The 104,272-nt window shown below is 70.6% G+C and carries 93 protein-coding genes, 1 pseudogene and 1 riboswitch (1 of these 95 cut by a window edge); of the genes and pseudogenes, 46 read left to right on the forward strand and 48 right to left on the reverse strand.

The window, feature by feature from the left end; genetic code table 11:
- The 9 genes from ACIQOU_RS29035 to ACIQOU_RS29075 form a co-directional block, all read right to left on the reverse strand.
- The gene (locus ACIQOU_RS29035; protein ID WP_401541311.1) for an IS5 family transposase occupies positions 1-153 on the reverse strand (it extends 677 nt beyond the left edge of the window). Within the gene, positions 1-153 belong to an annotated coding region that runs on past the window's edge; the region does not span the whole gene.
- Complete coding sequence (locus ACIQOU_RS29040) at positions 140-1,078, reverse strand: hypothetical protein (RefSeq protein ID WP_401541073.1); 939 nt, start codon at positions 1,076-1,078, stop codon at positions 140-142. The genes ACIQOU_RS29035 and ACIQOU_RS29040 overlap by 14 nt, the downstream gene beginning before the upstream one ends.
- A 682-nt stretch (positions 1,079-1,760) precedes the next feature.
- Positions 1,761-3,215, reverse strand: a complete 1,455-nt coding sequence (locus ACIQOU_RS29045; RefSeq protein WP_401541075.1) for a DUF6177 family protein — start codon at positions 3,213-3,215, stop codon at positions 1,761-1,763.
- Positions 3,212-3,412 (reverse strand): hypothetical protein, encoded by a 201-nt coding sequence (locus ACIQOU_RS29050; protein WP_401541078.1) that lies wholly within the window; start codon positions 3,410-3,412, stop codon positions 3,212-3,214. The genes ACIQOU_RS29045 and ACIQOU_RS29050 overlap by 4 nt, the downstream gene beginning before the upstream one ends.
- 410 nt (positions 3,413-3,822) lie before the next feature.
- Entirely contained in the window at positions 3,823-4,287 is a 465-nt protein-coding gene (locus tag ACIQOU_RS29055; RefSeq protein ID WP_401541081.1) for a hypothetical protein, read from the reverse strand.
- Between the two features lie 33 nt (positions 4,288-4,320).
- The gene (locus ACIQOU_RS29060) at positions 4,321-6,657 is read right to left on the reverse strand and encodes a hypothetical protein (RefSeq protein WP_401541084.1); all 2,337 of its coding nucleotides are present in this window, start codon (positions 6,655-6,657) and stop codon (positions 4,321-4,323) included.
- A gap of 2 nt (positions 6,658-6,659) precedes the next feature.
- Positions 6,660-7,058 carry a DUF6507 family protein gene (locus ACIQOU_RS29065; RefSeq protein WP_401541087.1) on the reverse strand — a complete coding sequence of 133 codons (399 nt, stop codon included), beginning with the start codon at positions 7,056-7,058 and terminating at the stop codon, positions 6,660-6,662.
- A 60-nt stretch (positions 7,059-7,118) separates the two neighbouring features.
- On the reverse strand, positions 7,119-7,430 hold the full coding sequence (locus ACIQOU_RS29070; protein WP_401541088.1) for a pore-forming ESAT-6 family protein: 312 nt from the start codon (positions 7,428-7,430) through the stop codon (positions 7,119-7,121).
- Positions 7,431-7,497: 67 nt separating this feature from the next.
- Complete coding sequence (locus tag ACIQOU_RS29075; RefSeq protein ID WP_401541091.1) at positions 7,498-7,830, reverse strand: hypothetical protein; 333 nt, start codon at positions 7,828-7,830, stop codon at positions 7,498-7,500.
- 454 nt (positions 7,831-8,284) lie between these two features.
- Here ACIQOU_RS29075 and ACIQOU_RS29080 point away from each other — a divergent pair, with 454 nt between their 5' ends.
- A complete protein-coding gene (locus ACIQOU_RS29080) occupies positions 8,285-9,814 on the forward strand; it encodes a glycosyl hydrolase (protein ID WP_401541314.1) in 1,530 nt (509 codons plus the stop codon).
- An 83-nt stretch (positions 9,815-9,897) separates the two neighbouring features.
- Here ACIQOU_RS29080 and ACIQOU_RS29085 read toward each other — a convergent pair whose 3' ends face one another.
- From ACIQOU_RS29085 to ACIQOU_RS29125, 9 genes are all read right to left on the reverse strand, one after another.
- A complete protein-coding gene (locus ACIQOU_RS29085) occupies positions 9,898-10,641 on the reverse strand; it encodes a hypothetical protein (protein ID WP_401541093.1) in 744 nt (247 codons plus the stop codon).
- 119 nt (positions 10,642-10,760) lie between these two features.
- Entirely contained in the window at positions 10,761-12,593 is a 1,833-nt protein-coding gene (locus tag ACIQOU_RS29090) for a type IV secretory system conjugative DNA transfer family protein (protein ID WP_401541096.1), read from the reverse strand.
- Positions 12,590-14,218: an ATP/GTP-binding protein gene (locus tag ACIQOU_RS29095; protein ID WP_401541098.1), complete on the reverse strand. Its 1,629-nt coding sequence runs from the start codon at positions 14,216-14,218 to the stop codon at positions 12,590-12,592. The genes ACIQOU_RS29090 and ACIQOU_RS29095 overlap by 4 nt, the downstream gene beginning before the upstream one ends.
- A complete protein-coding gene (locus ACIQOU_RS29100; protein ID WP_401541101.1) occupies positions 14,218-15,708 on the reverse strand; it encodes an SCO6880 family protein in 1,491 nt (496 codons plus the stop codon). The genes ACIQOU_RS29095 and ACIQOU_RS29100 overlap by 1 nt, the downstream gene beginning before the upstream one ends.
- A gap of 106 nt (positions 15,709-15,814) precedes the next feature.
- Positions 15,815-17,116 carry a hypothetical protein gene (locus tag ACIQOU_RS29105; RefSeq protein ID WP_401541104.1) on the reverse strand — a complete coding sequence of 434 codons (1,302 nt, stop codon included), beginning with the start codon at positions 17,114-17,116 and terminating at the stop codon, positions 15,815-15,817.
- A gap of 1 nt (position 17,117) precedes the next feature.
- The gene (locus ACIQOU_RS29110) at positions 17,118-17,885 is read right to left on the reverse strand and encodes a hypothetical protein (protein WP_401541106.1); all 768 of its coding nucleotides are present in this window, start codon (positions 17,883-17,885) and stop codon (positions 17,118-17,120) included.
- 24 nt (positions 17,886-17,909) lie between these two features.
- Positions 17,910-18,194 (reverse strand): hypothetical protein, encoded by a 285-nt coding sequence (locus ACIQOU_RS29115; RefSeq protein WP_401541108.1) that lies wholly within the window; start codon positions 18,192-18,194, stop codon positions 17,910-17,912.
- Positions 18,195-18,312: 118 nt separating this feature from the next.
- Positions 18,313-18,624, reverse strand: a complete 312-nt coding sequence (locus ACIQOU_RS29120) for a hypothetical protein (RefSeq protein ID WP_401541111.1) — start codon at positions 18,622-18,624, stop codon at positions 18,313-18,315.
- Entirely contained in the window at positions 18,621-19,331 is a 711-nt protein-coding gene (locus tag ACIQOU_RS29125) for a DUF6668 family protein (RefSeq protein ID WP_401541113.1), read from the reverse strand. Before ACIQOU_RS29125 ends, ACIQOU_RS29120 begins: the two co-directional genes overlap by 4 nt.
- A 233-nt stretch (positions 19,332-19,564) precedes the next feature.
- On the opposite strand from ACIQOU_RS29125, the gene ACIQOU_RS29130 reads away from it, so the two are divergent.
- From ACIQOU_RS29130 to ACIQOU_RS29140, 3 genes are all read left to right on the forward strand, one after another.
- The gene (locus ACIQOU_RS29130) at positions 19,565-20,395 is read left to right on the forward strand and encodes a transglycosylase SLT domain-containing protein (protein WP_401541115.1); all 831 of its coding nucleotides are present in this window, start codon (positions 19,565-19,567) and stop codon (positions 20,393-20,395) included.
- A gap of 1,135 nt (positions 20,396-21,530) precedes the next feature.
- Positions 21,531-22,688: a hypothetical protein gene (locus ACIQOU_RS29135; protein WP_401541118.1), complete on the forward strand. Its 1,158-nt coding sequence runs from the start codon at positions 21,531-21,533 to the stop codon at positions 22,686-22,688.
- Between the two features lie 294 nt (positions 22,689-22,982).
- Positions 22,983-23,522 (forward strand): sigma-70 family RNA polymerase sigma factor, encoded by a 540-nt coding sequence (locus ACIQOU_RS29140; RefSeq protein ID WP_401541121.1) that lies wholly within the window; start codon positions 22,983-22,985, stop codon positions 23,520-23,522.
- A gap of 26 nt (positions 23,523-23,548) precedes the next feature.
- Here the strand turns inward: ACIQOU_RS29140 and ACIQOU_RS29145 are convergent, their stop codons facing one another.
- Genes ACIQOU_RS29145 through ACIQOU_RS29155 form a run of 3 tightly spaced genes read right to left on the reverse strand, consistent with a single transcriptional unit; the run spans position 23,549 to position 26,899 of the window.
- Positions 23,549-25,099, reverse strand: a complete 1,551-nt coding sequence (locus ACIQOU_RS29145) for a hypothetical protein (RefSeq protein WP_401541123.1) — start codon at positions 25,097-25,099, stop codon at positions 23,549-23,551.
- Between the two features lie 43 nt (positions 25,100-25,142).
- Entirely contained in the window at positions 25,143-25,802 is a 660-nt protein-coding gene (locus tag ACIQOU_RS29150) for a hypothetical protein (RefSeq protein WP_401541126.1), read from the reverse strand.
- Entirely contained in the window at positions 25,799-26,899 is a 1,101-nt protein-coding gene (locus ACIQOU_RS29155; RefSeq protein ID WP_401541127.1) for an NlpC/P60 family protein, read from the reverse strand. Before ACIQOU_RS29155 ends, ACIQOU_RS29150 begins: the two co-directional genes overlap by 4 nt.
- Positions 26,900-27,156: 257 nt before the next feature.
- On the opposite strand from ACIQOU_RS29155, the gene ACIQOU_RS29160 reads away from it, so the two are divergent.
- The 6 genes from ACIQOU_RS29160 to ACIQOU_RS29185 all read left to right on the forward strand — a co-directional run bounded on the left by ACIQOU_RS29160 (position 27,157) and on the right by ACIQOU_RS29185 (position 33,714).
- Positions 27,157-27,669: a DUF6668 family protein gene (locus tag ACIQOU_RS29160; protein ID WP_401541130.1), complete on the forward strand. Its 513-nt coding sequence runs from the start codon at positions 27,157-27,159 to the stop codon at positions 27,667-27,669.
- Positions 27,670-27,751: 82 nt separating this feature from the next.
- Positions 27,752-28,069 carry a hypothetical protein gene (locus ACIQOU_RS29165; protein WP_401541132.1) on the forward strand — a complete coding sequence of 106 codons (318 nt, stop codon included), beginning with the start codon at positions 27,752-27,754 and terminating at the stop codon, positions 28,067-28,069.
- A gap of 542 nt (positions 28,070-28,611) precedes the next feature.
- On the forward strand, positions 28,612-29,376 hold the full coding sequence (locus ACIQOU_RS29170) for a hypothetical protein (protein WP_401541135.1): 765 nt from the start codon (positions 28,612-28,614) through the stop codon (positions 29,374-29,376).
- On the forward strand, positions 29,376-30,638 hold the full coding sequence (locus ACIQOU_RS29175; protein WP_401541138.1) for a hypothetical protein: 1,263 nt from the start codon (positions 29,376-29,378) through the stop codon (positions 30,636-30,638). Before ACIQOU_RS29170 ends, ACIQOU_RS29175 begins: the two co-directional genes overlap by 1 nt.
- Positions 30,625-32,118 carry an SCO6880 family protein gene (locus tag ACIQOU_RS29180; RefSeq protein WP_401541141.1) on the forward strand — a complete coding sequence of 498 codons (1,494 nt, stop codon included), beginning with the start codon at positions 30,625-30,627 and terminating at the stop codon, positions 32,116-32,118. Before ACIQOU_RS29175 ends, ACIQOU_RS29180 begins: the two co-directional genes overlap by 14 nt.
- Before the next feature lie 123 nt (positions 32,119-32,241).
- Positions 32,242-33,714: an ATP/GTP-binding protein gene (locus ACIQOU_RS29185; RefSeq protein ID WP_401541144.1), complete on the forward strand. Its 1,473-nt coding sequence runs from the start codon at positions 32,242-32,244 to the stop codon at positions 33,712-33,714.
- A 61-nt stretch (positions 33,715-33,775) separates the two neighbouring features.
- On the opposite strand, the gene ACIQOU_RS29190 is transcribed toward ACIQOU_RS29185, so the two are convergent.
- Positions 33,776-35,026: a hypothetical protein gene (locus ACIQOU_RS29190; protein ID WP_401541146.1), complete on the reverse strand. Its 1,251-nt coding sequence runs from the start codon at positions 35,024-35,026 to the stop codon at positions 33,776-33,778.
- 228 nt (positions 35,027-35,254) lie between these two features.
- Here ACIQOU_RS29190 and ACIQOU_RS29195 point away from each other — a divergent pair, with 228 nt between their 5' ends.
- Complete coding sequence (locus ACIQOU_RS29195) at positions 35,255-35,716, forward strand: DUF4913 domain-containing protein (protein WP_401541149.1); 462 nt, start codon at positions 35,255-35,257, stop codon at positions 35,714-35,716.
- 39 nt (positions 35,717-35,755) lie between these two features.
- Here ACIQOU_RS29195 and ACIQOU_RS29200 read toward each other — a convergent pair whose 3' ends face one another.
- Together ACIQOU_RS29200 and ACIQOU_RS29205 are read right to left on the reverse strand one after the other, a co-directional pair.
- A complete protein-coding gene (locus tag ACIQOU_RS29200) occupies positions 35,756-38,740 on the reverse strand; it encodes an AfsR/SARP family transcriptional regulator (protein ID WP_401541151.1) in 2,985 nt (994 codons plus the stop codon).
- A 189-nt stretch (positions 38,741-38,929) separates the two neighbouring features.
- Positions 38,930-41,818: an AfsR/SARP family transcriptional regulator gene (locus ACIQOU_RS29205; RefSeq protein ID WP_401541154.1), complete on the reverse strand. Its 2,889-nt coding sequence runs from the start codon at positions 41,816-41,818 to the stop codon at positions 38,930-38,932.
- Positions 41,819-42,134: 316 nt separating this feature from the next.
- Between ACIQOU_RS29205 and ACIQOU_RS29210 the strand changes: the two genes are divergently transcribed.
- From ACIQOU_RS29210 to ACIQOU_RS29220, 3 genes are all read left to right on the forward strand, one after another.
- Positions 42,135-43,496, forward strand: a complete 1,362-nt coding sequence (locus ACIQOU_RS29210) for an RICIN domain-containing protein (protein WP_401541157.1) — start codon at positions 42,135-42,137, stop codon at positions 43,494-43,496.
- Between the two features lie 22 nt (positions 43,497-43,518).
- Entirely contained in the window at positions 43,519-45,087 is a 1,569-nt protein-coding gene (locus ACIQOU_RS29215) for a hypothetical protein (protein ID WP_401541159.1), read from the forward strand.
- Between the two features lie 145 nt (positions 45,088-45,232).
- Entirely contained in the window at positions 45,233-46,636 is a 1,404-nt protein-coding gene (locus tag ACIQOU_RS29220; RefSeq protein WP_401541162.1) for a hypothetical protein, read from the forward strand.
- Between the two features lie 357 nt (positions 46,637-46,993).
- Here the strand turns inward: ACIQOU_RS29220 and ACIQOU_RS29225 are convergent, their stop codons facing one another.
- Positions 46,994-47,905, reverse strand: coding sequence for an aminoglycoside phosphotransferase family protein (locus ACIQOU_RS29225; RefSeq protein WP_401541165.1), 912 nt, complete (start codon positions 47,903-47,905; stop codon positions 46,994-46,996).
- Here ACIQOU_RS29225 and ACIQOU_RS29230 point away from each other — a divergent pair.
- Both ACIQOU_RS29230 and ACIQOU_RS29235 read left to right on the forward strand, forming a co-directional pair.
- Positions 47,904-48,569, forward strand: coding sequence for a rhomboid-like protein (locus ACIQOU_RS29230; protein WP_401541168.1), 666 nt, complete (start codon positions 47,904-47,906; stop codon positions 48,567-48,569). The two genes, ACIQOU_RS29225 and ACIQOU_RS29230, sit on opposite strands and share 2 nt — an antisense overlap.
- 9 nt (positions 48,570-48,578) lie before the next feature.
- Positions 48,579-49,985, forward strand: a complete 1,407-nt coding sequence (locus ACIQOU_RS29235; protein WP_401541171.1) for an NAD(P)/FAD-dependent oxidoreductase — start codon at positions 48,579-48,581, stop codon at positions 49,983-49,985.
- 159 nt (positions 49,986-50,144) lie between these two features.
- Here ACIQOU_RS29235 and ACIQOU_RS29240 read toward each other — a convergent pair whose 3' ends face one another.
- Both ACIQOU_RS29240 and ACIQOU_RS29245 read right to left on the reverse strand, forming a co-directional pair.
- Positions 50,145-51,623 (reverse strand): MFS transporter, encoded by a 1,479-nt coding sequence (locus tag ACIQOU_RS29240; RefSeq protein ID WP_401541174.1) that lies wholly within the window; start codon positions 51,621-51,623, stop codon positions 50,145-50,147.
- Entirely contained in the window at positions 51,620-52,867 is a 1,248-nt protein-coding gene (locus ACIQOU_RS29245) for an erythromycin esterase family protein (RefSeq protein ID WP_401541177.1), read from the reverse strand. Before ACIQOU_RS29245 ends, ACIQOU_RS29240 begins: the two co-directional genes overlap by 4 nt.
- A 58-nt stretch (positions 52,868-52,925) precedes the next feature.
- On the opposite strand from ACIQOU_RS29245, the gene ACIQOU_RS29250 reads away from it, so the two are divergent.
- Positions 52,926-53,693, forward strand: a complete 768-nt coding sequence (locus ACIQOU_RS29250) for a TioE family transcriptional regulator (RefSeq protein ID WP_401541179.1) — start codon at positions 52,926-52,928, stop codon at positions 53,691-53,693.
- A gap of 19 nt (positions 53,694-53,712) precedes the next feature.
- Here ACIQOU_RS29250 and ACIQOU_RS29255 read toward each other — a convergent pair whose 3' ends face one another.
- Complete coding sequence (locus ACIQOU_RS29255) at positions 53,713-54,756, reverse strand: Dam family site-specific DNA-(adenine-N6)-methyltransferase (protein WP_401541317.1); 1,044 nt, start codon at positions 54,754-54,756, stop codon at positions 53,713-53,715.
- A 30-nt stretch (positions 54,757-54,786) separates the two neighbouring features.
- On the opposite strand from ACIQOU_RS29255, the gene ACIQOU_RS29260 reads away from it, so the two are divergent.
- From ACIQOU_RS29260 to ACIQOU_RS29270, 3 genes are read left to right on the forward strand one after another with little or no spacing between them, the layout of a single operon-like run.
- Complete coding sequence (locus ACIQOU_RS29260; RefSeq protein WP_401541182.1) at positions 54,787-55,020, forward strand: helix-turn-helix domain-containing protein; 234 nt, start codon at positions 54,787-54,789, stop codon at positions 55,018-55,020.
- Between the two features lie 59 nt (positions 55,021-55,079).
- A complete protein-coding gene (locus ACIQOU_RS29265) occupies positions 55,080-55,886 on the forward strand; it encodes a hypothetical protein (protein ID WP_401541185.1) in 807 nt (268 codons plus the stop codon).
- 51 nt (positions 55,887-55,937) lie between these two features.
- Positions 55,938-56,636: a pentapeptide repeat-containing protein gene (locus tag ACIQOU_RS29270; RefSeq protein WP_401541187.1), complete on the forward strand. Its 699-nt coding sequence runs from the start codon at positions 55,938-55,940 to the stop codon at positions 56,634-56,636.
- Positions 56,637-56,790: 154 nt separating this feature from the next.
- Here the strand turns inward: ACIQOU_RS29270 and ACIQOU_RS29275 are convergent, their stop codons facing one another.
- Complete coding sequence (locus ACIQOU_RS29275; protein ID WP_401541189.1) at positions 56,791-57,024, reverse strand: hypothetical protein; 234 nt, start codon at positions 57,022-57,024, stop codon at positions 56,791-56,793.
- Positions 57,025-57,125: 101 nt separating this feature from the next.
- On the opposite strand from ACIQOU_RS29275, the gene ACIQOU_RS29280 reads away from it, so the two are divergent.
- A complete protein-coding gene (locus ACIQOU_RS29280; RefSeq protein WP_401541192.1) occupies positions 57,126-57,749 on the forward strand; it encodes a hypothetical protein in 624 nt (207 codons plus the stop codon).
- Positions 57,750-57,934: 185 nt separating this feature from the next.
- Here ACIQOU_RS29280 and ACIQOU_RS29285 read toward each other — a convergent pair whose 3' ends face one another.
- The 5 genes from ACIQOU_RS29285 to ACIQOU_RS29305 all read right to left on the reverse strand — a co-directional run bounded on the left by ACIQOU_RS29285 (position 57,935) and on the right by ACIQOU_RS29305 (position 63,586).
- Entirely contained in the window at positions 57,935-58,972 is a 1,038-nt protein-coding gene (locus ACIQOU_RS29285; RefSeq protein WP_401541194.1) for a zinc-binding dehydrogenase, read from the reverse strand.
- A gap of 13 nt (positions 58,973-58,985) precedes the next feature.
- Positions 58,986-60,383, reverse strand: a complete 1,398-nt coding sequence (locus ACIQOU_RS29290; protein ID WP_401541197.1) for a serine hydrolase domain-containing protein — start codon at positions 60,381-60,383, stop codon at positions 58,986-58,988.
- Positions 60,380-61,291, reverse strand: coding sequence for an aKG-HExxH-type peptide beta-hydroxylase (locus ACIQOU_RS29295; RefSeq protein ID WP_401541200.1), 912 nt, complete (start codon positions 61,289-61,291; stop codon positions 60,380-60,382). The genes ACIQOU_RS29290 and ACIQOU_RS29295 overlap by 4 nt, the downstream gene beginning before the upstream one ends.
- Positions 61,292-61,362: 71 nt before the next feature.
- The gene (locus ACIQOU_RS29300; protein WP_401541203.1) at positions 61,363-61,512 is read right to left on the reverse strand and encodes a hypothetical protein; all 150 of its coding nucleotides are present in this window, start codon (positions 61,510-61,512) and stop codon (positions 61,363-61,365) included.
- Between the two features lie 184 nt (positions 61,513-61,696).
- Complete coding sequence (locus ACIQOU_RS29305) at positions 61,697-63,586, reverse strand: radical SAM protein (protein WP_401541205.1); 1,890 nt, start codon at positions 63,584-63,586, stop codon at positions 61,697-61,699.
- A gap of 467 nt (positions 63,587-64,053) precedes the next feature.
- Between ACIQOU_RS29305 and ACIQOU_RS29310 the strand changes: the two genes are divergently transcribed.
- The 7 genes and pseudogenes from ACIQOU_RS29310 to ACIQOU_RS29340 form a co-directional block, all read left to right on the forward strand.
- Positions 64,054-64,713 (forward strand): TylF/MycF/NovP-related O-methyltransferase, encoded by a 660-nt coding sequence (locus ACIQOU_RS29310; protein ID WP_401541208.1) that lies wholly within the window; start codon positions 64,054-64,056, stop codon positions 64,711-64,713.
- A 26-nt stretch (positions 64,714-64,739) separates the two neighbouring features.
- Complete coding sequence (locus ACIQOU_RS29315) at positions 64,740-65,408, forward strand: phytanoyl-CoA dioxygenase family protein (protein ID WP_401541210.1); 669 nt, start codon at positions 64,740-64,742, stop codon at positions 65,406-65,408.
- An 80-nt stretch (positions 65,409-65,488) separates the two neighbouring features.
- Positions 65,489-66,286, forward strand: coding sequence for a hypothetical protein (locus ACIQOU_RS29320; RefSeq protein WP_401541212.1), 798 nt, complete (start codon positions 65,489-65,491; stop codon positions 66,284-66,286).
- A 29-nt stretch (positions 66,287-66,315) separates the two neighbouring features.
- Positions 66,316-67,029: a deoxynucleoside kinase gene (locus ACIQOU_RS29325; RefSeq protein WP_401541214.1), complete on the forward strand. Its 714-nt coding sequence runs from the start codon at positions 66,316-66,318 to the stop codon at positions 67,027-67,029.
- Positions 67,030-67,095: 66 nt separating this feature from the next.
- Positions 67,096-67,686 (forward strand): AAA family ATPase, encoded by a 591-nt coding sequence (locus ACIQOU_RS29330; protein ID WP_401541216.1) that lies wholly within the window; start codon positions 67,096-67,098, stop codon positions 67,684-67,686.
- Positions 67,687-67,716: 30 nt separating this feature from the next.
- Positions 67,717-69,021 carry an MFS transporter gene (locus ACIQOU_RS29335; RefSeq protein ID WP_401541219.1) on the forward strand — a complete coding sequence of 435 codons (1,305 nt, stop codon included), beginning with the start codon at positions 67,717-67,719 and terminating at the stop codon, positions 69,019-69,021.
- Between the two features lie 483 nt (positions 69,022-69,504).
- Positions 69,505-69,693: pseudogene (locus ACIQOU_RS29340) on the forward strand (recombinase family protein); the annotation flags it as partial.
- Positions 69,694-70,183: 490 nt separating this feature from the next.
- On the opposite strand, the gene ACIQOU_RS29345 reads toward ACIQOU_RS29340, so the two are convergent.
- Positions 70,184-70,747 carry a hypothetical protein gene (locus ACIQOU_RS29345; protein WP_401541222.1) on the reverse strand — a complete coding sequence of 188 codons (564 nt, stop codon included), beginning with the start codon at positions 70,745-70,747 and terminating at the stop codon, positions 70,184-70,186.
- 340 nt (positions 70,748-71,087) lie between these two features.
- Here ACIQOU_RS29345 and ACIQOU_RS29350 point away from each other — a divergent pair, with 340 nt between their 5' ends.
- On the forward strand, positions 71,088-71,414 hold the full coding sequence (locus ACIQOU_RS29350) for a cold-shock protein (protein WP_401541225.1): 327 nt from the start codon (positions 71,088-71,090) through the stop codon (positions 71,412-71,414).
- A 79-nt stretch (positions 71,415-71,493) separates the two neighbouring features.
- On the opposite strand, the gene ACIQOU_RS29355 is transcribed toward ACIQOU_RS29350, so the two are convergent.
- The gene (locus ACIQOU_RS29355) at positions 71,494-71,994 is read right to left on the reverse strand and encodes a hypothetical protein (protein ID WP_401541227.1); all 501 of its coding nucleotides are present in this window, start codon (positions 71,992-71,994) and stop codon (positions 71,494-71,496) included.
- Positions 71,995-72,184: 190 nt separating this feature from the next.
- Between ACIQOU_RS29355 and ACIQOU_RS29360 the strand changes: the two genes are divergently transcribed.
- Complete coding sequence (locus tag ACIQOU_RS29360; RefSeq protein WP_401541320.1) at positions 72,185-73,552, forward strand: M1 family metallopeptidase; 1,368 nt, start codon at positions 72,185-72,187, stop codon at positions 73,550-73,552.
- Between the two features lie 207 nt (positions 73,553-73,759).
- Here the strand turns inward: ACIQOU_RS29360 and ACIQOU_RS29365 are convergent, their stop codons facing one another.
- Entirely contained in the window at positions 73,760-74,335 is a 576-nt protein-coding gene (locus tag ACIQOU_RS29365; protein ID WP_401541230.1) for a TerD family protein, read from the reverse strand.
- Positions 74,336-74,525: 190 nt separating this feature from the next.
- On the opposite strand from ACIQOU_RS29365, the gene arfB reads away from it, so the two are divergent.
- Positions 74,526-74,954 carry an alternative ribosome rescue aminoacyl-tRNA hydrolase ArfB gene (arfB, locus tag ACIQOU_RS29370; RefSeq protein WP_401541232.1) on the forward strand — a complete coding sequence of 143 codons (429 nt, stop codon included), beginning with the start codon at positions 74,526-74,528 and terminating at the stop codon, positions 74,952-74,954.
- A 185-nt stretch (positions 74,955-75,139) separates the two neighbouring features.
- On the opposite strand, the gene ACIQOU_RS29375 is transcribed toward arfB, so the two are convergent.
- Entirely contained in the window at positions 75,140-75,745 is a 606-nt protein-coding gene (locus ACIQOU_RS29375) for a flavin reductase family protein (protein WP_401541235.1), read from the reverse strand.
- Positions 75,746-76,202: 457 nt separating this feature from the next.
- Here ACIQOU_RS29375 and cdgB point away from each other — a divergent pair, with 457 nt between their 5' ends.
- Together cdgB and ACIQOU_RS29385 are read left to right on the forward strand one after the other, a co-directional pair.
- On the forward strand, positions 76,203-77,855 hold the full coding sequence (cdgB, locus tag ACIQOU_RS29380; protein WP_401541238.1) for a diguanylate cyclase CdgB: 1,653 nt from the start codon (positions 76,203-76,205) through the stop codon (positions 77,853-77,855).
- A gap of 115 nt (positions 77,856-77,970) precedes the next feature.
- A complete protein-coding gene (locus tag ACIQOU_RS29385) occupies positions 77,971-78,909 on the forward strand; it encodes a CBM35 domain-containing protein (protein WP_401541240.1) in 939 nt (312 codons plus the stop codon).
- A 326-nt stretch (positions 78,910-79,235) separates the two neighbouring features.
- On the opposite strand, the gene nagA is transcribed toward ACIQOU_RS29385, so the two are convergent.
- Together nagA and ACIQOU_RS29395 are read right to left on the reverse strand one after the other, a co-directional pair.
- Positions 79,236-80,378, reverse strand: coding sequence for an N-acetylglucosamine-6-phosphate deacetylase (gene nagA, locus ACIQOU_RS29390; protein ID WP_401541243.1), 1,143 nt, complete (start codon positions 80,376-80,378; stop codon positions 79,236-79,238).
- Complete coding sequence (locus tag ACIQOU_RS29395; RefSeq protein WP_401541246.1) at positions 80,378-81,322, reverse strand: ROK family protein; 945 nt, start codon at positions 81,320-81,322, stop codon at positions 80,378-80,380. Before ACIQOU_RS29395 ends, nagA begins: the two co-directional genes overlap by 1 nt.
- Positions 81,323-81,487: 165 nt before the next feature.
- On the opposite strand from ACIQOU_RS29395, the gene ACIQOU_RS29400 reads away from it, so the two are divergent.
- From ACIQOU_RS29400 to otsB, 3 genes are read left to right on the forward strand one after another with little or no spacing between them, the layout of a single operon-like run.
- Positions 81,488-82,696, forward strand: coding sequence for an ABC transporter substrate-binding protein (locus tag ACIQOU_RS29400; protein WP_401541323.1), 1,209 nt, complete (start codon positions 81,488-81,490; stop codon positions 82,694-82,696).
- Positions 82,697-82,747: 51 nt separating this feature from the next.
- Positions 82,748-82,981 (forward strand): DUF3263 domain-containing protein, encoded by a 234-nt coding sequence (locus ACIQOU_RS29405; protein WP_401541248.1) that lies wholly within the window; start codon positions 82,748-82,750, stop codon positions 82,979-82,981.
- A gap of 19 nt (positions 82,982-83,000) precedes the next feature.
- Entirely contained in the window at positions 83,001-83,885 is an 885-nt protein-coding gene (otsB, locus tag ACIQOU_RS29410) for a trehalose-phosphatase (RefSeq protein WP_401541250.1), read from the forward strand.
- Between the two features lie 10 nt (positions 83,886-83,895).
- Here the strand turns inward: otsB and ACIQOU_RS29415 are convergent, their stop codons facing one another.
- Complete coding sequence (locus ACIQOU_RS29415) at positions 83,896-85,284, reverse strand: trehalose-6-phosphate synthase (protein ID WP_401541252.1); 1,389 nt, start codon at positions 85,282-85,284, stop codon at positions 83,896-83,898.
- A 131-nt stretch (positions 85,285-85,415) separates the two neighbouring features.
- Positions 85,416-86,360, reverse strand: coding sequence for a glucosyl-3-phosphoglycerate synthase (locus tag ACIQOU_RS29420; RefSeq protein WP_401541255.1), 945 nt, complete (start codon positions 86,358-86,360; stop codon positions 85,416-85,418).
- A 160-nt stretch (positions 86,361-86,520) separates the two neighbouring features.
- Positions 86,521-86,677: riboswitch (SAM riboswitch) on the forward strand.
- Between the two features lie 17 nt (positions 86,678-86,694).
- Between ACIQOU_RS29420 and thrC the strand changes: the two genes are divergently transcribed.
- The 4 genes from thrC (at position 86,695) to groL (ending at position 91,054) form a co-directional block, all read left to right on the forward strand.
- Positions 86,695-87,990, forward strand: a complete 1,296-nt coding sequence (gene thrC, locus ACIQOU_RS29425; protein WP_401541257.1) for a threonine synthase — start codon at positions 86,695-86,697, stop codon at positions 87,988-87,990.
- Between the two features lie 129 nt (positions 87,991-88,119).
- Entirely contained in the window at positions 88,120-88,395 is a 276-nt protein-coding gene (locus ACIQOU_RS29430; protein ID WP_401541260.1) for a MoaD/ThiS family protein, read from the forward strand.
- Between the two features lie 416 nt (positions 88,396-88,811).
- On the forward strand, positions 88,812-89,015 hold the full coding sequence (locus tag ACIQOU_RS29435; protein ID WP_003949956.1) for a cold-shock protein: 204 nt from the start codon (positions 88,812-88,814) through the stop codon (positions 89,013-89,015).
- 416 nt (positions 89,016-89,431) lie between these two features.
- Positions 89,432-91,054 (forward strand): chaperonin GroEL, encoded by a 1,623-nt coding sequence (gene groL / locus ACIQOU_RS29440; RefSeq protein WP_401541262.1) that lies wholly within the window; start codon positions 89,432-89,434, stop codon positions 91,052-91,054.
- A gap of 84 nt (positions 91,055-91,138) precedes the next feature.
- Here the strand turns inward: groL and ACIQOU_RS29445 are convergent, their stop codons facing one another.
- On the reverse strand, positions 91,139-91,720 hold the full coding sequence (locus ACIQOU_RS29445) for an NUDIX hydrolase (RefSeq protein ID WP_401541265.1): 582 nt from the start codon (positions 91,718-91,720) through the stop codon (positions 91,139-91,141).
- Between the two features lie 222 nt (positions 91,721-91,942).
- On the opposite strand from ACIQOU_RS29445, the gene ACIQOU_RS29450 reads away from it, so the two are divergent.
- Both ACIQOU_RS29450 and ACIQOU_RS29455 read left to right on the forward strand, forming a co-directional pair.
- On the forward strand, positions 91,943-93,073 hold the full coding sequence (locus tag ACIQOU_RS29450) for an NADH:flavin oxidoreductase (protein WP_401541267.1): 1,131 nt from the start codon (positions 91,943-91,945) through the stop codon (positions 93,071-93,073).
- A 361-nt stretch (positions 93,074-93,434) separates the two neighbouring features.
- Entirely contained in the window at positions 93,435-94,988 is a 1,554-nt protein-coding gene (locus tag ACIQOU_RS29455) for a carboxylesterase/lipase family protein (RefSeq protein WP_401541270.1), read from the forward strand.
- 510 nt (positions 94,989-95,498) lie between these two features.
- Here ACIQOU_RS29455 and ACIQOU_RS29460 read toward each other — a convergent pair.
- Positions 95,499-96,083 carry a hypothetical protein gene (locus tag ACIQOU_RS29460; protein ID WP_401541273.1) on the reverse strand — a complete coding sequence of 195 codons (585 nt, stop codon included), beginning with the start codon at positions 96,081-96,083 and terminating at the stop codon, positions 95,499-95,501.
- 244 nt (positions 96,084-96,327) lie between these two features.
- Here ACIQOU_RS29460 and ACIQOU_RS29465 point away from each other — a divergent pair, with 244 nt between their 5' ends.
- A complete protein-coding gene (locus tag ACIQOU_RS29465; protein ID WP_401541325.1) occupies positions 96,328-97,875 on the forward strand; it encodes a subtype B tannase in 1,548 nt (515 codons plus the stop codon).
- Here the strand turns inward: ACIQOU_RS29465 and ACIQOU_RS29470 are convergent.
- From ACIQOU_RS29470 to ACIQOU_RS29480, 3 genes are all read right to left on the reverse strand, one after another.
- Entirely contained in the window at positions 97,835-99,190 is a 1,356-nt protein-coding gene (locus ACIQOU_RS29470; RefSeq protein ID WP_401541328.1) for a PTS transporter subunit EIIC, read from the reverse strand. The two genes, ACIQOU_RS29465 and ACIQOU_RS29470, sit on opposite strands and share 41 nt — an antisense overlap.
- 160 nt (positions 99,191-99,350) lie before the next feature.
- A complete protein-coding gene (gene murQ / locus ACIQOU_RS29475; protein ID WP_401541276.1) occupies positions 99,351-100,286 on the reverse strand; it encodes an N-acetylmuramic acid 6-phosphate etherase in 936 nt (311 codons plus the stop codon).
- A gap of 36 nt (positions 100,287-100,322) precedes the next feature.
- Entirely contained in the window at positions 100,323-101,423 is a 1,101-nt protein-coding gene (locus tag ACIQOU_RS29480; protein ID WP_401541278.1) for a MurR/RpiR family transcriptional regulator, read from the reverse strand.
- 55 nt (positions 101,424-101,478) lie between these two features.
- Between ACIQOU_RS29480 and ACIQOU_RS29485 the strand changes: the two genes are divergently transcribed.
- The 3 genes from ACIQOU_RS29485 to ACIQOU_RS29495 all read left to right on the forward strand — a co-directional run bounded on the left by ACIQOU_RS29485 (position 101,479) and on the right by ACIQOU_RS29495 (position 103,008).
- Positions 101,479-101,859, forward strand: coding sequence for a hypothetical protein (locus tag ACIQOU_RS29485; protein WP_401541280.1), 381 nt, complete (start codon positions 101,479-101,481; stop codon positions 101,857-101,859).
- A complete protein-coding gene (locus ACIQOU_RS29490) occupies positions 101,856-102,140 on the forward strand; it encodes a DUF4031 domain-containing protein (RefSeq protein ID WP_401541283.1) in 285 nt (94 codons plus the stop codon). Before ACIQOU_RS29485 ends, ACIQOU_RS29490 begins: the two co-directional genes overlap by 4 nt.
- A 289-nt stretch (positions 102,141-102,429) precedes the next feature.
- Positions 102,430-103,008, forward strand: coding sequence for a hypothetical protein (locus ACIQOU_RS29495; RefSeq protein ID WP_401541285.1), 579 nt, complete (start codon positions 102,430-102,432; stop codon positions 103,006-103,008).
- A gap of 38 nt (positions 103,009-103,046) precedes the next feature.
- Here the strand turns inward: ACIQOU_RS29495 and ACIQOU_RS29500 are convergent, their stop codons facing one another.
- The gene (locus ACIQOU_RS29500) at positions 103,047-104,168 is read right to left on the reverse strand and encodes a GNAT family N-acetyltransferase (RefSeq protein WP_401541287.1); all 1,122 of its coding nucleotides are present in this window, start codon (positions 104,166-104,168) and stop codon (positions 103,047-103,049) included.
- Between the last annotated feature and the right edge of the window lie 104 nt (positions 104,169-104,272).

The following is a 104,272-nucleotide window of genomic DNA, read 5'->3' on the forward strand; positions in this document are numbered from 1 at the left end:
GGGCACATCCCGCCAGGGGACACCGGTGCGGAACTTCCACACGATCCCGTTGAGGACCGTGCGGTCGTCCAGCCGGGGCCGCCCCAGCACAGGCCGGGGCAGCAACGGGCCTATGAGGTCCCACTCGGCATCAGACAGTTCATGGCGACGTATCACCACCCCATGATCCACAATCCAAGATCACTTTGACGACAGGCCCTAGGAACTGCTCCTTGATCATCTGAGCTCGCTGCCGTTCCTTCCCGGCCACGTCGCTGATCCACGTCTCCACGTGGTCGGGCAGCTTGAAGGTCAGTCTGTAGGCGTCCGGGGCGTCCCTGGGCGTCAGCATCCACTCCGCTGCCTCCGCCTGCCCGACGCGCCTGATCCTGACGGGGTGGTCCGGCTGGAGGTCCGCGTAGGCGAGGAACTCCTTCTTGTCCTCCGTGGCGAGCGGGAGGACGAAAGGCGCGGCTGGAAATCCGAGCAGGAGCTCCCGTTCGCTCTGCTGGTGCAGGGCAGTCGCGAAGTCCGCCAGCGTTGCGCTGGCAACTGACCGAAAGAATTGTGCGCTGGTCGTCGCCGAGGGAAGCTCGTCGTCCGCGCCCGTGCCAAGTGCCCGCCTCAGCTCGGTGCGCATCCAAGCGACGGGGAACGATGTCACCTGATACTGCGTCTGCGCGTCGTAGAGATCGCTCGCGGCGCCCCGGATAGCGGCGCGCAGCCACTCGAAGGACTCACCCGAGAGGTCGACCAGCGAGATCTGATGGGCGAGGGCATAGTCCTGAGCTTCAGGCGTGAAGCCGTTCGCGGAGAACAGCGCGTACGAGTACTTGAAGCGCCGCCTCGGACGGGACCCCGGGAGCATGACGAAGTTCTCGTTGACGTCGTGTACCACGCCGTGTGCGTTACGAACCACCTCCAAGCGGCAGGGCGTCCGGTAGAACTTGGCTTCGAGGAAGAGGCGAACCGGCAAGGAGAAGGCTGGGGTGAAGGGGAACTCGCCGAGGACGTCGACCTGGTGGTGGGCTCCACGGCCCTTGACGCGCAGCGTGCCGCCATTGGCCACGAGCTCGACCGGGTCCTGAGCCTCGCTCACGAGCAGTCGTATCCGCTCTCCCGCAGGAGCCAGGCAAGCGACTCCTCCAGGAGATACCCGCGCAGCATCGCCCGTGTCGCCATGTTGCACCCCCGTCCGCCCGCGCCCCTACGGCCCGATGTCATCGCTCATGGCCTGATCGATCATAGGACTAGCCCGCAGGCAAGCCAGCCAGCTGAACCCTGCTCAGCGCCACCGCTGCGGCTTCGGCAACGCTGAACGGCCATGACGAAGACGAGCCACCGTGCCCCCAGGACTTGGCCGGCACCCTGGGCGCCTGCCGAGACAGTCACTGCCTGAGTTCAAGAGCAGCCGCGAAACGGGCGGGTAGGTTCGGGACGCCGGTGTGCGCGATAGCAGGCGACCTCGCCTGGAGGCGGCCCGATATTGCGCCCGGCCGCAGGCTCGGTCGGTGCGCCCTGTCCGCCGAATGCGTGAGCGATGCGTGAGCGGACGGGGCAGCGCCATCTGGACCGGGCATCACGCCGTCGAGCCCGACGGGTCGCTGACCAGGAAAAACCGGACCGACCGTGATCACGGATCACCATCCATCACGATCATGCAGGCTCTTGTAAAGCGAAGGTCGTCGGTTCGAATCCGACAGGGGGCCCCGAGAGCGGGCAGCACGTCGGCCCCGGTTTCCGCTGCTCAGGCGGGGCCGGGGTCTTTTTCATGGCTACGTCTAACGGGTCGCGCCCGGGTGGTTCTTGAGGTGGCTGGTGAGGTTCTGGAGTGCCGCCCAGGCTTCGGGGTCGGTTCCGTCGCCGAGGGGGTAATGGAGGGCCGGGTGGCCAGGGGCGCCCAGTTGCCGTGGCTTCGTGGCGAGGGGCGGGCGGCGGGCGTGGGTGAGGCCGACGGCGCGTACGTCGGGTGGGCCGAGGGTGAAGGAGAGAGGGACGGGCGGGGCTTCCAGACGCGCGGGCAGGGTGAGGTCGGCGCGGGCGTGGCGCAGGGTGGTGAGCATCGTGGTCAGGGCGTGTTCGTCGACCAGCGTGGCGGCGAGGGATTCCAGGACGTCCAGGGGGACCTCGGCGGGGGTGGCGTAGCCGAGGGTGAGAGTCGTGTCCTGGGCGACACCGGCGGTGGTGCGGGTGACGCGGTGGGTGGCGACGGCGGGGCGGTCGGGTGTGCCGATGGCGATGAGATGGGTGGGTGCGGGAGCCCGATTGCGGGCGAGGTCGGTCAACTGGCGTGGAGACCAGGGCAGGTTGACGGGTTCGGCGGTACCCCAGCCGGCGGGCGGTGCGCCGGTGAGGTGTCGCCAGGCCGCTTCGAGGGCGCGGCCCAGCACGAGGTCGCTGTCGGCTGCGTGCACCGTGCGGAACGAGACGGTGAGCTGTCGTTCCCCGGGCGGCGTGGTCGCTGCCCTGAAGGTGTCGGCCACGGCGGTGCCGGACGGGGCGAACGTGCCGTCCTGCCAGGTGAGTTGGGCGCCGGACAGGCCGTCGTAGTAGCCGCCTGCCGGGTTCTGGATCACCCAGCGGTTGGGGGCGCCGGCCAGCGCGGTGCGCAGCGGGAGGGTGAGGCGGACGTGGGCTGGTGTGACGAGGTGGAGTGCGCGGTTCGACCCTGCGGTGGCGCGCAGGATGTCCGAGAGCCACGCGGTGAGAGGGACGAGCGGGCGGTCGGCCAGGACGACCGCGGTCGAGCCGGTCAGGACGTCGACGATGGGGAGCGCCGAGGGGGTCGTCCCGGTGGGGTCGTCGTCCGGCGCTCCGGGGGACGCGGGTGTCCGCTCGTCGAGTGTCGAGTCGTCCGGGACGGCGACGCGGGCGGTGTGGGCCGCGCCGGGTGGCCAGGTGGTCCCGCCGAGCAGCATCGTCAGGCGTCCGCACACGGACCCGGCGAGGGGCTCCGCCTCGGGCACGGCCGTGGAAGCCCGTGCCTCGGTCCACCAGAACGGCGTCTCGGGCACGCCCATCGAGGAGCCGAGGAGGCGTTCTGCCTCGCCGGGTATGTGGACGAGCAGCGGGGCCTCGACGGAGACCAGCGGCCGGCCCGCCGCTGTGCACAGCTGGATGACCGCGCCGTCGTCCGTCGCGGTCACGTTCAGCTCGGGGCCACCGGCGTGCAGGCCGGCCAGGAGGGAGCGGGTGTCGGGCATCTTCGGGGTGAGCGCGATGACGTCCTTGGTCACGCCCGGGCCCCCATGAGATCGGTCTCCGCCGCGATGGCCGTCCGGATCGGCTCGTACGGGGAGCGGGAGGCGCCCGCGACCCGGCGCGCGAGGACGAAGCGCAGCCCCGCGTCTCCGTGGCCAAGGACCTTGGCCGACCGCCTGCGCCGGACCGGAACCGACTCAAGAAGCTGACCGTCGTCATTCTGGGCCGACATGACTCAACTCCTCGTATCTCCACGGAACAGGCGGGGCGCGAACGAACTGACCCCGCCCTCAACCAAGTTGGCGGGCCGTGGCGCCCTCACCGGCCTGCGAGGCGGGGCGTGAGGCGGGGAGCGCGTGACACATGGTTCAGACGTCGAACTCGCCTACCCAATCACGTTCGAGGAGATGTTTCTGAAGGTAATCCGACTCCACGTTGATCGGGAAGCCCGCGTCGTATGCCAGGCATACGATGGCCGAAGGGCCAAGGGCTACAGAGCCGCCAAGGTAATTCGACCTAGACGGTGGCCGAGCTTCCCAGGTTCTGGATGCTGTCTTCCAACTCCTCGAACAAGTCACGCAGGGCAGTCTCATCCAGCAACGCTTTCCTGGCGTGCCGTGCCACGCTCGCCGTCACCGGGCTTCAGCTTCCGCCTACGTCAGGGGTCACATGCAGCACTGCCTCAGCGTTGGCGATCATCCGCGTGATCTCGATAGGGAGGTGCTGGAACTCTTCCATCACCACGTCATAGGGCTCGACGCGACGCAGATCTCCGTCCAGGCCCTCGGCTTCGACTAGGTAACGGAAACCTGCCGGAGAACTCGCGTCTACCGCTTTGATCCAGGTCGCACCACGTCGACGAACGAGTACGTCGCCGAGGAACGAGATCAGATCGGTATGGAGCGTGATCCAGTCCGATTGCTCGAACTCATCCAGCGGCAGTCGCGAGACATAGTTTTCCAGGGCAGGAAGAACTGCCAATGGGTCCGCGTCAAACTGGTCACCGGGGACACCCAGCATCGAGGCAAGACGTTGCGCGTTCCGGTGTGCACCTTCCGCCCAGCCCTCAGCTGTAGCAGCCAACGGATCTGGTGTCTTGCTCTGCATTCGAATCAGCCTTTCAAGTCGACCAGTGAACTGCTACTTCTTAGGTGTTGGACCGTACTCAAGGAAGATAATCCTTGCCTCTACGAGGTAATCCCGCAACTCCTTCGACGGGCCCGCGTGCGTGAACGACCAACGTGGATCATATCGTGGGTCCTTAAGGCGCAACGCGATGTCCTTGTGGATCTGTTCCTTGATGTGCTTACTCAACGGAACTTCACCCTTCACGGCTTTTTTGGACCCGTCGTGCAAAGTGATCGTGCGGTACTCCCTGTATGTCTTCACCTCTACGGCAAGTGTGCGCCCGTCGGGCATGTCTACCGGCACATCGACCTTGCGCCCGCCCTTGGCCGTGACGGGGTACTTGGGGTCTTGGTTCGTGGCTACCGGATAGTGACGCTCTGCGCCGCCACCGTACATCTGGCGGTGGAACTCCTCCCCGTTCGTCCAGCGAGCACGGGGATCATGAGCCTTCCGCACGGCGTCCAGGGTCAGTGGACCGTCCGCAGGGAGCAGCGCCGGCCTCGTCAGGTCCTCCTGGTGCCCAGCATGAGGGTCCGCCCCTTCCGAGGCTGCGGAGGATCTTGATGTGTCCTCGCCGCTCTCGTGACCTGCCGTCCCAGCCGGGGAGTTGTCGCCGCCCGTCTCGTGACCCTCATCAGCGTGGTGTCCAGTTTCTTCGTGGGCTGGAGGACCGGGTTTCCCTCCATGGGAGGTGCCGCTCCCAGCGCTGCCGTGGGCAGGTCCCGGTGGCCCCTCGCCATGACCCAACTCCGCAGAGGTGCCTGACGAACCAGAACCCGGCGGTGGGTGCTTGACCGATTCGGTGGGGGCCGACCGAGTCGGAGACGTCTCGCCGACGTTCGCGTCCCCTGCGGCTGATCCGCTGCTCGAATGCCCGACGGAGCGCGACCCTGCCTCGGCGGCAGTCCCTGCGTGTTCAGAGCGTGCTCCAATTCCAGCCGGTTCGGGCTCTCGGACTCCTGGGACCGACGAGTGCGGTGTGGAGTCGAGGACCTCACGGTCGGTGGCTGACACCTCGACCTTGGCGTCAGTGACGTGCTGGCGCACGCTGCCGTCGGCGTTGAGGACGTGGCCGTCGGAGGTGAGGTAGACCGGGTTGCCTTTGGCGTCCAGGTATGCGACGGCGTTGTCCGGTATGGAGGACGGGCGTTCTGCGAGGGGCGTGGGATGTTCGGTGTATCTGTCGCCGAGGTTCGCCAGGTCCGTGTAGGTGCCGGTGTGGAGGTTCTTCAGGGTGGTGAAGGTGTCGCCGACCTTGACGAAGGCGAACTTGCCCGCCTTGCCGATGTAGGTCATCGGGTCGATGGCCCGGCCGACCTTGCCGGCCACGGACAGGGCGCGGGCGGCGGTGCCCGCCTTGCCCGCTCCGCTCACCGCGCTGCCGACGCCTTCGGTGCCGACCACGGTCAGGACGTTGAATCCGAACGCGCCGGCCGCGCGGGCCGGGTTGGTCTTCCACTGGTCGTAGGCGACGAATCCTTTCACCGTCTGCTTGTAGACCGTGCGGGAATCGCGGAGCCAGGAGGGCAGTCGGTCGTCCGGGGTCAGCCACCACGCGCCCATGGTGGCCGTGGTGAGCGTGGAGGCGACGCCCAGTTTGGCGAGGTTCTCCCAGGCTTCGCCGGCCGCGTCCCAGCCGTCCGAGCCGAACAGGGTGCCCAGGCCGTGGACCGTGCCGATGACGCCGTCCTGCCAGATGCCGTCCCACACCTGTTTGGACTGGTGAGCCAGCCAGGCCCAGCCCTCGTACTCACGCTCGACCGCTGTGCCCCAGGGGGTCTGCCCGGCGTGGTCGAGGTCGTCGGCGCTGTAGCCGTACATGTTCTTGCCGTGGGAGCCGTCGTCGGCGGTCAGGTTCGTTCCGCCGATCAACGCCATGACTTTGTTGTAGGCGGTGCGTTCGGCGGCCTGGAAGGCGGCGACCGTGTGGTTGACGTCGTGCCACAGGTCGTTGTTGTGGTCGACCTTGTCCTGGTCCTTGCGCCAGTCGTCGTCCCCGGTGACCGAGTTCACGAACGTGGTGGCGTCGGCCTTGAGCGCGTTCAGCTTCTCGGCCAGCGGCTGGACTTCGAGGCTGTAGTCCGACAGGGCCGCGGTGACCTTCTCCAGGTCGTCGGCGAACGTGTCCGACTTCTGCCGCACCGGAAGCGTGGTGGCGAACAGTTGCTCCGCCTCCGGCGCCTCGTAGAACGCGGACAGGCCCTGGAATTCGGTGTGCACATCGGAGCCGGACGCCCGGAACTGGCCCGCGTCCGCGGTCAGCAGCATCACATCGGTGTCGAGCGTGGCCAGGTCGCCGATGAAGTGCGGAATCCCGGACGGATCGATGAGCTTCGCCCCGTCACTCATCGCTACCTGCCCTCCGGGTGCTGGTTCGTCCCGTCCGTGCCGGGTATGTCGATCTTCGGCTCCTTGGCGGCCTCGCGCTGAGCGTTCGCCGCCTGTTCCAGGGAGCCGGCCAGGTAGCAGCGGGTGGCCTCGTCCGCTCCCTCCATGGACTTCGAGGTCCGCTCGGCGATGTAGAGGAGGTCGCGGCCCCAGTGCTGTGCGAGCTGGCTCAGTGCCGAACCGACCAGCCCGACCGTGCTGGTGTACGGCCCGTACTGACTGGTCAGCGTCCCGGCCGCGGAGGCCGCTTCCTCAAGGTTGCCCTGAATCGCCGAACCCGCCTCCGACAGGTTCTTCGCCGCGGTACCCGTCCTGGACAGCACGCCGTACACCCCGGCCGGATGGATGTCCCACCTCGCCACAACAATCCCCCTCGTCCCGTACCGCCAGGCGCATCTGACCGGCGTGAGCCTGCCGCTGGATCAGCCGATGTTGTCGACGGCCGACTTCGCTTTGGTGAGTGTGGAGTGTGCGGTTCCGTCGTTCTGTTCCAGGGTGCTGCGGACCAGGCGGATGATCTCGCGGACTTCGTCGGCGGCGTGGTGCCAGCGGACTTCTTTGCCGTGGTATTCGTCGGCGACGCCGTCGGCGGTGAAGTCGGCCATGGCGGCCTTGACGGCGGTGTCGCGGTCGGTGAGTACGCGTTCCAGTTGGCCGATGACGCCTTGCAGGCTGCCCTGGACCTCGCCGGAGGCGTCGGTGTCGTAGGAGTGGCGGTCCTGGTTCTGGCCCATGGTCGGGTTCCCCTTCGAAAACGCTGACGGTGATGGTGACATGGCGGTTCGGCCGCGGGGGACCCGTTCAGCGTGCGCTGAAGCGGGCGGCGTCGAAGTTGGCGGCGCCCATGTGGTGGTGGGCGTTGTCGCCCAGTTCCTCGTCACCGGTGCCGAAGGCGTGGTCCATGCCGGACTGGCCGCCCAGGATCGCGCCGAGGGAGGCGTTCAGTTCGTTCGTGATCTCGTCGGCGTGTGCCTTGAAGGTGTCGAACGCGGTCTTGCCCGCGCCGTTGAACTTGCCCTCCAGCGGCTCGGCCGCCTGGATCAGCCACTTGATCAGTGTGCCCAGGTCGTCGTTCGATCCCGCGGTGCTCTTCCCGAGAACCGACAGGGTCGTCGAGCCCATGTCGAACTTCATTCACCCACCCCCGTAAGTGTGTTGTGCGTGACCGCTGCTGCTTGTGTGCCGTGGTGTCCTGTCGCGGCGTTCGCAGCTCACAGTACGTAGAACATGTTCTCGTATCAGGTGTTGCAGGCGCAACGCGGAACGGGGTGACGTGGCGTGATCTGGTTCATGGGAGGGCGTGAACGCCCCTCGTGCCCGCGCGGCAGAGCCGCATGTTGAAAGCAGCCCCGCGCCCCTTGCGCGCGCTGCTCGGCTGTCGGCTGCACGCTCGGGCTCGTTGGTCGCGACAACGGCCTTTGCTTTCGAGCGAGTTGGCTCCCGTTTCTGTGAACCCCCCAGGGGGTGGAGACGTCGTGGGGAGGCGGGCGGGGTTATGGGCGTCCGCTCGAATGATCGGTTTTCGATCCGAGAGGCTTGTTTTATGCGGTTTCCGCGCAGACGGTCGCTACTGTTCGCGTTCTTGTTGGTGGTCGTCGCCGTGACGGCGGCGGCCTCCTCGTTCCACAACTCCGACGACTCCGTGCTGGCCGGTGCCGACGGTGAGCACACCATCACGTTGCAGAACAACACCGCCGAGAAGGTCTGGGTCGGCAGCACCGTCAACGCCGACGGTTCGACCGCGCTCACCGGGCTGCCCGTGCTCGACCCCGGGCAGTCGGCGACGGTCACGATCCCCGAGCGTTCCGGCGCCGGGCACTGGCGGGGCACGTTCTTCGCCCGGCAGGGCTGCTCCGGCGACGAGGGCAGCACGTTCCACTGTGCCGTGGGGGACTGCGGGCCCTACGCCGATCACTGCACCACCGGTGAACAGCCCGCCAGCCTCGCCGAGTTCAACTTCGACCCGTCGGACTCGCTGGCTCCCTGGTACGACGTCAGTTACGTCAACGCCGTGTCGGTGCCCGTCACCATCACCCCCAACGACGTCACCCCGCCCGAGCAGGGCGAATGTGCCGTCTCCGGCTGCAACACCGACATCCTGTCGGCCTGCCCCGCCGACAACCTGACCCGGGACTCCGCCGGGAAGCCGCTGGTGTGCGTCAACCCGAACCGGGACGCCAAGACCGCCTACAGCGACGCCGTCACCGGCAAGTGCCCCAAGGCGTACGCCTGGTCCAAGCAGGACACCGAGCCCGGCAACCAGACGGTGTACCAGTGCACCAAGTGCAGCGGCATGACCGTCGCCTTCGAGGGCACCGGGCAGACCCAGGCGGCCCCGCCGGTCACCCAGCAGCCCACGTCCGAGCCCGCCGCCCCGACCGGCGTCGCCGCCTCGGCCCGTAAGGGGGTCGGCCTCAACCCGGTCGACGGCGCCGCGCAGGCCCTCGCCTCCTCCGGTTCCGCCTGGTACTACAACTGGGCCTCCTCCACCGGCGCTGTCGCCCAGCCGCAGGGCGTCGAGTACGTCCCGATGATCTGGGGCCCCGGCTCCGTCACCGACGCCGAACTCGGCGCCGCCAAGGCCTCGGGCACCGAACTGCTCGGCTTCAACGAGCCCGACTCCGGCACCCAGGCCAACCTGAGCCCCGAGCAGGCCCTCGACCTGTGGCCGAAGTTGCAGGAGACCGGGCTGCGGCTCGGCGCCCCCGCCGTCGCCTCCGGCGCCGACCAGGACGGCGGCTGGCTCGACCGGTTCATGAAGGGCGCGAGCGACCGGGGTCTCAAGGTCGACTTCATCCCGTTGCACTGGTACGGCGGTGACTTCGGTCCCGGCGCCACCGAGCAGCTGCGCAGCTACATCCAGGCCGTGCACGACAAGTACCACAAGCCGATCTGGCTGACCGAGTACGCGCTGATCGACTTCTCGCAGTCGACCCCGCGCTACCCCAGCGAGCAGGAGCAGACCGACTTCATCAAGGCGTCCACGCACATGCTGGACAGCCTCGACTACGTCGAGAAGTACGCCTGGTTCGCCCTCAACACGCAGACCAGCCCGACCGGTCTCTACGACGGGGCGAACGCCAACAACAGCGGGCGCACCTACCACGATGCCAGCTGACCGCAGGTGAGTTGACGTGCGTGAGCCGGTCCCCACGGCGGTGGGGACCGGCTCACGTGTATGTCGCGAGAGTGTGAACTCGCCTAGTACGTCCGTGCGTTGTGTTCCGTGGTCTCCGCCAGTCGCCTCACCAGTTTCTCGAAGGCTCCGTCCTCCGTGAACTCCGGGCGGCCCGCGTCGTGGTGGACCAGCCGGGTGAGGGTGCCCTCGCGCCACCAGTAGACGTCGGGGCTGACCCGCACCGCCGACCCCTCGAAGGCGGACCGGGCGTGGGCGGCCAGCGCGTTCAGCGTGCCGACCAGGCTGGTGTCGCGCGGGAACTCCAGTGCCCGGAACGCGAGTTGGTGCCGGTCCGGCATCGCGACCAGGGCGCCGTCCGGGCCCGTTTCGGCGCCGGTGACCTGCTCGATCAGGGCGTCCAGGGCCAGCGCGCGGCTCGACGTGAACACCGACGCGCCCCGCACCACGTCGAACCGGATGCTCCCCGCGCCGCGCAGCACCGTGTGCCGTTCCACCGGCAGCGCCCGCAGGTTGGCCAGCGCCCGGTCCCGCAGGTCGTCCAACTCGCCCAGGGAGCCGAGGTGTTCGTCGGGCAGGGGCAGCGCCGCGTTGTCCAGGTCCAGGGTGAGGACGTCGCACAACCCCGGTGCCAGCGGCCGGAGATGGCCGTAGGGCGCCGACCCGACGATGTCCCGGGTGGTGATCCAGGGGAGCAGGCGGGCGCGGATCTCCTCCCGGGGGAGCGGCAGGAACGGCGACGGGCGCTGGAAGATCCACATGGCGGAGTCCTTCCGGTCGGGCGGTCCGACGGCCGTCGACTCGGCCATGCGCCGCACACCGCTCCAACGGGACCACGTCGGCAAGGGTTCAAAATCCGGTCGTGCCAAGAGCCCGGCGCGCAGGGGGAGTTGGCCTGCTGGTCGGGCTCTTGAGGGGACGGGGCCGGTTACTTGTCCAGGGTGACCGCTCCGCGTTGCCAGCGGTTGCCGGTCTGTGTCGGGGTCGGCTCCGGGGGGTGGATGCGGGACCAGGCCTGGGTGGCGCGGGCGGTGATGGCCGCCGTCTCCGCCTTGGCCGCCGCGGAGATCTCGGCGGCGCCGGGCTCCTTGTACCAGGGGCGCAGCCGGATCAGGGCCGGGCGGACACCGGTGGCCAGGAGCAGCGCGGTGCCCTTGGGCAGGGCGCGGATCTTGTCCGGCGGCAGCACCTGGTCCTGCCGGTAGGAGTAGGAGCGCGAGACGCCCTCCTTGCCCTTGGAGTAGGACGGGGTGCGCACATCGTGCTGGCCGACCAGCTTGGAGATCTTCTCCACGAAGTCGGCGTCGTCCAGGCCCGCGCCGAGGAGTTTGACGGTCGCCGCGCTCCACAGGGCGTCCATGCCCGCCTCGCCCCACACCCGGCTGCCCTGCCGGTAACTCTGAAGCAGCGTCACGACGTTGATGCCGCGCGAGCCGAAGTGGCTGTAGAGGTCGGGGAGATCGGAGATGCGGCAGACGTTGGCGGCCTCGTCGAGGACCGCCGTCATCGGCGGGTCGAGCCGGCCGCCCATGCGTTCGGCGGCGACGACCCCGGCGCGCATCGTCGCGTCGGCGAGACCGGCGATCACCCCGGCCGCCGAGCCACCGCCGTCCTTGGACAGCAGATACAGGGTGTCGGTGCCCAGGACGTGCTCGTGCGGGCGGAACTCCGGCAGGTTCGGGTCCGGCGTCACCCACGCCACGATCTCGGGGTCGAGCAGGCAGGCCACGCACTGGCGGGCGGTCTCGTAGATGCCGTCGCGGGTCTCCACCGCGCCGCGCACCGTGCCCTGCAACTGCTCGGCCATCGCGACCATGTTGACGTCCCGCAGCAGGTCGACCGGGGTGCGGTCGGCCGGGTCGGCGAGCCAGGTCAGCAGGTCCAGGACGGAGGCCTGACCGCGCGCGGCGGCCAGGAACAGCGCGGTGAGGGTGTTCTGCGCGGCCGAGATCCAGAAGTCCTTCTTCGACGCGTCGTCGTTGACGGACGCCACGAAGTGCCCGGCGAGGCGGCGGGCGCCCTCGATGGTGTGACAGTCGGCGAGCAGGTTCCACCACATGGCGCGCTCGACGTGCGCGATGCCCTGCGGGTCGAACGTCCAGACCCGGCCCGCCTGTTCACGGGCGGCGCGGGTGACGGAATACACGTCGGACTTGTTGGACGTCAGCAGCACCGCGCCCTGGGCGCGCAGCACCCGGGGGACGGCGATGCCGGTGGACTTGCCGGCCCGCGGCGCCATCAGGTCCAGCTCCACGTCCTCGAAGGAGGACCGCAGTTCGGGCCCCTTGGGGTCGAGGTCGCCGAGCAGGTTGCCGGTCTCGTCCGGGTGCAGCCGGTCCCGGCCCTTGAGGGAGGGCCGCAGATCACGGGCGCGGGCGGCGATGCCGTCGGGGCACATCGAGGCCAGTTCCTTGCGCCCGGCCAGGCCCTTGGAGCGGGTGAGCGCGCCGATGACCTGCCGGGCGAGCAGCACCGCGCCGACGACGCCCGCGCCGAGCACGACGACGATCCCGGCGATCACCCCGACCGGCGACGCGCCCGGCCACACCGCGCCGGGCCCCTCGCTCAGCAGCGTCCCGAAGGTCGCCAGGCTGAACGACGGCGGCTGCCAGCCCCCGCCGGACAGCGCGGCGCCCAGGGTGCCGCCCAACCAGGCGCCCCCGAACAGCACGCCGAGCACGGACGCCACCAACACGATGCTCCAGGGCGCCAGTTCGCCCCCGAACGAGCGGGCCTTGGCGGCGTTCGACGACGTACTCACGACCCCCACCTGCCGCCCGGCTCGCCGTCGGTGATCTTGCGGAGCTGGGCCGCCTTGGCGGCCGCGGCCTCGTTGGAGACCCAGCGCTTGTTGGTGTCGTGCAGATGGCGTTCGGTGTCGGTGATGGCGACCTTGAGCGGGATGCCGGGGCGGCCACCGACCTTGATGAGGAAACGGCCACGGCCCGGCGGTTCCTCGCGGTCGCCGTGGGCGGCCCAGCCGGGCGGCGAGGACCACGAGGAGACCAGTTCGATCTCGCGCCGGGACAGGCCGATGACCCGGCCCAGATCCTCCATCTCCTGACGCGGCAGCCCCGCGACGACGACCATGCCGGCGCGTTCCACGAAGCCGCGCGCCTTGGCCCGGTCGGAGTCGGTGCCGAGCGCCTCGGCGTCCTTCAGGGTGTGGGTGATCTTGGCGTCGCCGAGACCGAGGGTGCGGTTGAGGCGGGTGAGGGCGTCGATGCGGTCGACGATGCCGCTGGCCGCGCGCAGCGGACGCCACAGCTCGTCCAGGACGGTGAAGAACCAGCGCCGGGGCGCCAGTCCGGCGTCCGCGAGGGCGTGCGAGGCGGCGACCGTGCCGAGCCCGTCGGACCAGGCCGCGAGCATCGCCGCCGCCGTGAGCTGGGTGTCCGCCTCACCGATCCGCGAGATGTCGATGCAGACGGCGGTGGCGTTGAGGTCGATACGGGTCGACGTCTCGGAGGCGAACGTGTCGCCCAGCGGGCCGTCCAGGATGCCGAGCAGCGACCGGTGCAGCGGGTCGACGGCGTTGCGGTACCGCGTGTCGTCACCCCGGTCCAGGGTCACCGCGCGGACCCGGTCGGGGCCCTCGGTCAGCACCCGCAGCAGGTCGGGCAGGAGCGGCGCCTGCCCGGCCGGGGTGCGCTCACGCAGATGGTGCAGGGCCGCCGAGAGCACCGACTGCTCATGGTCGTCCATCGGCCGGTTGCGGACGATGGTGATGAGCGCGGCGACGACGTTGAGGACCCGGCCGTGCGCGTCGGCGGCGAGAATGCGGCCCGCCTCGCCGCCGATCTTCTGGGCGGCGGCGCCCATCGAGCCCGGGTCGAGGACGTTGATGCCGCCCGCCCCGCGCCCGATGGAGATGATCTGGCCGCCCAACGCCCGCACGGTGTCCGCGTAGTCGGGCTTGAGGTCGCCCAGCACCAGCGGCACCACCCCGGTCGCGGCGAGCCCGATCAGCATGCGGTTGATCAGGGTGGACTTGCCCAGACCCGGCATGCCCAGCATGAACAGGGACGGGTTGGAGATGTAGTGGGCCCGGGTGAACCAGGACAGCGGGTCACCGCAGACGGTGGCGCCGGTGTACAGGTGCTGGCCCAGCGGGACGCCGGTCATCGGGGCGCCCGAGCCCGCCGCGAACGGCCACAGGCCGCACGCCTGCACGGTGGTGGCACGCCACATCGTCGGCGGGTCGAGGTTGCCGATCTGCCCGCCGCCGGGACCGTGCCAACCGCGCGGCGGCGGCAGGGGGTTGGGGTCGGGCTTCCGCTTCGGCGGGGGCGCCTTGCGCACCGGCGGCGGCGCGGTGCCCTCGTCCTTCTCGGGCCCGCCCGGCTCCACGACCTGGGCCGGACCCTTCTGCTTGGTCTTCGCCATCAGAGGGCTTCCTTGAGTTCGCGGGGGACCAGGGTGTGTTCCCACGGGAGGATGCCGGCGGGCAGTGTGCAGCTGAACGCCGCCGCCTGCATCCGGTCGGCCGGGCGCATCAGCAGCCGCGCCGACGCCAGCAGGTTGCGCACCGCCACGCCCGCGTCGGCCAGTTGGGAGTCGCTGTCCACGGTGACCGTCACCATCAGCGAGAACTCCACGAGTCCGGCGCCGGTCGCCTCCTCCACCGCCGTCTGCTCGGCGGCCCGCACCTCGGTCGCCGCCCGCGCCTGCACCATGCCGCGCTTGGAGGTGGCCATGAACTGCGCCGCCCGCCGGTCCGCCTCGACGATGCGGGCCGAGGTCGCCGGGTCGATCGGCCGGTACAGCAGCGCCACCCGCTTGCGCCGGGTGCCGGGCGAGGCCTCAAGGAGGCCGCGCAGCACGCTGGAGCGGATGGTGCCGCGCGGGGCGAGGGTGAGCATCCAGGTCCGGGAGACGCCCGAGTCGTGCTGGTAGGAGTCGACCTTCTCGACGGTCGCCGAGGGGCCCGCGTCCTCCCAGCTCACGCCCGCCGAGCCGTACTGGGCGCGGGCCTCCATGACGTCGCCGGAGACGGCCGGGTCGTAGGCCACGCGGACGACCTCGGAGATCCGGTCGGCCGACAGCGCGATGGCGGGGCCGCCGCCCGCGTTGACCAGGCCGAGCAGCAGGCCGGGGATGCGGATGGCGAGGTCGCTGATGACGTCCTCGATGTTGCGCTTGGCGCCCGGCGGGACGCCGTACGTCAGCGAGATGTACGTGTGCATCTCGGAGGAGGCCGACGGGTAGCGGTCGACGACCTCGCGCATCACGGCCTTGGCGGCCTCCGGGGCGTCGTCGCGGATGCGCGGCAGCACCTCGTTGGCGAGCCGGGAGCCGGTGTCCGGGGCGGTCTCGACGATGACGCTGGCGCCCTTGAGGCCGGGCTCGTGGGAGAGCCGGGCCAGCCAACCGCCCCACGAGGCGACCCAGTTGTCGACCTGGTCGGGGTCGACCAGCGAACCGCCGTCCGGCTCACAGCTCAGGACGATCGTGTACAGGTTGCGGCTGCGGTGGTGCAGCACCCCGAACGGCTGGTCGTAGGCGTCCCGGCCCTCGGACACCGTGACCCGGCTGAGCAGTCCCGGCGGGCGGAACCGGCCACCGGGGCGCTGCGAGAGCGGGCCCGAGACATAGCTGGTCGCGCCCTTCGACTTGCGCTGGAACCAGCCGATGCGCAACGCCACCAACTGGTAGATGTTGCGGCCGTCCTGGGTGCGCAGCGCCATCGGCAGCATGAGCAGGGTGAGCGGGATCGCGAAGCCGAGCGCGAGCGACAGCGACGCCAGCGAGAGCATCAGGGTGATCACGAGCCCGCCGAACACCCCGACGGTGCCGACGAGACCGAGCGGTCCGAGCCCCGGCCGCCGGGGCCGGCGCCAGTTCCCGTAGGTGGGTTCGATGATTTCGGTTGCCATGAGGGTTCCTGTTTCCCTGGGGATCGAGGGGGCCGCCGTCCGGCCCGGACAGTGCACGGGGGACGGACGGCGGCCTCGGGAGCTGACGCGGGGTCAGGGGGCGGGGTCAGTGGTGGCCGTGTTCGCCCTCCCGGTTCGCGCCCTCCACTCCGCTCTGCGCGACGTTGGCCGCGCCCTTGGCGATCGCGCCGGTGATCTGGGCCGCGACCATGGCGGCTCCGAGCGCGGTGGGCATCTTGGAGCCCCCGCCCCCGCCCCCGCCGCCACCGCCGCCACCGCCGCCGCCTCCGCCGTTGGAGCCGCCGCCGTTGTCGCCGCCGCCTCCGCCGCCGGAACCGCTGCCGCCGCCGGAACCGCCGCCGCTCGCACCGCCGCCTCCGCCGCCGCCCGAAGCGCCGCTGCTCTCGCCGCCGCCGCCTCCGCCGCCGGAACCGCCGCCGCTCTCGCCGCCGCCCCCGCCGCCGGACGAGCCCGACGGGCTGCTGGAACCGCCGCCTCCGCCGCCGCTCGCGCCCTGCATGGCGCCGCCGGCCAGTGCCTTCGCGCCGGTGGCCATACCGCCGGCCGCCGCGCTCGCGACACCCATGGTGGCCGCACCGACCCCGTCACCGCCCAGCGCGCCCACCGCCGGGACGATGAGCCTGAGCAGCGCGGGCATGGAGATGGCCGACAGCAGCAGCATCGCCATACCGGCGATCTGGGCGTTGACCTGATTCGATCCCGTCGAGCTGACGAGGACCGCGCCGGTGTACACCACGAGACCGACGGCCGGCTTGTACAGCAGCCAGGCGACCAGCCAGCCGATGTGCTTGCGCCACCAGGACGCGCCCCAGTCCGTCATCGAGGCGGCGGCGGCCAGCGGGAGCGTGCCCACCAGCATGACCATGATGCCGAGCCGGACCCAGAGCAGGATCATCTGGATGATGGCCGAGATGATCAGCAGGCAGCCGACGATCAGCATGACGATGGGCGGCACGTCGCCACCGCAATTGAGGCCGTTCATCAGCTTGTTGAAGCTCGCGACGAGCAGATACGTGGAGTACCGCTCCATCACGTTCGCGAACCCGGCGATCAGGGTGGTGGCGAAGACGGAGACCACGACGACCCGGGCCAGACCCTTCAACGCCGTGACACCCGCCTCGCCACGCCGGTCGAGGGCCATCTTGATCGAGGCGAAGAGCAGCGAGCCGACCGCGAGGTAGGCCACCAGCCATTGGGTCTCCGCGCTGACCTGGTCGGCCGCTGTCGGGTCGTTGGAGCTGATGTCGGTGAAGGCCGACGCCATCAGGCTGAGGGCGCCACCCATGACGATCTTGCCGATCAGGGTCATCATCGTGCCGACCGGGTCGGTGAACATGCCCCAGAAGTCGATCGAGTCGTCGCAGCCCGAGGCCGCCAATAGCATCATGTCAAGCTCCCCACAGGACGAACCCGTCGGGCTGCGCCTGCGCTGTGGCCGAATAGAGAGATCCGCTGTCCTGCGGGGCGAGCTTCCAGTCCCCGTCCCGCCAGCGCAGGTTCGTCGTCGCCGCCATGTAGCCGCCGGCGGGGTTGGTGAGCAGCAGCCGTACGGTCGCGGCGCCGCTCTGGTAGTGGGCGACGGAGAAGCCCACGAACCGTCCCACGGCGCTCTCGGCCGGGTTCGTCGACGGCGCGGCGAGCTTGCGCGTCACATACCGGTCGCGGGCCGTGCCGGGCACGAGCTGCTGGGCCGTGACGGTGCGCCAGCCGTCGCTGCTCGCCGAGACGGGGATGACGGTGGCCGCCAGCACGGCGCCCAGCGGGGTGTGCCCGAAACACCACCACATCGAGGGATCGATGTTCAAAGGGCCCGCGACGGGGGAGACGGGCAGCATGACGGCGTCGAACTGCTTCCACTGGATGCCCTGCGGCGCGGCGGTCGGGACGGTGGTGTCCCGGTCGTCGGTGCGGCAGTTCTCCGGCCGGCCCCCGGACCCGGTGCGGACGCCTTGCGGGTCACCCGGGGACAGGGGGCCCTTGACGTCGCCCAGGGCGTCCTGACTCTCGGCCGAGAGACCCTTGCCGTCGTCGTTCGTCATGGCGGCGATCAACGCCATGATCAGGAGGAAAGCCATGAAGAGCGCCGAACCGACCCAGCTGCGCTGCTGGTAGAAGGGCCCGGTCACCGGCTCACGCGTCCGCTTGCTGCCGAACATGTCGCTCGTCTCCCCGCGGGCCCGCTAGTTCTGGAAGACGAAGGTGATGATGGGGCCGGCCGTGGAGACCAGCACACAGCCGCCGAGCACCATGCCGAGGCGGCTCATGTGCTCGGAGCCCTCGCCGCGCTTCATGGAGATCGCCATCATGGCGCCGGTGATCAGGACCCCGGCGACGCCCGCCGCGGTGCCGGCCCAGGCGGCGATGCCGAGGACCTTGTTGACGGCGGTGACCAGCTTCTCCGGAGCCTCCCTCTCCGGACTGGGGACGTCCGACGCCAGGAACTGGTAGAGCAGAGCCTTGGTCATGTGATTCTCCTGTTGTATCTGTCATGAACGGCGCCGGAGCGGCCGGCGCCGGACGAAGGGGGCGGCGCCGCACGGAAGGCCGGGCCGGTGGGGGGAACGGGTCAGGGGTGGGCGCGGGTCACCCGATGAGGAAGTCCACGATCGAGAAAGCCGAGATGGCGACGACGCAGCCGCCGAGGACGAAGAACAGGCCGCGGAAGTAGGTCGCGCCCTCGCCGGGTTCACCACGCCGCAGCTGGAGGGCGAGCTGGGTGCCGATGATGATCACGCCCGCCACGGCGGCGGCCGACACGCCCCACATGAGGTAGCCGAGCAGGTCCAGGGCCCCGGCCTCGCCACCGGTCCCCCTGACGGTGGGGTCGAACCCCCCCTGGGGAATGAGGGTGCTGGGGTTGACGTGACCGGGGTCGTCCTCTGCCAGCGGGATCATCGCTTCGTCCCTTCGGCGAGGTCGGCCAGGGACCGGATCGCCCGGGGCGGGTTGGGCACGCTCTTGCCGGAGCGCCAGGCGGGCACCCACGGCAGCCGGTGGACGCGGGCCGCCGACCGCAGCACCCGTATCCGCCGGCCGAGCTTCATCGGCAGCCGTCCGGGCGCGTCGGCGACGAGCACGAGGGCCACCAGGCTGACGCCCTGCGGGTGGTTCTCCTTGCGCAGCGCGTCCAGCGCCCGCCCGGCCGCGCGCATGCCCGCGTGGTGGGTGCGCGCCACCAGCAGCACCCGGCCGGGTTCGCCCCGGGCCGGGTCGGGCCAACGGCGGCCCAGGTCCGCGCCGCCCAGCTCACGGGCGAGGGTGCTGGCGCCGGCGCCGCCGTGCGCGTTGACCCAGGAGACCCGGTAGCCCTGATGGGCCACCTGCTCGGGCGGCTCCGGCGCGACGGGCCAGTCCGTGGACCGGGCCGCGGCCTGCGCCTGAGCCTGCGGCCGGGCGGCGGCGGGCCTGACCCCGGCCGGCGCGTACGCGGTCGCGGGCGCGGCGGTCCTGGCCGGTGCGGCGGTCGCCGCCCGCGCGGCCGGTGCCGCGGGTGCGGGCGTCGTTGCCCGCGCGGCCGGTGGGGGCGTCGTCGCCGGTGGTGCGGGGGCCTGTTGAGCGGTCGGCCCGCGGACCCACATCTGGCGGTCGCCGGACACGCCCATGTGCGTTCACCTCTTCCCTCGTTCACCCTCGTTCGCAGCCGACGGACCCCGCGAGAAGCCGGATTGAACTGATCAGCCGTCGTGTCCGTTGCGGCCATCGAGTCGGCGGAGATCCGTCGGGCAGCCACTACGGGAAATCGGCGGCCGTGGTTCAAGACCTCGGCGGCCGGGTCCGCGCACGCGCGGAAGGGAGGGAGCGGGACGTGGCAGAAGGGTCAGGAGAGGGCGGGGGCATGAACCCGGTCGTGGTCGTCGCGGCCGCGGGCGGTGGTTCGGGGCTCATGGGCTGCATCGCGTTCGTGATGCTGATCGTCGTCGTCATCGGCGTGATCATCCAGTGCGCGATCGGCGTCCTGCTCTGGCCTCTGGTGCTGATCTGCCACATCTTCGGCTGCGGGGGCGGCGGGGGCGGGGGCGGCGACGACGGCGGGGGCGCGCAGGTCGACCAGGCCCAGATCGCCTCGGCGTACCAGAGCGACGGCACGGGCGAACTGGCCGTCGGCAGCGTCCCCGACGACCTCCTCGACACCATCAACAGCGCCGGCGCCGAGTGCTCGCAGATCGGCCCCATCGTCATCGCCGCGCAGATCCAGGCCGAGTCCGGCTGGAACCGGAGCCTGGTCGGCACGAACGGCGCCGAGGGCATCTCGCAGCTGCCGCCGGACAAGTTCAAGGAGTTCGGCAAGGACACCGACGACAACGGCAAGACGTCCGCCCTGGACGCCGAGGACTCGATCATGGCGCAGGGCAAGTACATGTGCTCGCTCTACGGGGACGTCAAGGACCTCATCGCCAACAACGTCGTCAAGGGCTCCCCCCTCGACCTGACCCTGACCGCGTACGACCTCGGGCTCGACGCGGTCAAGGAGGCGGGCGGGGTGCCTGATACGTCCCGTTCGCAGAGCTACATCTCCAGCATCCGCAGCCAGTTCGCGCTGTACGGGGGTGCGATCAAGCCGCCGGAGGGGTCGGCGTACCCGTCGATGTCGGCGTCGCCCTACCCGACCGCCGCCGGCACCCCGACGCCCCGGGGCACCCCGTCCGCCACCGCCACCGCCGAGTGACCGCACAGCGAGGAGACAACCCGTGTTCAGCAGACGCAATCGCCGGCACGAGCCCGCGCCGGACACCGCGGTCCCGACGCCGCCCGCGCCCTTCGAGGTGACGATCCGCCGGGACGGCAGCACGGTGTTCGCCGGCACGGAGTTGCCCGTCCCGCCGGGCGAGCCCGTCCACATCACGATCCTCGACACGCTCCAGCAGCACGCGCAGCTCCGGGGCGAGCCGGTGCAGGCCCTGATCCACGACCAGGGCGAGGAACTCCTCACCCACGTCCAGGTATCCCCAGACGGCTCCAGCCTCCTCCTGACAGAGCAAGAGTTCCCCACCCCCCTGGACACCTTCGCCTCCGGCCAACTCCAGCCGGGCGCGGGAGACTTCGGCTCCGCCGGGCTCCAGGCGGGGGAGGGGGACTTCGACTCCGGTGAACTCCAGCCCCGGGCGGGGAACTTCGACTCCGAGGGGATGTGGCCGGACCCGGGTCCCGAGGAGTGGGGGGTGGGGGGTCAGACGGGGCCGGGGGTGACGGCGACCTTCAGTCCGGCGCCGGTTCCGGCGCCTGCTCCGGTTCCGGCTCCGGTGCCGACGCCGGTTGCGGCGCCTGCTCCGGGTCCGGTTGCGCCGCCCGCGCCCGCTCCGGTTCCGGTGCCCGATCCGGTGCCGACGCCGGTTGCGGCTCCCGCGCCCGCTCCGGTTCCGGTGCCCGATCCGGTGCCCGCTCCGGCCCCGGTGTCCGATCCGGCCCCGACGCCGGTTGCGGCTCCCGCGCCTGCTCCGGTTGCGGCGCCTGCTCCGGTGCCCGCTCCGGCCCCGGCTCAGGTTGCGGCGCCCGCGCCCGCGCCCGCTCCGGCCCCGGCCCCGGCGCCCGCTCCGGTTGCGGCTCCGGTGCCCGCCCCGGTTCCGGTGGCAACTCCGGCCCCGACGCCGGTTGCGGCGCCCGCGCCCGCTCCGGTTGCGGCTCCGGGCTCGGCTCCGGTTGTGGCGTCAGCTCCGGTCCCGGCGCCCGTTCCGGTTGCGGCCTCGGGTCCGGTTGTTGAAAGGGAGTTCAGGCCGTCTGCTTCTGCTGGGCCCGCTCTGCTGGACCGGTTGGTGAAGGGCATCGGTGAGCCGGTCGCCGAGCCGGTTGCGGAGGAGGGGGAGGTGAGTGTGGTCGCCACCCCGGTTGCCGAACCGACGCCCACTCCGACGCCGTCCCTCACCGCCGGGCTCGCCTTGGTCGACCGTTTGGTCAACGCGGCGGGCGCGTCCCCGGAGCCCCTTGCGACGGGGGGCGAGGTCACTCCGGTGCATGCCGAGTCCTCTGCGACGGAGGCCGAGGTCGCTCCGGTGCATGCCGAGTCCCTTGTGGCGGAGGCCGAGGTCATGCCGGTGCATGCCGAGTCCCTTGTGGCCGAGGCCGGGGTCACGCCGGAAAGGGGCGCGGGGAACGGCGCGACCAGCCCCGACGGCGGGTCAGCCGAAGTCCCTCCGGTGCACGCCGAGTTCCGTGTGGCGGAGGCCGAGGTCACGCCGGTGCATGCCGAGTCCCGTGTGGCGGAGGCCGAGGTCACGCCGGAAAGGGGCGCGGGGAACGGCGCGACCAGCCCCGATGGCGGGTCAGCCGAAGTCCCTCCGGTGCACGCCGAGTCCCTTGTGGCGGAGGCCGAGGTCATGCCGGGAAGGGGCGCGGGGAACGGCGCGACCAGCCCCGACGGTGCCGCAGCCGAAGTCCCTCCGGTGCACGCCGAGCCCCCTGTGGCCGAGGCCGAGGTCGCCCCGGTGCACGCCGGGTTCCCTCTCGGTGAGGGCGAGGTCACGTCCGGCAGCGCTGCCGCAGGCGAACAGCCCGCCGTACCCGGCGAGTTCGCCGAACTCGTCGCCCAGATCGGCCGCGCCGTCGACGCGGAAGCGTTCGAGCGCGCCGCCGCGCTGGTCTTCCGCCTACGCGAACACACCGTCAGAGCGTTCGGCCCAGAACACCCGCACACCCTGGAAGCCCTCTCCCTGGAGGCATACGTCGCCCACCGAGGCGACAACCACCGCCTCGCCACCCTCACCTGCCTCGAACTCGCCCACCTCCGCTTCCGCCACGCCGACCCCCGCACCCGCGACGAACTGACCCGCGCCGTGGCCGCCTGGCGCCGCGTCGACGAGATGCCGTTCGCCCTCGAACACGGCAGAGCCCTCCTCGCCCTCTGGACCGAACTGACGCAACAGCAGCGGCCGACCCCGCAAGACACCGAATTGATGCGCCGCGTCAATCGACGTATACACGCCCTCGCCGCCGCCCCCGACGGCCACCAGACCGGCGTCGCCTGACACAAAGGTCCAGGCCAGGCCGGACGGAACGGCTCCGGATCGCACCGACCGCGCGACCACGGCCGTTCAGCCTGCCCAGCCCGCAACCCCGTTCACACCCGGCCGCGAGGAACCGGCGTCCACCGTCCGTCAATTCGACATGCAACGCCGCTCGCGACACTCCCGCACATCGGGCCCGCAGTACCCGGTCCCGAGACCTGACCGCCGACACCGGGGTCACGGAACGAGGGAGTACACAAGTTGAGCTGGACCGTGATGGGTTCCGCGGGAGCGACGGGTTCCCGGGAACGCGCGATGCGCACGTTGTACGAGGAGCATGTCGGAGGCCTGTACAGCTACGTCCTGCGGCTGCTGGGAGGCGACCGGCACCGCGCGGAGGACGTCGTGCAGGAAGCCCTGTTGCGCTGCTGGCGCACGCAGGAACTGGACGACGGGCAGTCGTTGCGGCCGTGGCTGTTCCGCGTCGCCCGCAACCTCGTCGTCGACGAGTACCGGTTGCGGATGGCGCGGCCGCAGGAGGTCGACGGCACGTTGTGGCTCGACGAGCTGTTGTCCGCGTCCGACGATGTCGACCAACTGCTCTCCTCGATGCTGTTGCAGGAGGCGTTCAAGCAGCTCTCCTCCAAGCACCGGGAAGTGCTGTACGAGACGTACTACACCGGGCGGTCGACCCGGGAAGCGGCACTCGTGCTCGGGGTTCCGCCGGGGACCGTCAAGTCCCGTCTGCACCATGCGGTGCGGGCGTTGCGGCTGGCGCTGGGGATTGTGGAGACGCCGGCTGCGGCGCCGGTCGGGGCGCGTGAGCAACTTCTTTTTGAACGGGCCGCTGCGTGACGCTGGCCGCGTAGCGCTGGCCGCGTTCAGGTGACCGGGTGGCGGGCGGGGCGGTCCCAGGACCGGGGGGTTGGCCGGGGTGGCGTGGGGTCCTCCGCGGGGGGCGGTTCGGGTGTGGTGCGGGTCGATTGCAGCCACGAGGGGGGCTCGATGGTGGGGTTGGCCTCGTCCTCAAGCGCCGGACGGGCTGGTTGATGCTGGCCTGCGTTTGCCGTTGACGCACCAGACCTGGGGGCTGCGCCCCCAGACCCCGCTTCGGCCTGGACGGCCTCGTCCTCAAGCGCCGGACGGGCTGGTTGATGCTGGCCTGCGTTTGCCGTTGACGCACTAGACCTGGGGGCTGCGCCCCCAGACCCCGCTTCGGCCTGGACGGCCTCGTCCTCAAACGCCGGACGGGCTGGAATTGGCTGGCCTGCGTTTGCCGTTGAGGCACCAGACCTGGGGGCGCTGCCCCCAGACCCCCGTTCGGCCTGGACGGCCTCGTCCTCAAACGCCGGACGGGCTGGTTGATGCTGGCCCCCGCCCGTAAGAGCCCCGGAGTTGCTCGGCCCGGCATCCCCAAGCTCCCCCCGAGGGGGCCCCGGACGGGCCGGAGTCGCCCCCACCGGCGTCGAAGCCCCCAGCCCCCCGGCGCCCGGGGTCTCCCCCCGTACCCCCTCCAAGTGCGCCTGATACCGCAGCGCCTCCGTCAGTGCCCCCGCGCCCTCGCCCGGGATCTGGTTGCGCATGCGGATGATGCCGAAGCCGGCCGCGAGGGCCTCGTCCAAGTCCGTTATCTGGAGCCAGAGGGTGACCGCGCGGGCCGCCGCGGACTCGGCGTTCTCGTGGGCGCCCTGGTAGAGCCAGCGTTCGGCGACGTCGCGGAAGAGGCGTACGCCGCCCGCCGTGTCGCCCAGGAGCGCGGTGATGCGGGCCCAGACCTCGCGGATGCGCAGCGCGTCGGGGTGGGAGATGCCCAGGGCGGCGGAGGCCCGTTCGTCGAGGCGGGCGGCGAGTTCGGCGGCGGCGTCCACGCGGCCCGCCTCCAGGTGCTCCGCGACCAGCGCCAGCGCGGGCGAGAACGCCCCGGGGTCGGGTTCGGCGGCTGCCTTCGACACCGATGACGCCGTTGCCGACCTGTTCTTCCGGGACAGCCGGGAGAGCTTCGGAGCCGGGGCGGGGGGCGCCGTGGGCGTCGTTGTCGTCGTTGTCGTCGGCCTGGGGTCTTGATTCTCCCCTCCCTTGTCCCTCCCCTTCTCCTTGGCTTTTCCTTTCGCCTTTTCTGCTTTTTCCGCTGACTTGTCTCTGCGTTTGCGGGGTTGTGGGGGTGTTGGGGCTCCCGTCAGTTCGCCTACCGAGCCGTCGGGGGTCACCACCAGGAGCCAGACGGTGCCGTCCGCCTCCGTGGCCTGCGCGCGGACCGGGCGGCCCAGGCGGGCGGAGGCCTCGGCCACGGCGCCGATCGCCGCGCCCCGGTGCGCGTGCGTGGCCGACGGCACCAGCGGGCCCGCGGCGTCGACCCGGCCGTCGGCGTACACGGTCAGCGTGTAGGCCGGCCAGCCGGGTACGTCGGCGGCGTCGTAGGTCGGGTGCGTCACGGTCTCCTCCGGGAGATGGGCGGGCGGCGTCCTGGCGGGCCCGCTACTGAAGCCGGACGCCCGCCACCTGCCACGCCTTGCCCGGGCCGGTACGGGTCAACTGAACGTACACGGCGAGCGCGTCGGCCTTCCCCGTCCACTGGTCGCGGCCGTGCGGGGTGGTCGTGACGATCCACTGCCGCCACGCCTCGGTCCCGGTGTCCGGAGGCCGCGCCGCGTCGTCCGCCGCCGACAGCGCGACGGTGGTGTAGGCGCGGTGCCCCGCCCACTCCCGCCACTGCGCGCTGCTCACCGAACCGCCTTGCTGGGACCGGAGTTGGAGCCCGTACTCGGCGGTGAGCCAGCCCGCGTCGGCCGCCCGCACCCCGGCCGCCACCGGACCGCTGTCGACGGTGGTGTCATACGTCCACAACGCCTTCAACGCGCCCTTGCTCACCGCGTCCGCGTCGGTCCGTTTCACGTCGGCCGCCTGCGGGACGCCCCCCTTCGGCGTGCCCGTGGAGCGGACCGGCACGGTCGGGGACGCGTCCGCGTCGGTCGGCGTCGGATAGGGGCCGGTGCCGGAGGCCGCCGGGTGGGACGCGGTGGCGCCCGCCGTGCCGGGAACGTCGGTGTCCTGGCCGCCGCAGGCCGTGACGGTGAGCGTGAGGACAAGGGCCAGCGCGGAGGTCGCGACGGCGCGCCTGCTGCTGGGGTGGATCATCCGAACCGCCTTATTTTCTGGGGCTTCGAGGTGTAGTACGCGTCGTTCAGGTCGCTGATCTTGACGACGTCCCCGGTCTTCGGCGCGTGGATGAACTGGCCGCCGCCGATGTAGATGCCGATGTGGTCGTAGCTGCCGTGCAGCGCGAACCCGATGACGTCACCGGGGCGGATGTCGGCGCGGTCCACCGACTCGCCCGCCGTGACCTGGAGTTGGGAGACCCGGGGCAGGATCAGCGTGCCGCCGCTGGCCTGGTAGACGGCGTTCTGGACCAGGCTGGAGCAGTCGAAGCCGACCGTGTTCGCACCCTGCGCGAAGCCGAGCCCGGGGCCCTCGACCCCGCCGCCGCCCCACGAGTACGGCGTACCGAGCCACTTGCGCGCCGCCGCCACCACCCGGTCCCCGAACGCCCCGCCCGTCTCGCCCGACGTCTCCCCGGACGGTTCACCGGTGCTGGTGCTGGTCCCCGTCGCCGTGCCGGTGCCCGTGTAGCGGCCCATCGCCTCGATGATCCGCACCACATACGCCTGCGTCTCCGGGTACGGGGGCACCCCGCCGTACTGCTGGACGGCGCCGGGCCCGGCGTTGTAGGCGGCCAGCATCAGCCGGGTGACATCCGCGCCGCTGGGCGCCGCGTCCTTCACCTTGTCGGCGAGCCAGCAGTCGTAGCGGGCCTGCGTCATGATCGCGTCGCCGGGGGTGAACGGGTCCGCCACCCCGTCGGGTTCGGCGCTGCCGTCCTTCCCGGCCGCGTCCACGCCCCACGTCGCCCACGTCCCCGGGATGAACTGGCTGAGCCCCTGCGCCTGCGCCGGGCTCACCGCCTTCGGGTTCCAGCCCGACTCCGCCTCGATCTGGGCGGCCACCAGCGGCGCGCTGACCTCGGGGCAGAGCTGCCCGGCCTGTTCGACCCACGACGCGTACCCGGACGGGATCTTCTGCGCGTCCAGCGTCGTCGCGAACCCCTCGGTGACCGTGTCCTGTTCCTGGCCGACGGCTCCCAGCACGGAGAGCCCGATCAGGCTGCCGACAAGACCAAGGACGGACAGTCCCGTCACCAGCACCGTCGAACGCGCCTGCGCGCTGTGGCCGACCATCTGTGCCCCCTCGCCGCTCCCCCCGGACATGCGTGGGGCAGGCGTGGGCGCAGCCCAACTAGCCCTGTATGTCCGGCTTCTTAATACTCGTCACGTATTGCGGTTTATCAACTCATATGTATGATGGGCGCGTTGAGTCGGAACTCGAAGGAGCTGCCATGGCAGGGGATGTGCCGGTGCTCAATCCCTGGTTGCCGCAGTCGCGCCCTTCCGGGGGCACCAACGGGAAACCGGGCCGAACGGTTCAGGAGCAGGCGGTGGAACTGACCGGGCCTTCCGCGCCCCAGGGCCCCGGCGTGCCGCCCCCGGAGCGCGGGCTGCCCGTCGCACCGCCACACCCCGGCCTCGGTCAGGCCTGGTGGTGGCTCGGCGTGCACGGCGGCGCGGGTGTCACCACCCTGGAACAGGCGGTACCCGGCGGCCTCGACGCGGGCCGCGCCTGGCCGTTCTCGGCCCGTACCCAACGGGTCGTCCTGGTCGCCCGCTCCAGCGCGAACGGCCTCAAGGCGGCGGGGCTCGCCGCCCAGCAGTGGGCCTCCGGCACCGTCGCCGGGGTCGAACTGCTCGGCCTGGTCGTCGTGGCGGACGCGCCCGGACGCCGCCCCTCGGTGCTGCGGGACCGGGTACGTCTGGTCTCCGGCGCGGTGCCCCGGCTGTGGGAGATCCCCTGGGTCGAACCCTGGCGCCTGGGCGAGTCCCCGCACGCCCACCTCCCCAAGGAGTGCGCCCCGCTGACCCGCGACCTCACCCGCCTGATCCAACCCGCCTGACTCCCCCAAGCCCCCAAGCACCCCAAGCCCCCAAGCACCCCAAGTCCCCATAGCTCTGTAACGCCCTGCATAGGAGGGCCAGTTGTCCAGCCTGTTGGCGGCCACCGTGGACGCCGCACCCCACCTCGCCCACCTCGCGGCCGCCGGCCAACCCTCGGGCGTACCGGACGTCGGCGCGGGCGAGGCGCCCCCGGGGGCCGAGGGCCTCCTCACGGTGCTGCGCTGGGTGGCCTGGTCGGTCACCGCCCTCTGCGTCGCCGGCATCTTCGGCGTCGCCGCCCGCATGGCCGTCGACCACTCCAAGGGCGGCGGCCGAGAACACGTCCGAGGCCTGGGCTTCGTCCTAGGAGCCTGCCTCCTCATAGGCTCAGCCTCGGGAATAGTCAGCGCCCTGATCTAGGGGTCCTGTTGTGGGAGACCCGAACCTCTGGCTGAGCGCCGCGCCCGGCTTTCTGCCTTCGAGCGCGAGGGCCCACACCAACCGGTGCCCCCGCCACAGCCCACGAACACAGAGCCAAGCTGAGCCGGGACGGGCGGAGTCTTTCGCTTCTAGGAGCGGGGGAGCGGGGCGGTACCGATGGCGACCGGCGGCTCCGCCGCAGGGGCGCACCCCCTCCACCGGCCGACAGCTTTCCACGCACCGATCCCCCCACCGGCCGATAAGGGGCGCGGGGCTGTATCGATCTGCGGCTCCGCCGCGGGGCGCGACAAGCCCCCACCGGCCGAAAGTTCCCCCACAACCGATCCCCCCACCCCCTGCTTCTAGGGGCGCGGGGAACTGCGCGACAAGCCCCCACCGGCCGCAAGTCTCCCCACAACCGATCCCCCCGCCCCCTGCTTCTAGGGGCGCGGGGAACTGCGCAAAACCCCCCACCGGCCCGCGGCGACCCACACACCGAAACCACAGACCACCCCCCCCCGACCAGCAGAAGGGCCACTGACATGGCAGAGCCCGCCGCAGGCGGCCCCGCCCCGGAAGACCCCCGCAGCCCCTGGCTGAGAACCAGCTTCGTCATGGCCGCAGCCTTCGTAGGCTTCATAGCCGTCATCGCCGCAGCCGTGGTCTTCACCTCCAGCGGCAACGGCGAGGCCGCAGAACCCGCAACCCCCACCGACCCGGCAACGCCGACCACCGGCACCGGCACAGGTACCGGCAAGGGCACAGGCACCGGCACGTGCCCCACCCTGCCCACCGCCCAGCAGGCGGTACCGACCGCCGCCCCCACCGGCATCACCTGGACCCTCTTCGACGCCGTAGCCCTCCCCGCGTCGAAGACCGCAGGCCCGGCCATCACGACCGGCGACGTGGCCCGCTGCTACGCGCACACCCCGGTAGGGGCCCTGCTCGCGTCGAGCCAGATCAGCGTCCGCTACCTCGCCGCCGGCGACTGGCAGACCGTCACCCGCACCCAGACCCTCGGCGCCGGACGCGACACCTACCTCGCCGACCGCGCCGCCGCAGAGCAGACCGCCGAGCCCGGCGACAGCCCCACGCACGGGCAGATCGCCGGGTTCCGGTTCGTCACGTACCACGACACCACCGCCGTTGTGGAGACCGTCTGGCGGTTCCCGGACGGGACGTTGCAGGCGGCCACGACGACGGTGTTGTGGCGGGACGGCGACTGGCGGCTGGAGTTCCCGGCCGATCCGGCCGCTCCGACCCCGGTCGACTCGGTCGCCGGATACGTCTCCTGGGGAGGAGTCTGATGGCGGGCTGTGACTTCGGCTGGGTCGCCCCGACCGTCGGCGGCTACTGCGTCGGCGACGGCAGCGGCACCTCGCCCAAGAACCTCGGAAGCAGCGGCTTCGACGAGATCGCCAACGACGCGGCGAAGGCGGCGAGTACGACCGTCAAGGCGCTCGGCAGCGCCTGGATGGACCTCGGCACACCCGACCTCGGCGCGGACAGCGGCCCGGTGGCGCTGCTGCGCGGCTCCACGCTGTGGTTCACGTCGTTCACCGCCGTGCTCTGTCTGCTGATCGCGGCCGGTCACCTGGCCTGGCAACGGCGCAGCGACCCGGCCCGGCAGGCCTTGCAGGGGCTGCTCAACCTGGTCGTGGTGTCGGCGGCCGGGGTCGCCACCGTCAACCTGCTGGCGGTCGCGGGCGACCGGTTCAGCGTGTGGATCATCGACCGGTCCACCGGCTGCGAACAGATCAGTTCGACCGGCGAGCCGGTGGCCGCGTGCGTGGCGGAGTTCGACAAGCGGACGTCGGCGATGCTGGCGCTCGGCGGCACCGACTCGTCGTTCCTGGTGCTGGTGATGGCGGTGCTCGTGATCGTGGCGAGCATCGCGCAGATCGCCCTGATGATCATGCGGATGGCGATGCTGGTCATCCTCAGCGGCACCCTGCCGCTGTCGGCGGCGGCCAGCACGACCCCGACCGGGCGGGTGTGGTTCCGCAGGTCGGTGGGGTGGCTGCTGGCGTTCGTGCTGTACAAACCGGCGGCGGCCGTGGTGTACGCGGCGGCCTTCTCGATGGCCGGGCAGCAGCAGGACAACCAGGTCGTCTCCATGGTCTCCGGCGTCGTCCTGATCGTGCTGGCCTGTTTCACGCTGCCCGCGCTGATGCGGTTCGCCGCGCCGGTCGTGCAGGCGGCCGTGTCCGGGTCGGGCCGGGGCGCCAAGGCCTCGTCGGCCGCCGCGTCCGGGCCCGCGTCGGCGGCCTCCGGCGCGCTCGCCGTTCCGCATCTGCGCGGGCTCGCCGCCGGGCGGTCGGTCTCCGGGGCCGCCGTGGGCGCCGACCACGCGGGCGGCGGGCGCGGCCGGTTCGCGCAGGGCGCCGCCACCGGACGCCGGTCGCCGGTGTCCGGCGCGACGACCGCGGGCCACGACCCGCAGGCCGACGACGCCGGGCGGACGCCCGCCGACGGCCACCCCCACTCGGGCGACGGCCACGAGGCACCCGTGACGGTGCCCGACCGGTCGCCCCTCGATCAGCAGGAGGAGTCCCGTGGCAGCCATTGACGCCACCCCCCGCACCTACGGCAACTTCCGCAAGCCCCGCACCTCCGGCCTGCGCGGTCTCTCCCTCGGGGCGACCATGCTGCTGTTCGCCGGTCTGATCGCCGTCGTGCTGGCCACCCTGGCCTCCGTGTGGGCCGCGCTCGCCCTGGCGGTCGTGCTGGTGCTCGCCACCGCCCCGCTCGCGTTGAAGGACCGGCACGGCCGCACCCTGATGCAGCGCGGCGCGGTCCGCCTCGCCTGGTGGCGCACCACCTCGGCGGGCGGCCACCTCTACCGCTCGGGCCCGACCGGCCGCACCGGCGGCAGCTGCCAACTCCCGGGCCTGGCAGCCGAGTCCACGGTGACCGAGGCGCAGGACGGCTACGGGCGGCCGTTCGCGATGATCTCCATCCCGTCCACCGGGCACCACGCCGTCGTCATCTCCTGCGACGCCGACGGCGCCGCCCTCGTCGACGAGCAGCAGGTCGACACCTGGGTCGCGCACTGGGGCCAGTGGCTGTCCGCGCTCGGCGCCGAACCCGGCCTCGCCGCCGCCAGCGTCACCGTGGAGAGCGCCCCCGACTCCGGGGTCCGCCTGCAACAGGAGATCGCCGCCAACACGGCTGACGGAGCACCGGAGTTGGCGTCGGCGATGCTGCGCGAGGTGCTGGCCGCCTACCCCGCGGGGTCGGCCCAGATCACCACCCGGATCGCGCTCACCTACTCCGGCGCCGCCCGCCCCGGGCAGCCCCGGCGCAGCGCCGAGGACATGGCCCTGCACATCGGCACCCGGCTCCCCGGACTCACCGCAGGCCTGTCCATGACCGGCGCCGGAACGGCCGTTCCGATGACCGCGACCGAACTCGCCGAGGCCGTCCGCGTCGCCTACGACCCCACCGTGTCGTCCCTCGTCGAGGAGGCGCGGGCGACCGGCGGCACCGGGCTGACCTGGGACCAGGCGGGTCCGATGGCCGCCCAGGAGGCCTGGGACCACTACCGGCACGACGGCGCCTACAGCGTGACCTGGGCGATGACGGAGGCCCCGCAGGGCGAGGTGTTCTCCAACGTCCTCACCTCCCTCGTCCAGCCCAACCGGGACATCGCCCGCAAGCGCATCACCCTGCTCTACCGCCCGCACACCCGCGCCGAGGGCGCCCGCGTCGTCCAACAGGACTACAAGAACGCCCTGTTCAACGCCCAGCAGTCGCAGATCGGGCAGGCCCGCGACGACGCCGAGGTGAGCGCCGCCCGCCGGACCACCGAGGAACAGGCCCAGGGCCACGGCGTGATCCGGTTCGGCATGCTCATCACCGCGACCGTCGGCTCGGCCGCCGACCTGCCCAAGGCCGCCGCCGCCGTCGACAACCTCGCGCCCGCCGCCCGCATCGCGGTGCGCCCGGTCTACGGCTCGCAGTCGGCGGCGTTCGCGGCGGCCCTCCCGCTGGGGCTGGTGCTGCCGCTGCACACGGCGCTCCCGCAGACGGTCCGCGACGTGATGTGACCCGCACGGACGTATCCGACGGCGGCCCCGGCTGAACCCGGCTGAACCCGGCCGTATCCGGCCCGCCCGTCAACTCGCACCGTCATCTCGTCCGCCAACTCGCTTGATCGCAAGGGAAGTTCGATGGCATCGAAGACCAAGGAACCCCGCCAGGCGCGGCCCACGGCCCGGGGCTGGCCCGGCGCGGGCGGCGGCATGGTCGGCTATGTCGACCCCGCCCCCGAGTGGCGCGGCACCTCCGTGCAGGTGTGCGGCCTGTGGCCGTTCGGCGCGGGCGCCGGTACCCCGATGGTGGGCGTGCCGCTCGGCCGTGACCTCGACTCCGGGGCGACGGTCTGCTGCGACCCGGTGTCCTGGTTCACCCGCACCGGGCTGCTCGCCAACCCGTCGATGTTCGTGCTCGGCCGCCCCGGGCTCGGCAAGTCGACGGTGGTGCGCCGGATGGCCCTCGGCCTCGCGGGCTACGGCGTCCACCCGTTGATCTTCGGCGACCTCAAGCCCGACTACACCGACCTGATCCGGGCCATCGGCGGCCAGGTCATCAGCCTCGGCCGGGGGCGCGGCAACCTCAACGTCCTCGACCCCGGCGAGTCCGTGCAGGCCGCCGCCCGCCTCACCGGGGACGCCCGCCACCGGCTGCTCGCCGACATCCACGGGCGGCGCCTGCACATGGTGTCGGCGCTGATCACCATCCTGCGCTCGGCGCCCCCGACCGACCGCGAGGAGACGATCCTCTCGGCCGCCCTGAACGTCCTCGACGACCGGCACGGCCCCGACCGCATCCCCGTTCTCGGCGACCTCGTCCAGGTCATCAAGGACGCCCCGGAGTCCGTGCGCGCGGTGGCCCTGGACCGGGGTGACATCGACCGCTACCGGGACATCACCGAGAACCTGGAGGCGTCGTTGATGGCGCTGCTCGGGGACGGGCGCCTCGGCGGCACCTTCGCCAGCCCCACCACCGAGCCCATGAAGCTCGACCGGCCGGTCTGCTTCGACGTCAGCGGCATCGACGACAGCGAGCAACTCCTGCAAGCCGCCGCCCTGTTGTCGTGCTGGTCCTACGGGTTCGGCGCGGTCTCCGCCGCCCACGCGCTGGCCGACGCGGGCCTGGAACCGCAGCGCAACTACTTCCTCGTCATGGACGAACTCTGGCGGGTCCTCCAGGCCGGGCGCGGTCTCGTCGACCGGGTCAACGCCCTCACCCGGCTCGACCGGCAGCGCGGGGTGGGCCTCGCGATGATCACCCACAGCCTCGACGACCTGCTCGCGCTGCCGACGGAGGAGGACCGCACCAAGGCCAAGGGGTTCGTGGAGCGGGCCGGGATGGTCATCTGCGCGGGCCTGCCGCCCGCCGAGATGCCGCAGCTCTCCCAGGTCGTCGAGTTGACCGAGGCCGAGAAGCGGCTCCTGGTCGACTGGTCCACGCCGCCCGCGTGGGACGGCGCGAGCGGCCGCAACGGCACTCCGCCGGGGCTCGGTAACTTCCTCATCAAGGTCGGCAGCCGTCCCGGCATCCCCCTCCACGTCGACCTCACGGCAGCGGAACTCGCCGTCAACAACACCAACAAACGCTGGACCAACATGACCCAGAGCTGACCCACCCGACACACCAAGGCGCCGCCGACATCCGGGGGGATGCCGACGGCGCCGGGGTGGGCTACTTCCGCTTCTGCTTGCCCTTCTTGTCAGAGCCGGTGAGGTGGTCCCGGGCCGCCTGACGGGCGCCGCGCTCGCTGGGAGCCTCCATGTGGCGCCTCCCAGAGCCGGCGGCCGATGACTCCGCCGCGTATCCCTGGGTGTAGGCGGTGGCGTTGGCCGGGTTGGTGGTGTACGTCGACGAGGAGTAGGAACCGACGGGGCTGGTCGGGCGGCCGTACCCGCCTCCCTGGGTGTACCCGCCTCCCCCTTGCGTGTAGGACACCGTCGACGGGGTGGTGCTCCAACTCGACACCGCGACCGGATTCTGCCCGTACATCTGCTGCTGGTTGGTGTAGTTCACCGGCGGGAGGGAATTGCGCATGTCCTGCATCCCGAAGGAACCCTGCGAGTTCGAGTTCGAGTAGTCCACCGAGGAGTTGCCCTGGCCGCCCACCTGGTAGCCGAGGACCGGATTCTGGGGGTGCATGTACGGCCTCGTGTTGGCCCGTTCCTCAGCGCTGGGCATGAACGCCTCCAGCGTCGCCGCACCGCCGGCCGCGTAGGTGCCCACCGAGTTGAACACCTCGCCGGTCTTCGACGAGGGAGTGACCGCGTTGCCGATGTTGCCGACGCCCGCGACGGCGTGCAGGCCGACGGCGGCGAGTTCCGTCTTGTCGATCCGGGCGCCCGCCCGCCACTGGTTCGCCAGGTGCAGGACGTCCTTGAGGACCGCGCCGCCCTGGAACGCCGCACTCGCGCCGTTCACGATCCGACCGGTCAGGCTGTTGGCGTCGAAGAACTTGTTGATGAGGCCGGGGACGACCGTCGGGATGGCGTTGACGATACCGACGGTGACCCGCTTCGCGGTGGGGGAGAGCCGTTCGCTGAAGCGCTTGGCGCTCGGGCTGAATCGCTCGATGGCCCCGTGGACCCCGTAACTGTGGTCCCTGCTGACCCGCACGGGTACGGCGTAGAACTCGTCGACCCGCTGGCCGTTGACGGACCGGACGTGAACTCCGAAGTTCCCCGATTCCAGGTCCGGCGCGTTCGCCGGCACGGAATTGGCAGGCGCCTCGGAGAGCGCCGTCACCTGTTCCGTGGTGTAGACCGTGCGCCCCTTCTTGTCCTTGACCTTGTTTCCCTTCCTGTCCCGCTGCGCGACCTCGACGTTCTGGTCGGTGATGTCGACGGAGTAATAGGAGTTGACGGACCTGTTGGAGCTGGCGTTGGAACTGCCCTGTGACCCTGTGGGGCTGTTGTCACGTGCCACTGTTCTCACCCATTTCCGAGGGGGTGCGCGCTCCTCGCGGAGCCTGGGGCGGCGCCGGCGATGACGCCGTCGACCGGTACTGACACCCGGTCGGGAGGCACAACGCGTCGGTCACGCCACCGGTTCAATCCGGCCAACGCCCGGTGAACCGCCCGAGGGTGCCGTACGTGTCGTTCCCGCACCCCTGGAACGGCCGTGTCGAGGCCGCCGAGCAGAAAGCAGGACGGCATGTCCATCGAGACGCCCGAACTCCCGCCGTTGGGACAGGAATTGAGCACCGCTCAGGAGCCGGCTGAGAAGCCCAAGAGTCCGCCGCACTTCATCCTCTACAAGGAGGGCGCCGAGTACGGCGAGGCGCTCAGAGGCCTGACGCTGTGGGCGCACCACGTGCTGCTGCCGGTCTACGGCCGTGAGGTCAGCTCCGGTGCCCCCTGGTGCTCGCGGTGGTGGGAACACCCCGAGGCGGTCGCGCTGTTGCACGGCCTGTGGCTGGCGTGGGGCGACCTCACCGGACCCGGCACGGACATGCGCGGGCCCGCCGACTGGCACCGCGACTACCTGAACCCGGTGCTGAACTCGCTGCGCGACCAGCAGGGCCCCTTCGCGGGCTGCAAGCCGGGCAGCCACCGGGCCAAGGAGATACCTCCCGTCGACGCGATGGACCCGTTCGGCCCGCCGCCGGGGGTCTGACCGGGGCGGCGGCGGGCCGGGGTTCAGGCGGGCCGGGGTTCAGGCGGGCGGGTCGCTGTGCCGGTCCAGCGACCGGCGGACCGTCTCCGCGTCCGGGTGCTCGGCCTCCTCCAGCAGGGCGAGGGCGTCGAGCCAGGCGTCACGGGCCGGTTCCGGCCGCCCGGCGGCGGCGTGCGCGTCCCCGATGTGGCGCAGGGTGCCCGCCTCCAGGAAACGGTCGCCCATCTCGCGGCAGAGTTCCAGGGCGCGGGCGTACGCCCCGAGGGAGGCGTCGTGATGGCCGAGCCGGTGGTGGGCGTACCCGGCGCAGTCCTGGGCGATGGCCTCGGCGCTGGGGTCGCCGATCTCCTGCTGGAGCGCGATGGCCTTCTCGCAGTGCTCCAGGGCGCGTTCGGGGTCACCGAGCAGGATGTACGTCCAGCCGACGTCGGTGAGGACGCCCGCCTCTCCGGCCCGGTGGCCGTGGCGCAGATACAGCGCGTGGGCCTCCTCGAAGTGGCGCAGGGCTTGCAGGTGTTCTCCTTCGACGTTGGTGAGGCGGCCGAGCCTGCGGTGGGCGAGGGCCTCACCGATGCGGTCGCCGCTCTCCTGGAACAGCACCAGTGCCCGTTCCAGATGGACCCGCGCGTCGTGCCGTTGCCCGAACCGGTGGTGGCTGAAGCCGAGCGAACGGTGCGCGTGGGCCTGGCCGACCGGGTCCCCGAGGGCGACGGCGCTGGCGAGCGCGGTGCGGTTGATCTCCAGCAGGTCGCGCCAGTAGCCGAGCCGGTCGAGGTACAGCTCCAGGGAGAACGCGGTGCGCCAGGCGTGGTCCTGGAAGCCGTGCGCGGAGGCGTTCTCGACGACCGCCCGCAGTACCTGGAGTTCGGCCCGCAGCCAGGCGGTGGCCTGCTTCTTGCCGCGGAAGGTGAGCGGGGTGCTGCCCGCCGAGGGGAGCGGCAGGTCGATGCTCTCGCGGGACGGGCCGAGGGTCAGGGACGCCTGGTGGGCGCTGTGCAGATAGTGGTCGTACATGCGGTGCAGCGCGGCCCGGCGGTCGGGCTCGGTGTCCTCGTCCTCGGCGAGTTCGGCCGCGTAGGCGCGCAGCAGGTCGTGGAAGCCGAAGCGGCCGGGTGACCGTTCGGTGATGAGGCTGGCGCCGGTCAGCTCGGCGAGCAGGGCGCGGGCCCGCCGGGCGGCCACCCCGAGCAGGGCCGCCGCCGCCGACGCGGTGATGTCGGGCCCCGGGTGCAGGGCGAGCCGCCGGAACAGCGCCGCCGCCTCCGGTTCGAGCAGCCGGTACGACCACGAGAACGCGGCCCGCGCGTCGGTGTGCGCGTCCCCGCCCGTGAACGCGTCCAGGCTGCCGTGGTCGGCCCGCAGCTCGGCGGCGATGTCCGCGAGCCGGAAGCCGGGGTGCAGGGCGGCCCGGGCGGCGACGATGGCGAGGGCCAGCGGCAGCCGGGCACAGCGGGCGACGATGTCCTCGGCGGCCTCCGGCTCGGCGTCCACCCGGGCCCGCCCCAGCCGCCGCACCAGGATGGCGTGGGCCTCCTCGGCCGTCGGCAGGCCCAGGGTGAGCGGATGGGCGCCGTGCCCGGCCACCAGGCCGCTCAGCCGCCGCCTGCTGGTGACGATGACGAGGCAGCCGGCCGCGCCGGGCAGCAGCGGACGCACCTGTTCGGTGTCACGGGCGTTGTCGAGCAGGATCAGCACCCGGCGCCCGGCGAGCACGCTGCGGTACAGGGCGGCCTGCGCGTCGAGGCCCTCCGGCACCGCGTTGGGGGCGACCCCGAGGGCGGTGAGGCAGGACTCGATGGCGGCCGACGGGTCCATGACGGCCCGGTCCTGGTCGTAGCCGCGCAGGTTGACGTAGAGGCTGCCGTCGGGGAAGTGGTGGGCGACCCGGTGGGCCCAGTGCACGGCGAGGCTGGTCTTGCCCGCCCCGGCCATGCCGTCGACGACCCCGATGACCGGCGAGTTCTGCCCCTGAGCACACGTCAGCAGACCGTCCGCGCGCAGCAGTTCGCTCTGGCGGCCGGTGAACAGGGGCGAGTCGGCGGGGAGTTGGGACGGGCGGACGACGTCGGACGGCTGAGCCCCGCCCGAAGAGTCCGACCGTGTGCCCGCTCTCGTGTCCTGCCGGGTGTCCTGGCGGGCGTTCTGCCGGGTGTCCGGTGGGATGTCCTGCCCGGTCTCCGGCCGCCGGTCGGAGCGGATGTCCGGCCGGGTGCGCGGGCGCGAGGTCTCGCGGGGCGGTGGCGCGAGGTAGGGGGCGTCGGCCAACAGGCCCGCGTGCACGGCCCGGAGGGCGGGTCCCGGCTCCACGCCGAGTTCCTCGACGAGGACGCGCCGGGTGCGTGCGTACGCCTCCAGGGCCTCGGCCTTGCGCCCCGAGCGGGCGAGCGCGATCAGCAGCAGCTCGGAGAGGCCCTCCCGCAGCGGGTGGGCGTCGCGCAGCGCCAGCAGTTCCGGCAACGCCGTCTCGTGCAGCCCCAGGTCGAGTTCGCAGCGCAGGCAGTACTCCAGGGCGGTCAGCCGCTGTTCGGCCAGCCGGTCCCGGGAGGCCCGCGCGTAGGGGCCCGGCACCCCGGCCAGCGGCGTGCCCTGCCAGGAGGCCAGGGCGTCCCGCAACAGCCGGACGGCGGCGTCGAGTTGACCGGCGTCCCGGTAATGCCTCGCCTGGGCGACGGCGTCCTCGAACTCGTCGACGTCGCTCAGGACCGTGTCGGTGCGCAGCGTGTACCCGCGTCCGGCGGAGACCACGACCTGGAACTGGTCACCGGCCGCCCGCTCGGGTTCGAGGAGCTTGCGCAGCCGGGAGACATAGGTACGGACCACCGGGACGGCGCCGACCGGGGGAGCGTGTCCCCAGACCCCGTCGACGAGGGTGGAGATGTCGACCGAGCGGCCCCGGTGCAGCAGCAACAGGGCGAGCAGCGCCCGTTGTTGGGGTCCCCCGAGGGGGAGTTCGCGCTCTCCGTGCCAGGCCCGCAGGGGGCCGAGCAGCGCGAACCTCAAGGAAACCGGAGTCTTGTCCTCCATATTGCTCACCGTAGTCATCGCGTATGAGGATTCCGTGAGTTCGGGCCGGGAGATCAAATGAACCGTTCTCGCCTCTCTTCCGTGTCAAGGGCGACCCCGACCACCGGGGACCACCGGCCGAACGTGCTGGTGCGGACCACGGAGCACGCCATGACCACAGCGCAGCGGCAGGGACGCCCGGGGCGTCGGCTACCCCGCTCCGGGTCCCGTGGCGGCGCCGTCGAGGGCCCGCAGCCGTTCCCGCATCCGCGTGGCGTCCGGATGGTCGGACTCCTCGAAGATGGTCAGGGCCCGGCGCCAACTGGTGCGCGCCGACTCGGGTTCGCCCCACTCGTGGTGGACGTCGCCGAGATGGCCGAGGGTGTGCCCCTCGCCCCACCGGTTGCCGACGTCCCGGTGCGCCTCGATGGCCTGGTAGTAGTGCTTGATGGCGTCGTCCTGATGGCCGAGCCGGTGGTGGATCGTGCCCAGGGTGTCCAGGGTGATGCCCTCGACCCAGCGGTTGCCGATGGTCCGCAGCACGGTCATCGCCTCCTCCAGGTGGGCCATCGCGTCGTCGAAACGGCCCAGGCGCTGGTACGCGTCGCCCAGGTTGAGCAGCACGATCCCCTCGCCCCAGGTGCTCTTGAGGTACCGGTCGACCACCAGCGAACGGCGCGAGTACTCCACCGACCGGTCCAGGCGCCCGGTCTGGAGGTACAGGTTGCCGAGGTTGCCCAGACAGAGCGCGCGGCCCTGGAGGTCGCCCCGGTCCCGGTGCAGGACCATCGCGTGCCGGACATGGTCGATGGCCTCCTCGTAGCGGTGCACCATCGCCAGCGCCGCCGACACGTCACCGTGCGCCCACGCCTGCCCCAGGGTGTCCTGGGCGGCACGGACGGCGTCCAGTGCCGTACGGGCGGTGTCGAGCCAGTCGTGCACATGGCTGCGCAGGTAGAAGAAGCCCCACAGGGAGGCGGTCAGCCGCCACGCGAGCCCCGGCCGGCCCGCCGACGCCGCCTGGTGCACGGCGGCGACCAGATTGGCCCGCTCCCCGTCGCACCACTCCAGCGCCTGGTCGTAGGTCGCGAACTCCAGCGGACGGCAGTGGGGCGGCAACGACAGCATCGGCGCCCGGCGCCGGTTCGGCGCCAGGAAGGCGTAGGTGGCGTCAGCGGTGTGCACGTACCAGGAGAGGAGCCGCTCGACCCCTTGGTTCCGTTCCGACTCGGTTTCCTCTTCGAGTACCTGCTCACCGGCGTACACGCGCAACAGGTCATGCAGGACATAACGCCCCGGAAGGTGCTCCAACAGCAGGTGCGCGTGGGTGAGTTCACCCAGCAGCGTACGGGTCTGACGTGCCGTCAGGCCACCCAGGGCCGCCGCAGCGGGCACCGAGATGTGCGCCCCGGCATGCAGCCCGAGCAGCCGGAACAGCCGCGCCGCCGGTGCCGACAGCGCGTGGTGCGACCAGGAGAAGATCGCCCGCACATCGGTGCTGAGGTCCCCGCCGGTGAACGCGTCGAGACTGTCGTGACTGTCCGCCAGCTCCTCCGCGACCGCGCTCAGCGGGAAGTCCGGGTGGGCGGCGGCCCGCGCGGCGACGATGGCCAGCGCCAGCGGCAGCCGGCCACAGCTCGCGATGATCTCCTCGCACGCCCCCGGCTCCGCCGCGAGCCGCGCCTCCCCGAGCCTGCGCGCCAGGAACCCGTACGCCTCCTCGGCGGTCAGCGGCTTCAACGTCAGCGGATGCGCCCCGTCGTTGGCGACCAGGCCGGTCAGCCAGTTGCGGCTGGTGACGACGGCCATGCAGCCGGGCGAACCGGGCAGCAGCGGCCGCACCTGCGCGGTGTCCCGGGCGTTGTCCAGCACGATCAGCACCCGCCGCTCGGCGAGCAGACTGCGGTACATGCCGGTCTGCGCGTCGAGCCCGGCCGGGATGGACTGCGCGGGCACCCCGAGCGCGTCCAGGAAGGTGCGCACCGCCTCCTCGGGCGGCACGGTCGCCCCGGCCGGGTCGAAGCCGCGCAGGTTGATGTAGAGCTGCCCGTCGGGGAAGCGGTGGGCTATCTCGTGCGCCCAGTGCACCGCGAGGGCGGTCTTGCCGACGCCCGCCATCCCGGCGATCGCGTTGATCACCACCGTCTGCGGCAGCTCGCCCTCCCCGGGCAACAGGCCGCGCAGCTGCTCCAGTTCGGGGCTGCGCCCGATGAACGTCGGCAGATCCGCCGGGAGTTGAGCGGGCCGGGCCAACTCCCGCGCGGGCGCCGGGGTGACGGGCGCCGGTGCGGGCTTGGTGCCGGTGTCCTGGGGCAGGTCGAGGCCCGGGTCGGCGGCGAGGATGCGGTCCTGGAGGGTGCGCAGCGCGGTGCCGGGTTCCACGCCCAGCTCGGCGACGAGCGTGGAGCGGGCCTGCCGGTAGGCGGCGAGGGCCTCGGCCTGCCGTCCGGACCGGTACAGCGCCAGCATCAGCAGCCGGCACGGCCGCTCCCGCAGCGGGTGTTCGCCGGTCAGGGCGGCGAGTTCGGCGACGACGTCGTGATGCCGGCCGAGTCGGAGGTCGAGGTCGAGCCGGTTCTCCAGCGCGGTCAGCCGCACCTCGGTCAGCCGGGCGCGGCCCGACTCGGCGAGCGGCCCGGGCAGCCCGGCGAGCGGGACGCCCTCCCAGCCGTCGAGCGCGGCGTGCAGCAGCTGCGCCGCCGGAGCGATCCGGCCCTCGGCGCGTAGCCGCTTGGCCTCGGCGGCCCGCTGCTCGAACACCCCGAAGTCCAGGGCCTCGACGGGCAGGTCGGCGAGGTAGCCGTCGGCGGTCGAGACGAGCAGCCGCGCCGACTCGCCCGCCCCGCGCCGGGGTTCGAGCACCTTGCGCAGCCGGGACACATAGGTGCGCACGACGGCGACCGCGCCCTTCGGGGGGTCCTCGCCCCAGACCGCGTCGATCAACTCGCCCAGGGTGACGGGCCGTCCGAGCCGCAGCAACAGGGCCGCCAGCACGACACGCTGTTGCGGCGAACCGAGATCCAGCTCCTGTTGCCCCCGCCAGGCCCGGACCGGTCCCAGGACGGCGAAGCGAACGGAGTCCGCGTTGGCTGCTTCCACCTCCGGAACTCTAGTGAGAGTTTTACCCAACGCAGCCTTGTTTCACGGAAGCTTCCACGCCCCTTCGCTTCCGTGCGCGGGAACATGTGCCTCTATATGCCCTGTCGGCCGCCTTTGCTGACCCACGGCCGACAGGGCCGGACGGGCACCGCGAGGAACGAGGGGAACCCGGGTGCCGCCGTCGCCGCTTCCACGTACCGGACGCCCGACCGGTTCACCTGCGTCCCGGCGCCCGATTGAACTGTCTTCCCCCGTAGTCCGTTGCTGCCTCCCACAGAGCCGTGTCGAGGCGGCGGAGAGCGAGGGACGGGCGGCGATGGGCATGGGCGAGGAGCAGCGGCCTTCCTCCCTGATCGAGGTCGTGATCGCGGCGGACGGTTCGGCGGTGGTCGACGGTGAGCCGGTGCCGGTGGTGGGCGGCGAGTCGGTCGATGTCGCGATCCTGGACACGTTGCACGGGTACGCGCGCAGCCGTAACGAGCCGGTGCGGGCGGCCATTTCGGACCCCGACTCGGATTATGTGGCGATCGTCGAGGTGGCCCCGGACGGCTCCAGCCGGATGCTGGAGCAGCAGGACGGGTCGGAGGCACCGGGGGAGGCGAGCGCCGAGGACAGCGAGCCGACGGCCCTGACGGCCGTCCCGGTCCCGGTCGAACCCCTCGGTGAGCAGCCGTTGTCGCTCGCCAAGGACACCGGCGCCGACACCCCCGCCGAGCCCGTCGAGCCCGCCGAGCCGGGCGCGCCTGCCGGATTCGGGGCCCGTGACGAACCCGTCGTCTCTTCGGGGGCGAACGGCGGGTCCGGGCGCCCGAGGTTCCCCAGGGGCGGTCAGTCGGACGACGAGTACGAGGGCCCGGGGCTGCTGAAGCGACCGGCGGTGATCGGAGCGGTCGGCGTGGTCGTCGCGCTGGCCGTGGTCGTGCCGTTGATCGTGCTCGGCAGCCAGACCGAGGGCACGAGCAAGGACCGGGCCGCCACCACGGTCGAGGGCCAGGACCCCAGCCCGACCTACCCGACCACGGTCCCGTCGTTCACCTGGAGCACCACCTCGCCGTCCCCGTCGCTCTCCCCGTCCCCGTCCGCGTCGCCCTCCGCCTCCGCCTCGGCCTCGAAGTCGGCGCCGCCGTCCCCGACGCCCAAGCGCACCAAGGCTCCCGTCGAGCCGAACCCGCGCAAGACCGCGAAGGACCCCGACGACGTCGTCGTTCCGGCCGGGGCGGTACTGCTGAAGAACAAGAAGTGGACCACCTGCCTCGACCTGCCCGGCACCGGCAAGGGAAAGATCAACCTCCGTGTGCAGGACGGCCCGTGCATCCGGTCGGACACCGACAACCAGCGCTGGACCCTGCGCAAGAGCTCCAGCGGCAAGGGCACCAGAGGCGCCGACCTCTACCTGATCCGCAACGAGAAGGACGGCCTCTGCCTCGACCTCCCGTCCTACGGCGGGGCCAAGGCGACGACGCCGGTCACCGAGTTCAACTGCGACGGCACCGACCACGACAACCAGCTCTGGTGGTTCGACCAGCGCGCCAACGGCACGTACTGGATACGGAACCAGAAGAGCGGCGACCTCTGCCTCGACGTGTCGAGGGTGGACAACAAGCCGGAGAACGCGGGCATCACGATCTACGGGTGCAGCGATCTCGACGACCACCAGTGGACCTTCGTGAAGGACTGACCCGCACGACGGGAGGACACCCATGGCCGAGACCAGTACGCGTCCGCGGACCGAGGAGAAGGACGGCCGCGCCAGGCTGAGCAGGCCGACGCCTGAGCAGCGCAGGGCCGACCGGGAGCAGCGCCGGGCCGAACGGCGCGGTGCCCGGGAGAGCCGCAGGGCCGCCCGGCAGGTGCTGGGCTCCCGGTTCCGGCCGCTGCTGACGTCCGCGCAGCGGGTGGGCAGGAACTTCCTGCGCGGCGCCTGGGACGTCCTCGCCGACTCCATCGCCCGCCGCTCGGGCATCCCCCGCGGCGACCGCTCCGGCGGCGGGCAGGGCGGCGGCGGCCGTCAGTCCGGCGGCGGTCAATTCGGCGGTGGCGGCGGCCAGTTCGAGGGCAACGGCCAATCCCGGGGCGGCGGCGGCCAGTTCGGCGGCGGCCAACAGTTCGGCGGGGGCGGCCAGTTCGGAGGCGACGCGCCCAACGGCATGTCCCAGGCGCAGGAGAAGAACCTCGACAAGTACCTGGGCGGCAACGGCGGTGAGCGCGGCCTCGACGAGCAGCTCAAGGCGTTGGAGAACCTCACGGCCCAGGTCCTGGCGATGATCGACGGCAGCGCCCTGCGCCGGATGGACACCGAACGCAACCAGCAGCTCCTGAACGGCCTCCTCGACCAGCAGACCCAGCTGAGGCACTTCCAGGAGCCCGCGCCGCCCTACGCGCCGCACACCAGCCCGCCGTCCTACCAGGGCCCCGGCGCCCAGCACGGCGTCCAGGAGTTCTACGGCCCCACCCAGAACCAGCCCCCGGCGCAGGACCCGAGCCAGGGACCCACCCGGACCGCCGGATACGACAACAACGTCGTCGAGTTCTACGCGCCCACCACGGCCAGGTCCGCCGAACCCGCCCCCGCCGACCGCTGGGGCCGCGACGCCCAGCCCCCGGCCACCGAGAAGGTCACCGGCCAGCAGCAGGAGCGCCCGGAGGTGTCGGCCACGCTGTCGGCGCCGCCGCAGCTCCCGGCGTTCGTGCCGCTGGCCCCGATGGACACGAGCTTCCTGTCGCCGGAGCGTCAGCAGCAGGAGCGCCCGGATGTGTCGGCCACGCTGTCGGCGCCGCCGCAGCTTCCGGCGTTCGTGCCGCTGGCGCCGATGGACACGAGCTTCCTGTCGCCGGAGCGTCAGCAGCAGGAGCGCCCGGATGTGTCGGCCACGCTGTCGGCGCCGCCGCAGCTCCCGGCGTTCGTGCCGACGGCGCCGTTGGACACCAACTTCCTGTCGGCGTCGGCGTCGGCGTCGGCGTCGGCGTCGCAGGAGCCGGTGAGCCCGTTGCCGAAGAACGCCACCCTGTCGACGGCGCCGTACGAGCCGGTGAGCCCGGTGACCCCGAGGGCGACGCTCGCGACACCGGTGTCTCCGGTGAGCCCGCCGGGTTCTCCGGGGATGCAGTCGGCGGACGTCGCCCGTGTGGTGCCGTCGGCGGGAATGGTGGCTCAGTTCAACCCGGTTCAGGGCTCCGAGCCCCGCAACTCCTCCGACCGTGGCAGGCCCGCCGCGAACACCCCCTCGACGGCGCCGAACGCGGGTGTCAAGCGGGCGGCGGTGAGGTAGGCGGACGGGCGCGTTACGGCGCCCAAGCCGCTGTCCCGCGCGGGGCCTGCGCAAACATGCCGGGCCCCGGTCGGGATGAACTGTTTCTTCGCCATGCCCGTTGCAGTGCAATGCAGGGCCGCGCGAGCGGCGACGGCAGGGAGGCATGAGTATGGGCACAAGCATGGGGCCGAACGAGGAGCCTTCTTCTCTCATTCCCGTGGTGATCGCGGCGGACGGTTCGGCGGTGGTCGACGGTGAGCCGGTGCCGGTGGTGGGCGGCGAGTCGGTCGATGTCGCGATCCTGGACACGTTGCACGGGTACGCGCGCAGCCGTAACGAGGCGGTGCGGGCGGCCATTTCGGACCCCGACTCGGATTATGTGGCGATCGTCGAGGTGGCCCCCGACGGCTCCAGCCGGATGCTGGAACAGCAGGGCGAGGCAGCGCCGGCGGAGCCCGGCCCCACGACCCCGGTCGCCTTCGACAAGCCCTCCGCTCCCGCCGGACGATCCCTTGACGAACGGGATGACGAAGGGGACTTGGAAGCGGAGCTGGAGCGGGACGGCGGCCGCCCCGGCATGTCGCTGCCCACCCCGCCCCGGCTCGGCGTCCCGGCCGCCGTCTCCCACACGTTCAGCTCACTCGCCCCCGACCCCGACCGGGGTGCGGGCCGGCCGAGGTTCCCGACGCGCGGCCAGTCGGACGACGAGTACGAGGGCCCGGGGCTGCTGAAGCGACCGGCGGTGATCGGAGCGGTCGGCGTGGTCGTCGCGTTGGCCGTGGTCGTGCCGTTGATCGTGCTGGGCAGCCAGGGCGGCGACACCAAGGACCAGACCGTCGGCGCGGCCGACGCCAAACGCAAGGTGCCGACGGAACTCCCCACCAGCCAGCCGACGATCACGTCCTCGCTGGCACCCTGGCCGCACGCCACGCCCGGCGTCAGCCTGTCGCCGTCGGCCTCGACGAGCGGTTCGCCGTCCCCGTCGCCGTCGGAGTCCAGCGCGAGCCCGACGCCGACGGAGTCGAAGACGACCGTGCCGGTCGCGACGCCCCCGGCGGTGGTCGCGCCGAAGCGGACGAAGGCGCCCAAGCCGCACAAGGAGACGGCGGCGGAAGCGGTCATCAAGCTGGCGGCGAAGGCCCCGGGCCGGCACATCTGCTACCGCGTCTACTTCGATCAGGGCGGCTGGCAGAAGCCGGTGTGCGACGGCGCGGTGGCGGGCAAGGTGGGCACCGGCAAGAAGATCAAGGCGATCAACACGGCGACGGCGGGCACCAAGGGCACGGCGTCCAACGCCTGGGTCCGCAAGGAGCACTGGAAGGCGGCCTGGAACGGCGGCGGCGACGGCGTCGACGTCTACATCGGCTCTTCCAAGGCCGCCTACCCCTACATCCTGGGCTTCGTCATCAACGTCGGCGACGGCCGGATCTGCCAGACGGCGGCCTACAACAACAAGTGGGACATGCTCGCCTGCGACAAGCCCGAGGGCCAGGCCCCGGGCAACTTCGTCTGGGGCGGCACCCAGAACGACGACTGGTGGCTCCAGGCGGTCCGCTTCGCGGTGTGAGGGGGCGACGGGGGGTGTCGGGGAGCGACGGGGGGTGTCGCCGGGTGACGCCGGGTGACGGCGAGTGAGGCGGACTCACGGGAGTGAGAGGCTCTAACTCCGGTGAGCACATGTCACGGTGAGAGCTTCTAACGCGAGTGAGGGGGGTCTCGGCTGGTGAGACCCTCTCACTTCCGTGAGCCCGTCCCGTGCCGTGAGACCCTCTCACTTCCGTGAGCCCGTCCCGTGCCGTGAGACCCTCTCACGTTGGTGAGCCCCTTCCCCGACGTGAGAGGGTCTCACGTTGGTGAGCCCCTTCCCCGACGTGAGACCCCCTCACTCCCGTGAACCCCTTTCGCGCCGCGTCCGCCCCGCCCGTCACCCCACCCCCCGCGCCACCTCCACCCGCACGGCGTCCACGGGGCGGTCGGCCTCGATGTCCCACAGGGAGTTCTGGAGGACCCGGCCCAGGGTCCAGGCCCGCGCCCGCTCCCGGTCCAGGCCGAGCACGTCGGTCAGCGCGTCGAAGCGCCACCGGACCTCGGCCGGGTCGAAGCGGTTGACGAGCGCCGGAAGCAGGTCGAACCCGGGGTCACCGGCGAGCGGCTTGGGGTCGATGGCCAGCCAGTCGGCACGCGCGCAGCCGAGCACGTTCTCGAAGTGCAGGTCCCAGTGGAGGAGCCGGTCGCCCGGCTCACCGGCCACCTCACGCACCGCGGCCGCGCAGTCCGCGAGCAACGCCCGCACCTCCGCGTCCGGCACCCGTGCCAACGCCCCCGGCGTCCGCTCCAGCAGGCCGTGCGCGAGGGTGCCGAGCCCGCGCAGTCCGGCCGGGGCGGGCGGTGAGGTGAGCCGGGCCAGCAGCCGCCCGATGATCAGCACGGCGGCCCGGGAATCGGGCAGCGCGGACAGCGTCCGGCCGGGATCGAGGCGCTCCAGGAGCATGGTGCCGGTGGCCGGGTCGTGGTCGAGGAGACGCACGGCACCGTCGCCGTCCCAGGCCCGCAGGGCGACGGGCTCGCCGACGTTCTCGTTGTCGAGGAGGTGCAGCTTGAGCGCGGCCGGGACGCCGTCGTCGCGGACCACGGGCAGGACGAGGGCGCTCACGCCGTGCATCGCGGCCCCGTCGAGCCGCAGCCCCCACCGCCCGAGGAACTCCTCGGCGAGACCCGGCAGCCCGGCGACGAACGCCCGCCCCCGAGCGCCGTTGAACTTCTCCTGTGCCGCCGCGAGCCCGCCCGGGATGTCGATCACGCCCGGGACGATACTTGCGTGCGTGAATCGGGGCATGCGAATTCACCGGGGCGCGGTCCGGGTGGCGGCACGGGTGTGGGCGTACATCCGCAGCGCCCCCGGCACCTATGTGTGGCTGGCCGTCCTGTTCCTGACGACGGTGGCGCTGCACCACATGTCGCCGGAGTTCGAGAAGGAGTTCCTGCGCCAACGGTCCACCAACATCCACGAGTTGTCGCGGTCGCCGCTGCGGGTGCTGGCGCAGAGCGCGATGTGGATCGACGGCGGCCGCTGGGTGCCGTACGCCGTCCTCTACACCGTCTTCCACGCACCGGCGGAACGCTGGCTCGGCACCCTGCGCTGGCTGCTGGTGTGCGTGGCCGCGCATGTGCTGGCGACGTTGATCAGCGAGGGCGCCCTGCTGCGGGCCGTGCGCGACGGGATCGCCCCGCGCTCGGCGACCGACACCCTTGACATCGGGGTGAGTTACGCGTTGGCCGGGGTGGTCGCGGTCCTCGTGTACCGCGTCCCGGCGCCGTGGAAGTACGCGTACCTCGTGGGTGTCCTGCTCGTGTACGTCACCCCGCTCGCGGTCACGCCGACCTTCACCGACCTCGGCCACTTCACGGCCGTCCTGATCGGATTCTGCTGCTATCCGCTGGTCAGAGGCGTGCCGAAAACACGGAATCCGAAGGAGACAGCGGCCGCCCGCACGGGTTAACGTCCCGCCATGAGCACCTCAGCGAGCGACGTCGTCAACGGCGGCATCTCCTTCTGGTTCGCCGACGACGGTCTCCCGGCCCCGCGCGAGCCGCTCGCCGGTGACGCGTCGGCGGACGTCGTGATCGTCGGCGGCGGCTACACGGGACTGTGGACGGCGTACTACCTGAAGAAGGCGGCGCCCTATCTGCGGATCACCGTCCTGGAACAGAAGTTCTGCGGCTACGGCGCCTCGGGCCGCAACGGCGGCTGGCTCTACAACGGCGTCGCCGGGCGCGACCGTTACGCGCGACTGCACGGCCACGAGGCCGCCGTACGGCTCCAGAAGGCGATGAACGACACCGTCGCCGAGGTCGTCCGGGTGGTCGCCGACGAGGGCATCGACGCCGACGTCCACCTCGGCGGCGTTCTCGAAGTGGCGCGTACCCGGGCCCAGTTGGCGCGGCTGAGGGAGTTCCACGCGCAGGAGCTGACGTACGGGGAGGACGACCGCGAACTGTACGACGCGCAGGAGACGTCCGCCCGCGTCGAGGTCTCCGGTGCCCTCGGCTCGACCTGGACCCCGCACGGCGCCCGCCTGCACCCCGTGAAACTGGTCAAGGGCCTCGCGGCGGCGGTGGCGGCGCTCGGCGTCACGATCCACGAGTCGACGCCGGTCACGGAGATCCGCCCCCGGCAGGCCATCACCCCGCACGGCACGGTCCGGGCGCCCTACGTCCTGCGATGCACGGAGGGGTTCACGGCCAACCTCCGTGGACAGCGCCGGACTTGGCTGCCCATGAACTCCTCGATGATCGCCACCGAGCCCCTCACCGACGCCCAGTGGGAGACCCTCGGCTGGAGCGGCCGCGAGGCCCTCGGCGACCTCGCGCACGCCTACATGTACGCGCAGCGCACCGCCGACGGCCGGATAGCCCTGGGCGGCCGGGGCGTCCCGTACCGCTACGGCTCCCGCACCGACCACGAGGGCGTGACGCAGCGGGCGACGATCGAGTCCCTGCACCGCCTGCTGCTCGACTTCTTCCCCTCCCTGACCGGCGTCGGGATCACCCACGCCTGGTCCGGCGTCCTGGGCGTGCCGCGCGACTGGTGCGCGACGGTCACCCTGGACCGCGCGACGGGCCTCGGCTGGGCGGGCGGCTACGTCGGCTCGGGCGTCGCCACCACCAACCTCGCCGCCCGCACCCTCACCGACCTGGTCCGCCTCGACTCCCGCCAGGGCGACCGCACCGACCTGACCGAGCTGCCCTGGGTCGACCACCGCGTCCGCACCTGGGAACCGGAACCCCTGCGCTGGCTCGGCGTCCAGAGCATGTACGCGGCCTACCGCACAGCGGACCGCAGAGAGACGAAGAACGGCTCGGACCAGTCGTCCCGCCTGTCGAGGCTGGCGGACCGGGTGGCAGGCCGCCACTGAGCCAACGGGGTTGGCGTGCAAGGCCGTTGGGGAGGCGGCCGCCGGTCCACTGCCTGAACGGGGGCGGCGGCCAAGGCCGTTGACGCGTGACACCTACGGCAACCCGAACACCCCCAGCAGGCAAGGCCGTTGGGGAAGTGCCCTTCCCTTCCCTCCTGTTCAGGCCTCGCGGGCCAGGCGGTTGGGGGACTTGGTGGTGACCAGGAGACCGGCGACGAGGGCGGCGAGGAGCATGACGCCGACGCCCCACCAGATGGCGACGGTGTAGCCGTGCACGACCCCTTCGTCGACGAGGAGCGCCTTGCCGCCGGGGGAGTGGAGGTGGGCGGCGATGAAGGTGGCGCTGCTGGTGGTGGCGATGGTGTTGAGCAGCGAGGTGCCGATCGAACCGCCCACCTGCTGGGCCGTGTTGACGGTCGCGGACGTGACGCCGGAGTCCTGCGGGGCCACCCCGGCGGTCGCGGTGGCGAACACCGGCATGAAGGTGAGGCCCATGCCGAGGCCCATCAGGAGCAGCGCGGGCAGCACCTGGGTGGTGTAGTCCGAGGCGACGGTCATCCGGGTGAGGATGATCATGCCGCTCGCGGCCAGCAGCATGCCGGGCACCATCAGGGTGCGGGGCGGCACGTGTTGGAGCAGCCGGGCGGAGATCTGCGTGGAGCCGATGATGATGGCGACGGTCAGCGGCAGGAACGCCAGGCCGGTCTTGACGGGCGAGTAGCCGAGGATGACCTGGAGGTAGTAGGTCATGAAGAGGAACAGCCCGAACAGGCCGATGATCGCGAGCATCATGGTGAGGAAACACCCGGCGCGATTGCGGTCCTTGACGATGTGCAACGGCAGCAACGGCATCGCCGCCCGCCCCTGCCACCACCCGAACGCGACGAGCAGCACCACCCCGGCCGCGAAGAACGCCAGCACCAGCGGGTCGCTCCAGCCCCGCGACTCGGCCTCGCTGAAGCCGTAGACGATCGCGACGAGGCCGCCGCAGCCCAGGACCGCACCGGGCACGTCGAGCCGGGCGCTGGAGTTGCCGGGCCGGTCGCGGAGCAGGCCGAGGGCGCCGAAGACGGCGATGACGGCGATGGGGACGTTGACGTAGAGGCACCAGCGCCAGTTCAGGTACTCGGTGAGCAGGCCGCCGATGATGAACCCGATGGCGGAGCCGCTGCCGGCGATGGCGCCGTAGATGCCGAAGGCCTTCCCGCGTTCCCGGGGATCGGTGAAGCTCGTCGCGAGCAGCGACAGCGCGGACGGCGCGAGAACGGCGGCGAAGACCCCTTGCAGCGCCCGCGCCCCGAACAGCATTCCGGCGCTGGTCGCGGCCCCGCCCAGCGCGGACGCCCCGGCGAATCCGATCAGCCCGATCACGAACGTCCGTTTGCGCCCGACGAGGTCCGCGATCCGCCCGCCGAGCAGGAGCAGCCCTCCGAAGGCGAGCGTGTACGCGGTGATGACCCACTGCCGGTCGCCGTTGGAGATCCCCAGGTCACGCTGGGCGGAGGGGAGGGCGATGTTCACGATCGTCGAGTCCAGGACGACCATGAGCTGCGCCAGCGCGATGATCACCAGCCCCCACCACCGATGGGGATCGACACCCACCGGGGCGGCGGCCTCACCTGTCCGGGGGACACTCATCTGGCCAGAACATCACGAATGCCCGGTTGACGCATCTGGAGATCCTTGACGAAGACGACGCCGTCACTGTCGGCGAGGTGCCCCGGATCGAAGGGGGCGTACCCGAACCACGGCGAGACCCGCTGCACGGGCGGCGAGCCCTCAAGCGCGACGGCCAGCCGCCGGGCGTCGACGAGGCGACGGTCGTCCGGCAGCGCGTAGAGCAGCCCCTCGAAGGTGTCGGGCGGCGGCACGTCCACGCCCCGGTGCTGAATCGTGCCGAGAGCGGTGGCCAAGAAGGCGTATTCCGGACCTAGTTGGGCGTTCGCGAGCGCCCCTGCACCCCACCACTCCAACGGCGCCCCGCCCATCCGCATGCTGCTCTTCGCCCGCTGGAGATGGGAGTTGTGGGCGTGGACGAGTATGGGCCCGCGCGCGGCGAGGGTGAGCAGCTCACGGCCCATGATCTGGTCGCGAACGGCGACGAGTTGGGCCATGCGTCCGGGCGACGGGTCGGCCATCGCGCGGTGATAGGTCAGCAACCCGGTGGCCGTGCGCGCGTACAGCCGGGCCCGTTCCCACGCCTCGGGCGAGGTGGCGGCGATCAGATGAGGGGTCTCCGCGTCGAGGAGAGTCACCAAGTCGTCGGCGAGCAGCCGCAGTTGAACGGCGTCGGCGGTCCGCCCGACGGAGGCGCCGGGGTCCGTCATGGCGGCGGGGTCGGTCCAGCGTGCGTCGGCGCCGAGCAGCCGGTCGAGGGTGTCGTGGGCGCAGGGGAGCGCGGCGGCGTCGAGGTGCGGCGCGAGGAAGGCGTGCAGCGCGGTGAGGGCCTCGCGGGGGCTCGCGGCGCCGGTGATCTCCAACGGCCCGTCGAGACCGGCGAAACGGAGCCGTTCGGAGGCGGGGCGACCGGCGCTGTCGGCACGGGCGTTGTGCTCGCGCATCCAGGACACCAGCTCACGGTTGCCCGCCTGGCTGCCCCACCCGTGGCTGAAACCGTGCGCCATGACGTCGTCGAGCGTGCCGGTGCCGGAGCGGACGAAGTCGTCCACGAGGAGCGCCTTCAGGCAGTCGCTCTCGACGGCGATCGTCCGGTACCCCTCCTCCTCGACCAGCTCCCGGAAGAGTTCGTTGCGCACCCCGAGCAACGAATCCTCCCCATGCGTGGGCTCCCCGAGGGCAAGCACCCGAGGCGCCCGGGACAGCAGCCGCAGAACGGCGGAAGCGGAGACAGCATGGACAAGGTCGGAGAGATCATCAGCCATGCCTTGAACAGTATCGTTGAAGAATCGGTGGAAGCTTTGAGAAGCTAAAGTCGATGAAATGCCCCCCGACACACCACCAAACCCTCAAACGAAGAACAAGGCGGGCCGTCTGCGCCCGATCGACCTGGCCCGCCCGCACGGCCTCTCCACCCAGGCGATCCGGAACTACGAGGAGGCCGGCATCCTCCCCACCGCCACCCGCACCCCCCACGGCTACCGCACCTACACCGCCCTGCACGCGACGGCCCTGCGCACGTTCCTGGCCCTGCTCCCGGGCCACGGCCACGCGACGGCGAGTTCGATCATGCGGGCGGTCAACGAGGACGAGCCGGACAAGGCGTTCCTCCTGATCGACAGGAGCCACGCCCAGCTCCTGGAGGACCGGCACACCCTGCACGCGGTGGAGAAGGCGCTCGGCGCCCTGACCTCCACGGCGCCTCCCGCGCCACCGGGCGACACCTTCATCGGCCCGCTCGCGGAGAAACTGGGCCTGCGCCCGGCGACCCTGCGCGCCTGGGAACGCGCGGGACTGGTCCACCCCCGCCGCGACCCCCGCACCGGCTACCGCGTCTACGACGAGGCCGCCCTGCGCGACGCTCACCTCACCCACCAACTCAGACGAGGCGGCTACCTCCTCCACCAGATCGCCCCCTTGATCACCCAGGTCCACACAGCAGGAGGCCTGACCCCCCTCCAATCCACCCTCGACGACTGGCACACCCGCCTCTCGAAGAGGGGCCGCGCCCTACTGAGAGGAGCAGCGGAACTGGAGGGGTATCTGCGGGAGCGGGAGCGGGAGCGGGAGCGGGAGCGGGGGCGGGGGTGAGCCGTCGGCTGCCGGTCGGCTATTCGCCGGAATGGGCCTCGCGCCACGCGGCCATGATGTCAGGGCGAAGCCGTCCGCGCGGGGGGACGTGCAGCCCGACGCTGCGTGCCCATACGCGTACTTCGGAAGCGGAAGGGACGGAAGAATCCATCGGCATCGAGAAGAGTGCCGTTTCCTGTTCTTCTTCCCGTCGGGCCGGTACGGATTTTGCGGCTGTCGGACCGGGGAGGGTGCACGCGTAGTTAGTGAAGACCAGGTCCCAGCTCTGACGGCTCTGTGACTGGAGATTGATGTCACGTCGCGTGGCCATACGGGCAACCTGGAAACCGGCGAAGATCTCCCGAGCCAACGGCGTGTCGCTGTTGGTCATGGTCAGGAAGACGCCCCGCGCGGTCGCCTCATGCATGGCTGCGGCCAGGCGTCGCTGATCTTCTTCACCGAACTGATCGGACGTGTAGCGCTTGAAATCCGAGAAGCCGCCCAAGGGAATGTACGGGGGATCGAGATAGACCCAGTCGCCCTCCCGCGTCTCCTTGAGCGCATCCTCGAAGTCACGGGCCTGTATGTCGACGTCTTGCAGTGCTGCGGAAGCCGCGAGGAGCGTGGACCGGTTGTAGTACGGACGGTCGTACGCGCCATAAGGCACATTGAATCCACCTTTTCGGTTCACCCGCCACAACCCGCGAAACCCGGTCTTGTTGAGATAGATGACCCGAGCTGCCCGTTCGCAGTGCGAGAGCGCTTCGATGTCTTTTGCGCGCTCCCGGTTGTAGAATTCCCGATTGTTCGGCATTTCGTCCAGGAGGTCCATGACCTTCTCTGGATTCTCGGTCACCTGCTGGAAACAGATGACCAGTTCGGTATTGGTGTCGGAGATCAAGGCGACATTCGGACCGAGTTCGAAGAACAGCGCCGCGCTTCCCATGAAGGGTTCGAAATACCGTTTGTGCGACGGTGGGGCGATCTTGGCGAGCTGGTCGGCGTACCGGGTCTTGCCGCCCGCCCACTTCAGGAACGATTTGCCCTCGGCCTGGCGAATGCTACTCATCGTCTGTAGACCCATCGTCGTCACGGCGGGCAGTCTACAGGTTTCGTGGATGATCATGCGGTTCTGGTCAGGTTCGGTCTGCGGGTGCGAGGTCTCCGTAAGGCGAGAGGAATATCGCAGGAGAAACTCGCCGAACTGTCAGGCCTGCATCGCACATATATCGGAAGCGTTGAGCGCGGCGAACGAAATATCAGCCTGGTCAACATTCACCGCATCGCGAACGCGCTCGGCGTCGTTCCTTCAGAACTTCTGGCAGATGATGAGGGTGGCATCGATTGAGGCGCGAGACGGGGTTCGCCGCAACCCGATGGAATGATCCGTTCTGGCATGTGGTGCGAATGCTGGTTGATCAGCCGGTGACCCGGCGAGGAAAATACGCAGCCGAGATTTCCCCTCATGAAATCGTCGACATCCTGTCCTCGGTCGGTACGCCGGCCGCAGCAGGCCTGGTGGGTTACCTGAAATCTCATGGGGATGTCCTCAAGAGGGTGTCGGCTTACTGGAGCAAGCGAAGAGAAGTCGCCGACACTCTTCTTTCGCTCATGCGCACCGAAGAGGAAGCAAAATCCGATTACGCAGGTCTCTCGGACCAGGTGCTACAGAGCTACGGCGTCCAGTTGGAGGGCTACCACAAGTCGTCCAAGGCCTTGGTCAACACAGTGGACGCGGTTGTCTACCGTGAGTGCCGAGGCGCTGAAGTCACCGTGAACACCAATCCGCAGAGCCGCGCGGTACTCATCTCGGACCAGCACATCTGGGTCTCCCCCCGAAGGCTCGATGGAGCAATCCCTGACCTTCTGAACCCGATCGCGATCTGGGAGATCAAAGAATACTGGGGGAAGACCGGCGGCGGCTCGAAGATGTCTGACGCCATATATGAGCTGCATCTCGTCGGCCTTGAACTCCGTCTTTTCGAGGACGAGTTCGGCGTCCATGTGAACCACTACGCGATCATCGACGGCCGGGATCAGTGGAACAGCAGGAAGGCGGATCTTCGCCGGGCCGTCGATCTGCTCTACTCGGGGCTGCTGGATGAGCTCGTGGTCGGTCGAGAAGTCCTGACCGAGTGGCCACGGATCGTCTCCGAATGCTGTGCCCTGGCCTCCGCCTCACAGCCCACTGGAGACGGGGAAGCCCTCTTCTGATCCTGCTCCGCCCCGGAGGCGTTGTCAGTGGTCGGGTGCAGGATGGGGGGCATGGCGAGGAGAACGACGAGTGGTGCGGCGAACGCGACGAGTGCGGCCGGTGCGGTGAAGGCGGCGCGGCGGCCGGAGATCAGGTTGCCGTCCCTGGAGCCCTTCGGCGCGGGCGGGCTGGAGCCGGACGGGGACTACGACGGCCTGGAGTTCCGGGAGTTGGACCTCGCCGGGCAGGACGGCGGCGGCGCCCGCTTCATGGACTGCGCCCTCACCGGATGCGCCCTGGACGAGACGCGTCTGCATCACGCCCGGTTCCTCGACTCCCGCCTCACCGCTCCACGCGGCGTGGGCACCGACCTCGCGGACGCGACCCTGCGGGACACGGAGGTCGTCGACGCGAGGCTCGGCGGCGTCCAGCTGTACGGCGCGGTCCTCGAACGCGTCGTCATCCGGGGCGGCAAGATCGACTACCTGAACCTCCGCTCGGCCCGCCTCAAGGACGTCGTCTTCGAATCCTGCGTCCTCCTCGAACCCGACTTCGGCGGAGCCCACCTCGAACGCGTCGAGTTCCTCGACTGCACCCTCAAGGACACCGACCTCACCTCGGCAACCCTCAAGGACGTAGACCTCAGAGGAGCAACAGAACTGACCATCGCGAGGGGCGCCGACCGACTCACCGGCGCGGTCATCAGCATGGGCCAACTGATGGACCTGGCCCCGGTGTTGGCGGGGGAGCTGGGGGTGCGGGTGGTGTGAGGGGGTTTGCTGTCGCGGACGAGGAACTCGCCGGTGGTTGGACCAACGAATTGAGATCGCCGCCTGGCTGCACCCCGCGCAAGAGACACTCCAGCGTGCTCTGCTGCCAGGTTGGCGCCTCGGTTGACCGGGTCTGATTGAGGACATGCTGGTGTCAGCGGCGGCAGACCAGGACACCGCCGACGCACGTGATCTCGAAGGTCCCGTGCTGGGCGATGTGATCAACGAGGATGGTGCGGGCCCGCTCGACCGTGGCCTCGAAGGGCACGTCGTGCTGGTCCGCCCAGGCCCGGTAGGAAGCCATGTGCGCGACGACCGGCCCAGGATCGTCGACCGCGATGGTGCCGGGCAGCTCCATCGTCTCCACCCGCTCGAACTCCTCACCCACAGGTCGTCGAGTTCCGCCTTGTCCCGGTCGCTGTTGGTCGAGGCGATCACCAGGCCGTCGCTGGTAGCTACTCGGGACAGTTCCCTGACCGAATCCGGCCCGTGCTGCTGGAATGGTCCAACCGCTACGACCACCTGCGCGAGGTCACCCGCGACGATGTCCTCGGCCACCTGAGCACCGTTCACGGCTCGCAGCGCAAGCACACCCTGGTCGCCCTGCGGTCGCTGTTCACCCGGGCGAAGAAGAACGGCACGATCTTCAAGAACCCCACCAGTCGCATCCGGGTCGGCCAGCAGGAGCACGGCGTCATCCAGCCACTGGACCCCGGCCACGTCCAGTCCTCGGTCGCCGTGGTAGTCCGGCCCCTGGACGAGCTGACGCTGCAGCTCGCCCTCGCATGGCTGGACTACCGGCGGCGCCGCTGGCCCGACACCGCTAACCTGCACCTTCTGATCAACAAGCAGACCGCGCTGGAGACCGGGCCCATCAGCGGCGTCTCCGTCTCCGCGGCCAGACCGCCACACTGGAACGGCTCCGTGTCGACCGCCAGCTCGAAGAAGCCCTCGTCCACGGCCCCGACCCACTCCACCTTGCCGAGGTCTTCGGCCTGGACGAGAAGACCGCGATCCGCTACGCGAACTCGGCACGCACACTGCTGGCACAGACAGCTGAGCACTCAACAGCCTGCTCAACAAAAGAACTTGGCCCGGCTCGTGGAGCCTTGAAGAATGACGGCCATGCAGATTCGACAGGCAGGGCTTGATGACGCCTCGGCCGTCGCTGGTGTCTACGTGCGATCGTGGCAGGTGGCCTTTGCCGGTCTTATTCCACAGCGCTACCTCGACGCCATGGACGCAAGCCGCGATGAACCCGGTTGGAAGTCACGTATCGCAGAGACACGGTGGCCGTGTCAGGGCCGCAGCAGTGCTTTGACCACCCGCCTGCTGTCCATCGCGGCATACGCGTCGGCGGCCCGTTCCAGCGAGAACGCTGCGTCGAACACGCGGCCAGGGGCGATCGCTCCCGACCACACTTCCTTGATTAGCTCGGGCAGGTAGGCGCGGGCCGGCGCGCTTCCGGCCGTGACTGACAGGTTGCGTGCGAATACCTCCCGGTACGGGAATTCAGTGATCCCCAGGGGCAGGCCGACACATCCGAGGCGGCCCCCGGGACGCACCGTGCCGATAGCCTGACGCAGCGACAGGTCAGTCCCGACGCACTCGAGTGCGACATCAGCCGGACCGCGAAGTCTGTCCCGTACTTCATGGATGCCCTCTTTGCCCCGGAGTGCAACGATGTCAGCGGCACCGAAGTCCTGGGCAATCGCCTGCCGCGCGGGGTGCCGGGACATGACGATAATGCTTTCCGCACCGGCTGCCCGCGCGGCCAGCACCGCGCAGAGACCTACCGCGCCGTCACCGACGACCACGACGGTCTCCCCTGGGCCGATGCGCGTGATCCGTGCCGCGTGGTGGCCCGTCGCCATCACGTCGCACAGAGCGAGCAGGCTGGGTATCTGATCCGGTGAGGGCGGCCCGGGGGTAGCGACCAGCGTTCCGTCCGCTAGGGGCACGCGCACCATCTCCCCTTGTCCAGCGTCCATGACCTGTCTACTGGGTTCCGAGACGCCCCAGTGAGCGATCCGGCCGCAGGACGTGTGCACGCCGTTGCGGCAGTTGCGGCAGCTGACATTGAAGGGGGCTATGACGAAGTCGCCGATGCGCAGGGTGTGAACAGCGGGACCGACTGCTTCCACGGTGCCAACGAACTCGTGCCCGAAGCGCGCGGGCCCGGCTGATGGAGCGATGCCGCGGTAGGTCCACAGATCTGACCCGCACACTGCGGCGGCCACGACCCGCACCACTGCGTCCCCTTCCTCGACCAGCACGGGATCGGGTACTTCTTCGACGCGGACGTTCCGGGGACCGTGCAGGACGACGGCGCGCATCGTGGTTGGCTCCTCAGCTCGTGGTGCGCTGGTAGTGCAGGTCAGGAGCGCGGTCGAGGTGCAGGACGAACCGGTCGACAGCAGGGTGCCGGGAAGCTGCGGGCTTCAGGCCGTGCGGCATGGTGACGCGTAAACCGTTCGCGTGGAAGGACGCGGGCCCGACCGGCGCGAGGCGGTCGCACGTTCCGCGACGCCACAGGAAGAGCGCTCCGTCAGCCACGGAGAGCCGGAGGGTGCCCGGTACGTCCTCGCAGGCGTAGGTGCCGAGGACGGCGTGGTCGAGCAGGTCACGCGGGCCGGGCGCCGAAGGCTGCTCTTCCGCGTTCGCTGTCCGGGCGTGACTGCGCCGGTCCTCCAGGAGCCGCCGCAGTCCCGGCTCGTCGACAGGACCGCTGCTGGCATCAGTGCTTCTCAGCGTCCGGATGATCCTGTCGGACACGTGGTCGGCGTGCACGCTGGCATGGTTGCTCAGGCAGACCACGCGCAGGCCGGACCGGAAGAGCAAGGTCGCTGCGGAGAATCCCTGCTCGTGTCCGTAGTGGAAGACGGTTTCGTCACCCGGACGGCGCGGGTCCGCATACATGCCTGGGCCGTAGACGTACGGTGCGTGATCGCTTGGAAGATAGGGAACGTTGCCCTCATGCACGAGCTGGTCCGAGACCGGCCACGTCTCCCACAGATGGGTGAGCCAGCGGCCCAGGTCCGTGGCGGAGCACCAGAGGGTTCCCGGACCGGGCAGGGCTGCCGGCCGCTGGCACCGCACCCAGCCCCGCGCTGCCGACGCGTAACTGCTCGCCGCGCCCGGAACCACTTCGTCGGGGGAAGATACGAAGCGGGAGGACGCCATGCCCAGCGGTTTGAACACCCATCGGGAGGCGAGTTCTGCCAGGTCACGGTCATGGACGGTGCGCAGGACGGCCGCGAGGAGCAAGTAGCCGGTGTTGCTGTAGAGGAACCGTCCCGGCTCTGTGCACCGGCGTGTTTGACGGTATGCCAGCTCCAGCAGGTCGTCGGCCGTGTAGTGGTCGAGCTCCCGCAGGCCGACCAGGGACAAGAGCGACTCGGCGTCGCGGACGCCGCCCTGGTGCCGGATCAGGTCAGCGACAGTGACCGAGGAGAGCTGGAATCGCGGCAGGAACGTAGACACCGGCTGGTCGAGGCGGAGCAGTCCCAGGCGGGAGGAAAGCAGCACCAGATGGGCGGTGATCTGCTTCCCGACGGACCCGGCGTTGAAGGTGGTGCCGGAGCCGATGGCCACGGACAGTTCTATGTTCGCGACACCGATGTGCGCGCGGATATCCGGTTCGCCGGGCCGCTGGACGAGAGCGGTGAGGCCCGGCTCTTGGGCGTTTCTCTGCTCGGTGCACCCCTCGCGGTCCACCGGCCCGACGGGTGACGTTTCATGGTTCACAGGGCGAGAGCCTCCTGGTGGACGATGCGAAGGCGGTCGCGCAGCCCGCTGTCAGGAACGAGGGACAGCGCTGCGGCGTGGTCGTTGGCGGTGGGGGCGAGCAGGGCTCGCTGTTCGTCCAGGTAGGTGCGCATGAAGCGTCGTACGTCCCCGGAACAGTGCTCCAGAACGGCGGCGGTGTAGATCATCATCAGCGGGAAGGACCAGCAGGCGTGCAGGAATCCGTACGCTGGGCGGGCGGTGCCCTTCCACGGTGAGTAGAACCGCACCTGGTCGTCGATCTTGGCGTGGACGGCGGTCAGCGCGTCGTTCAGCCAGCTGTGCCCGGCCTCGTGGACGAGGTCGCGGGCCAGTACGACGGGCTCGTCGGTGTAGTCGCAGAAAATGGTTCCCGGGAGCCTGGTGATGGACCAGCTGTCCAGGGTTTCCCCGAGTCGCTTGTGCCGCAGCAGGCAGACCACTACGGCATGGTCGGCGACAAGTGTGCCCAGGCCCGGGTCTATCTCGGCTGCCGTTTCGGCCGCCCTGACCGTGAGGTCCCGTAGTTCCGGTGACGCGCCACGGGTGTGCGGCCCCAGAACGTAGTACGGAGTCTCGGACGCCGGTGACCGGACAAGTCGGTCGACGCCGGGAGCGAGAACCACCGGCGGCGCGTCGGCCGTGGAGGAGGAACCCAGCCGTTCCGCCCCCGCGTCCGAATGCGCGCGGTACCAGTTGAACGTCTCGGTGTCCCCCGCCCGGGCTGCGGCGTCGGCCCCTTCGAAGACGTGGTGGACCAGGGCGTACTGACGCGCGGCCCGTCCCTCGGCGGGCGGAATATCAGGGTTGACGACCTCGCGCAGTCGGCGGCTGCGGTCACGGTGCAGGTGGTGGACGGGGTCGAAGTCGAAGACTGGGTGAAACTCCATGCGGGGACCTCCACGGTGGCCGGGGCCGGGTCGCAGTGCGACCCGGCCCCGGAACGTACTGGATGGGTTGATCAGACCTCGGCCTGTACCTCGTCGCTGGTGGTGGGCCAGCCCTCGGCGGAGACGCTGGAGGTGTGCGCGGTGCTGCGCGCCGTCTCGTCGTCGGTGCGTAGCTCGTCGACGGCAGACAGGAAGTCCGTGAAGCGGTCGTTGGTGTTCATGCCCGTGCCCTTCGATGTGAGTTCGGATGTGCATGGACGATTGCCCAGCCGGACGGCAGTGCAGGCGGAACCGTGTACCGCGCGTAGCCGGAGCATGAGCCGTTCCCTGGAGGGGCTCTGGGCCGTTGAGCGGTCCGCCCGGGGTGCGGGTCGCAGGTGGGGGCGCGATCCGTGGCTTTGGTCGTCACGGCACGGCCACCGTGGCCGGGGTGCTTCCTGTGGCTGACGGCACGCAGGCGCACATCTTGTTCGGGTCCGGGCACTCAGCAGCCAGGGCGTCTCCCAGTAGGGCGGTGGCTGTGTCCAGTTCCGCGAAGAACCTCTCGTTCGGCTGCTCAGCGGCCCGGCGTAGGTACAGATCGAGTACAGGTGTAGTACCGCCGCTCGTCCCACAGGTCAGGTCGGAGCGGCCGCTGACCGCCTCGACCGCCGGTGGGAGCAGTGGCGTGACCGCGTGGACCGCCCGGCACAGAGCGGCGGCGATGGAGGAGTACTCCGTGCCGTTCCGGGGCAGCAGTCCCATCCGCCGGGCCGTGGGCGCGAGATCGGTGCCCACGTAGGCGTGTCCCTCGCAACTGTCGTACGTCACGCAACCCCACTGCTGTGTGCAGACGGAAACCAGGGGCCTGATCCCCGGCTCGATCGCCTGTGACCACAGTGGATGCCACGGGTCGAGGTCGTCGGCCTCGTGTACCCCGGGAAGGCCGACGGTGTTGATATTGCCGTACTCGCTGGTGTGCAGCCGGGCTGCGGGCCGAGGAGCTTTCGGGTCATCCCAGCGGGCGAGGAAGCCTTCGACGTCCGCCATCGAGTTGGGCTGACGCGGGCGCCATCGCAATGTGCGGCACCAGGCTCCTTCTGGGGTGGCTGGCTGGGCAAGCAGCGCCGCGATGCCGTCGATCATGCGCATGCGGTAGTCGCAGTAGCTGTTCTGGTCCCCGGCCAGGTCGTACCGCCAGCGGGTGGCCACGCAGCCGCCGCCGCAGGTGGCCCGGTAGTCGCACGTCGTGCAGCGTTCCATCAGAGACTTGCCCTGCCCGAGAAGCGGGGAGGACCGTTGTGCCTCGGCGACGGACTGCTGGTCCGCGGTCTCGTACAGGAGCGTCAGGCGCGCCTGAGGCCAGGGCAGTTCATCGCAGCTTCCGAAGCGTCCGTCCGGATAAAGGGTGAAGACGTGGTCGCACTTCAGGTCGGAGAAGTGACAGAAGCCGGTGTCCAGCCCTTTCAACCGGCGGATGGCGGACACCGCCGGCTCCAGTTTCAGCCGGGAGAAGTGTCCGGCGGAAATCCAGTGGGCGGTGGCGGACAGGACGAAGTCTGCGTACTCGCCCGGGTGAATCGCCCAATTCGGGGCCTGCCCGTCGGTGACGTTGACCTGCTGGAGCAACCGGCTGGCTGGGGCCCGGCGCCCCGTGGAAGTCGTGCTCTGCCGGACCGCGGCGTCGAAGCACGGTACAAAGCTCACCGAGTCCACCGAACCGAAGCCGGCGATGTGGTCCAAAACGGCTTCGGCCCGTCCCAGCACGGCAGGGGTGACTGCGGCGATCACTCCGGTCTTACGGCCACGCTCGGCCAGCAGCCGCAGGGCGGCTGCCACGCGGGGGTAGACCGGCTTGCCGTCGTAGCCGACGCGCCAGGCGTTGCCGCGCGCGTCCCCGTCCATGGAGATGCCGATACGAATGCCCGGGCAGTATGTGTCGAAGAGGTCAAGCCACGCGTGGTCCAGGAGGACACCGTTGGTTTGGAGGCTGACTCGGATGACCGACGGCTGACGGGCGAGCTCCGCCAGGATGTCCGCCATCTGCTCCTTGCCCACGGTGAGCGGCTCGCCGCCGTGCAGCTCGACGACCAGAGGCCGTCCGCGGAAGAGAGTGGCAAGATCGCGGACCTGGGTCGGGCCGATCCGGGCTCCTCCCGGTGCCTCTTTGCGTTTCTCGTAGCAGTAGAGGCAATCAATGTCGCAGGTCTCGCCGCGCAATTTCATGATCACAGAAACGGCGTTCTGCGTATCCCCGGGGGCGAGGCTCTGGTAAATATCCTCTATCTTCTCTTCGCGACTCGCCGTGCGCTTCATCGTGCCTCCCTGTCGGCTCCCGGGCGACAGCGCGGGGCGGGGCTAGGGGACGGGTAATGGAACTTTTCGGCAGGCTGTGCAGTGTCGGAAGAAATGAAGGTTGAATGGTTGCAACGGAGCCGTCTGCCGTGCGGCGAAGACCCGCCGGAAGGGTGATCCGTGAAGGGCTGTGCAGGTGAAATGAGGGATCATCGTATGCCACATTCAAGCGGGCTGTAAGTTGTTTATTTCGGCCTATGGAGACGCCAGGCTATCCAAGTTTCAGCAGGTGGGTAAGGGTATGATCATGGCTTGTTTATATCGGACTCGGCGGCTCCATCCGACGGGAGGGGGCTGTGGGTTAAATCCAGCCGGTTCCTGGCGGAAAAGAATGCGGTTGCCCGTCGGTGCTCTTCCTTTCTTGAGGGGTGGAGTCTACGCTTCATTTCGATCAAGCAAAATATGGAGCAAAGATGAGGAGAAAAGTAGTGGCGCGGCTGACCGGCTCCAACTCGGTTATTTTCGATCTTGCTGCGGACAACCCCAATATGACGGATCTTGACCGGCTCACCAACCTGTACTGGGCACTGTGTTCTGTCCTGCGGTCCGGAATTCCCGGAGACGTGGTGGAACTGGGCTGCAACGCCGGACGTACCAGCGTTCTGCTGGAAATGGTGCTTGAGGCCGAGGATGCCGGCCGCGACCTCCACCTGTACGACTCGTTCGACGGCCTTCCCGCCCCTTCGGACGCGGACCGCTACCTCAAACAGGGCGACTGCAAGGCGACCGTGTCGGACGTCCTTGCCGTCTTCGAACGCTGGAATCTGCGGCTGCCCCAGGTGCACACGGGATGGTTCGAGGCGACGCTGCCGCGCCAACTGCCGGACCGCGTGGCCTTCGCCTACCTCGACGGGGACTTCTACGAGTCGATCCACACCAGCCTGACGCACGTCTGGCCCCGGCTCTCCGCCGGCGGCTCGGTCATCGTGGACGACTACTGCGACCGAGAACTCAGCCCTCGCGCCTGGGACGGCCTGCCCGGAGTGAAGAAGGCGTGCGACGAGTTCTTCGCTGACGTCCCGGCAAGCCGACGGATCCTCGTCGGCGCAGGCGACCTGGCCTTCGCCGAGTTCCGTAAAACGGGCTGACATCCCACGGGAAGGGGGAGCAGGGAATGCTGCACGACTCCTTGAAAATCGGAAGCGTTGAGGGACTCCTCAGCCAGGAGGAGATCACTCACCTGGCAGGCCGCATCAGTGAGGGATTGGGAGACGGTTCCCGGTTCGATGTCGTGGACCGGACCCGGTCGGTCCACTCTTTGGCGGGAGAGGGACTGGACCGTGTCAAAGAGGTGTACGAACCTCAAGGCAGGGTCGAGTACGACGAGGTTCAGCCGGACGTCACAAAGCTGCTCAACGACGCGGTCACCCGCCGAATGAATGATCTGCACAAGGTCTTCCCGAGCGCTCGGCGCTCCATGGACTGGCTGTACGTCGAGTACGGGGCCGGTCAGTACGTCACGCCACACGTCGACTACCCGTTCAACGAGATAGCCCCGGACCGGCCGAAGATCGCGGCCATGGGGATCGTCCTGCGCGAGGCCGACTCCGGAGGCGCGTTCTTCGTCGAGACGGGCGGAGGGAACGCGCTGTGGAACGAGGACGGCGGTATCAAGGAGAACGCCAACGTACACAGCCCGTGGTTCGCCGGCATGCGGCGAACCCGGTGGCACGTCACCTGCCGGGCGGGAGACGCACTGTGCTGGGGCACCCAGCTTGTCCATGGCACCGAGCCGGTTACCGCAGGCAGGATCGGCAAGTTCATCGGATTCCTTGGCGCCTGATGATCCCTCGGCCTTCCGGAGGTGCACAGAGCGTGAGCACTGTCTTTCCTTACTACCCCTCGCAGGACCCCCGAGGTGACTTGCTGACCGCCGCCGTAGCCGAGCGCAACGCGCGCCGCTCGCGCGGAGTGGCGGGGCGCATCACGTGGGCGCACTCACTCTGGATCGATCCCGAGCTGGAACGCCTCTACGGCGGGGACAGGCACGCCCCCAGCGTCAATCGAGAGCGAGCCGCGCGATTCGGTGCCCCACATCTCGCCCGGCCAGCTGCCCGGCCGCTGGCATCGCTCGTGTCGGTCTCCCGGTCCTTCCTGGCCCGGGAGACCGACGTGTTGGGTGCGGACCCGCACGACGAAGCCTTTGAGTTGGTGCGACGGACGCATAGCGGCTACCTGTGCGAACTGGCGATCGGCGTCATCCGCTCCGGCCCGGAGGCGGGTGACCGGGTGCCGTTCACGGCCGTCGCCCCTACGAGTCACGGCGAGCCGGTGTCCCGTGCCGCGGCCCTGCTGGCGTCTGCCGCCCGCGAACTCCTCGCCCAGTGGTACGACGCTCACCGCCAAGCGCGTGGTGAGCCAGCCATCACGGCACTTCCCCCCCTGCACTGGGCACAACGGGTCTTCGCCTCCTCCGTACGCCACGAGTTCTGCCGGAGAGTGCGGGAGGAACCCGGCTTCACCGGCGTTCAGCGGCAGGAAGCCGCAGCTGTGATGGAGGAGGCTGCCGACCTGCTGCCACGTCCCGAAGCACTACGGGAGGCACTGCCCGGCGGCGTGCAGGGCTCCGTCGTGAACGAACTGCTCTCCCTCTCCTACCCGTTGTGGGACCGAGTGCGTTTCTGTCTCGATTCTCCCTTTGATGGGCTCAGGTCGTTGTGAACCGATGAAAATCGGAGGAAGTGAGACGCATGGTGGCAAGCGGTGAGATTCCAGCAGCCGAGGGAGCGGGCGGCAGGAACCGTTCCCCGGACGACCGGAAGTTTCCCTATATCGCTCTCGAAGGGCTCAACGGAGCGGGCAAGTCAACGCTCAGGAACAGTCTGGAGAAATCCTTCTGGGCATTGGGCATGAACGTCTACACCATCGGCCAGCACTCCTGGCAGTCTCCGGGGGCCGCGCGGGTCATCCTGGACATCAAGGAACGCCGCCGCGTACATCCGCCCGAGCGCATCCAACTCGCCTACCTCGACGACCGCAAGGCGCAAGGCGAGCACATACTGGCGAGGGTGCTGCAGGAGGTCCCGGTCATCGGCGACCGCTCCTTCGTGAGCGACATCGTGTATCTCCAGGCGCTGGACAGTATTCCCGCAGCGAAGACCTTCGCGCTCTACCGCCGTCACGAGGTATATCTCCCCGACCTGATCGTGCACGTCGACGCTCCGCCGGACACCGCCCTGGCGAATCTCGCCAAACGCGAACGGCAACGCAAGCCGCATGAGAACCCCCGGCAGATGCGGGACCTGGCAGACGCCTTCGAAGAGGTGCTGTGGGGAAACCTGATAAACGGCCTCCCCCCGGTCCTGCGTTACAGGCCCGCTGTCGCCGGCGACAGCACCTCGTACACCGACCCGGCCGACGATGTCGCGACGCGCGCCTTCGCCACGCTGGGGCTGGGGAGCTGATCGTTCGGCGCTATCCTTCCCTGTCCGTCCACGCCGCACGGACGTGACAGAAGGGGAGCGCCAACCATGCAGGAACCAGGCCAGGCGATCGTACTCACGGGCACCTCCAGCGCGGGCAAGAGTTCGACAGCCACGGAACTCCAGAAGGTTCTTCCGGAGCCATTCCTTGCTCTGGGGCTCGACACATTCTTCGGCACCCTCCCGCGCCGCTGGACCAGTGAGGGGGAATACAGCGCTGAGGGGTTCTCCTACAACCGGGACACCGACCACGAGGGCTGTACCCGGTTACGGATCGGATACGGACCCGTGGGCGCGCGCCTGCTGGCCGGCATGCGCCAGGCTGTTGTCTCGCTGCTGAGCGAAGGCAACAACGTCATCGTCGACGAGATGCCGATCGATACGACGGTCGTTCCGGCCTGGCGCACCGCGCTGGCGGGGCACCGTGTGCTGTGGGTGCACGTGAGCGCTCCGCTGGCGGTGCTGGAGAGCCGGGAGGCGGAACGGTATCCGGAGAGGTTCCGCGGCCTCAGCAGGGGCCACTACGGCATCTGCGATCCGGAGGACTTCGACCTCGTGCTCGACTCCTCAGGGCTGGGTCCGCAAGACCGCGCCGAGCGCGTTGCCGCAGCTCTGGCAGCAAGCCTCCGCGCCTGTTGACGCCACGACCGATATCTGGCAGGTGGTCAATTGAAACTCGATGCCCGCCACGGGGAGCTTGAGAAGCCGCTTCGGCGCAACCGTGACTACCAGGTGTGGTGGTTGGGTGCGGCGGCCTCCAACACCAGCAGCTACCTGCTGACCGTCGCGGTTCCCTTGTTCGTCCTGGAAACCAGCGGTTCGGCAGGGCAAGCGGGGCTCGTGGCCGGCGCCGCGGCCGTGGCGAAGTTCGCCAGCTCGACGCCCGCAGGCGTGCTCGTGGATCTCTGCCCACGGCGCATCCTGCTCCTCCTGGCCTCAGCTCTTCAGCTCCTGGCCGTGGTATCGCTCCTCGCTGCCGTGTTGCTGGAACACGCGCACCTCGGTCACCTGATCACCGCTGCGGTCCTGGAAGGGCTGGGATACTCCCTCTACACTGCCACCGAACTACCGCTCCTGCGCAGGATCGTGCCCGAGGGACAACGCAGGTCCGCTCTCTCCCGGGAACAGTCACGCAAAGCGGCGGCACAACTGGCCGCTCCGCCCCTTGGGGGCCTGCTGTTCTCGTGGTCCCACGCCGCTCCGTTCTTCACCGCCTCCATCTTCTTCCTCGGCGTGATGGGTGCCGCTCTCGCTCTCCGCGTTCCCCTCGGGCCCGACCAGCGAGAGAAGGCGCATACCGAGCCGATCCGGACACACGGTCTGGCGGGGCTACGGTACGTGCTCAGCCGCCAGTACCTGCGCTACATGTTGGTGTGGTTCGCGCTGGTCAACGGCGCGTTCGCCGGACTGGGTCTGCTCCTCGTCGTCCTGTGCCACAACCGGGGAGCGGCTCCCGGAGAGATCGGCATGGCACAAGGCGCCGGGTCAGCCGGGGCGGTCCTCGGAGCACTGGTTTGCGAACGGCTCACAGCACGGATAAACAGTACGCGGCTGCTCAAAATATCGTCTTGGCTGTTGGTGGCCGGTGCCGCGGCCATGGCCGTACCCGCCCCCGCGACGGTCACCGGGCTCGCCTACGCCGTCGCGCTCTTCCTCACCCCCGCGGTGAATGTCTCGTTCATGCACCACTTGGTCCACACGACCCCGGATGTGCTGACCGGCAGGGTCTCCACGGCGATGATGACAGCGGCACGCAGCTTGAACTGGTTCTTCATTATGGGGGCCGGGGCCATGGCCGACTGGCACGGCCCGTTGTTGCCTCTGTTCGCCATCTCCGGACTGTTCCTGGTTCTCGCCTGCGCCAATCACGTGCGCGCGCCCCGGCCTGGCATGGCTGACCTGGTAACCAATGGTGAACCGTCCGGCATCGGTCGCATGGAGTCCACGGAGCCGCCCGCGCCGAACTCAGTCTGATCACAGCCCCTCAAAAAACGTCCAGCAGTACCCGAGCGGCAACCCTCACGGCGCGGTCGACCTCATCGACGCGGCCTCCCACCCAGGCATTCTGGATCGCCTCCCACACCACCGCCATGCTCCGCGCCCTCGCCTGAGGGGACCCGCGCGCGCAGGCGACGCTTGCGCTGCCGCTCGGTCCGCTGGTATCTGACGCTCGGCGTCGATGCCTCTGTTGACCGCCCCCGCACCCGCACGGAGTGTCGCCTCCGCAAGCGGAACCAGCACCCTTGATCGTCATCAGCGCGCGACCCGCCCGCCGCCGACGATCGCGGCCCAGGAAACGGGAGCGGAGATCCGCATCGGGATATCGCCGCCCGAGAGTGTCGGATAACGATCGTCTGCCGACACTCGGTGGCATGGTCACGAACCCGCAGGTGGGCAGTGGCGGCAACTCGCGTCGGAAATCAACGTCGGCGAACGGTCGTTGGGGTCATGCAGTTGATGCGCGAGGGCGACACTGTGAAGGTCACCCGGCTCGACCGGCTCTCCCGCTCCGTGCTGCACCTGGTGACCCTCGGCGCCGAGCTGCGCGAGCGCGGCATCGGCCTGCACGTCATCGAGCAGGGCATCGACACCTCCACGATGGAGGGCCGGGCCATGTTCGGCACGCTGTCCGTGCTTGCCGAGGTCCAGCGGGAGCTGATCGTGGCGAACACGAACGACGGGCTCACCTCCGCACGGGCCCGCAGCCGGGTCGGCGGGCGCCGGCCAAGCTCACGACCGACCAGGCCGAGCTCGCCCAGCAGCTCTACGACGCTCGGGAGAAGACCGTCCAGCAGTTCGCCGACATGTTCAACGTGCCCCGTTCCACGGTGTATGGGCACCTCGACAAGGCCAAGACCGTCCCCCGCCAGGCCAAGAAGACCGTGGTCGCGAAGCCCTAACCCGTCGTTTGCGGCTGGGTCCACCTATATCCAGCCCGCGAAAGCCCCCCCGCCGGAAACCCCGCCGGAAACCCCACCGGAAACCCCACCGGAAACCCCGCCCGGCGCCACGACGTCGGTCTTCGTGATCCGGAGCGGACCTTGAAGGCCGACGTCGTGCAAATCCTCGGCCTAGGGACTGGCCTCACCCGCAGGGGTCATGGGAAGAGGTGCCCTCGGTTTCTTCGGCGGCTGGGTCAGTCGTTGAGGACGATCTTGGTGGTGGTGGCCGCGCCGGTGCCCTGCGAGGCGACCTTCGCCTTGGTGGGGTTGATGGCGTACTTGAAGGTGAAGCTCACCGTCGCCTGGCCGGTCTTGCCGCCGACCTCGACATTGAAGACGCAGGTGCCGGTGAGGGTGTAGACCTTCTTCTTCGTGTGCGGGTGCGCCTTGCTGCCCACCGTGGAATGCCAGTGGTAGCCGACGGGGATGGCCGCGTGCTTGTCGTGGTACTTGCCGTTGAGGCCGGTGGCCGTGCAGCTCATCGTGCTGGTGGCGATGGCCTTCAGCTTCTTGTTGGTGATCACCCACGACCACGGCATCGGGTAGTACGTGGGGTACTTGCCCGTCAACTTGACCTGGGTGTGGAGGATTCCGGCCTTCTGCTTCGCCTTGGGCGTGGAGTACGTCTGCTTCGCCGGAGTGAAGACAGTCGTCTCCTGCGCGGCCTGCGCGCCGGCGACGGAGCCGAAGACCATGGCCGCGGCCGTTCCGGATACGACGGCCGCGCGGACTCCCCGCTGGATCAGTTCGTTCTGCAAGACTTCCCCCGTTTTCAGAAGTTCATGGGAACTGGTGGTTCTTGATCGCCGATATCCCACCAGCTGGGGCGGAAGTGACGGAAGTGGCTTGAGGAAGATTTGAACTGAAGCTGGACACAAGCCCTTTGGGCCGCCCACGGCTTCGGGCGCCGGGCTCGCAGGCCGCCCGCCCGGTAGGCCTCCTGCCTCGTAACCCGCCCGCCCCGTAGGCCTCCCGGCTCCTGGTCGAAGCGCGCGGCCACGGCCTGAACCGTTGACGCTCCTGCTCGCGTCTGCCGACAATGCGCATCAAAACTCTGACCAGAGTCCGTCCGTAGGGGGAGCCATCAGCAGCCATCCGGTGCACGGCACCGTCCGGTCGTGGGACGACGAGTCCGGCTGGGGCGTCCTGGTCTCACCCGAAGTGCCCGGCGAGGTCTGGGCGCATTTCTCGGCCATGCACACCACGGAGTCGGGCGAGTTCGCGTCCCTGGAGGCGGGTGAGGCCGTGCTCTTCACCTGGGAGGAAGCCGAGCAGGACGGCTACTCCTACCGCGCCTCGCAGGTGCGTCGCCCCGGCGCCCAGGAGGCCGACCCGCAAGACGGCGAGGGCGGCGGCGAGGGCGAGGGTGGCGGCGAGGACGGCGGCGAGTACTCCAGCATCCACATCGAACTCGACCCCGGGTGAGCCACGGGGCCGACCCGAACTCCGCCTTCAACTCCAAGGGAACGTCGGCTGCAAGGAACCGTCAGCCGCAAGCGCCCGCTCACCTCACGCGAGGGAATCGCGCCTGCAACGTCCAGATCGCCGGGTTCTCCCCCAACTCCTCATGCATATCCACCAGGTCGGCAATCAGGTCGTGCAGAAAATCCCGGGCCTCCCGCCGCAACGCGGAGTGCGAGAAGCTCAACGGCGCCTCCTCCACCGGCATCCAGTCCGCCTCGACATCCACCCACCCGAACCTCCGCTCGAAGAGCATCCGATCCGTCGACTCGGTGAAGTCCAGCTCCGCCCGCTGCGGCCGGGCCGCACGAGACCCCGCCGGGTCCTGATCCACCCGTTCCACGGTGTCGCACAACGCCCACGCGAAGTCGAGCACCGGCACCCATCCCCACGCTGTGGACAACTCCCGGTCCGCCTCGGTGTCGGCGAGATACACGTCCCCGCAGAACAGGTCGTGCCGCAGGGCATGGACATCCGCCCGCCGATAGTCGGTCTGCGGCGGGTCGGGAAAGCGGTTGGAGAGGGCATAGCCGATGTCGAGCACGGACGAAATGGTGTCACGCCACTTTAAGATCACGGACGTGTCCCGATCCGCCCCCCTTGTCCACACCTGTGCCTTCCTGGCCCGCACCCTCGCCCGCCCCTTCACCCGCCCCGTCCGCACCCGCGCCCCCCTCGCCCGCCCCTCCACCCGCCCCACCCGCACCCGCGTCCGGCCCGCGACCCTCCCCGCGCTGCTGCTGGCCTTCCTCCTCACGGCCTGCGCGAACGGCGTCGGCGTCCACGGCACCCCCGGCGGCCCGGGCCTGCGCGACCCGTACTTCCCGAAGGCGGGCAACGGCGGCTACGACGTCGCCCACTACGACCTCACCCTCGCCTACACCCCCGGCGGGAGCCGCACCCTCACCGGCACGGCCACCGTCACCGCCCGCGCCACCCACGCCCTCTCCGCGTTCGACCTCGACCTCAAGGGCCTGGACGTCGAGGACGTCACCGTCGACGGCCGCCCGGCCCGCTGGAACCGCGCCGGACAGGAACTGACCGTCCGCCCCCACGACGACCTCGACCGGGGCGCGACCTTCCGCACCACCGTCCGCTACTCCGGCACCCCCGAGACGCTCACGGACCCGGACGGCTCCGAGGAGGGCTGGCTGCCCACCGCCGACGGAGCGCTCGCGCTCGGGGAACCCGTCGGCTCCATGACCTGGTTCCCGGGCAACCACCACCCCTCCGACAAGGCGTCGTACGACCTCACGATCACCGTCCCGAAGGGCCTACAGGCCGTGTCCAACGGGGAGTTGAGGAGCGAGCAGACCAACGGCGCCCGGACCACGTACACCTGGCACACCGCCGAGCCCATGGCGAGCTACGTGGCCACCGTCGCCGTCGGCCACTACGACATCCGGCGCTCCACGACCTCCGACGGCCTGCCCGTGTACGTCGCCGTCGACCCGACCGAGGCGAAGGCGAGCCGGACGGTGCTCGCGCGGATTCCCGAGATCATGACGTGGGCGCAACGGCGGTTCGGGCCGTACCCGTTCGCGTCCACCGGCGCGATCGTCGACCGCCCCGACGACGCCGGTTACGCCCTGGAGACGCAGAACCGCCCGGTCTTCCCCGGCACCCCCGACGTCGACACCCTCGTCCACGAACTCGTCCACCAGTGGTACGGCGACTCCGTCACGCCGAAGAGCTGGCGGGACATGTGGCTGAACGAGGGGTTCGCGACGTACGCGGAGTGGATGTGGGACGAGGACCACGGCGGCGACACCGCCCAGCAGACGTTCGACGTGCTCTACGACCACGGCGAGGACGACCACCCGGACCTCTGGTCCTTCCCACCCGCGAACCCCAGCGGCCCCGGGCACATCTCCGACACCCCGGTCTACCAGCGCGGCGCGATGGTCCTGCACAAGATCCGGCAGACCGTCGGCGACCCCGCCTTCCGCACCCTGATCCGCGGCTGGGCGACCACCCACCGCCACGGCAACGCCGACACCGCCGACTTCACGACCTACGTCGAACACCACGCCCCGGGCGAGAACCTCACCCCCGTCTGGACCACCTGGCTCCACGGCAACGGCAAACCAGCCACCCCCTGACCACCCGCACCCGCCTGGGACGAGCCCGCCCCAAAACGACGAAGCCCCCCGGCCCGACCCGGACCAGGGGACCCACGCTGCCCACGCGCCGCCGGTGCAACCCCACTGGGCACCGCCGACGAGCCATCGACGCACCGTCGACAACGAGCCGTCGATCTCAAGCCCCCGCAGGCTCCCGGAGCCGTGGCGGGGGCGTGATGAGCGACCTCAGACGTTGACGCCGAAGTCCTGGGCGATGCCCACCAGGCCGGACGCGTAGCCCTGGCCGACCGCGCGGAACTTCCACTCCGCGCCGTTGCGGTACAGCTCGCCGAAGACCATCGCCGTCTCGGTGGCCGCGTCCTCGGAGAGGTCGTAACGGGCGATCTCCGCGCCGCCCGCCTGGTTCAGGATGCGGATGTAGGCGTTGCGGACCTGGCCGAAGTTCTGCGAGCGGTTCTCCGCGTCGTAGATCGAGACCGGGAAGACGATCTTGTCGATGTCGGCGGGGAGGCCCGCGAGGTTGACGTTGATCGCCTCGTCGTCGCCGTCGCCCTCACCCGTGCGGTTGTCGCCGGTGTGGACGATCGTGCTGTCCGGGGTCTGCTTGTTGTTGAAGAAGACGAAGTGGGCGTCCGAGTAGACCTTGCCCTGCGTGTTCACCGCGATCGCGGACGCGTCGAGGTCGAAGTCCGTGCCGGTGGTGGTGCGGACGTCCCAGCCGAGTCCCACGGTGACGGCGGTCAGGCCCGGGGCCTCCTTGGTAAGCGAGACGTTGCCACCCTTGGACAGGCTTACGGCCATGGTTGGGAGTCCTTCCCTCGTTGCATACCTACGGCTTCGTGCTTCGTACTGGGGACGAAGCTACCGTCACCCCCTTGAACGTCGCGCAGGGTCCCGAAGGTTCCGGATGCCTTTACCTTTTTTACCCGCGTCTTCCGGCCGCCCCGAATATGGGGTGACGCGGACGCCGCCGACCCGCGACCATGGACCCATGTCCGGTCCCTATGTCATCCGCGGCTCCGTCTCGCTCCCCGAGGCCGAGCTGGTCTGGCGTTTCTCGCGGTCGTCGGGGCCGGGTGGTCAGCACGTCAACACCAGCGACTCGCAGGCCGAGCTGCGCTTCGACCTCGCCGCCACCGCGTCCCTGCCCGAGGTCTGGAAGGCACGCGCGCTGGAACGCCTCGACGGGCGGCTGATCGACGGGGTCATCGTCGTCCGCGCCTCCGAGCACCGTTCGCAGTGGCGCAATCGCGAAGCCGCCGCCGTACGCCTCGCGGCTCTCCTCGCCGAGGCGACCGCGCCGCCGCCCAAGCCGCGCCGCGCCACCCGGATTCCCCGGGGCATCAACGAACGCAGGCTCCGCCAGAAGAAACAACGCTCGGACACCAAACAGGGCCGCTCAGGCCGGAACTGGGGCTAACGCACGTTAGACCCTCTAGCGCCCGCGACTGCCGCTAACCCACCCTGTCGCGCCCGTTAGACCCTCTCACCGACGCGACCAGCGCCAACCCGGCCTGTCGCAACGGTGACACCCTCTAACGGTCGTGACCGCGACCAGCACCAGCGCACCCCGTCGCGAAAGTGACACCCTCTAACGACCGCTGGCTACCGCAACTCCCGGTACCGCCCCCGGAAATACGTCAGCGGGCCGCCCTCCGAGCTGGGCACCCGTGCCGTCAGGACGTGGCCGATCACCAGGGTGTGGTCACCCGCCGGCACCCGCTCCCGCGTGCGGCACTCCAGCGTGGCCAGCGCCCCGTCGAGCAGCGGCGCGTCCGTCAGTTCGCCCCGGGTGTGCGGGAGGTCCTGGAAGAGCAGCCGGTCGCTGAGCCGCCCCTTCATCGCGAACCGCCCCGCGATGTGCCGCTGGCTCTCCGCGAGCACCGACACCGCCCACAGCGGCTGCTCGTCGAACACGTCGTCGAGGCGGGACCCGGTCCGCAGGCTGACCAGCACCAGCGGCGGGTCCAGCGAGACCGACAGGAACGCCGTCGCCGTCATGCCCACGTCCTCACCGGCCGGTGCCGACGGGTCGTCGGGGTCGAGGGAGGCCTCCCGCGCGGTCACCAGGACCACGCCCGCGGCCAGCCGGGACATGGCGGCGCGGAACTCGTCGTTGCTCACCCCCTCAGCATGGGGGACGGGCGGGGCGGCGGCGGAGGAAGTCTGGGACACGCGGGAAACGCTAGTCTCCGCACTGCGCGCCCGCATCGGGCCCCGGCCCGAGACCGGACCTAGGACGGCGGCGGCACGGACTAGGACCAGCGACGGAGGGGTCCAGGGCATTTCCCGCAAAGTTTGCGTTCGGTAAACGCAATCGGAAAGTCCCGGAAAAGGCAGAAACCCCGCCCAATTGTTCACCTTTCGCTGTGACTTGACTCACAAGGGGCATGAATTGTTGACCCTGTGTACCGAGTGCGGAGCGCGCTGTGATTCAGTGGCTGGGAATGATGAACCAGGTAAGCGCACCGCCGTTGAACAGATGAACCGACCGGCCGGACGTCCGGAGCCACCGTCACCGGGCTCGGCCGACCGGTACCGCAGGACCAGCACCGCCATCAGAGCACTGCCGACCAGCAAGCACTGCCGACCAGCAAGAGCACTGCCGACAAGACAAGCGCCGAAAACGTCCGTTGACGCGCTGCGAGGTCTCGGGGGGAGGGCGACCATGGAGACGGAGTCGGAGCCTTACGTCCGCCTTGCCACCCTGCGACAACTGCACCAGGTCATGGCGGACATGAACACGGCCCGCAGTCTGGCCGACACACTCCAGACCGTCGCCGACGGCGTCGTCAACGGCCTTGGTTACGAACTGGCGTGCGTCAACCTCGTCCGCCCGGACGGCGATCTCGTCGTCGCCGCGTTCGCCGGAAACCCGGCGGCCGAGGCGCTGATCACCGGCCGGGTCGGCTCCCGGGAGTCCTGGGAGCGCCGGCTCGCGATGGGCGAGCACTGGGGCGACCTGGTGTTCATCCCGCACACCGAGGGCTGGGTCCTCGACGACGACGACGTTCCGCAGTGGTACACCGACGGGCCCGCGCCCCGTTTCGAGGACGAGTGGCACCCCGCGGACCGGCTGCTGGCGCCGATGTTCACGCCGGGCGTCGGCGGCTCCTGCGGCGAGCTGATCGGCGTGCTCTCCGTGGACCGCCCGCGCAACGGCCGCCGCCCCGGCGCGTGGGGGCGCGAGGCGCTCCAGATGTACGCGTTCCAGGCGGCCATCGCGATCAGCAACGCCCGGCTGCGCGCCAACATGCAGCGCGCCCTGGTCCGGCTCGAACGCGACCAGCAGGCGTTGCGGGCGAGCGAGGAGAGTTTCCGGCAGGCGTTCGAGTACGCGCCCTCCGGCATGGCCATCGCCGAGATGGGCGGCGACCAGCACGGCCGCATCCTGCGCACCAACGACGCCCTGTGCCGGCTGCTGGGCCGGCCCGCCTCCGTGATGCGCCGGTACGCCTTCTCCGACCTCGTCCACCCCGAGGACATAGGCACCCTGCTGCGGACCTCCGCCGAGGGCGGCCGGGCCGAGCTGCGGCTCGGGCGCCGGGACGGCACGTTCGTCTGGGTCTCGCTGCGCAACAGCGTCGTCGCGGACGCCGCCGACGGCCCGCGTTTCCTGCTCACCCACGTCGAGGACATCGAGGAGCGCAAGCGCCGCGAGCTGCAACTCGCCCACCGCGCCTCCCACGACTCCCTCACCGGCCTGCCGAACTCCGCCGAGCTGCGCTCCCGGCTCGCCTCCCGCCTCTGCCGCCGCCCCGCCCCGGGCGACCTGGAGACCGTCGACGCCGCCTACGGGCACCCCGGTTACGACACCGGCGCCGGTGACCACGGGTTCGACCTGCGGACCGCCTCCGAGGTGTACGAGGCCCACGACCACCATGTGCACACCGTCGCCCCCGAGGGTGACATCGACGACGGCACCAAGGGGCTCGCGGTGCTCTTCTGCGACCTCGACGGCTTCAAGTCGATCAACGACAGGTTCGGGCACAACGCCGGTGACGCGGTCCTCATCGAGGTCGCCGGGCGGCTGTCCCGCGCGGTGCGCGACGGCGACACGGTGGCCCGGCTCGGCGGCGACGAGTTCGTCGTCCTCGCCGACGGTCTCGGCCGGGCCGACGCCCAGGACCTCGCCGTTCGGCTGCGCAACGAGATCATCCAGCCGGTCCGGGTGGACGGGCGGGCGATGCGGGTGGGCGCCAGTTTCGGCATCGGGTGGGCGCACTGCGGGATGACCGCGGACGAAGTGTTGAAGTCCGCTGACGAGCGGATGTACGTAGAGAAACGATCTCGTCCCAAACAACATCGACGAGCGGGATGATCCGCAGGTCAGTGAGTCGGTGCGATCCGAGTCACCCGTTTGGGCCACGAGGAGCGGGTAGGCTCGCCAGTCTGACCCCACGCACCCGACCCGCACCTGCTGAGGAGTACCTGGGATGACGTCCGGCAACAACGGCGCCAGCACGCCCGAGGACGACGACCCGTTCGGCTACCTCTACGCCGACGGGCAGGCCAACGGAGCGCAGCCCCCGTCCGGCGGCGGCTACGGCTACCCGAACTCGGTCAACCGGGTCCGGCCGGTCGGGCAGCGCCAGTACGGCGGCCCGCAGCAGCAGACGCAGGCCCCGCCGGTTCCGCAACAGGGCGCGTACGGCCAGCCCAACAGCCACTACGCGGCCCCGGAGACGTTCCCCGGCGGCCCCTCCACCGCCCCCCAGCAGGGCTACAACGGCGGCGGCCGCAGCCGTGGCCCCAACACCAAGGGCCTGCTGATCGGCGCGGTCGCGGTGGTCGCGGCGGTCGTCATCGGCATCGCGGTCGCGATGGCGGGCGACGACAGCGAGGACAAGAGCAGCGACGCTGCGGGCGCGACGCCGTCGCAGTCGCAGAGCGACGCCCCGAGCCCGTCGGCGAGCAACAGCACGGCGAGCGAAGAGAACCTGCCGACGATCGACGCGAAGGCCCTGCAACTCGCCGGTGGCGCCACCACCGCGTCCGACGTCAAGGGCGCCAAGGCCGACGGCGGCGTCTACGTCTCCAACTTCAACAACGTCGGCGCCTCCCTCACCTGGAACGTCAAGGACATCCCCAAGTCGGGGAAGTACTCCCTCTATGTCGGCTACGGCGTCCCGGGCAAGGACGCCACCGCCACCCTCACGATCAACGGCACGGCGCTGAGCAGCGCCATGGACCTGAAGAACTGGGCGAACGCGGGCGAGGGCGACTACGCCAAGGGCTGGACGAAGACGTTCAACTACATCCAGCTCAACAAGGGCGCGAACACGATCAAGATCTCCTGCGAGCAGGGCAACCAGTGCGACGCCAATCTCGACCAGCTCTGGCTGGTCAAGGGCTGGGTCAAGTCCGACAGCTAGCCAACCACCCAGCCCCAGCCCACCAGGAACACGGGACTACATCGACCTACGGCTCCGCCACCTTCGAAACCCCGCCAGCCCCAGCCAACCAGGGGCGCGGGGCTGTATCGATCTGCGGCTCCGCCGCGTGGCCGCGACCAGCGTTCATGCCGCAGCCTTCGAAGCCCCGCGAACCTCAGCCCACCAGGGGCGAGGGGCCGTCACCTTCGAAACCCGGCCAGCCCCAGCCCACCCAGGGGCGCGGGGAACTGCGCGACCAGCCACGACGGTGCCGCACCCGAAAACACCCCCGCACCCCGCACGCACCCCCCCCGCCCCGAACGCCCTCACCCCAGCCGGGGTTCGACCACCCAACGCCCCCGGCGCATCACGCCCTTGAGGGCGAACTCGGCATCCAGGAGAACCAGGTCGGCATACTTGCCGGGCTCCAGGGAGCCGACCCTGTCGTACAGGCCCAGCACGCGCGCCGGATTCGCAGAGATCGCGGCGACAACATCCTCAACGCCCAGCCCATCCACCCGCACCGCCCGCTGAAACGCCCGGTCCAACGTGAGCGTCGAGCCCGCGATCGACCCACCCTCCACCAGCCGCGCGACCCCACCGCTGACCTCGACCTCCAGCGGCCCCAGCCGGTAACGCCCGTCCGCGCTGCCCGCCGCGTCCATCGCGTCGGTGATGAACGCGACCCGCCCCGCCCCCGCGTGATGGAACGCCAACTGGAGCGCGGCCGGGTGCAGATGGGTACCGTCGTTGATCAGCTCGACGGTGACCCGCTCGTCCTCCAGGAGCGCGGTGACGGGGCCGGGGTCACGGTGGCCGATCGGCGGCATCGCGTTGAACAGGTGGGTGGCGACGCGCGCACCGGCGTCGATGGCAGCGACGGTCTCCTCGTAGTCGGCGTCGGTGTGCCCGATCGCCGCGATCACGCCCTGCTCGGTGAGGAGCCGCACGGAGTCGAGGCCGCCGGGCCGTTCGGTGGCGAGGGTGACCATGCGGGCCTGCCCGCGCGCCGCGTCGACCAGTTTGCGGACCTCCGCCGGGTCCGGGTCGCGCAGCAGCGCCTCGGCGTGCGCGCCCTTGCGGCACGGCGAGATGAACGGCCCCTCGAAGTGGATGCCGGCGATCTCGCCCTGCTCGGCGATCTCGCTCAGCAGCCCGGCCTGGCGGACCAGGACGTCCATGTCGTCGGTGACGGTGGACGCCACCATCGTCGTTGTGCCGTGCGACCGGTGGGCGGCGACGGCGGTGAGGACGGCGTCGGCGTCGCCGGAGAAGGCCGCGCCGCCGCCCCCGTGGTTGTGCAGGTCGACGAAGCCGGGCACCAGCCAGTGGCCCCGGACGTCGAGCGTCTCGGCGCCCTCGGGGGCGCTCCCGGCGATCCGCGTGCCCTCGACGATCACCCGGCCGTCGGCCACGATCCCGGTGGGCAGCACCACCCGGGCACCGGCGAGGACTGTGCAACGAGCCATCAGGTGGTTACCTCCGTGAGGTCAGGGGTGGCGATCAGATCCCGGGCGAGCAGTCCGGCCCCGAGGCAGCCGGCGTTCTCCCCGAGGGCGGCGGGCAGGATCGAGGGCGGTTTCTCGAAGGTGACGCGGGCCGCGACGGCCTCCCGCAGCGGCGTGAACAACGTTTCCCCCGCTTCGGCGAGCCCGCCACCGACGATGAGGGTGCGCGGGTCCAGCAGGGTGAGCGCGGTGACCAGGCCGTCGGCGAGCGCGTCGACGGCGGTCCGCCAGATCCGGACGGCGTTCGGGTCGCCGGACAGGACGGCGCGCGCGCAGTCGGCCGCGTCTGCCGCCGGGTCGCCGGTGGCCGCCGCCCAGGACTCGCTGACGGCGGCGGCGGACGCGTACCGCTCCAGGCAGCCGCGTCGGCCGCACGGGCAGACGGCGCCGCCGGGGCGCACGACGATGTGCCCGATCTCGCCCGCGAATCCGTGCGCCCCCGCCTCCACCCGCCCCTCGATGCCGATCGCGCCCGCGATGCCGGTGCCGAGCGCGACGAACAGGAACCGGTCGGCGCCCCGCCCCGCGCCGATCCGGCCCTCGGCGAGCCCGCCGGTGCGCACGTCGTGCCCGAGGGCGACCGGCACCCCGGCCAGCCGCCGGCTGAGCAGATCGCGCAGCGGAACGTCGCGCCAGCCCAGGTTGGCGGAGTAGACGGCGGTGCCGAGCCGGTCGTCGACGATGCCGGGGACGGCGACCCCGGCGGCGGAGGCGGGTTCGCCGAGGTACTCGACGCCGTACGCGGCGAGGTCGGCGGCGAAGCCGAGGATGGTCTCGACGACCGCGTCGGGGCCGTGTTCCCGGCCGGTCGCCCGGCGGGCCCGGTGCAGCAGCGTGCCGTCCGCCGCGATCAGGGCGGCCTTCATCCCGGTGCCGCCCACATCGAGGGCGATGACATGTCTCACGCAGGACAGTGTGGCCTCCCTACCCACAAGAGGTCTAGTCCACTCACGTGGTGTAGACCTTGAGTGTTCAGATAGCGGACAGTCACACCAAGGGTTGGGGAATCAGCGGTGCAGCGGCGGCAACGGGGCAGGACAGGAACGATCGCGGCGGGGTCCGCGCTGGGCATGACGGTGGTGCTCGGCGGCTGCGGCGGCGGTTCGCAGGACGTCACCCTGAAACTGGTCGCCGCCGACTACGGCAACTCCTCGGCCGACAGCTCCCAGAAGTACTGGGACAGGCTGGTCGCCGCCTACGAGGACGACCACCCCGGCACCACGGTCGACGTCACCGTGTACTCGTGGAACGACGTCGACCGCAAGGTCAAGGAGATGGTCGACGCCGGCCGGGCGCCCGACATGGCCCAGATCGGCTCCTACGCCGACTACGCCGACGCGAACCTCCTCTACAAGGCCGACGACCTGCTCTCCATCCGCACGCAGGCCGACTTCGCCTCCCAGCTCGCCACCGCGGGCCAGGTCAAGGACGTCCAGTACGGCATGCCCTTCGCGGCCTCCACGCGCCTCCTCTTCTACAACAAGTCCCTCTTCACGGACGCCGGTCTCAGCGCGCCGAAGACCTGGCAGGACCTGGCCACCGACGCCGCCGCGCTCAAGGCGAGGGGCGTCACGTACCCCTACGCCCTGCCGCTCGGCCCGGAGGAGTCGCAGGCCGAGACCATGCAGTGGCTGCTGAGCGGCGGGGGCGGCTACACCGACTCGTTCGGCACCTACAGCCTCAACTCCACCGAGAACGTCGCCACCTTCACCTGGCTCAAGGACGAACTCGTCGACAAGGGCCTCACCGGACCCGTCGCCCCCGGCAAGCTCAACCGCGCGGCTGCGTTCACCGCCTTCGCCGACGGTGATGTCGGCATGCTCAACGGCCACCCCTCGCTGATGAAGATGGCCGAGAAGCGGGGCGTGAAGTTCGGCATGGTCCCGATGCCGGGCAACGGCGGCCAGAGCAGGTACTCCATGGGCGTCGCCGACTGGATGACCGCGTTCAAGAAGAATGGTCATGCCAAGCAAGTCGGTGATTTCCTCGACTTCGTCTACAGCGAGAAGAACGTCCTCGACTTCTCCCGCGAGTACGACCTGCTGCCGGTCACCAACTCCGCGTCCGCGGTGATGAGCGACGCCGAGCGGGACGCGGCCCTCAAGCCGTTCCTCGACGAACTGCCCCAGTCCGAGCTGTACCCGGTGGGCCGGACGTCCTGGGCGGAGGTGGCGGCGGCCGTCAAGCAGCGCATCGGCGCGGCGGTCGCCCCGGGAGCCACCCCGGCGACGGTCCTGAAGCAGCTGGAGACAACGGCGACCAAGGCCGACAACAGCTGACGGGGCTCCCGGCGCCGCCGATTGTCAGTGCCGCCCGCTACGGTCGTGGGCATGGACGATTCCGGACTCGGCCGCATGGAACAGGCCGTTCTCGCGCTCGAACGCCGGGGCTTCACAGGCCCCGGCGCCAAGGAACGCGCCATCCGCGAGGAGCTGGACCTGGCCCCCGTCCGCTACTACCAGCTGCTCAACGCCCTGCTCGACGACCGGCGGGCGCTCGCCCACGACCCGGTCACGGTGAACAGACTGAGACGGGTTCGTGATCTCCGCCGCTCGGAGCGCTGAGCCCGGTTAGGGTCGCCCTATGGGCAGCCACACGGACTCGACGCATTCCACGCCATCCCCGTCCCCTCTGCCGACCCCCGCCACCGCGGCCGGCCGGGAAGGGCTCGACGCGATCCTCGCCCGCCCGTCCGGCGCGGTGATCGCCTTCGACTTCGACGGCACGCTCTCCCCGATCGTGTCCGACCCCGAGCAGGCCCGCGCCCACCCCGACGTGGTCCCGGCCCTCGCGGCCCTCGCCCCGAGGGTCGCCTCGGTCGCCGTCATCACCGGCCGCCCGGCCGAACTCGCCGTCCGCAACGGCGGTTTCGCGGGCGTACCCGGCCTGGAACACCTCGTCGTCCTCGGCCACTACGGCGCCGAACGCTGGGACGCGGCCACCGGCGAGATCACCGGCCCCGCCCCGCACCCCGGCGTCGCCGCCGTCCGCGCCGAACTCCCCGGCTTCCTGGAGCAGATCGGCGCCCCCCGCGGCACCTGGATCGAGGAGAAGGGCCGCGCCATCGGCGTCCACACCCGCCGCACGGACGCCCCCCAGGAGGCCTTCGAAACCCTCCGAGCCCCCCTCACCGACCTGGCCACCCGCAACGGCCTGGTGGTCGAACCCGGCCGCATGGTCCTGGAACTCCGCCCCCCGGGCATGGACAAGGGCGTAGCCCTCCTCGACCACGCCCGGGAAGTGGGCGCCACCTCGATCCTCTACGGCGGCGACGACCTCGGCGACCTCCCCGCCTTCGCCGCAGTGGAAGAACTCCGCACCCACACCACCCACACCACCCCCGGCCTCCTCCTCTGCGTGGCCAGCACAGAAGTGACGGAAGTCCGCGACCGAGCAGACATGACGGTGGCAGGCCCGGAGGGCTTGGTGGAATTCTTGAGGAGCCTGACGAAGGCGATCGGGGGGTAGCCCCCGTACCTCAAGCCCGCAGCGCGTCCAGCTGCTCAAGGAACCACCGCGCCGGTGGCAGCGCCGTCGCCGCAACAGCCAACCGCTTCGTACGCTCATCCCGCTCACCCACCGGCATGGCCAACGCGGAGTGCAGCGCGCGAGCTGTGGCGACCACGTCATACGGGTTGACGACCAGCGCATCGTCCCCCAGCTCATCGAACGCCCCCGCCTCCCGCGAGAGCACCAGCACACACCCCTCGTCGGAGACGACCGGCACCTCCTTGGCGACCAGGTTCATGCCGTCCCGGATGGGGTTGACGAGAGCGACGTCGGCGATGCGGTACGCGGCGAGGGAGCGCGCGAAGTCGTCCTTGACGTGAAGCACGACCGGCGTCCAAGTCGCCGTTCCGTACACGGAGTTGATCTCGTCCGCGACCCGCTGCACCTCGGCGGTGTAGTCCCGGTACACGGCGAGGTCCTGCCGCGAGGGGTAGGCGAAGGCGACGTGGGAGACCCGCTCACGCCATTCGGGATGATCGTCGAGGAGCTGCCGGTAGGCGAGCAGACCACGGACGATGTTCTTGGACAGTTCCGTGCGGTCGACGCGGACGATGGTCCTGCGCCCGGCGCCGACCTCCTCGCGCAGGGCGACGATGCGTTCCTCGACGTCGGCCTCGTGCGCGCGCCGGCGCAGGAAGTCCGCGTCGGCGCCGAGCCCGTGCACGCCGATCTCCGTGCCGTCGAGCCCGCCGACCGCGTCCGCGCAGGCGGTGAACGCGTCGGCCCAGCGCCGGGTGAGGAAGCCGAGCCGGTCGGCGCCGAGCATCCCGCGCAGCACCTGGGCGGCGATGTCGTCGGGCAGCATCCGGAAGTACTCGGGGGGTGCCCACGGCGTGTGCGAGAAGTGCCCGATGCGCAGATCGGGCCGGAGTTCACGGAGCATGCCGGGCACCAGGCACAGGTGGTAGTCCTGCACCAGCACCGCCGCCCCGTCGCCCGCCTCCTCGGCCAGCGCCTCGGCGAACGCCCGGTTGTAGGCCTCGTAGGACGCCCACTGGCGCCGGAACTCCGCGTCGAAGACCGGCTCAAGCGGCGTCTGGTAGAGCAGGTGGTGCACGAACCAGAGCACCGAGTTCGCGACGCCGTTGTACGCGTCGGCGTGCACGTCCGCCGGGATGTCCAGCATCCGCACCCCGGCCTCGCCGACCCCGCGCCGTACCGCCTCGCGGTCGCCGTCGGAGAGCGCGGAGCACACCCACAGCGCGTCCGCGTCCGGCCCGATCGCGGAGAGGCCGGAGACGAGCCCGCCGCCGCCCCGCCTGGCGGCCAGCGAGCCGTCGCCTTGAACCTCGTACGAGACCGGACCGCGGTTGGACGCGACCAGCACCTGGGCGGGTACGTCGTGGGTGGGAGCCATACGCCTCAACCTAGCCCGGCCCACAAACGCTCAAACGTGCGGACGCGCTCGGGTGACGGCGGCGGCGAGGACGTATACGAACGACGGTCGAGGTCACCCGCCCGACATCTCGGGCGCCCCCGCCCGCCCGGTCACGCCACCTTGCGGGACGCGTACTCGGCGATCTCCGCCATGGGCGGCCGTTCCTCCGTGTCCACCGAGAACGTGCGCGGCTCAAAACCGTCCTCGCCGCGCTCGAACTGGGTCAGCGCGGGCCGGATCAGATGCCCGCGGGCCAGTCGCAGCTGGGCGGTGCGGTAGATCGCGGCGGCCATCCGGCCCAGCGCCTGCCCGTCCTGGTGCCGGTGCCTGCGCACCCCGACGTCGACCTGGGCCAGCGCGTCCAGGCCCACCAGATGCAGCGAGTCGACGAGCATGCCCAGCTCGATGCCGTACCCGACCGGGAACGGCAGCTGTTCGAGCAGCGAGCGCCGGGCCGCGTACTCACCGCCCAGCGGCTGCACGAAACCGGCCAGCTGCGGCCAGTGCATGTTCAGCAGCGGGCGCGCCATCAGCTCGGTGACCCGGCCGCCCTGCCCGGCGGCGCCGCGCAGCGGACGGTCGTACATCGCCTTGACCAGGTCGATGCCGGGGTCGGTGAGGAGCGGGCCGACGATGCCGAGGACGAAGTCGGAGGAGAACTCCCGCAGGTCCGCGTCGACGAAGCACACGATGTCCCCGCTGGTCACCAGCAGGGAGCGCCACAGCACCTCGCCCTTGCCGGGGACGGCCGGGATGCGCGGCAGGATGTCGTCGCGGTGCACGACCCGGGCGCCCGCCGCGGCGGCCACCGCGGAGGTGCGGTCGGTCGATCCGGAGTCGACGACGACGATCTCGTCGACCAGCGGGACCTGTTGCATCAGGTCGTGCCGGATCACGGCGACGATGTCGCCGACGGTCTCCTCTTCGTTGAGCGCCGGCAGCACCACGCTGACCGTCTGCCCCGAGGCGCGTTTGGCGGCCAGGACCCGGTGCAGCGGGCGATCGGTCACGGACCAGGAGTGGGTGCTCAGCCAGCGCTCGACTTGGTTCATCACAGTGCGCGGCTCCTTAACGTTCTCCGGGCGAGCGGACCGGTGTGATCCATCTCGCGGTTCGGACGACTATCTCAACTGTCCTGGCCTTCGGTTACAGTCTTGAACAACGCTGGTGACCATCGCATGTCGGGGTCCATCGGCGGCCACAACAACTACATACCGCTCATCCAGAGGGGCAGAGGGATACGGCCCGATGAAGCCCCGGCAACCCTCCAGCCGGTCTCGTTCAGATCAGTGTTGATCGTGACGCGAGGCTCCCGGCTCGGGAAGGTGCCAAATCCGTCTCACGGCGAGATGCGTCGTGAGGAAGATGAGGAGAAAGGGCCTCGCCTCCATGGCTGTGCAGACTGCCGAAAACACCACGAACCCCTCCAGCGCCCCCGTCGACCTGGGTCCGGCCACCGCGCTGAGCTGCCGGGAGTGCGGCCACCGCGTGCCGCTCGGCCCGGTCTTCGCCTGCGAGGAGTGTTTCGGCCCGCTGGAGATCGCCTACGACTTCTCGGCCTACGACACCGAGGAGCTGCGCAAGCGGATCGAAGCGGGCCCCGCGAACATCTGGCGGTACGCGCCGCTGCTGCCCGTCCCCGCCGACGTGGCCGACAAGCCCAACATCAACCCGGGCTGGACCAAGCTCGTCAAGGCCGACAACCTCGCCCGCGCGCTGGGTGTCGACGCCGGGAAGCTCTTCGTCAAGGACGACTCCGGCAACCCGACGCACTCCTTCAAGGACCGCGTCGTCGCCCAGGCCATCGAAGCGGCCCGCGCCTTCCACTTCACCACCCTCTCCTGCTCCTCCACCGGCAACCTCGCCGGCGCGGTCGGTGCCGCCGCCGCGCGGGCCGGTTTCCGCTCCTGCGTGTTCATCCCGCACGACCTGGAACAGGGCAAGGTCGTCATGGCCGCGGTCTACGGCGGCGAGCTGGTCGGCATCGAGGGCAACTACGACGACGTGAACCGCTTCTGCTCCGAGCTGATCGGCGACCCGGCCGGCGAGGGCTGGGGCTTCGTCAACGTCAACTTGCGGCCCTACTACGCCGAGGGCTCCAAGACCCTCGCGTACGAGATCTGCGAGCAGCTCGGCTGGACCCTGCCGGACCAGCTCGTCGTGCCGATCGCGTCGGGCTCCCAGCTCACGAAGATCGACAAGGGGCTCCAGGAGCTGATCAAGCTCGGGCTCGTCGCGGACAAGCCGTACAAGATCTTCGGCGCCCAGGCCGAGGGCTGCTCGCCGGTGTCCGTCGCCTACAAGGCGGGGCACGACGTGGTGCGGCCGCAGAAGCCGAACACCATCGCCAAGTCGCTGGCCATCGGCAACCCGGCCGACGGGCCGTACGTGCTCGACATCGCGCGGCGGACGGGGGGTGCGGTGGAGGACGTCACGGATGAGCAGGTCGTCGACGCGATCAAGCTGCTCGCCCGTACGGAGGGGATTTTCGCCGAGACGGCGGGTGGGGTGACGGTGGGGGTCACCAAGAAGCTGCTGGAGAGCGGGCTGCTCGATCCGACGTTGACCACGGTGGTGCTCAATACCGGTGATGGGCTCAAGACGCTGGACGCGGTGGCGGGGACGGGGCTGAGTGCGACGATTCGGCCCAGCCTGGAATCGTTCCGTGAAGCTGGGCTTGCCTAGTTTCGTCGTTGTCGTCTGCGGGCCGGTGGGGCTTCTCGCGCCCGCGCGGCGGCAGCCGCATATCGAACACAGCCCCGCGCCCCTGAAAGCCACAAGCCAAAAAGCCTGCTTCCGACCGGAGGTTCTCCTGTGAGCGTTAGTGTCCGTATCCCCACTATTCTGCGTACCTATACCGGGGGCCAGGCTGAGGTGACGGCCGAGGGGAGCACCCTCGGTGAGGTCATTGCTGATCTGGAGAAGAACCATTCCGGGATTTCTGGGCGGGTTCTGGATGACAAGGGTGCGTTGCGGCGGTTCGTCAACGTGTATGTGAACGACGACGACGTCCGGTTCGAGCAGGGGCTTGAGACCGCGACGCCGGACGGCGCGGGCGTCTCGATCATCCCGGCGGTCGCCGGCGGCTGACCGGGCCACCGAGAGTTCACCGAATTGCCCTCCCCGGGAGAGAACCGGAGGGGGCAATTCTGCATGGTTGAGCACGGTAGGATTGGGGAACCCGCACCATTCCGCACACCGCGCCCCGACGGGTTCCGGCTCGCCGCGCGACAAGATGTAGCCAAAGTGTGCGGGACTTTTGCGCGCCTTGTGCCTTTTGCCGGGCCCGACTTGCCCTGAATTGAGTTGAATTCTCGCAACATTCCGGACCCCGGCCGTCCAGAATTCTCGTCCGATTGACCTGTTGCAGAGGGCAGTTGGGCAGATACATTCGGCCGCGGTCGACGCGTTCCGGCGCACGCCCCCAGTGCCAACGGTGGGTGGAGGTCTGACCCGGGTCCGCGAAGTGCGGGTCTGTGCAAGGGCCAGTAATAGGGGAGTTGGGCATGGCTCAGGGCACCGTCAAGTGGTTCAACGCGGAGAAGGGGTACGGCTTCATCGCGGTCGACGGTGGTGCGGATGTTTTCGTCCACTACAGCGCGATCCAGATGGACGGGTACCGCACCCTGGAAGAAGGCCAGCGGGTGGAGTTCGAGATCTCGCAGGGCCAGAAGGGCCCGCAGGCCGACATGGTTCGCGTCGCCGCCTGATCGCGCGACCAGCCGAATCAACCGCAGGCGACGTCTTCTGCCGAAGGGCCCGCACCTCCAGGGGTGCGGGCCCTTCGGTCTGCGTTTTCCCAGGCACGTTCCCGGCCGCGTTCCCAGGCACGTTCCCGGCCGTGTCGCCACGTGCGCCCCTCGCGCGCCCCTCCCGCACGGCCCGTGCGCCGACCGTTCGCCCTCCGCGCAGTCACCGGCCGATCCTCGGTAGGCGCTTGCACTCGCATGGGTCGAGTGCTAATCATTGGCGTTAGCACTCTGAAGGTGAGAGTGACAACGAAGGACCGGGTCGGTGAGGCCCGCAGGCCGGGTGGGGCAAGGAACCACACGGTGTGCGTGCCGTCCGTCGCGGGCGCGGGCGCGGTCCGAAGGAATCACCCCCAGTCCTGGAGGGACCACTTCACATGGCCAAGATCATCGCGTTCGACGAGGAGGCACGGCGCGGCCTCGAGCGCGGCATGAACCAGCTCGCGGACGCCGTCAAGGTGACGCTCGGCCCCAAGGGCCGCAACGTCGTCCTCGAGAAGAAGTGGGGCGCCCCCACGATCACCAACGATGGTGTCTCCATCGCCAAGGAGATCGAACTCGAAGACCCGTACGAGAAGATCGGCGCCGAGCTGGTCAAGGAAGTCGCCAAGAAGACGGACGACGTCGCCGGCGACGGTACGACCACCGCCACCGTTCTCGCCCAGGCCCTCGTCAAGGAAGGCCTGCGCAACGTCGCCGCCGGTGCCAACCCGATGGCCCTCAAGCGCGGCATCGAGAAGGCCGTCGAGGCCGTCTCCGCCGCCCTCCTTGAGCAGGCGAAGGATGTCGAGACCAAGGAGCAGATCGCTTCGACGGCCTCCATCTCCGCCGCCGACACCCAGATCGGCGAGCTGATCGCCGAGGCCATGGACAAGGTCGGCAAGGAAGGCGTCATCACCGTCGAGGAGTCCCAGACCTTCGGTCTGGAGCTGGAACTCACCGAGGGCATGCGCTTCGACAAGGGCTACATCTCGGCGTACTTCGCCACCGACATGGAGCGGATGGAGGCGTCGCTCGACGACCCGTACATCCTCATCGCCAACTCCAAGATCGGCTCCGTCAAGGACCTGCTCCCGCTCCTGGAGAAGGTCATGCAGTCGGGCAAGCCGCTGCTGATCATCGCCGAGGACGTCGAGGGCGAGGCCCTGTCGACCCTGGTCGTCAACAAGATCCGCGGCACCTTCAAGTCCGTCGCCGTCAAGGCCCCGGGCTTCGGCGACCGCCGCAAGGCCATGCTCGGCGACATCGCCATCCTCACGGGCGGCGAGGTCATCTCCGAGGAGGTCGGCCTCAAGCTGGAGAACGCGACCCTGGACCTCCTGGGCCGCGCCCGCAAGGTCGTCATCACCAAGGACGAGACGACCATCGTCGACGGCTCCGGTGACAGCGACCAGGTCCAGGGCCGGGTCAACCAGATCCGCGCCGAGATCGAGAACAGCGACTCGGACTACGACCGCGAGAAGCTCCAGGAGCGTCTGGCCAAGCTCGCCGGTGGCGTCGCCGTCATCAAGGCCGGTGCCGCGACCGAGGTCGAGCTCAAGGAGCGCAAGCACCGCATCGAGGACGCCGTTCGCAACGCGAAGGCGGCCGTCGAGGAGGGCATCGTCGCCGGTGGTGGCGTGGCCCTGCTCCAGGCCACCGCGGTGTTCGAGAAGCTGGAGCTCGAAGGTGACGAGGCGACCGGCGCCAACGCCGTGAAGCTCGCCCTGGAGGCCCCGCTCAAGCAGATCGCCGTCAACGGCGGCCTTGAGGGCGGCGTCGTCGTGGAGAAGGTGCGCAACCTGGCCGTCGGCCACGGTCTGAACGCCGCCACGGGCGAGTACGTCGACATGATCGCCGAGGGCATCATCGACCCGGCGAAGGTCACGCGTTCCGCTCTTCAGAACGCCGCGTCCATCGCCGCGCTCTTCCTCACCACCGAGGCCGTCATCGCCGACAAGCCGGAGAAGGCCGCTGCCGCCGCTCCGGGTGGCATGCCCGGCGGTGACATGGACTTCTGATCCTCCCGAGGATCGGTTCCGTCCTGCGCACGGACCGAGGGCGGCACACTTCGCACGACGCGAAGGGTGCCGCCCTCGGGCGTTTCACCGCACGCCGGACACGGAGGCGGGCGTTCCGCCGAGTGCGGACTCCTCGCCCGAACGGCCTTGACGCTGGCGGTGGTCCGCGTGGTCGAGGTCGTTCAGGTACGCGACGGTGCCCGTGTCGGCGGCGGTGTACAGGGCCTCCAGGGTGCGGGCGGGCGCGGTGAGGGGGATGCCGGGCAGCTCGTCCAGGGCGACGAAGGCATGCCGGTCGTGCTCGTGGCTGAGCCGGACCGGGGCGTGTTCGCCGACGGTGCCGCCGTCGAAGAAGCAGTCGAGAACGGGCCCGGTGCCGCCGACGTCCGCGCGGAACGCGATCCCGATGAACCGGCGTTCGGCGCCCAGTTCGAGGCCGGTCTCCTCCCGCATCTCCCGCCGGGCCGCCGCCCACGGGTCCTCCCCGGCGTCGAGCATCCCGCCCGGCAGCCACCAGGTGCCGCTGCCCTGCTGGCCGGGGCCGTAGCGCAGGAGCAGGACCCGGGCGCGGGCGTCCCGCACCAGGACGCACGAGGCGAGCAGGGCCTGGGGCAGGGTCTTGATCCATTCTTCGCGGGGCAGCCATCGCTGCGGCGGGGTCGTCATGGCCCGGACCCTGCCACACGGGCCCGCGCCGCAGGACGCCAACGGCCGACCCTGTACCGGAACGCGTGACAGGGCACGCCGTCCCGTGTCCTGGATCACAGGCCGGGGCCGTCCCGGGACGGAATGGGCGAACGGGGCATCTGGTTGACGTTCACGGCCGGTTGATGCATGTGCACATACCGTCCGGCCTTGAACGCGCACCGTCCTTGAGGAGCCCCCCACGTGAGTGTCACCCCGCAGGCCGCCTCCCGCGCCGCCGAGATCCTGTCCCGCCCGATCACCCTGAACGGGCTCACCGTCCCGAACCGGATCGTGATGGCGCCGATGACCCGGATGTTCTCGCCGGGCGGCGTCCCGGGCGACGACGTCGTCTCGTACTACGCCCGCCGGGCCGCCGCCGGGGTCGGACTCATCGTCACCGAGGGCACCTATGTCGGGCACGAGTCGGCCGGGCAGAGCGACGACATCCCGCGCTTCCACGGCGCGGAGCAGCTCGCGGGCTGGACGAAGGTCGCCGACGCGGTGCACGCGGCCGGCGGCACGATCGTCCCGCAGCTGTGGCACATAGGTATGGTCCGCGAGCAGGGCCAGCCGCCGATCGCCGAGGCCCCGGCCGTCGGCCCCTCCGGCCTGCGCCCCGGCGCCGAGGAGCCCACCGGCAAGGTGATGACCCAGCGCGACCTGGACGACGTCATCGGCGCGTTCGCCGAGGCCGCGGCCGCCGCCGAGCGCATCGGCTTCGACGGCGTCGAACTGCACGGCGCCCACGGCTACCTCCTCGACCAGTTCCTGTGGGCGGGCACCAACCGCCGCTCCGACGGCTACGGCGGCGACCCGGTGGCCCGCACCAAGTTCGCCGCCGAACTCGTCGCCGCCGTGCGGGAGACGGTCTCCGCCGACTTCCCGATCGTGTTCCGCTACTCGCAGTGGAAGCAGGAGGCCTACCGGGCGCGGCTCGCCGAGACCCCGCAGGAGCTGGAGGCGATCCTCGCCCCGCTGGCCGCCGCCGGGGTCGACGTCTTCCACGCCTCCACCCGCCGCTACTGGGTCCCCGAGTTCGACGACTCCGACCTCAACCTCGCCGGCTGGACCAAGAAGCTCACCGGCAGGCCCACCATCACCGTCGGCTCGGTCGGCCTCTCCGGCGACTTCCTCCGTGCCTTCGCGGGCGAGGGCTCCGAGGTCCAGGGCATCGACGATCTGCTGGACGCCCTGGAGCGCGACGAGTACGACCTCGTCGCCGTCGGCCGCGCGCTGCTCCAGGACCCGCAGTGGGCGGCGAAGGTCCTCGCCGGCCGCACCGACGAACTGACCCCGTACGACGGGGCGACGGCCCTGAAGACACTGAGCTGACCCCTACGGGTGCCGTGCGGGTATCCCTTACGGGAAACCCGCGGGCACCTCTGAGGTGTCGTCTGAGGTGTCTCTGCGGTATCTCCCTCGGAAGTCTTTCCCTCCGGGGTATCCCTGATGTACTTCTGGGGGAGCGCGGAAAGGCGTGCCGGGGGCGCGCACCGGAATGCCGGGTATCGAATTCCGGGTTTTTCCGGGGGACCAGTAAGGGGCCCGTAAGGGCTGCATAGGGGACGCATAAGGAAAAGGCGGCGGGTTTCCCGTAGGGCGCCGGTGTTTCCCGGGGGGTGCGTTTCCTGCCGTTTGTCGGCGTGGTTATCGTGGGCGTCCTCTGAAGGCGCGTTTAGGGAAGCGAGTGGCCATGGCTGCGAACGACGCGACAGGACCGGACCGATCCACCGAGGGCCCCGTGGTGCGCACCGCCGCCGGTGCCGTGCGCGGCCTGCGCGAGCACGGGCTCGCCGTGTTCCGCGGCATTCCCTTCGCCGCACCGCCCGTCGGCGCGGCCCGGTTCGCCGCGCCCCGCCCGGTGGCGGCCTGGGACGGCACCCGGGACGCGTTCGCCTTCGGCCCGCCGCCCCCGCAGGACCTCGGCGTCCCGGGCGCCACCGGCGTCCTCGACGCCCCCGAAGGCGACGACTGGCTCACGGTGAACGTGTGGACGCCCGACGCCGACCCCGCCGCCCGGCGCCCGGTGATGGTGTGGATCTACGGCGGCGCCTACAAGCTCGGCCACTCCGGCAGCCCCGGCTACGACGCCCACCGCATCGCCCTCGCCGGTGACCTGGTCGTCGTCACCCTCAACTACCGCCTCGGCATGGAGGGTTTCGCCCACATCGAGGGCGCCCCCGCCAACCGGGGTCTGCTCGACCAGGTGGCCGCGCTGGAGTGGGTGCGGGAGAACATCGCCGCGTTCGGCGGCGACCCCGGCCAGGTCACCGTCTTCGGCGAGTCGGCGGGCGCGGGCTCCACGGCGTCGTTGCTGGCCATGCCGCGCGCCCGGGGTCTGTTCGGCCGGGCGATCGTGCAGAGCCTGCCGGGCACGTTCTTCTCCGCCGACCTCGCCCAGGACATCGGCGTCGCGCTCGCCGCGGAGGTCGGGCTGCGGCCGACGGTCGCCGACCTCGCCGCCGTCGCACCTCGCGAACTCGCCCTCGCCGTCTCCGGGTTGAGCACCAAGATGCCTCAGTACGTGGGCCGTTGGGGTCAGGCGGCGCCGACGGTCACGCCGTACTCGCCGGTCGTCGACGGCGACGTGCTGCCCGTCACGCCCTGGGAGGCGGTCACCTCCGGCGCGGCCCGGGACATCGACCTGCTGGTCGGGCACACCCGCGACGAGTTCCGGCTCTTCATGGTCATGGGCGGCATGCTCGGCCGGATCACCGACGAACAGGCCTCCGGGGCGCTGCGGTTGTTCGCGCCGGGGGGTGAGGCGGGGGAACGTGCGTACCGTGCCGCGTACCCGGGCGCCGACGCCGGTGAACTGTTCGAACGCGTTCAGACCGACTGGCTGTTCACCGTGCCGTCGCTGCGGCTCGCCGAGGCGCAGGTGGCTGCGGGTGGGCGGGCGCACTTCTACGAGCTGACCTGGTCGGCGCCGGGCAACGGCGGGGTCCTCGGGGCCTGCCACGGGCTCGACATCCCGCTGCTGTTCGGTACGTACCAGGCGGATCTGGGGGCGCTGCTCTTCATGGGCGCCGAGGTCACGCCCGAGGTGGAGGTGCTCTCCGGGCGGTTCCGGGAGGCGTGGACGGCGTTCGCGCGCACGGGTGACCCCGGGTGGGCCCCGTACGACGAGAAGTCCCGCCCGACCCAACTCTTCGACGAGACCCCGACGGTCGAGTCCTACCCCCAGCAACGCAGCGCCCACCTCTGGAAGGACCAGCCCTTCAAACCCCTCCCCCTCCTGAGCTGAAGCCCGACCGCGCAGCTCCCCGCGCCCCTTAAGGATGCGGCTCGGCTTCGCCCCGGAGAGGCCCGTGGGCCGGGCACGCCACCGTCGTGGCTGATCGCGCAGTTCCCCGCGCCCCTTAAGGGTGCGGCTTCGCCGCAGGGAGGTGCGTGGGTCGGGTGCACCACCATCGTGGCTGGTCGCGCAGTTCCCCGCGCCCCTTAAGGGTGCGGCTTCGCCGCCGGGTGGTGCGTGGGTCGGGTGCGCCACCGTCGTGGCTGGTGGCGCAGTTCCCCGCGCCCCTTGAGGGGGTGGCCGGGCCGTGGGTGTGCAGTCGAGCAGAGTCCCCGGGCTGCAACAGCGCCCCAAAGGGGCGCGGGGAACTGCGCGGCCAGCCCCCACTCGCCTGCACTCGCCCATGGACCCGTCCCGCCCCTTCGGTGGCTCTGGCCCGGGTTGGCTTGTTTAGGGGCGCGGGGAACTGTGCGGCCAGCCCCCCGCTCGCCCGCACTCGACCACGCACCGTACCGCCCCCTAGAGGCCCCCGCCCAGGTTGCCCAAGGGTTCGGGGTCTGTCTGGGTCGGGGTGCCCCAGACGCGGAGGACCTCGTAGTCGGTGAACTCGTGGATCAGGCGGTAGGCCATGGCCGGCCGAGAGCCCCGGCGCGCAGCGGCGAGATACAACTCGGCCTCGTGCCGATCCCGGCGCGGCGTGCCGCACAGCTGCCACTCCCGCCCGTTCCACTGCTCGGGCAACCACCGCTGCTGAGCCTCGGGCCGATCGGCACGGACGCCGTAACGGGACGGCGAGGCACCGGCGTCGGAGTGCGCGGCGCGCGGCGCACCCTGGTACTCGGAGCGGCGAGCGGCCCGGCGCCGCGTCTCGCACAGCAGACACCGATCCGGCGCGCTCTCGTCCACCGGCCCCTGCGGATGCTCATGGCAGCGCGTGGTCGGCGCACCCGCCCCGACACTGTCGTCCAGCAGGTCCAGCGCCCGCCGTAGATCGGCCTTGACCTCGTGCAACCGCGCGTCGGGCGTATCGGCGTCGAGGGCCTCGCCGTGTTCGCCGACGAGGCGAAGGGCGCGGCCCAGGGCCGTGAGCTGGGCGTGGTTCACAGCGGGGCTCCGTTTCTGGTGAGGCGAGGGCATGCGGCTGGCGGTGTCGATTGTCCCGCCGGTAGCGGGAACCGGCCAACTTCCGCCCCCACCCCTTGATTGTTGACAACTTTGGCGACAACTTCTCTTCCGCGCGGCAGACTCTCAGACACCGCCGCCGCACCCGTGCCGCACACCCCACGTGTCGCACGAGCCGCCTACCGAAGAGACGGAAGTGAAGCGAGTGAAGCGCAGAACTGTGGTCATGGGGCTCACCGCGACCGCCGCCGCCGTGGTCCCGCCCCTAGGGCTCGCCACCGGCGCCCGGGCCGCGACCGCCACGGGGACGGAACCCGTAGGGGCCGTAGGGGAAGGGTCGGCTGCCGCGGCCGAGTCGCTGGTCTTCGACCCGAGTGCGTACACCGAGCTGACCACCAGCATCACCGACACCGAGGGCACCGCCCACACGGTGACGTACCACTTCTACAAGGTCGCCAGCTATGTGGCCGCCCCCGTGGACGTCGTCTACCAGGGCCTCAACGTCAGCGTCCCGGTCGCCGTCGACGGAACGGCCGTGGACGCGACGCACGCGCCCATCCTGTTCGCCAACTCGGTCGGCGGCTACATGCCCTCCTCGGTGGCGTCCGCGACCGGCATCGGCGCCGGTCCCGGCGGGGCCGGCCCCGGTGGACCCGGCGGCCCCGGCGGTGGCGGCAGCACCGGGCCGAGCCGGACACTCCTCGCGCTCCTCGCCGGATACGTCGTCGTCGAGCCGGGCGCCCGCGGCCGTACCCTCGTCGACTCGTCCGGCGTCTACTACGGCGTCGCACCCGCCGCGATCGTCGACCTCAAGGCGGCCGTGCGGTACGTGAAGGCCAACCGGGGACGGATTCCGGGCAACGTCGACCGGATCGTGTCGTCGGGCACGAGCGCGGGCGGCGCGCTGTCGGCGCTGCTCGGCGCGTCCGGCGACAGCCCCCTCTACGCCCCGCTGCTAAGGGAGTTGAGGGCGGCGGACGCCTCCGACGCGGTGTTCGCCAGCGCCGACTGGTGCCCGATCACCGACCTCGAACACGCCGACATGGCCTACGAGTGGTGCTGGGGCGACAACGCGCTCGCCGACGGTTCGGCCGTCGACGCGACCGTATCCGCCGAACTGCGCGCCCAGTTCACCGACTACCTCGCCCAACTCCGTCTCACCGCACCGGGGTTCGGGCGTCTGACGGCCCGTAATCTCGACGACCACCTGGTGCGCACCTATCTGGAGCCGTCCGCCGCCCGCTACCTCGCCGCCCTCTCGGACACCGACCGGGCCGCCTACCTCGCCGCCAATCCCTTCCTCGGCTGGGACGGTAAGAAGGCCACGTTCACCTGGGCGGACTTCCTCACCCATGTCGGCGCCCGCAAGAAGGACGCGCCCTCCTTCGACGCGTTCGACCTGTCGACGCCGGAGTGCAACGAGTTCGGCAGCTCCACCACCGCCGTCCGCCACTTCACCGAGTACAGCCTGCGCAAGCAGGAGGGCGCCGGGGCCCGGCTCGACGCGGACATCCCCGAGAAGCTGCACCTGATGAACCCCATGTTCCACCTGGTCGACCAGGTCAACTCGGGCCGCTCCAGGCACTGGTGGATTCGGCTCGGCACGAAGGACAGCGACACGTCGCTGACCGTCGCCGCCAACCTCGCCGCCCGTCTGGAGAACCTCGGCGACGACGTGGACCTCCAGTACTACTGGGACGCCGGGCACGCCGTGGACAACGACCCCGGCGACTTCATCCAGTGGATCGGGCGGATCTCGGCGAAGCGCCGCTGAAGGTCGTCCAGGTCGCGAGGAAGCCGACGGCGTACCCGGTCAGCAGACCGCCCGCGTAGATCGCCGCCGTCGGCAGCAGGCCCCTGTTCCCCGCGAGGAGGGGGAACAGGGCCCACCCCGAGGGGCCGATCGCCGTCGCGCCCACCCGGTCGCCGAGCAGTGCGAAGAACCCGACGAACGCCCCGCCCGCCGCGCCGCCCACACACGCGGTCAGGAACGGGCGCCCCAACGGCAACGAGACCCCGTAGATGAGCGGCTCGCCGACGCCCAACAGCCCAGCGGGCAACGCCGACTTGATCGTCGTTCGGATCGAACTGTCCTCGCGCAGACGGAAGTAGACGGCGACGGCGGCGCCGACCTGGCCCGCGCCCGCCATGGCGAGCAGGGGCAACAGGACGGTGTAGCCCTCCTGTTGGATGAGCGTGGTGTGGATCGGGATGAGGGCCTGGTGCAGCCCCAGCATCACCAGCGGCAGGAAGAGCCCGCCGAGCACCAGCCCGGCGAACGGCCCCGTCGTCGCCAGCAGCCAGTCCGCGCCGTGTCCGACGGCCGACGACACGACACCGGCCGCGTACATCAGCCCGTACAGCGTGCCGAGCCCGGCGACCAGGACCGTCACGGTCGGGGTGACCAGCACGTCGAGGGCGGCCGGGACCCGGCCCCGGCACCACCGTTCCACCCGGGTCGCGAGCAGCGCGGCGGCCATCGCGCCGAGGACCCCGCCCTGCCCGGGGGCGAGGGCCACGCCGAACGCCGTCACCTTCGCGACCCCGGGATACACCACGACGGCCGCGACCGCCCCGCCGAGGATCGGGGTCCCGCCGAACACCTTCGCCGTGTTGTAGCCGACGAACACGGCGATCAACGCCATGAACGCGGCGGCGACGGCGGCCAGCGCCGGGGTCAGTCCGGGCAGCCAACCGGCGTTCACCAGAAGGCCGTTGAGACCGGCGAGGACGCCGCAGCCGATCAGCGCGGGGATGAGCGGCACGAAGACGTCGGCGACGCGGCGCAGGGCCGCCTTGAGGGGCGTGGCGTTGCGCGCGGCGCGGGCCTGCCGGATTCCGGCGCCCCGGGCGGCCAGTTCCTCGGCGGCCGACGGCGCCCGGAGCATCGTTCGCAGCGCCGTGGTGAGCTGCTCGACCACCCCCGGGCCGAGCACCACCTGATACGTGTCCCCGTCAGGGATCACCCCTAGTACTCCGGGTACCGCCCGCACCCCCTCCCCGTCGACGAGCGAGACGTCGACGAGGGTGAGGCGCAGGCGGGTCATGCAGTGGGCGGCGGCGGTGACGTTCGCGGGGCCGCCGAGCAGGGGGAGGAGGGCAGCGGCGGTGAGGTGCGCGGCCGAGCCGCGGGAGGCGCGCGAGGTGGCTGGCGTACCCGTAGTACCCGTAGGGGCCGGCGCGTCCGGGGCGTCGGGGATGTCGGGGGTGTCGGGGGTGTCTGAAGTGTGCACCCGCCGAGCGTGCGGGTCAGCCGGGCGTCGTCGCGAGCGCGGCGCGCAGCCGGCCCCCGGACTCCTCCAGAAGGCGGGCGGCCGTCGGGCCGTCGACCCCGGCCAGCACGACGAGGATGGCGTCCTTGACCTCGCCGCCGGTGGCCGCGAGGGCGCGCTCGATCTCGTCGTCCCCGGCCCCGGTGGCGAGCGCGACGATGTGCCGGGACCGCGCCCGCAGCTTGTCGTTCGAGGCCCGCACGTCGACCATCAGGTTCCCGTACGTCTTGCCGAGCCGGATCATCGTGATCGTCGACAGCATGTTGAGGACGAGCTTCTGGGCCGTGCCCGCCTTCAACCGGGTGGAGCCGGTGAGGAGTTCGGGTCCGACGACGACCTCGATGCCGTGCTCGGCGGCGGCCGCGAGCGGGCTGCCCGCGTTGCAGGACAGGCCGACGGTCAGCGCGCCCAGCGTCCGCGCGTGGGTGACGGCGCCGATCGCGTACGGGGTGCGCCCGGAGGCGGAGACGCCGACCACCGTGTCGTCGGCGGTGAGGGCGAGGGCGTCGAGGTCGGCGCGGGCCAGTTCGGCGGAGTCCTCGGCGCCCTCCACGGACGTCACCATCGCCGCCGGGCCGCCCGCGATCACCCCGACGACCTGCCCGGGGCCGGTGTTGAAGGTGGGCGGGCACTCGGAGGCGTCCAGCACCCCGAGCCGCCCGGCGGTCCCGGCCCCGGCGTAGACGAGCCGCCCGCCGCGGGCCATCCGGTCGGCGACGGCGTCGATGGCGGCGGCGATCTGCGGCAGCCGGTCGGCGACGGCGGCGGGCACGGTGGCGTCCTCGCCGTTCATCAGCCGGGCGATCTCCAGGGTGGGCAGCTCGTCGATGTCGGCGAGGTCGGCGCGGAAGGCCTCGGTGGTCAGGGTGGCCAACTCGGCCCGCAGACCGAGCGGGTGGGAGGTGGAGGTCATGGCGGGGCGGCTCTTTCCGGTGTGCGGTACGGGAGTTCAGCGGCGGTGGCGGTGGGCGAGGGCCTCGTAGGACGCGGACAGCGCGGGCGCCGCCGTTTCGTAGGTGCGCTGCGCGACCCCGACGAACAGGCAGTCCACCACGAGCAGTTGACTGGTCCGGGAGGACATCGCGGCGGGCCGCAGCTCGCTCTCGCGGGCGGTCGACGTGGTCAGCACATGGTCGGCGTACTGGGTGACGGCGCCGTCCGGGCGGCCGGTGATCGCCACCGTCGTCGCGCCCCGCTCGAAGGCGGCCCGCAGCGGTTCGATGACGTCCCCGGTGGACCCGGAGTGCGTGATGGCGATGGCCACGTCACCGGCGCGCAGCTGCACGGCGTTGGTGACGGCGAGGTGCGGATCGCTGTGCGCCTGGGCTATCAGGCCGATCCGCAGCAGCTTCTGCGTGAGGTCCTGCGCGACCAGACCGGACGCGCCGACCCCGTACACATCGGTGCGCCGGGCCCCGGCCAGCGCGGCGACGGCCGCCCCGAGCTGCCCGGTGTCCAGCGCGGCGGCGGTGTCGGCGAGGGTCTGCTGCTCGTCGTAGGCGAGCTTGGCGACGACGTCGGCGATCGGGTCGTCGACCGCGATGTCGGTGGTGATCGCGGGCGCCCGCCCGGACAGCTGGTGCGCGGCGAGCCCGGCCAGCGCCAGCCGCAGATCCCGGTAGCCGGGGTACCCGAGCAGCCGCGAGGTCCGTACGACGGTGGCCTCGCTGGTGCCGGTCAGCTCCGCGAGCCCGGTCACGGTCAGCGCCGCGCACCCGGCCGGGTCACCGGCCACCGCCTCGGCGACCCGCTGCATCGAACGGGTCATCGACGGCGCCAGCGTGCGGACCTTGGCGGCGAGGGCGGCGGGCGCGGGCGGGGCGGGCGCCGCCGGGGCGGTCCGACCCGTACGGGTCGTCCGGGGCGTAGGGGTCCTAGGGGTCCTAGGGGGCGTGGGGGGTCTGGGGGTCGTGGGGTTCGCGGGAGGAGTGGGCGCCGGGGGCGGCACGGAGGCTGCCGGGGGAGGGGCGGGGGATGCCGTAGGGGGCGAGGGAGGGGAAGCCGTAGGGGAAACCGGGGCGGCGAAAATTTCCTTCACTTCCTGGGTCACCTCTGAAAGATATTTTCGTTTCGGCGGTGCGGTCAAGAGTGCGCACAATGGGGGCATGGACCCCATCACCCCCCTGGAACAGGCGTTGCACGCGGCACGCGCCCTCGTGCTGGCCGACCTGGTCGCGGGCGAGGTGGCCGAACCGGACGTCGTCTCGCTGGTCGAGGACTCCGTCGTGCAGCGGCGCTGGTGGGTGGAGCAGTGGCCCGAGGGCGTCGCGTACGTGACCGGGCTGGTCGCCCAGGACGTGCAGGACGCCCTCCTGGACCGGTACGGCCGCTGGCCGCTGTGCCCGGTCTGCGAGGGCGGCGACCCGCACGCCCTGGAGATCGAACCCGAGCTGGGCGTCGACCCGCACTGGGTCTGCCACCTGGCGGGCGTCAAGGTCGCGCCGGTGGGCGCCCTCGGCGGGACCGGCGGACCGCCCTCGTCATGACGGTGTACGTCGACCCACCGAGCTGGCCGGGCCACGGGCGCCTCTGGTCCCACCTCGTGAGCGACGTCTCCTACGCCGAACTCCACGCGTTCGCGGAGGAGTTGGCGCTGCCTCGACGCGCTTTCGAGCGCGACCACTACGACCTCCCCGCCCACCGTTACCCGGACGCGGTGAACGCCGGTGCGGTCCGGGTCAGCAGCCGCGAGCTGGTCCGCCTCCTGACGAACGCGGGGCTACGGCGCCGCAAGGGGCGTGCGCCGGCGCCGGGGGACGAGGACTGAGGGAGCCGCCTGGGAGTGAGGCTCAACGCGGGGCGCTGTCAGGGCCGTTGAGCGCCCACCGCCCCAACGGCGTTGCCGCCCAGGCCTCTTCGATTTCCTGAACTTCCGACCACCCTTTTGGGTGAGACTGTTCGACGGAATGCTTAGTGGGTCCGTCAATGGAAAACATTCGGGCAGCCGCCCGATTTCTCTTTCGAGAAGCTTGCACGAGTCGCCCGCTGTCTCTCAGTCGCGGCAGAAGAACCGGCAAGGGGCAGGCCCTCGCGCGCCGAACCGGAGGAGAGAACACATGGAGATCAATTCACTCGACGGCATCACCAGTTCCATCAAGGACGGGGAGCCGGTGATGCTGGTCCACAAGCTGTCCGGCGGTTACGGCAGGCGGGACGGCGACCTTCAGGTGGTCAATCTGACCGTCGCCCAGACCACGGACCGCAGCGACTACTTCCGTATGAGGCTCGCGGGACGCCACCGCGGGAACAACCTGTACACCTTCGAAAGCCTTCAGGTGGACGCCCAGGGAAACAGGATCGACCCGAAGCCTGTCGTCATGAGCGCGAATCCCACGAATGTGGGCGACGGAATTCAATGGGCCGTCGCCCAGAAACTCTCCGACGACTCCTGTAGCAATGTGGTCAGAGCGCAGTACTGGTATGTGCTGCCGCAGCCCACGGGCGGCTACGCGATTCTGTCCTACCTGAATCCGGTTTTCGCCCTCGGTCTCTACACCAAGAGCGTCATCCTGCCGGTGTGCGGCCGCCCGGACGAAACCGTGTACGGCGTCATCCCGGACATGTGCCGCTGGGAGATCATCGCGCCCAACTCCTGCAAAGGCTGCATCGAGAACCAGCGCACCACGGCAGCCTGACGAGCGGCCCCGTTGAGGCGAAGGCCGACGGCGGGCGGTCAACTCACCCTGCGGTCATTGCCGTTGATGACATACAGCCTCAACGGCAGCTCCATTCCGTCCACTTCGGGTGCCGTGCCTTCATCGACCACGCTCGCGCGCGCGAACCCGGCGTGGGCGAGGACCCGTTGGGACGCGGTGTTCCTCTCCTCGACCGTCGCGCAGAGGGCCCGCACGTCGTCGCGGGCCAGCGCCCAGGCCGTCAACGCGCCCAGCGCCTCCGTCGCGTAGCCCTGTCCCCGGGCGCCCTCGACGAGGTCGTAGCCGATCTCCGCGCGGCCCTCCTCGTCCGGGACGCCATGGAAGCCGACGCCGCCGACCGCCCGGCCGTCGACACGTCGGACCAGCACGAAGAGCCCGAACTCCGGCCGGTGCACGCCCTGTCGGTACAGCTTGATCAGGTGCGCGGCCGCCTCCCGGGTGCCCTCGAAGGGCCCGCCGTCGAGCCACCTGAACCCGCCGTCGCCGCCCCTGACCAGGTCGGCGGCGCTCGCGGGCGTGACGCCCTGGAGGGTGAGCCGTTCGGTCGGCAGCACGAGGTCGTGGGACCAGTGCCAGTCGGTGACGGGGGCGCGGCCGGGCAACTCCCCGCGTCCGGTGGCCCACCGCAGCGTGTCCCACTGCCCGGGTCCCGGGCGGACGTGCGGGAGGAGGCGGGTGAGCACGAACTCGGCCAGTTCGGCGGGTGGTTGGTGGGACAGACCGAGGCCGACGGCGATGTCGTGGGTGTGCAGCAGGAGTTCGGCTACGCCCATCGCCGCGAAGCCCTCGCGACCGGCGGTGCCGAAGGGGTTGCGGTGGACGGCGCGAGCCTCGCGGGGTGCGGTGCGGACGGCGGCGGTGAGCAGGGCGCCGGTCGCCTCGACCACGTCCAGCAGACCGGAGTTGTCGGTGCCGTCGGGGAGGCGGAGCGCGAAGGGGACAAGGGCGTTCTGGGCGCGTCCAGCCAGGGCGGCGGCGTACGCGAGCAGGGCGTCGGCGAGGTGGAGGGCGGTGTCATGACAGTTCCGGTCCAGCCGCCCGGCCCGTACCCGCGTCCAGTCCCGGCCCACGGCGGGCCGCAGGACGCCGACACACCCCACGACCGCCTCGGCCAACCGATCCCCACCGTCGTCCAGCATGGGCCGCACCCTAGATGAGTGAGTCCGATGTTTTCAGTGGTCGTAGGCGATGAGTGAGCGTTTGACTGTGGCTCCGGTGTGCCAGTTGTGCCAGATCGCGGTGG

Source organism: Streptomyces sp. NPDC091279 (genome assembly GCF_044757465.1).
GTDB lineage: Bacteria > Actinomycetota > Actinomycetes > Streptomycetales > Streptomycetaceae > Streptomyces.

What these genes read in the sequence shown, in the direction of transcription:
- ACIQOU_RS29285 (WP_401541194.1), bottom strand. Translation starts at nt 58,972, where the DNA reads ATGCGCGCCGTCGTCCTGCACGGTCCCCGGAACGTCCGCGTCGAAGAA.
- ACIQOU_RS29300 (WP_401541203.1), bottom strand. Translation starts at nt 61,512, where the DNA reads ATGAACACCAACGACCGCTTCACGGACTTCCTGTCTGCCGTCGACGAG.
- ACIQOU_RS29050 (WP_401541078.1), bottom strand. Translation starts at nt 3,412, where the DNA reads ATGTCGGCCCAGAATGACGACGGTCAGCTTCTTGAGTCGGTTCCGGTC.
- ACIQOU_RS29490 (WP_401541283.1), top strand. Translation starts at nt 101,856, where the DNA reads ATGACGGTGTACGTCGACCCACCGAGCTGGCCGGGCCACGGGCGCCTC.
- ACIQOU_RS29120 (WP_401541111.1), bottom strand. Translation starts at nt 18,624, where the DNA reads ATGATCCCGCTGGCAGAGGACGACCCCGGTCACGTCAACCCCAGCACC.
- ACIQOU_RS29415 (WP_401541252.1), bottom strand. Translation starts at nt 85,284, where the DNA reads ATGGCTCCCACCCACGACGTACCCGCCCAGGTGCTGGTCGCGTCCAAC.
- ACIQOU_RS29110 (WP_401541106.1), bottom strand. Translation starts at nt 17,885, where the DNA reads ATGTTCGGCAGCAAGCGGACGCGTGAGCCGGTGACCGGGCCCTTCTAC.
- ACIQOU_RS29295 (WP_401541200.1), bottom strand. Translation starts at nt 61,291, where the DNA reads ATGGAGTTTCACCCAGTCTTCGACTTCGACCCCGTCCACCACCTGCAC.
- ACIQOU_RS29445 (WP_401541265.1), bottom strand. Translation starts at nt 91,720, where the DNA reads ATGACGACCCCGCCGCAGCGATGGCTGCCCCGCGAAGAATGGATCAAG.
- ACIQOU_RS29195 (WP_401541149.1), top strand. Translation starts at nt 35,255, where the DNA reads ATGTCCATCGAGACGCCCGAACTCCCGCCGTTGGGACAGGAATTGAGC.
- groL (WP_401541262.1), top strand. Translation starts at nt 89,432, where the DNA reads ATGGCCAAGATCATCGCGTTCGACGAGGAGGCACGGCGCGGCCTCGAG.
- ACIQOU_RS29115 (WP_401541108.1), bottom strand. Translation starts at nt 18,194, where the DNA reads ATGACCAAGGCTCTGCTCTACCAGTTCCTGGCGTCGGACGTCCCCAGT.
- ACIQOU_RS29435 (WP_003949956.1), top strand. Translation starts at nt 88,812, where the DNA reads ATGGCTCAGGGCACCGTCAAGTGGTTCAACGCGGAGAAGGGGTACGGC.
- ACIQOU_RS29070 (WP_401541088.1), bottom strand. Translation starts at nt 7,430, where the DNA reads ATGGGCCAGAACCAGGACCGCCACTCCTACGACACCGACGCCTCCGGC.
- ACIQOU_RS29095 (WP_401541098.1), bottom strand. Translation starts at nt 14,218, where the DNA reads ATGGCGAAGACCAAGCAGAAGGGTCCGGCCCAGGTCGTGGAGCCGGGC.
- cdgB (WP_401541238.1), top strand. Translation starts at nt 76,203, where the DNA reads ATGGAGACGGAGTCGGAGCCTTACGTCCGCCTTGCCACCCTGCGACAA.
- ACIQOU_RS29240 (WP_401541174.1), bottom strand. Translation starts at nt 51,623, where the DNA reads ATGAGTGTCCCCCGGACAGGTGAGGCCGCCGCCCCGGTGGGTGTCGAT.
- ACIQOU_RS29315 (WP_401541210.1), top strand. Translation starts at nt 64,740, where the DNA reads ATGCTGCACGACTCCTTGAAAATCGGAAGCGTTGAGGGACTCCTCAGC.
- ACIQOU_RS29455 (WP_401541270.1), top strand. Translation starts at nt 93,435, where the DNA reads ATGGCTGCGAACGACGCGACAGGACCGGACCGATCCACCGAGGGCCCC.
- ACIQOU_RS29250 (WP_401541179.1), top strand. Translation starts at nt 52,926, where the DNA reads ATGCCCCCCGACACACCACCAAACCCTCAAACGAAGAACAAGGCGGGC.
- ACIQOU_RS29385 (WP_401541240.1), top strand. Translation starts at nt 77,971, where the DNA reads ATGACGTCCGGCAACAACGGCGCCAGCACGCCCGAGGACGACGACCCG.
- thrC (WP_401541257.1), top strand. Translation starts at nt 86,695, where the DNA reads ATGGCTGTGCAGACTGCCGAAAACACCACGAACCCCTCCAGCGCCCCC.
- ACIQOU_RS29125 (WP_401541113.1), bottom strand. Translation starts at nt 19,331, where the DNA reads ATGGGCGTGTCCGGCGACCGCCAGATGTGGGTCCGCGGGCCGACCGCT.
- ACIQOU_RS29155 (WP_401541127.1), bottom strand. Translation starts at nt 26,899, where the DNA reads ATGGTCGGCCACAGCGCGCAGGCGCGTTCGACGGTGCTGGTGACGGGA.
- ACIQOU_RS29325 (WP_401541214.1), top strand. Translation starts at nt 66,316, where the DNA reads ATGGTGGCAAGCGGTGAGATTCCAGCAGCCGAGGGAGCGGGCGGCAGG.
- arfB (WP_401541232.1), top strand. Translation starts at nt 74,526, where the DNA reads ATGTCCGGTCCCTATGTCATCCGCGGCTCCGTCTCGCTCCCCGAGGCC.
- ACIQOU_RS29085 (WP_401541093.1), bottom strand. Translation starts at nt 10,641, where the DNA reads ATGGCCGAGTCGACGGCCGTCGGACCGCCCGACCGGAAGGACTCCGCC.
- ACIQOU_RS29495 (WP_401541285.1), top strand. Translation starts at nt 102,430, where the DNA reads ATGGAGATCAATTCACTCGACGGCATCACCAGTTCCATCAAGGACGGG.
- ACIQOU_RS29060 (WP_401541084.1), bottom strand. Translation starts at nt 6,657, where the DNA reads ATGAGTGACGGGGCGAAGCTCATCGATCCGTCCGGGATTCCGCACTTC.
- nagA (WP_401541243.1), bottom strand. Translation starts at nt 80,378, where the DNA reads ATGGCTCGTTGCACAGTCCTCGCCGGTGCCCGGGTGGTGCTGCCCACC.
- ACIQOU_RS29225 (WP_401541165.1), bottom strand. Translation starts at nt 47,905, where the DNA reads ATGCCCCGATTCACGCACGCAAGTATCGTCCCGGGCGTGATCGACATC.
- ACIQOU_RS29485 (WP_401541280.1), top strand. Translation starts at nt 101,479, where the DNA reads ATGGACCCCATCACCCCCCTGGAACAGGCGTTGCACGCGGCACGCGCC.
- otsB (WP_401541250.1), top strand. Translation starts at nt 83,001, where the DNA reads ATGGGCAGCCACACGGACTCGACGCATTCCACGCCATCCCCGTCCCCT.
- ACIQOU_RS29140 (WP_401541121.1), top strand. Translation starts at nt 22,983, where the DNA reads ATGCGCACGTTGTACGAGGAGCATGTCGGAGGCCTGTACAGCTACGTC.
- ACIQOU_RS29375 (WP_401541235.1), bottom strand. Translation starts at nt 75,745, where the DNA reads ATGCGGGCGCGCAGTGCGGAGACTAGCGTTTCCCGCGTGTCCCAGACT.
- ACIQOU_RS29400 (WP_401541323.1), top strand. Translation starts at nt 81,488, where the DNA reads ATGACGGTGGTGCTCGGCGGCTGCGGCGGCGGTTCGCAGGACGTCACC.
- ACIQOU_RS29265 (WP_401541185.1), top strand. Translation starts at nt 55,080, where the DNA reads ATGCTGGTTGATCAGCCGGTGACCCGGCGAGGAAAATACGCAGCCGAG.
- ACIQOU_RS29210 (WP_401541157.1), top strand. Translation starts at nt 42,135, where the DNA reads ATGGGCATGGGCGAGGAGCAGCGGCCTTCCTCCCTGATCGAGGTCGTG.
- ACIQOU_RS29075 (WP_401541091.1), bottom strand. Translation starts at nt 7,830, where the DNA reads ATGAAGTTCGACATGGGCTCGACGACCCTGTCGGTTCTCGGGAAGAGC.
- ACIQOU_RS29245 (WP_401541177.1), bottom strand. Translation starts at nt 52,867, where the DNA reads ATGGCTGATGATCTCTCCGACCTTGTCCATGCTGTCTCCGCTTCCGCC.
- ACIQOU_RS29170 (WP_401541135.1), top strand. Translation starts at nt 28,612, where the DNA reads ATGGCAGAGCCCGCCGCAGGCGGCCCCGCCCCGGAAGACCCCCGCAGC.
- ACIQOU_RS29255 (WP_401541317.1), bottom strand. Translation starts at nt 54,756, where the DNA reads ATGGGTCTACAGACGATGAGTAGCATTCGCCAGGCCGAGGGCAAATCG.
- ACIQOU_RS29235 (WP_401541171.1), top strand. Translation starts at nt 48,579, where the DNA reads ATGAGCACCTCAGCGAGCGACGTCGTCAACGGCGGCATCTCCTTCTGG.
- ACIQOU_RS29055 (WP_401541081.1), bottom strand. Translation starts at nt 4,287, where the DNA reads ATGCAGAGCAAGACACCAGATCCGTTGGCTGCTACAGCTGAGGGCTGG.
- ACIQOU_RS29365 (WP_401541230.1), bottom strand. Translation starts at nt 74,335, where the DNA reads ATGGCCGTAAGCCTGTCCAAGGGTGGCAACGTCTCGCTTACCAAGGAG.
- ACIQOU_RS29130 (WP_401541115.1), top strand. Translation starts at nt 19,565, where the DNA reads ATGAACCCGGTCGTGGTCGTCGCGGCCGCGGGCGGTGGTTCGGGGCTC.
- ACIQOU_RS29105 (WP_401541104.1), bottom strand. Translation starts at nt 17,116, where the DNA reads ATGATGCTATTGGCGGCCTCGGGCTGCGACGACTCGATCGACTTCTGG.
- ACIQOU_RS29100 (WP_401541101.1), bottom strand. Translation starts at nt 15,708, where the DNA reads ATGGCAACCGAAATCATCGAACCCACCTACGGGAACTGGCGCCGGCCC.
- ACIQOU_RS29305 (WP_401541205.1), bottom strand. Translation starts at nt 63,586, where the DNA reads ATGAAGCGCACGGCGAGTCGCGAAGAGAAGATAGAGGATATTTACCAG.
- ACIQOU_RS29330 (WP_401541216.1), top strand. Translation starts at nt 67,096, where the DNA reads ATGCAGGAACCAGGCCAGGCGATCGTACTCACGGGCACCTCCAGCGCG.
- ACIQOU_RS29465 (WP_401541325.1), top strand. Translation starts at nt 96,328, where the DNA reads ATGGGGCTCACCGCGACCGCCGCCGCCGTGGTCCCGCCCCTAGGGCTC.
- ACIQOU_RS29175 (WP_401541138.1), top strand. Translation starts at nt 29,376, where the DNA reads ATGGCGGGCTGTGACTTCGGCTGGGTCGCCCCGACCGTCGGCGGCTAC.
- murQ (WP_401541276.1), bottom strand. Translation starts at nt 100,286, where the DNA reads ATGACCTCCACCTCCCACCCGCTCGGTCTGCGGGCCGAGTTGGCCACC.
- ACIQOU_RS29215 (WP_401541159.1), top strand. Translation starts at nt 43,519, where the DNA reads ATGGCCGAGACCAGTACGCGTCCGCGGACCGAGGAGAAGGACGGCCGC.
- ACIQOU_RS29500 (WP_401541287.1), bottom strand. Translation starts at nt 104,168, where the DNA reads ATGCTGGACGACGGTGGGGATCGGTTGGCCGAGGCGGTCGTGGGGTGT.
- ACIQOU_RS29150 (WP_401541126.1), bottom strand. Translation starts at nt 25,802, where the DNA reads ATGATCCACCCCAGCAGCAGGCGCGCCGTCGCGACCTCCGCGCTGGCC.
- ACIQOU_RS29200 (WP_401541151.1), bottom strand. Translation starts at nt 38,740, where the DNA reads ATGGAGGACAAGACTCCGGTTTCCTTGAGGTTCGCGCTGCTCGGCCCC.
- ACIQOU_RS29230 (WP_401541168.1), top strand. Translation starts at nt 47,904, where the DNA reads ATGCGAATTCACCGGGGCGCGGTCCGGGTGGCGGCACGGGTGTGGGCG.
- ACIQOU_RS29270 (WP_401541187.1), top strand. Translation starts at nt 55,938, where the DNA reads ATGGCGAGGAGAACGACGAGTGGTGCGGCGAACGCGACGAGTGCGGCC.
- ACIQOU_RS29220 (WP_401541162.1), top strand. Translation starts at nt 45,233, where the DNA reads ATGAGTATGGGCACAAGCATGGGGCCGAACGAGGAGCCTTCTTCTCTC.
- ACIQOU_RS29405 (WP_401541248.1), top strand. Translation starts at nt 82,748, where the DNA reads ATGGACGATTCCGGACTCGGCCGCATGGAACAGGCCGTTCTCGCGCTC.
- ACIQOU_RS29185 (WP_401541144.1), top strand. Translation starts at nt 32,242, where the DNA reads ATGGCATCGAAGACCAAGGAACCCCGCCAGGCGCGGCCCACGGCCCGG.